74 protein-coding genes (1 of these 74 cut by a window edge) are annotated in these 83,963 nt (G+C 69.4%); 32 read left to right on the top strand and 42 right to left on the bottom strand.

All coding sequences use genetic code 11. From position 1 onward, the window contains the following. From ACH413_RS19635 to ACH413_RS19615, 5 genes are all read right to left on the bottom strand, one after another. Positions 1-1,356: glycoside hydrolase family 2 protein (locus ACH413_RS19635; RefSeq protein WP_396425022.1), on the bottom strand; the 1,356-nt coding region annotated here is incomplete at its 3' end. Between the two features lie 133 nt (positions 1,357-1,489). After that, positions 1,490-2,458, bottom strand: a complete 969-nt coding sequence (locus ACH413_RS19630; protein ID WP_360034055.1) for an ABC transporter permease — start codon at positions 2,456-2,458, stop codon at positions 1,490-1,492. Beyond that, positions 2,455-3,426, bottom strand: coding sequence for an ABC transporter permease (locus ACH413_RS19625; RefSeq protein ID WP_360034058.1), 972 nt, complete (start codon positions 3,424-3,426; stop codon positions 2,455-2,457). The genes ACH413_RS19630 and ACH413_RS19625 overlap by 4 nt, the downstream gene beginning before the upstream one ends. Further along, positions 3,383-4,897: a sugar ABC transporter ATP-binding protein gene (locus tag ACH413_RS19620; RefSeq protein WP_360034061.1), complete on the bottom strand. Its 1,515-nt coding sequence runs from the start codon at positions 4,895-4,897 to the stop codon at positions 3,383-3,385. Before ACH413_RS19620 ends, ACH413_RS19625 begins: the two co-directional genes overlap by 44 nt. Beyond that, positions 4,887-5,927 carry an ABC transporter substrate-binding protein gene (locus ACH413_RS19615; protein WP_360034064.1) on the bottom strand — a complete coding sequence of 347 codons (1,041 nt, stop codon included), beginning with the start codon at positions 5,925-5,927 and terminating at the stop codon, positions 4,887-4,889. Before ACH413_RS19615 ends, ACH413_RS19620 begins: the two co-directional genes overlap by 11 nt. A gap of 128 nt (positions 5,928-6,055) precedes the next feature. Here ACH413_RS19615 and ACH413_RS19610 point away from each other — a divergent pair, with 128 nt between their 5' ends. Further along, positions 6,056-7,045 carry a LacI family DNA-binding transcriptional regulator gene (locus ACH413_RS19610; RefSeq protein ID WP_360034067.1) on the top strand — a complete coding sequence of 330 codons (990 nt, stop codon included), beginning with the start codon at positions 6,056-6,058 and terminating at the stop codon, positions 7,043-7,045. Next, positions 7,042-7,599 carry a hypothetical protein gene (locus ACH413_RS19605; RefSeq protein WP_360034070.1) on the top strand — a complete coding sequence of 186 codons (558 nt, stop codon included), beginning with the start codon at positions 7,042-7,044 and terminating at the stop codon, positions 7,597-7,599. Before ACH413_RS19610 ends, ACH413_RS19605 begins: the two co-directional genes overlap by 4 nt. Here the strand turns inward: ACH413_RS19605 and ACH413_RS19600 are convergent. The 5 genes from ACH413_RS19600 to ACH413_RS19580 form a co-directional block, all read right to left on the bottom strand. Beyond that, positions 7,575-8,114: an O-acetyl-ADP-ribose deacetylase gene (locus tag ACH413_RS19600; RefSeq protein ID WP_360035117.1), complete on the bottom strand. Its 540-nt coding sequence runs from the start codon at positions 8,112-8,114 to the stop codon at positions 7,575-7,577. The two genes, ACH413_RS19605 and ACH413_RS19600, sit on opposite strands and share 25 nt — an antisense overlap. Before the next feature lie 351 nt (positions 8,115-8,465). Beyond that, positions 8,466-9,731 carry a tannase/feruloyl esterase family alpha/beta hydrolase gene (locus ACH413_RS19595; protein ID WP_360034073.1) on the bottom strand — a complete coding sequence of 422 codons (1,266 nt, stop codon included), beginning with the start codon at positions 9,729-9,731 and terminating at the stop codon, positions 8,466-8,468. A gap of 11 nt (positions 9,732-9,742) precedes the next feature. Next, on the bottom strand, positions 9,743-10,111 hold the full coding sequence (locus ACH413_RS19590; protein WP_360034076.1) for an STAS domain-containing protein: 369 nt from the start codon (positions 10,109-10,111) through the stop codon (positions 9,743-9,745). A 95-nt stretch (positions 10,112-10,206) separates the two neighbouring features. After that, positions 10,207-11,124: an AraC family transcriptional regulator gene (locus ACH413_RS19585; RefSeq protein WP_360034079.1), complete on the bottom strand. Its 918-nt coding sequence runs from the start codon at positions 11,122-11,124 to the stop codon at positions 10,207-10,209. Positions 11,125-11,208: 84 nt separating this feature from the next. Then, on the bottom strand, positions 11,209-12,078 hold the full coding sequence (locus tag ACH413_RS19580) for an SGNH/GDSL hydrolase family protein (protein ID WP_360034082.1): 870 nt from the start codon (positions 12,076-12,078) through the stop codon (positions 11,209-11,211). 185 nt (positions 12,079-12,263) lie between these two features. Here ACH413_RS19580 and ACH413_RS19575 point away from each other — a divergent pair, with 185 nt between their 5' ends. Continuing rightward, a complete protein-coding gene (locus tag ACH413_RS19575) occupies positions 12,264-14,594 on the top strand; it encodes a hypothetical protein (RefSeq protein WP_360034085.1) in 2,331 nt (776 codons plus the stop codon). A gap of 42 nt (positions 14,595-14,636) precedes the next feature. On the opposite strand, the gene add is transcribed toward ACH413_RS19575, so the two are convergent. Continuing rightward, positions 14,637-15,641: an adenosine deaminase gene (gene add, locus ACH413_RS19570; protein ID WP_360034088.1), complete on the bottom strand. Its 1,005-nt coding sequence runs from the start codon at positions 15,639-15,641 to the stop codon at positions 14,637-14,639. Positions 15,642-15,791: 150 nt separating this feature from the next. Between add and ACH413_RS19565 the strand changes: the two genes are divergently transcribed. The 3 genes from ACH413_RS19565 to ACH413_RS19555 are packed head-to-tail and all read left to right on the top strand — an operon-like array spanning position 15,792 to position 18,817. Continuing rightward, complete coding sequence (locus ACH413_RS19565; RefSeq protein ID WP_360034091.1) at positions 15,792-16,262, top strand: nucleotidyltransferase domain-containing protein; 471 nt, start codon at positions 15,792-15,794, stop codon at positions 16,260-16,262. A 32-nt stretch (positions 16,263-16,294) separates the two neighbouring features. Further along, complete coding sequence (locus ACH413_RS19560) at positions 16,295-17,017, top strand: class I SAM-dependent methyltransferase (protein WP_360034094.1); 723 nt, start codon at positions 16,295-16,297, stop codon at positions 17,015-17,017. Between the two features lie 60 nt (positions 17,018-17,077). After that, complete coding sequence (locus ACH413_RS19555) at positions 17,078-18,817, top strand: hypothetical protein (protein WP_360034097.1); 1,740 nt, start codon at positions 17,078-17,080, stop codon at positions 18,815-18,817. Here ACH413_RS19555 and ACH413_RS19550 read toward each other — a convergent pair. Then, complete coding sequence (locus tag ACH413_RS19550; RefSeq protein WP_360034100.1) at positions 18,797-19,192, bottom strand: nuclear transport factor 2 family protein; 396 nt, start codon at positions 19,190-19,192, stop codon at positions 18,797-18,799. The two genes, ACH413_RS19555 and ACH413_RS19550, sit on opposite strands and share 21 nt — an antisense overlap. A 57-nt stretch (positions 19,193-19,249) precedes the next feature. Here ACH413_RS19550 and ACH413_RS19545 point away from each other — a divergent pair, with 57 nt between their 5' ends. Both ACH413_RS19545 and ACH413_RS19540 read left to right on the top strand, forming a co-directional pair. Continuing rightward, a complete protein-coding gene (locus tag ACH413_RS19545; RefSeq protein WP_360034103.1) occupies positions 19,250-19,822 on the top strand; it encodes a PadR family transcriptional regulator in 573 nt (190 codons plus the stop codon). Between the two features lie 15 nt (positions 19,823-19,837). Further along, positions 19,838-20,146: a hypothetical protein gene (locus tag ACH413_RS19540; protein ID WP_319981020.1), complete on the top strand. Its 309-nt coding sequence runs from the start codon at positions 19,838-19,840 to the stop codon at positions 20,144-20,146. Here the strand turns inward: ACH413_RS19540 and ACH413_RS19535 are convergent. After that, entirely contained in the window at positions 20,143-20,535 is a 393-nt protein-coding gene (locus tag ACH413_RS19535) for a GNAT family N-acetyltransferase (RefSeq protein WP_360034106.1), read from the bottom strand. The two genes, ACH413_RS19540 and ACH413_RS19535, sit on opposite strands and share 4 nt — an antisense overlap. Before the next feature lie 73 nt (positions 20,536-20,608). On the opposite strand from ACH413_RS19535, the gene ACH413_RS19530 reads away from it, so the two are divergent. The 4 genes from ACH413_RS19530 (at position 20,609) to ACH413_RS19515 (ending at position 25,014) form a co-directional block, all read left to right on the top strand. Next, on the top strand, positions 20,609-21,121 hold the full coding sequence (locus ACH413_RS19530) for a hypothetical protein (protein ID WP_360034109.1): 513 nt from the start codon (positions 20,609-20,611) through the stop codon (positions 21,119-21,121). 63 nt (positions 21,122-21,184) lie between these two features. Further along, positions 21,185-22,480, top strand: a complete 1,296-nt coding sequence (locus ACH413_RS19525; protein WP_360034112.1) for a PepSY domain-containing protein — start codon at positions 21,185-21,187, stop codon at positions 22,478-22,480. Between the two features lie 129 nt (positions 22,481-22,609). Further along, positions 22,610-23,629, top strand: coding sequence for a YbaB/EbfC family nucleoid-associated protein (locus tag ACH413_RS19520; protein ID WP_360034115.1), 1,020 nt, complete (start codon positions 22,610-22,612; stop codon positions 23,627-23,629). A gap of 65 nt (positions 23,630-23,694) precedes the next feature. Continuing rightward, a complete protein-coding gene (locus ACH413_RS19515; RefSeq protein ID WP_360034118.1) occupies positions 23,695-25,014 on the top strand; it encodes a M28 family peptidase in 1,320 nt (439 codons plus the stop codon). On the opposite strand, the gene ACH413_RS19510 is transcribed toward ACH413_RS19515, so the two are convergent. After that, entirely contained in the window at positions 25,001-26,965 is a 1,965-nt protein-coding gene (locus ACH413_RS19510) for an EAL domain-containing protein (RefSeq protein WP_360034121.1), read from the bottom strand. The two genes, ACH413_RS19515 and ACH413_RS19510, sit on opposite strands and share 14 nt — an antisense overlap. Before the next feature lie 241 nt (positions 26,966-27,206). Here ACH413_RS19510 and ACH413_RS19505 point away from each other — a divergent pair, with 241 nt between their 5' ends. Both ACH413_RS19505 and ACH413_RS19500 read left to right on the top strand, forming a co-directional pair. Beyond that, positions 27,207-28,154: a substrate-binding domain-containing protein gene (locus ACH413_RS19505; RefSeq protein WP_360034124.1), complete on the top strand. Its 948-nt coding sequence runs from the start codon at positions 27,207-27,209 to the stop codon at positions 28,152-28,154. Between the two features lie 75 nt (positions 28,155-28,229). Continuing rightward, positions 28,230-29,645 carry an amidohydrolase family protein gene (locus tag ACH413_RS19500; RefSeq protein ID WP_360034127.1) on the top strand — a complete coding sequence of 472 codons (1,416 nt, stop codon included), beginning with the start codon at positions 28,230-28,232 and terminating at the stop codon, positions 29,643-29,645. Here the strand turns inward: ACH413_RS19500 and ACH413_RS19495 are convergent. From ACH413_RS19495 to ACH413_RS19485, 3 genes are read right to left on the bottom strand one after another with little or no spacing between them, the layout of a single operon-like run. Further along, entirely contained in the window at positions 29,638-30,612 is a 975-nt protein-coding gene (locus tag ACH413_RS19495; protein WP_360034130.1) for an alpha/beta hydrolase, read from the bottom strand. The two genes, ACH413_RS19500 and ACH413_RS19495, sit on opposite strands and share 8 nt — an antisense overlap. Positions 30,613-30,652: 40 nt before the next feature. Then, positions 30,653-33,241, bottom strand: a complete 2,589-nt coding sequence (locus ACH413_RS19490) for a LuxR family transcriptional regulator (protein WP_360034133.1) — start codon at positions 33,239-33,241, stop codon at positions 30,653-30,655. A gap of 41 nt (positions 33,242-33,282) precedes the next feature. Next, positions 33,283-34,131 carry a DUF5829 family protein gene (locus ACH413_RS19485; RefSeq protein ID WP_360034136.1) on the bottom strand — a complete coding sequence of 283 codons (849 nt, stop codon included), beginning with the start codon at positions 34,129-34,131 and terminating at the stop codon, positions 33,283-33,285. A 95-nt stretch (positions 34,132-34,226) separates the two neighbouring features. Between ACH413_RS19485 and ACH413_RS19480 the strand changes: the two genes are divergently transcribed. Further along, entirely contained in the window at positions 34,227-35,291 is a 1,065-nt protein-coding gene (locus tag ACH413_RS19480) for a class I SAM-dependent methyltransferase (RefSeq protein WP_360034139.1), read from the top strand. Here the strand turns inward: ACH413_RS19480 and ACH413_RS19475 are convergent. After that, positions 35,288-35,890 carry a TetR/AcrR family transcriptional regulator gene (locus tag ACH413_RS19475; protein ID WP_360034142.1) on the bottom strand — a complete coding sequence of 201 codons (603 nt, stop codon included), beginning with the start codon at positions 35,888-35,890 and terminating at the stop codon, positions 35,288-35,290. The two genes, ACH413_RS19480 and ACH413_RS19475, sit on opposite strands and share 4 nt — an antisense overlap. 50 nt (positions 35,891-35,940) lie before the next feature. On the opposite strand from ACH413_RS19475, the gene ACH413_RS19470 reads away from it, so the two are divergent. Genes ACH413_RS19470 through ACH413_RS19460 form a run of 3 tightly spaced genes read left to right on the top strand, consistent with a single transcriptional unit; the run spans position 35,941 to position 38,227 of the window. Then, positions 35,941-36,618, top strand: a complete 678-nt coding sequence (locus ACH413_RS19470) for a hemerythrin domain-containing protein (RefSeq protein WP_360034145.1) — start codon at positions 35,941-35,943, stop codon at positions 36,616-36,618. A 47-nt stretch (positions 36,619-36,665) separates the two neighbouring features. Next, positions 36,666-37,625 carry a zinc-dependent alcohol dehydrogenase family protein gene (locus ACH413_RS19465; protein WP_360034148.1) on the top strand — a complete coding sequence of 320 codons (960 nt, stop codon included), beginning with the start codon at positions 36,666-36,668 and terminating at the stop codon, positions 37,623-37,625. Beyond that, on the top strand, positions 37,622-38,227 hold the full coding sequence (locus ACH413_RS19460; protein WP_360034151.1) for a TetR/AcrR family transcriptional regulator: 606 nt from the start codon (positions 37,622-37,624) through the stop codon (positions 38,225-38,227). Before ACH413_RS19465 ends, ACH413_RS19460 begins: the two co-directional genes overlap by 4 nt. Here ACH413_RS19460 and ACH413_RS19455 read toward each other — a convergent pair. From ACH413_RS19455 to ACH413_RS19430, 6 genes are all read right to left on the bottom strand, one after another. Next, entirely contained in the window at positions 38,224-38,931 is a 708-nt protein-coding gene (locus tag ACH413_RS19455) for a MerR family transcriptional regulator (protein ID WP_360034153.1), read from the bottom strand. The two genes, ACH413_RS19460 and ACH413_RS19455, sit on opposite strands and share 4 nt — an antisense overlap. Before the next feature lie 7 nt (positions 38,932-38,938). After that, a complete protein-coding gene (locus ACH413_RS19450; protein ID WP_360034156.1) occupies positions 38,939-40,243 on the bottom strand; it encodes a serine hydrolase domain-containing protein in 1,305 nt (434 codons plus the stop codon). A gap of 23 nt (positions 40,244-40,266) precedes the next feature. Further along, on the bottom strand, positions 40,267-41,904 hold the full coding sequence (locus tag ACH413_RS19445) for a HEAT repeat domain-containing protein (protein WP_360034158.1): 1,638 nt from the start codon (positions 41,902-41,904) through the stop codon (positions 40,267-40,269). 24 nt (positions 41,905-41,928) lie between these two features. Beyond that, the gene (locus ACH413_RS19440) at positions 41,929-43,626 is read right to left on the bottom strand and encodes a glycosyl hydrolase family 8 (RefSeq protein ID WP_360034161.1); all 1,698 of its coding nucleotides are present in this window, start codon (positions 43,624-43,626) and stop codon (positions 41,929-41,931) included. Positions 43,627-43,743: 117 nt separating this feature from the next. Then, positions 43,744-45,378, bottom strand: a complete 1,635-nt coding sequence (locus ACH413_RS19435) for a glycosyl hydrolase family 8 (protein WP_360034164.1) — start codon at positions 45,376-45,378, stop codon at positions 43,744-43,746. A 167-nt stretch (positions 45,379-45,545) separates the two neighbouring features. Further along, positions 45,546-46,376 carry a patatin-like phospholipase family protein gene (locus ACH413_RS19430; protein WP_360034167.1) on the bottom strand — a complete coding sequence of 277 codons (831 nt, stop codon included), beginning with the start codon at positions 46,374-46,376 and terminating at the stop codon, positions 45,546-45,548. 159 nt (positions 46,377-46,535) lie between these two features. Here ACH413_RS19430 and metH point away from each other — a divergent pair, with 159 nt between their 5' ends. Continuing rightward, positions 46,536-50,111, top strand: coding sequence for a methionine synthase (gene metH / locus ACH413_RS19425; RefSeq protein ID WP_360034170.1), 3,576 nt, complete (start codon positions 46,536-46,538; stop codon positions 50,109-50,111). A 4-nt stretch (positions 50,112-50,115) separates the two neighbouring features. Here the strand turns inward: metH and ACH413_RS19420 are convergent, their stop codons facing one another. After that, a complete protein-coding gene (locus tag ACH413_RS19420) occupies positions 50,116-51,405 on the bottom strand; it encodes a transposase (RefSeq protein WP_360034173.1) in 1,290 nt (429 codons plus the stop codon). A gap of 179 nt (positions 51,406-51,584) precedes the next feature. Here ACH413_RS19420 and ACH413_RS19415 point away from each other — a divergent pair, with 179 nt between their 5' ends. Together ACH413_RS19415 and ACH413_RS19410 are read left to right on the top strand one after the other, a co-directional pair. Continuing rightward, entirely contained in the window at positions 51,585-52,619 is a 1,035-nt protein-coding gene (locus ACH413_RS19415) for a sugar ABC transporter substrate-binding protein (protein WP_360034176.1), read from the top strand. Further along, complete coding sequence (locus ACH413_RS19410) at positions 52,616-54,538, top strand: bifunctional diguanylate cyclase/phosphodiesterase (RefSeq protein ID WP_360034179.1); 1,923 nt, start codon at positions 52,616-52,618, stop codon at positions 54,536-54,538. Before ACH413_RS19415 ends, ACH413_RS19410 begins: the two co-directional genes overlap by 4 nt. Before the next feature lie 24 nt (positions 54,539-54,562). Here ACH413_RS19410 and ACH413_RS19405 read toward each other — a convergent pair whose 3' ends face one another. Then, positions 54,563-55,501: a phosphotransferase gene (locus ACH413_RS19405; protein WP_360034182.1), complete on the bottom strand. Its 939-nt coding sequence runs from the start codon at positions 55,499-55,501 to the stop codon at positions 54,563-54,565. A 55-nt stretch (positions 55,502-55,556) separates the two neighbouring features. Between ACH413_RS19405 and ACH413_RS19400 the strand changes: the two genes are divergently transcribed. Beyond that, positions 55,557-56,024: an NUDIX domain-containing protein gene (locus tag ACH413_RS19400; RefSeq protein WP_360034185.1), complete on the top strand. Its 468-nt coding sequence runs from the start codon at positions 55,557-55,559 to the stop codon at positions 56,022-56,024. Here ACH413_RS19400 and ACH413_RS19395 read toward each other — a convergent pair. Then, entirely contained in the window at positions 55,993-56,556 is a 564-nt protein-coding gene (locus ACH413_RS19395; RefSeq protein WP_360034188.1) for a TetR/AcrR family transcriptional regulator, read from the bottom strand. The two genes, ACH413_RS19400 and ACH413_RS19395, sit on opposite strands and share 32 nt — an antisense overlap. A 91-nt stretch (positions 56,557-56,647) precedes the next feature. Here ACH413_RS19395 and ACH413_RS19390 point away from each other — a divergent pair, with 91 nt between their 5' ends. The 5 genes from ACH413_RS19390 (at position 56,648) to ACH413_RS19370 (ending at position 62,202) form a co-directional block, all read left to right on the top strand. After that, positions 56,648-57,589, top strand: a complete 942-nt coding sequence (locus ACH413_RS19390) for a 2-dehydropantoate 2-reductase N-terminal domain-containing protein (RefSeq protein ID WP_360034191.1) — start codon at positions 56,648-56,650, stop codon at positions 57,587-57,589. Positions 57,590-57,609: 20 nt separating this feature from the next. Next, the gene (locus tag ACH413_RS19385; protein WP_360034194.1) at positions 57,610-58,497 is read left to right on the top strand and encodes an AraC family transcriptional regulator; all 888 of its coding nucleotides are present in this window, start codon (positions 57,610-57,612) and stop codon (positions 58,495-58,497) included. A 71-nt stretch (positions 58,498-58,568) separates the two neighbouring features. Then, positions 58,569-60,329, top strand: a complete 1,761-nt coding sequence (locus ACH413_RS19380) for an FAD-dependent monooxygenase (RefSeq protein ID WP_360034197.1) — start codon at positions 58,569-58,571, stop codon at positions 60,327-60,329. Next, entirely contained in the window at positions 60,326-61,333 is a 1,008-nt protein-coding gene (locus ACH413_RS19375) for a maleylacetate reductase (protein ID WP_360034200.1), read from the top strand. Before ACH413_RS19380 ends, ACH413_RS19375 begins: the two co-directional genes overlap by 4 nt. Further along, positions 61,330-62,202 (top strand): dioxygenase, encoded by an 873-nt coding sequence (locus ACH413_RS19370; protein ID WP_360034203.1) that lies wholly within the window; start codon positions 61,330-61,332, stop codon positions 62,200-62,202. Before ACH413_RS19375 ends, ACH413_RS19370 begins: the two co-directional genes overlap by 4 nt. On the opposite strand, the gene ACH413_RS19365 is transcribed toward ACH413_RS19370, so the two are convergent. From ACH413_RS19365 to ACH413_RS19355, 3 genes are all read right to left on the bottom strand, one after another. Beyond that, positions 62,196-65,207: an amidohydrolase family protein gene (locus tag ACH413_RS19365; RefSeq protein WP_360034206.1), complete on the bottom strand. Its 3,012-nt coding sequence runs from the start codon at positions 65,205-65,207 to the stop codon at positions 62,196-62,198. The two genes, ACH413_RS19370 and ACH413_RS19365, sit on opposite strands and share 7 nt — an antisense overlap. Before the next feature lie 123 nt (positions 65,208-65,330). Beyond that, a complete protein-coding gene (locus tag ACH413_RS19360) occupies positions 65,331-66,584 on the bottom strand; it encodes a PIN-like domain-containing protein (protein WP_360034209.1) in 1,254 nt (417 codons plus the stop codon). 74 nt (positions 66,585-66,658) lie between these two features. After that, entirely contained in the window at positions 66,659-67,048 is a 390-nt protein-coding gene (locus tag ACH413_RS19355; protein ID WP_360034212.1) for a hypothetical protein, read from the bottom strand. A gap of 189 nt (positions 67,049-67,237) precedes the next feature. Between ACH413_RS19355 and ACH413_RS19350 the strand changes: the two genes are divergently transcribed. Next, positions 67,238-68,392, top strand: coding sequence for a metallophosphoesterase (locus ACH413_RS19350; RefSeq protein WP_360034215.1), 1,155 nt, complete (start codon positions 67,238-67,240; stop codon positions 68,390-68,392). On the opposite strand, the gene ACH413_RS19345 is transcribed toward ACH413_RS19350, so the two are convergent. From ACH413_RS19345 to ACH413_RS19335, 3 genes are all read right to left on the bottom strand, one after another. Beyond that, positions 68,379-68,909: a histidine phosphatase family protein gene (locus ACH413_RS19345; protein WP_360034218.1), complete on the bottom strand. Its 531-nt coding sequence runs from the start codon at positions 68,907-68,909 to the stop codon at positions 68,379-68,381. The two genes, ACH413_RS19350 and ACH413_RS19345, sit on opposite strands and share 14 nt — an antisense overlap. Further along, on the bottom strand, positions 68,906-69,820 hold the full coding sequence (locus tag ACH413_RS19340) for a hypothetical protein (RefSeq protein WP_360034221.1): 915 nt from the start codon (positions 69,818-69,820) through the stop codon (positions 68,906-68,908). The genes ACH413_RS19345 and ACH413_RS19340 overlap by 4 nt, the downstream gene beginning before the upstream one ends. Before the next feature lie 322 nt (positions 69,821-70,142). Then, positions 70,143-70,895 carry an FHA domain-containing protein gene (locus ACH413_RS19335; RefSeq protein WP_360034224.1) on the bottom strand — a complete coding sequence of 251 codons (753 nt, stop codon included), beginning with the start codon at positions 70,893-70,895 and terminating at the stop codon, positions 70,143-70,145. A gap of 52 nt (positions 70,896-70,947) precedes the next feature. Between ACH413_RS19335 and ACH413_RS19330 the strand changes: the two genes are divergently transcribed. Both ACH413_RS19330 and ACH413_RS19325 read left to right on the top strand, forming a co-directional pair. Then, complete coding sequence (locus ACH413_RS19330; RefSeq protein ID WP_360034227.1) at positions 70,948-72,636, top strand: serine/threonine-protein kinase; 1,689 nt, start codon at positions 70,948-70,950, stop codon at positions 72,634-72,636. A 19-nt stretch (positions 72,637-72,655) separates the two neighbouring features. Further along, positions 72,656-73,768 (top strand): hypothetical protein, encoded by a 1,113-nt coding sequence (locus ACH413_RS19325; RefSeq protein ID WP_360034230.1) that lies wholly within the window; start codon positions 72,656-72,658, stop codon positions 73,766-73,768. On the opposite strand, the gene ACH413_RS19320 is transcribed toward ACH413_RS19325, so the two are convergent. From ACH413_RS19320 to ACH413_RS19295, 6 genes are all read right to left on the bottom strand, one after another. Then, positions 73,746-74,927 (bottom strand): sugar efflux transporter, encoded by a 1,182-nt coding sequence (locus tag ACH413_RS19320; protein WP_360034233.1) that lies wholly within the window; start codon positions 74,925-74,927, stop codon positions 73,746-73,748. The genes ACH413_RS19325 and ACH413_RS19320 overlap by 23 nt on opposite strands. A gap of 64 nt (positions 74,928-74,991) precedes the next feature. Continuing rightward, positions 74,992-76,344, bottom strand: a complete 1,353-nt coding sequence (locus tag ACH413_RS19315) for a gamma-glutamyltransferase (RefSeq protein ID WP_360034236.1) — start codon at positions 76,342-76,344, stop codon at positions 74,992-74,994. Positions 76,345-76,415: 71 nt separating this feature from the next. Further along, on the bottom strand, positions 76,416-77,180 hold the full coding sequence (locus ACH413_RS19310) for a hypothetical protein (protein ID WP_360034238.1): 765 nt from the start codon (positions 77,178-77,180) through the stop codon (positions 76,416-76,418). A gap of 92 nt (positions 77,181-77,272) precedes the next feature. Continuing rightward, complete coding sequence (locus ACH413_RS19305) at positions 77,273-77,896, bottom strand: response regulator transcription factor (protein WP_360034241.1); 624 nt, start codon at positions 77,894-77,896, stop codon at positions 77,273-77,275. Beyond that, positions 77,893-78,948, bottom strand: a complete 1,056-nt coding sequence (locus ACH413_RS19300; RefSeq protein ID WP_360034244.1) for a histidine kinase — start codon at positions 78,946-78,948, stop codon at positions 77,893-77,895. Before ACH413_RS19300 ends, ACH413_RS19305 begins: the two co-directional genes overlap by 4 nt. Beyond that, positions 78,945-79,490, bottom strand: a complete 546-nt coding sequence (locus ACH413_RS19295) for a DUF1453 domain-containing protein (RefSeq protein WP_360034247.1) — start codon at positions 79,488-79,490, stop codon at positions 78,945-78,947. The genes ACH413_RS19300 and ACH413_RS19295 overlap by 4 nt, the downstream gene beginning before the upstream one ends. Positions 79,491-79,607: 117 nt before the next feature. On the opposite strand from ACH413_RS19295, the gene ACH413_RS19290 reads away from it, so the two are divergent. Then, positions 79,608-80,201, top strand: coding sequence for a DedA family protein (locus ACH413_RS19290; protein WP_360034250.1), 594 nt, complete (start codon positions 79,608-79,610; stop codon positions 80,199-80,201). Here the strand turns inward: ACH413_RS19290 and ACH413_RS19285 are convergent. The 3 genes from ACH413_RS19285 to ACH413_RS19275 form a co-directional block, all read right to left on the bottom strand. Further along, a complete protein-coding gene (locus ACH413_RS19285) occupies positions 80,108-81,334 on the bottom strand; it encodes an MFS transporter (protein WP_360034253.1) in 1,227 nt (408 codons plus the stop codon). The genes ACH413_RS19290 and ACH413_RS19285 overlap by 94 nt on opposite strands. A 30-nt stretch (positions 81,335-81,364) precedes the next feature. Then, positions 81,365-82,576 carry an MFS transporter gene (locus ACH413_RS19280; RefSeq protein ID WP_360034256.1) on the bottom strand — a complete coding sequence of 404 codons (1,212 nt, stop codon included), beginning with the start codon at positions 82,574-82,576 and terminating at the stop codon, positions 81,365-81,367. 91 nt (positions 82,577-82,667) lie between these two features. Beyond that, positions 82,668-83,750 (bottom strand): zinc-binding alcohol dehydrogenase family protein, encoded by a 1,083-nt coding sequence (locus ACH413_RS19275; protein ID WP_360034259.1) that lies wholly within the window; start codon positions 83,748-83,750, stop codon positions 82,668-82,670. A gap of 91 nt (positions 83,751-83,841) precedes the next feature. Here ACH413_RS19275 and ACH413_RS19270 point away from each other — a divergent pair, with 91 nt between their 5' ends. Beyond that, positions 83,842-83,963, top strand: partial view of a LysR family transcriptional regulator gene (locus ACH413_RS19270; protein ID WP_360034262.1) — the 5' portion only. The gene runs 778 nt beyond the window's last position; only the first 122 of its 900 coding nucleotides appear in the window; it begins with the start codon at positions 83,842-83,844; its stop codon lies beyond the right edge, outside the window.

Here is an 83,963-nt window from a genome sequence, read left to right as displayed (position 1 = left end):
CGCGACCCGGTTGCTGTCGGGCAGCCGGGTGTTGGCCGAAATCTGGTAGTGGTGGTCGTCGATCACGTCACCGTTGCCGGGATCGGGATCCGAGACGCAGCAGTTGGATCCCGAGTTGTGGTTGATCAGGCGGGTGTTGTCGATCGAGCGGATCAGGTTCACGATCCGGCCCGCGTCGTACTCGCCCCAGCCCTCGTTGAACGGCACCCACTGCACGATCGACGTGATGCCCTTGAGCTGGTCGATCATCCGGCGCAGCTCGGACTCGTAGTTGGCGTGCGAGTTCGGCACCTCGTCGATCGAGTCGACCGCCGGCATGTCCTGCCACACCATCAGGCCGAGCCGGTCCGCGTGGTAGAACCAGCGCGCCGGTTCGACCTTGATGTGCTTGCGGACCATGTTGAACCCCAGCGCCTTCTGGCGCTCGAGGTCGAAGCGCAACGCCTCGTCGGTCGGCGCGGTGTAGATGCCGTCCGGCCAGTAGCCCTGGTCCAGCGTGCCGCTCTGGAAGACGAACTTCCCGTTCAGCATCGGCCGCATGACGCCGCCGATCATCGCCTTGCCGAGCGAGCGCATGCCGAAGTAGCCCGTCACGACGTCCCCACTGGCCAGCGTCACGCGCAGGTCGTAGAGGAACGGGTCGTCCGGCGACCACAGCCGGGCGTTCGGCACCGGCACCCGCAGCGAGCCACCGGTCGTGCCGGTCTGCCTGCCGACCACCTGCCCGCCGCTGAGCACCTCGGCCGTGACCGACTGGCCGGCGGTGCCCTGCACGACCAGGTCGAGCGCGCCCGCGCCGACGTTCGGCGTGGTGTCGAGACGCGTGATGTTGGCTGCCCGCACCGGTTCCAGCCACACCGTCTGCCAGATGCCGGACGCGGCGGTGTAGAAGATCCCGCTGGGGTTGCGGCGTTGCTTGCCGATCGGATAGCGGCTGCCGTCGACCGTCGAGGTGACGCCGACGATGATCTCGTTCGCGCCGGTCGTGAGTGCCGAGGTGATGTCGAACGAGAACGCGTCGAAGCCGCCGGTGTGCGTGCCGACCTGCCTGCCGTTGACCCAGACGCGCGTTTCCCAGGTCACGGCACCGAAGTTGAGCTTGACGTTGCGACCGTTCCAAGTGGACGGAACGGTGAAGGTGCGGCGGTAGAACATGTTGTCCTCGTGCCGCTTGATCCCCGACAGAGCGGACTCGATCGGGTACGGCACGAGGACGCCTTCAGCCAGCGGGCGGCCGATCGGCGGACTGTTCAGGTTCGGTGCCCCGGCGAACTCCCAGACACCGTTGAGGTTCTGCCACTCGGTGCGCACCAGCTGCGGTCGCGGGTACTCGGGCAGGGCGTTCGTCGGCGACACCTGGGAGGTCCAGGGTGTCGAGAGCGGAGGGACTTTCGGTACCCACTCCGCCGCGTGCGCTGTTGGCGTTATGAACGTTGCTGTGATCAGGATCGAGACCAATACGCCCAGGACGCGTCTGGTCATGGCTCTCCTATCTTCGCAATATTCGCTGCAGGACGACGACGATGAGCAAGAACACGCCGCTGACCACCGACTGGTAGTTGCTGTCGAGCGTGCCGATCTGGTTGATGACGTTCTGGATGACCTTGATCAGGCCCACGCCGATCACGGTGCCGAGGATCGTGCCCATGCCACCGGTCAGCAGGGTTCCGCCGATGACGACGACCGAGATGGCGTCCAGTTCGAGGCCGACGCCGATGACCGTGACGCCCGACTGCAGATAAGCGGCGGTCAGGGCGCCGGCGAGACCCGCCAGCGTGCCGCTCATCGTGTAGACGAGGATCTTGGTCTTCGCGACGGGAACGCCCAGCAGGACCGCCGACTGCTCGGCCCCGCCGGTCGCGAACACGTTCTGGCCGAAGCTCGTGCGGTTGAGGATCATCCCGCCGAGGACGGCGAGCACGGCCGCGATGAAGATCGGATAACCGAAGCCGAGGACGGTGCCGCGGCCCAGTTCGACGAACGCGCTGCCCGCCGGGATCTTGTAGGTGTTGGCGCCCTCGTCGGTGATCGCGAGCAGGAGTCCGCGGGCGAACAGCAGCGACGCCAGCGTGACGATGAACGGCGCCATGTTCGTGCGGGCGATCAGCAGACCGTTGATCAGGCCGATCAACCCGCACACCACCAACGGCAGTGCGAGCGCCGCCAGGAACCCGTACTGCGAGCCCCAGGCCGCGAGCACGCCGCCGAGCGCGTAGAGCGAGCCGACGGACAGGTCGATGCCGCCCGTGATGATCACGAACGTCATGCCGATCGCGATCACCGCGAGGAACGAGCCCTGCAGCGCGAGGTCGCGCAGGTTGTCGAGGCTGCCGAACCGCGGGAAGACCAGCCAGGACACGGCGACCATCAGCACGAGCGCCACGGCGGCGCCCTGGCGTTGCAGGACCTTGGTCCTCGCGGCCGCCTTGGGAACGGAGGGAGTGGTCGTGGTGATCATCGGCGCTCCCGTGCCACGTACACGGCGGCGATGATGATCGCGGCCTGGACCATCTGCGCGATCGAGTCCGGCAGGTTGTGCTTGATCAGGGTGGCCCGGACGAGCTGCATCAGGATCACGCCGAACACGGTGCCGAGCACGCGGACCTTGCCCCCGGTGAGCGGGGTACCGCCGACGACCACCGCGGTGATCGCGGACAGTTCCATCAGCAGGCCCATGTCGGCCGGGTCGCTGGCGGAGAGCCGGGACGTGGCCAGCACACCGGCGATCGCCGCGAGCACGCCGCAGATCGCGTAGACGCCGATCAGCACCCGGTTGACCGGCAGCCCTGCCAGCGTGGCCGCCTTGCGGTTGCCGCCGACCGCGACGAGCTGACGGCCGAACGTCGTGCGGTTCGTCAGGCCGGCGATGACGAGCGCCAGGACTCCCGCGATCAGCACGCTGATCGGGACTCCGAGCACGTCGCCGGTGCCGAGCTCCAGGAACGCCTGGTCGTGCAACTGGACGAGCTGGCCGTCGGCGATGACCAGCGCCAGTCCGCGCCCGCCGACCAGCAGTGCGAGGGTGGCGACGATCGGCTGGATGCCGACCTTGGCGACGAGGAACCCGTTGAACGCTCCCGCGAGCACGCCGACGACGAGCGCCATCACGATCGCGACGAGCGGGCCGGCGCCCAGGTAGAGCGGGATGATCGCGGCGGCCAGCGCCATGACCGCGCCGACGCTCAGGTCGACGCCTTCGGTGCCGATCACCAGTGCCATGCCGAGCGCGACGATCAGCACGGGCGCGGCCTGGACGAGCTGGGTGGTGAAGTTGCCCAGCGTCAGGAAGTTGGACGTGAACAGGGCGTTGAACAGCAGCAGCACGGCAACGGCGACGTAGACACCGTTGTCCTGCAACCAGCGCGTCCTCGCGGCCGCGGTGCTAGTTGCCGTTCTGGTGGCTGACCGCGTGGTCGTCTGAGCCATCCCTCACCTCCGCCGCGATCGCCTTGAGCACGTGCTCACTCGTGAGTTGGTCGCCTTCCAGCTCGCCGACGACCGATCCGTCGCGCAGCACGACGAGACGGTCCGCTCCGTCGAGCAGTTCGTCCAGCTCGGAACTGATCAGCAGCACCGCCAGGCCTTCCCGCGCGAGCTCGTCGATCAGTTCCTGGACCTCCGCCTTGGCGCCGACGTCGATGCCGCGCGTCGGTTCGTCGAGCAGCAGGATCCTGGGTTCGGTGCACAGCCACCTGGCCAGCAGGACCTTCTGCTGGTTGCCGCCGGACAGTTCCGCGACCTTCTGCTCGGGGCTGGACACCTTGATGCGCAGACGTTTGATGAACGTGTCCACGATCCGGTCCTGTTTGGACCGGCTGATCACACCGAACCGGCTGAGCCTCGGCAGCGCGGCCAGCACGATGTTCTCGCGCACGGACAGGTTCGGGATGATGCCCTCGGTCTTGCGGTCCTCGGCGAGCATGCTGATGCCCGCCCTCATCGCCGACTTCACGTTGTGCGACACCGGTTTGCCCGCGACGAGCACGGTGCCGCCGTCGAGCGGAAGCGCGCCGATGATCGCCTTCGCGGTCTCGGTCCGGCCCGATCCGAGCAGACCGGCGAGGCCGACGACCTCGCCGGGCCTGATCGACACGTTGACGCCGTTGATGCGCGGCCTGCTGGTCAGGTCCTGCGCTTCGAGCACCGGCTGGGTGTCGGCGTGGTGCCCCTCGCCGAACGCCGTGGTGCCGTGCTTCTCGATCTCCGTGACCGATCTGCCGAGCATCAGCGACACCAGCTCGATGCGCGGAAGTTCTTTGAGAGGACCACTGTGAACGTTTCGCCCGTCTCTGAGGACCGTGACCGCGTCACAGATCCGGTACAGCTCGTCCATGCGGTGGCTGACGTAGATGATCGAGATGCCCGCCTCGTGGAGTTTCCGCACGACGCCGAGCAGAGTCTCGACCTCGCGCGGCTCCAGCGACGACGTGGGCTCGTCCATGATCACGACGTCCGCGTTCGCCTCGACCGCCCTGGCGAGCGCGACCATCTGCTGCTCGCCGACCGCGAGCGTCCCGAGTGGACTGCTCACGTCCGCCGTGATGCCGTAGCCCCGCAGGAGTTCTGAGGCGTCGGCGTTGCGGCGGGCGCGGTCGATCAGGCCGAACCGGTTGCGCGGCTCGCGGCCCAGGAACAGGTTGGCGGCCACGCTCATCAGCGGAACGAGGTTCACCTCCTGGTAGATCGTGGAGATGTGCCCGTTCCGGGTGATCTGACCGGCATCCGGGGTGTGGATGCCGGTCAGCACCTTGATCAGCGTGGACTTGCCGGCGCCGTTCTCCCCCACCAGCGCGTGGATCTCGCCGCGCTGGAGCGTGAAGTCGACGTCGCCGAGAGCCTGGACGCCGGCGAACGTCTTCGTCACGCCGGCGACCTCGATGACCGGATCAGTAGGCATTGCCGAGCTTCTGCGCCGCGTTCGTCGTGTCGTACTCGTCGTCGGAGATCACGATGTTCTGCGGGATCTCGTCGCCCTTGCCGAACTTCTCCAGCGTGTCGAACGCGAGCGGGCCGAAGCGCGGGTTGGACTCGACCACGGCGGTGTAGCTGCCGTCCGCGATCAGCTGCACGGCGTTGCGCGTGCCGTCGATGGACACGACCTTGACGTCCTTGCCCGGCACCTTGTTCGCGGCCTTGAGCGCGGTGACGGCGCCGACGCCCATCTCGTCGTTCTCGGCGTAGACGGCGGTGATGTCCGGGTTGCTCTGGATGAGCTGCTCCATCACGGCCTGGCCCTTGGACCTGTCGAACTCGCCGGTCTGCTCGGCGACGACGGTGAGGCCGGGCGTGCCGGCGATGCCGTCCTTGAAGCCCTTGGTGCGGTCGACCGTGACGTTGTTGCCCGAGGCGCCGAGCAGGATCGCGACCTTGCCGGTGCCGCCGGTCGCCTTGATCATCTGCTGGGCGGCGCGTTCGCCCTGCTTGACGAAGTCTGAACCGATGAAGGTCAGGTAGTCGGTGCACGGCTGCGAGGTGACCTTGCGGTCGATCGTCACGACCGGCACCTTCTTGGCCTTGGCAGCGTCGAACGCGGGCTGCAGGCCGTCGGAGTTGAGCGGCGCCACGATCAGCAGTTGCGCGCCGCGGTCGATCATCGACTTGATGTCGCTGATCTGCTTGTTCAGGTCGCTCTGCGCGTTCGTGTACAGCAGCTCGGCACCCCGCTTCGCAGCCTCGTCCTTGATCGACTGCGTCTCGGCGGTGCGGAACGGGTTCGCTTCCTTCTCCGACTGGGAGAAGCCGACCTTGGCACCCTTCAGGTCGACCTGCGGGTACCCGGTCTTGCTCCGCGCACAGCCGGGACCAGCGCTTTGGTTCTGCGCGGCGGACGCCGCCGGACCTCCGCTCGTCGCGGTCGTCGGGGTTTCTCTGGCTGTGCACCCCGTGACCAGCAGGGCGGCGACGGCGATGAGCAACATGCGAGACATCGTTGGCTCCTACACGGCGGGCTATGCGTGGACGCGCTCTCAGGCGCTAGATTTGCATCGTTGTTCCAACGTTGTAAAGACCTGAGACCGTCCCGGTATCTTTTTCCCGGAATCTTCTGGAGGAACAGTTGGCCACGCTCAAGGACGTAGCCCGCCTGGCGGGCGTCTCGGTCAAAACGGTGTCGAACGTGGTCAACGGCTACTCGTTCGTCAAAGCGGACAACCGCCGCCGCGTCGAGGAGGCGCTGGAGGCCACCGGCTACCGGCCCAACCTCGGTGCCCGCAACCTGCGCCGCGGCCGCACCGGCTTCATCGCCCTGGTGCTGCCCGAACTCTCGATCCCCTACTTCGCCGAGCTCGCGGGCCTGGTCATCGCCGCCGCCCAGGAACACGAGTGGAACGTGCTCATCGAGCAGACGTTCGGCACCCTGGCCGGCGAACGCTCCGCGCTCGCGTCACTCGGCCCGCACCTGGTCGACGCGGCGATCCTCAGCCCGGAGGCGTTGCAGGTCGACGACTTCCAGCTGTCCGTCCCCGCCGTCCTGCTGGGTGAGCACGCCGTCGACGTCCCGATCTCCCGCGTGGGCATCGACAACGTAGCGGCAGCCCAGGCCGCCGTCCGCCACCTGATCTCGTTGGGGCACCAACGAATCGCCGCGATCGGCGCCCACCCCCACCGAGGCACCGCTGCCCTGCGTCTGGAGGGCTACCGCGCGGCGCTGGCCGAGGCCTCGCTGCCGTTCGTCGACGAGCTGGTCGTGCCGGCGCTGAACTACCACCGCGCGGACGGCGCCGCCGCGATGAAGTCGCTGCTGGACCTGCGCAACCCGCCGGACGCCGTGTTCTGCTTCAACGACCTGCTGGCCATCGGCGCCATGCGAGCGGCAGCCGAACGTTTCGTGCGCGTGCCCCAGGACCTCGCCGTCGTGGGCTTCGACAACAACGAGGAGAGCGTCTACAGCTCCCCGTCCCTGACCTCCGTCGCCCCGGACAAGGGCGCCATCGCCCGCGCCGCCGTAGACCTGCTGCACCGCCGCGCCGAATCCCGCGACTCGGCGCTGGAGGACGTCGAGACCCCGTTCTCGTTGCAGGTGAGGGAAAGCACCGTGGCCCGATGACGGTGACGTTCGGCCCGGACCACATCGTCTTCGCGGACTACGAGTTCCCGTGGGCCAGCGTGCACCCCCACGGCGTCCTGCCGGCGTCCGCCGTCCGGGACGCTTCCACGCAGGTCGGTCCGCCGGAGATCCGCACCACGTCCGGCGAGACCCTGTTCTTGTCCTGGGATGATTCGGCCGGGTTGGCCGAGTTCTGCCAGCGCCACGGGATTTCCGTCGCGGGGCGCCTCGACGTGTGGGGCAACCTGTTCGAGCCGTTCCTCGACACTTCGTTCAGCGCTGAGCATGCCGCAGCCACCGATGCGCGGCTGCACGCCGTGGGGCTCTCCCAGGCTTCGATCGATTCGATTCGTGCGCGGCTCACGCCGTTGATGCGTGCCTACAACTTCGACAGCATGTTGTGGGATTGGACCCACCTCGGGCTGTACGACCTGCTTCGGGCGTTGAACGGGACTCTGGTTCATCCTTCGCTGCCCGCGACCTTGGGTGATCCGGTCGAGGTGTACCGGTGGGCGATGGAGATCGCGGACTACGGGCGGGCGAAGGCGTCGTAGGTTCGCTGGTCGAACAGGACGAACCTGATCAGCGGTACTGGGGAGTTTTGCGTGGCCTCGTGGGCGATTCTTGCGGCGTCTTCTGGCGGCCAGCGGTAGATGCCGGTGGAGATGGCTGGGAACGCGATCGTTTGCGCTTTGAGTTCGGCCGCTGCCTGGAGTGCGTTGCGGTGGCAGTCGGCCAGTAGGTGGGAACGGTCTTCGGTGGCCGACCAGACCGGGCCGACGGTGTGCACCACCCACTGCGCTTTGAGGCGGCCCGCGGTGGTCGCGACGGCCTGGCCGGTCTTGAGGCCGCCGCCGTAGTGGCCGGCGCGCAGCTTGCGGCAGTCGGCGAGGATGTCCGGGCCGCCCTTGCGGTGGATCGCGCCGTCCACTCCCCCGCCGCCCAGCAGGGAGGAGTTGGCGGCGTTCACGATCACGTCGACTTCCTGCTCGGTGATGTCGCCGAGGACGTACTCGATGGTGGCCACGTCCCCGATTGGATCACGGTGCTCGATGCACTGCCATCGCATTCGGGCACGTGCCGGGTTCATGATCGCGAGCCTGACGAGAGGCCCCGCCCACCCAGGGGGCAGGCCACCGACCTCCACTGAACATAGCGCCGTATCGGCGTTGTCAAGGTGCTGCTCGGCGATCTGTGGACAACTCGGGGGTTGTCGTGCGGCGAGACCGAGTTGTCCACAGATCCGCTCAGGAGGGGCTTGACAGGCGTGCGCGCGGATAAAGTCGTTGCTGGGTGGTGTGGTGGTCAGCCCCCTGGGTGGGCGGGGCCTCTCGCAGCGATCACGGCGATGGATGCGCTGCCATCGCATCAGGGCTTGGCGCCGGCCTCGCGATCGCAAGGCCGGCGCCAAGCCCCGCGATCAAGACAACGGGCAGGTGGCCACGTCGGCCGGCCTCGGCAGAGTCGCCGACCGAGGCGGCTCCACCCCGTCCAACCACCGCTCCAACGCCACGAACGCCGCCCGATGGCAAGGCGCAAGGGGCCGCAACCGATCCGGATACGCATCCACCAGCCCATCCACGTGCGTGCCCTGCTCCACCCGGTAGTACCGGTGCAATCGATCCGGCGTCATCCCCGCATACACGTCCGAATCCTGACTGATCGGCAGCAACACGTCGTAAGTCCCGTGCACCGTCAGCAACGGCCGCTTCACCTTGCCGGTCAACGCGACCCGGGAAACCGCAGGACCAGCAATGCGACGTCGAGAAGCGTAGGAGTAGTCAGCGTCGCAAGCAGCACTCCCAGGAGCGCAGAACGGCACGCCGGCCTCCAACCCACCGTCGAACCCGGGATCGAACTCCTCGCGGTAGATGCGCTGGGTGAGGTCCCAGTAGTAGCGGTAGTGGTAGTCCCACAGGAATTCCGTGCCGGCCGGAAAGCCCGCCGCGACCATCGCCTCGTGCGCGCCGGGTTCGCCTGCCAGGTAGGCCGGGTAGGCGCGGAGGACTGGTGGCAGGAACGTGAGCGGGTTCGGGCCCGCGACTGTCCACAGTGTTCCCTCCCAGTCCACGCCGCCGTCGTAGAGGTGCGGGCGGTTCTCCAGTTGCCAGCGGACCAGGTAGCCGCCGTTGGAGATGCCGGTGGCGATCGTCCTGCGTGGGGCTCGGCCGTAGCGTTGGGAGACAACGGACTTCGCGGCGATGGTGAGCTGGGTGAAGCGGTGGTTCCACTCCTCCATCGCTCGGCCGTCGCGGTAGAACTGGGCGCCGGTGTTGCCCTTGTCCGTGGCGGCGAAGGCGTAGCCGCGGGAGAGGACCCAGTCGGAGATGGCTCGGTCGTTGGCGTACTGCTCGCGTACGCCGGGGGCGCCGGTCACGACCAGGCCGCCGTTCCAGCGGTCGGGCAGTCTGACCACGAACTGGGAGTCGTGCCAGCCGTGGTTGGTGTTCGTGCGGGAGGTGTCCGGGAAGTAGCCGTCGATCTGGGTTCCCGGCACGGCGGCGGGGACGGGCAGGGCGGCGCTGGTGAGGCCCGCCCAGTCTGCCGGGTCGGTGTGGCCGGTGGCGACCAGGCCCGTTGTGGTGAGGTCGGCCAGGTGGGTCAGTTGCTGATGTTCGGCGCCGGGGACCGTCATCGCGGACGTCGGCGGGGTGAGCGCGAGTACGAGTACCAGCGGGAGCAACATAGCTGGTCAAGCTAGTTGTGGTGGCTCCTCGGCGACATGGTTGCCTCCCACACAAGGCCCGCTTTGAAGGTGGTGAAGCCGAACAGGTCCAGCACTCGGCGCACCTGGGGCTGGGTGTGGCGCAGGTCGAACGACTTGCCGCTGTGGTGGGCGGCGCACAGCAGGAGCAGGAGGGTGCGCAGGCCGCTCGCGGACAGGAACGTCACCTCCGCCATGTCCACCGACACGCGGTCTGTGGTGGTGTCGGTGACACCGGGCAACACGGCGGCGAAGAGCAGGTCGCAGGTCGTCATGTCCATCTCGCCACGGCAGGTGGCCGTGAAGCGGGTGCCGGAGCGTTGGGTCCGCACGGCGAACGGGCTGGTCTCACAGGCGGTCATCTGGTCTCACCTCGCAGACGGGCCATCACTTCACCGCACTGCGAGGCCCGAACGATAGCAGCGGAAACGAAGCCACCGACGGGAAAACGAAGTCCTCAACGCGATCGCAAGGTCCAGGACGGCGAGACGCCGTGGACGAGGCGGTAGTGCGCGGCGAAGACACTCGGACGGGCGAAACCCCACCGAGCCGCGATCTCCGTGACGGAACCGTTGCCCGCCTTCAGGTCCTCATGAGCGCACGAGAGGCGTACACCCCGGAGGTAAGCCATCGGTGTCGTGCCCAGGTAACGGCGGAAGGCGAGTTGCAACGCCCGGCTGGACACGCGCGCCGCACGCGCTATGTCGGCCGCGGAGATGTCCGTCGCGGCGTGGTCCTCGATGAACGCGACCGCACGGCGCAGGCTTCTCGGGTGAGCGTCACGCCGGTCGGCAGAGGTCGGCGGGGCTTGGGTGGTGTTCGGGAACGTGGCGAGGGTGGTGGTCACCAGCAGGCGGATCGCGTTCGCCGTGACCAGCGGGTTGTCCTCGAAATGCGGTAGCACCACGTCACGCAGCTGCACGCAGGTGGACCACCACACTGCCGCTGCCTGAGGTGAGGCCGGTCCGAAACCGGCGAACCGCACGCCGTCGACCACCTGGTCGATCACCGACTGCGGCAGCGTCACCGTCGACAACCTCGGGTCGGCGATCGCCCCGACGAACGAACTTTCGGGCGGTGCGCTCAGGAACACCTCGCCGGGCAGCCAGAAGCGGTCCTCGCCGCCCGAACTGTAGTAGACGACCCCGGCACCGTTGTGCCCGAAGACGTAGTTGCGCATCGGGTCGACGCTGACCTCGAGCGAGATGTGCCCGCACAACTCGTCGAACCGGACGTCCCCGTGTATCCGCGACGACAGCCGCATGTGAGGGTTCTCGCTGCCGGCGTTGAGACGCATCTGGCCGTAAGCCGCGTTCAACACCTCGTGCGCCGCGTCCAAGTCCGCCACCTCGACGACCTGTTCCACGTGCTGCACGATCCTCGTCCGTCTGGCCGGTGTCCATCGCCAATACGGTTGCTTCCGCTCGCCCGATGAGCGAGCGGAAGCAACACGCAGGACCTAGGCGCGGACGAGCGAGGCCAGGGCGGTCTGCCCCTGCGGGTTCGGGTGGAACACGGCCTCCGGCCCCTCCTGACCCGGTGCCAGCGCGTCGAACCCGCGCAGGAACGGGGTGCCCGACTCGCACAGCGCGTGGCCGTCGAACGTGCCGGGGCGGGAGAACGGGCTCGCGAACGTGGCGTTGACGCCCTGGCGGGCAGCCCTGGTCACGGCGGAGCGCAGAGTGGCGTCGATGCCGTCGGCGACCTGGTTGCCCTGGGCGCGTTCCTCGGTGGTGAGGATTCCCTCGCCGCAGATCGGGTCGAGCGTGGCGCCTTCCGGGTTGTCCGAAGTGGACACCTGACGGCCGTAGCCCACGACGACGACTCGCGCGTGCGGGCTGCGCTTGTCGATCTCGGTGAGCAGGGCGGTGACGTTGAGCCCCATCTGCGGCAGCCTCGCGAGGATCGCCTCGGTCGGCACGCCCGTGCAGTCGGCCTGGATGCAGATGCCGCCGTACGTCGCGTAGTCGATGTCGTTGGTGCCTACGGTGAGCAGCACCAGGTTCGTGTCGCGCTTCAGGGCGTCCAGCTGGGCCGGGCGGTCCTTGAAGGGACGGGAGAAGTCCGCGGTGGCGGCGCCGCTGCAGCTCACGTTCGCGAACGAGCCGAGCCTGCCCGCCGCACGCAGCCGTGCCGCCACCTGCTCACCGTAGGAGTTGTTGCTGCGCCAGCAGTTCCCGGTCGTTCCGTCTTGGTAGGAGCCTGCTCCCGTGCCCGACGCGTACGAGTCGCCGAGCACCACGAGTGACGTGGAATAGCTCGCGCCGGCCGTGGGAGCGATCCCCAGGGCGGCCAGAACCGCTGTGAGGACAACGATAGTTCTTTTCACTGAACCCCCGATGTTGATGTCATGCCGTCGCCATAGTGCCCGAAACACGAAGTCGTGCGCCGCCAAACGAGATGCGGCGGCCCCTCCACGTGCGCTCATCAGCGAGGACTTCTTTCCGAACTCCCATGACAAACGTCCCGGGTGGATGTCACGATCCGCCGGACTGTTCTTCTCTAGGGGGATCGTTGAGAACATCTGACAGACCCTGGCGTGGTGCCGGGGCACTCGTTGCCGCGCTCGTCGCGGGTCTCGTGGTGGCCGTGCCCGGCACCGCGCACGCCGCCCAGCAACCGAACTGGGCCATGTCCAACCCGGCCAAGTGGGTCACGACCGACTCCAAGCAGCCGCATCAGGAGATCACGACGGGCGACGCGAAGGTCGGCGCCTGGCGGGACGCCAAGCACCACATCGGCAAGTCCTACTTCACCTTCGACATCACGCGGTTCAAGGGCACGCAGCTGTTCACGGCGAACCTGCGCACGCCGGAGAAGGCCGCGAACGACTGCGCCAAGCCGCGTGCCACGCAGCTGTGGGTCGTGCAGCCGCCGAAGAAGATCACGTGGGCGCACCAGCCTTGGGAGAGCTCGAAGATCGAGCCGAACCCGAACCAGGACTGCGTGTCGCCCGCGGTCGTCTGGAACGTCGCCGAGCCCATCAGGAAGGCGCTGGAGAAGGGCCGGACGGAGATCACGTTCGTGCTCCGGATCGCCGAGCAGTTCCAGGGCAAGGTCGAGTACGGCCGCACCTACGACCCGGCCGCGGTGCTGAGCACGACGTTCAACACGCCGCCGGGGACGCCGACCGACCTGAAGATCGACGCCCGCGCGTGCGACGGCACCACGCGCTTCATCCCGAGCCTCACGCCGCGCGTCAGGGCGACCCTGCACGACGCCGACCCCGATCCCAGCGGTGGCGTCACCGGGCGGATGGCGTTCTGGCCGGTGGACGCACCGGAGCAGCGGGTAGAGGTCGCGGCACCCTTCCCCGGCGGCGGCGTGGTCGACACCCAGTTCCCCGAGGGCATGGTCAAGGACGGCGGCACCTACGCGTTCGCCGTGCGCACGGAGGACGGGTTCGCGAACTCCGAGTGGTCCACGCCGTGCCAGTTCACCGCAGATGTGACGGCTCCGAGCGCTCCGAAGATCTCCTCCACGACCTACCAGGAGAACGGTGCGCCTCCCGGTGACGGCGGGCAGGGTCTCCCGGGCCAGTTCACCTTCGACGCCAACGGCGCGCAGGACGTCGTCGCGTTCACCTACGACGGCATCGGCGTCCCCTACGGCCGGGTGGAGGCGGACGCTCCCGGCGGCAAGGCGACGATCACGATCACACCGGACAAGGACGGCCCGCTGTACGTCCAGGTCCAGAGCATCGACCGCGCCGGACTCCGTTCGGACAGCACGACCTACCGCTTCTGGGTCCGCACCACCGCGCCCTGGGTGCAGAGGCCGTTGCTGGAGCTCGGCAAGCCCGGCCAGTTCGTGCTCAACGCCACCCAGGACGGCGCCACGCGGTTCGTCTACCAGATCGACGGCGGCGCGGAGCAGACCGTGCCGGTCGGTGAGGACCGCAAGGGCCGCTTCACCCTCACCTACACCGAGCCCGGTGCCGAGTGGCACGACCTGAAGGTATGGACGGTCACCGCCGCCGGCGCCCGGTCGGGCGTCACGACCAGCTCGTTCACGGTCGACCAGGTGCGACCGGAGGTCGACACCAGCCCGTGGTCCGGCCTCGTCGGCGAGAAGCGCACGATCACCGTGTCGCCGGCCCGGGACGGTGTTGTGTCCTATGTGTACAGGATCGGCGACGACCCGGAGCAGCAGCTGCCCGCGGCACCGGACGGGACGCTGACGTTCGAGTACACGCCGACGGTCAAGGGCACCTTCGACGTGCTGGTGGCGAGCGTCAACGCGGCCGGAGTCCGCTCCGGCTGGGGTGAGAGCGCGATCGACGCCGAAGCGCCGGCGCCGGTGGTGACGAGCACCGACTACAGGTACGAGCCGGGCGGTGCTCCTGGCCAGAGCGGCACGTTCACGTTCTCGTCGCCACGGCTCCCCGTCGTGTCGTACAAGTACAGGTTCGGCGACGAGCCGTGGCAGACCACCACGGGCACGCAGGTCCAGTGGGCGCCCAAGAAGCCGGGCTACCACTACCTGCACGTGCGCGGCGTCACGGACACCGGTGTGGAGAGCGACGACCAGTCGTACGTGTTCCAGGTGAAGCCGGCGCTTCCCACCCTGACGAGCCCGCAGTTCCCGGATGGTGGCCCGGTGACGGCACGGCCGAACGTGCCGATCGAGTACGTCGTGACGCCGGCGTTGCCCGGGTCGCACGAAGTCCTGTGGTACATCGCCTTCAACACGCCGCAGGTGGTTCCGGTGGGTGCCGACGGCAAGGCGCGGTTCACCGTCACCATGCCGTCCAGCGGGACGTTCTACCTGACCGTGTCGAGCAGAACGCCCGAGGGCGTCGTGTCCGGCAACCTCGAGCGGTCGTACTCCGTTCCACAGCAGTGAGTTCGCGGTGGCCCGCGGGTGAACGCCCGCGGGCCACCGGCCTCAGACCGAGGCGCGCACGCCCGCGATCTCCTCCAGCAACGACGTCTTGCGGTCGTTGGGCAGGAACGAGGCCAGCACGGCGTTCTCCGCCAGCGTCGCCACCTGCGCGGGCGTCAGACCGAGCGCGGTGGCCACCGCCAGGTACTCGCCTTCGAGCGTGGCGCCGAAGAACGGCGGGTCGTCGGTGTTCAGCGTGACCACCACGCCCGCGTCGAGCATCTGCCGCACGGGATGCGCCTCGATCGACGCGACCTGTCGCGTGCGGACGTTGGACGTCGGGCACACCTCCAGCGGGATTCCCTTCAGCACCAGGTGTTCCACCAGCGCCGGGTCCTCGACGCAGCTCGTGCCGTGGCCGATCCGCTCGGCCCGCAGGTCCCGCAGCGCGGACCAGACGGTCTCCGGGCCGGTGGTCTCCCCCGCGTGCGGCACGCTGTGCAGGCCCGCATCCCTTGCCTTGTCGAAGAAGCGCGCGAACTGGGCGCGCCCGACGCCCGCCTCGGGCCCGGCCAGCCCGAAGGACACCAGGCCGTCCGGGCGTTCGGACAGCGCGAACGCCAGCGTCTCCCGTCCGGCCACCAGACCCTTCTCCCCCGGGATGTCGAAGCACCAGGCCAGGTCGACGCCCAGCGCCGCCGCCTCCGCGCGACCGGACTCGAGGCCCGCGAGGAGTTCGTCGCCGGCCATGCCGTCCGTGACGTGGTTGTACGGCGTGACGGTGACCTCGGCGTACCGGACGTTCTGCCGGGCCAGTTCCCGTGCCAGGCCGACGACGAGGGTGTGGATGTCGGCGCGGCCCTTCAGCATCGACTGGACCGCCCAGTACACCTTCAGGAAGTGGTCGAAGTCCCGGAACGTGTAGAAGCGCTCCAGTTCGGCGCGGTCGGTCGGCACGCCGGCCTCCGGGTGGCGCCGGGCGAGTTCCAGGACGGTGTCGAGGCCGGCCGATCCGACGAGGTGGACGTGCAACTCGACCTTGGGCAGGGCGTGGATGAACGTACGCATGGCAAAGCTCCCTGTGCGGTACGACGGTGAGAGGTGTGGCGGAGGAGCGAGGCGACTCAGGGAGCGAGGTCGCCACGTTCGGTGTCAGCGCCGTAGAGCGGCAGCTTGAAGTCCGGCACGAACTTCAACGTAGCAGCTACTGTGGAGATCGTGACAGGTGAGGACGTGCTCGGCGTTCTGGCAGCGCTCGACGGCTTCGACGTCTGCGTCGGCGGCGGCTGGGGCATCGACGCGCTGGTGGGCAGGCAGACACGTCCGCACGGCGATCTCGACCTCATGCACCGCGAGGAGCAGGAACCGCAAGTCCTCCAAGCCCTGGTGGCGCGCGGGTTCACGGAAACGCTGTCGTGGCGGCCCGTGCGATTCGTGCTCACAGACCAGAACGGCCGCGAGATCGACCTGCACCCGTTGCGCTACAAGGAGGACGGCAGCGCCGAGCAGTCCTCGCTGACGCCCGGCGAACCGTTCCTCTACCCGGCGGAGTGCTTCGTCACCGGCACGATCCGCGGAACGACCGTGCCGTGCCTGTCGGCTGAGCAGCAGCTGTTCTTCCACCAGGGCTACGAGCCGCGCGAACGGGACCTGCACGATCTGGCTCTGCTGCGCTCCTTGGAGCGATAAAACCAGTTGGCGGCGTGGCTAGCGTGGGACGGGTGAAGGGATTCAATCCGAGCTTCAGTCCCGAAACCGCCCAGAACTACGACAACTCACCGCGCGGCGACGAGGACGACACCGTCCGCTTCCTCGCCGCGTTCGGCAAGTCCGCCCTGGAGTTCGCGATCGGCACCGGCCGCGTCGCACTGCCGCTGGTGCAGGCCGGAGTGGCGGTCGACGGCATCGAGCTGTCGCCGCACATGGTCGCACGCATGCGGGAGAAACCCGGCGGCGAGGACATCCCCGTGACCATGGGGGACATGTCCCAGACGGGCACCGGCCGCACGTACGACCTGGTGTACCTCGTCTACAACACGATCACCAACCTGCTCACCCAGGACGACCAGGTCCGCTGCTTCGAGAACGCGGCACGCCACCTCACCGCGGACGGCGTGTTCGTGATCGAGTGCGGCGTGCCCAGCTGGGCGGCGCGCGCACGCAACCAGTTCGTCGACGTGGAGGCCGTGGAGGTCGACCACGTCAGGCTCGACGTCAACCGCTACGACCCCGTGACCCAGATGCTCGACGAGAACCACGTGCACATCGGCGCGGACGGCATCCGGTTCGGCCCGATCCGGCAACGGCTGTCGTACCCGTCCGAGTTCGATCTCATGGCGCGCATCGCGGGGCTGCGGCTGTGCGAGCGGCACGGCGGCTGGAACGGCGAGCCGTTCGTCGCGGCCAGCACGCGGCACGTGAGCGTGTACGAACGGGCCGCGTAACGTTCTTGGCCGGCGACCGAGTTCCTCTGTGTCCACTCAGGCGGCACAGAGGAGGCGACGATGATCGCAGTCGTTCCGGTGCGGTACACGGCCGCGGACAGCGTCTGGTCGCGCGAACAGTTCGAGAACTGGATGCGGCCGGGCATCGACCACGGCCTGGGTGACTTCTGGTGGCGGTCGGCCCGCGGGCTCTTCGACGTGAGCAGCCAGGTGTACGACCCCGTCGAGATCCCCAACCCGGTTCCGGTGTCCGACAACGCCAAGCGGGCGAGCCTGCACGAGGCCGTGGTGAAGGCCGCCACGCAGGTCGACTGGGCCCACACGGACGTCCTGCTGATCTGGCTCGCGCAGCCGACCGGCTGGTGGGGCGGCGGCGAGGTGGACGTGCCCGTTCCCGGTGGCACGAAACGGATCCGGGTGACCGTGGTCGACTCGATCACGCCGTTCGACGCGGCGTGCCAGGAGCTCGGCCACGGCTACGGGCTCCAGCACGAGCTCGACGTCCAAGGCAGGGAGTACGCCTCGCCGTACTCCGCGATGAGCGCCCGCGGCTACGGCCCGACGGCGCCGGGCCCGCAGAGCTGGGTCCGCGGTGCGACCGCGAAGCTGCCCGACGGTGGCCCGAACATGCAGTCGCCCTACGTGGGCGTGCCGGCCAACCGCATCGTCGGACCGCTGGTGCCGGGTGCGCACCTGTACTCCGACCAGCGGTTCCGCGACAGCTCGTCGGTGGTGAGCGTCCGCGGTCTGCCGGTGACGACACGGCTGTACGCACCCGACTACCGGTCGCAGGGCTCGGGCAAACCCGTGCTGATCGCCGTGCCGTCCCAGCGACGCGACGGGCGGACGTTCCTCGTGGAGCTGCGCCTCGCGACGCCTGGTTCCTACGACCAGGCGATCGGGGTCGAGGGACTGACCGTGCACTCGCTCAACCCCGACGGCCGGGTGCGGTACGACGGGGTGGCCGCGTTGTCGCTCACCGACTGGGCCTGCCCCGCAGGCGACTTCTCGTTGCGGCGCACCACCGTGGGCGCGGACTTCGTCGACGTGGAGGTGCGCGCGGGGTCGGTGATCTCGTTCCCGATCCGGGGAGTGCTGCTGGCAGGCGGATTCCGCACGCAGCACCAGCTCAACACCATGACGCACGACGACATGCGCAACACGTTGATCGTCGTGATGGCCTCGCTGAGCAAGCAGAACGACTACCAGCGCTACGACAACGACACCCTCGCCGGCATGGGTGCCGCGATGGTCTTCCTGCGCCGCAACGGATTGCGCGACGACGCGGCGCTCAAGACGATGTCGTCCGACGACCAGCGCAACGTGATGATCGTCGAGCTCGGCGCGCAGACCGGTGCGGGACAGGCGTTGCAGGGGTTCACGAACCTGCAGCTGACCCAGATCGCGCTGGGCAGCGATCTCGCCACCCGCGGCAGACGGCCGGGTTCGACGCCCTTCTACGGCCGCGGGGTGCTGCTGGCGGGCAGGTTCCGCAGCCAGCACCAGCTCAACACCATGTCCCGCGACGACATGCGGAACACGTTGATCGTCGTGATGTCCTCGCTGAGCAACCAGAAGAACTACCAGGCCTACAGCGACGCGGACCTGGCCGGCGTCGGCGCGGTCATGGTGTTCCTGCGGGAGACCGGGATCCGCGACGACGCGGCGCTCAAGAAGATGTCGGCCGACGACCAGCGCAACGTGGCGATCGTCGAGCTGGCGGCGCAGACCGGGCGCAACCTCCAGGGGCTGAGCAACCTCGACCTCGCGTTGACCGCGTTAGGAGTTGAACGCTTCTAGCGCCTCGGCCTTGATCTGGTCGAACTGGGCGGCCATCGCCGCGGACAGGGCCTGGGCGCCGGACAGCGGGCGCACCATGACGGTGAACTCGTCGATCAGGCCGTCCTCGTTCAGGTGCAGGAAGTCGCAGCCCTGGATCTCCTTGCCGCCCACCTCGGTCCGGAACACCAGCGCGTGGTTGGGACCGTCGATGATCTCGCGCTCGTAGCGGAAGTTCTCGAACACCCGCATCACGCCGCGCAGGATCGCGGCGGTCAGCGGCTTGCCGGGGTACGGCGCGAACGCCACAGGGCTGGTGAACACGACGTTGTCGGCCAGGCACGCCGCCATCGCCTCGGTGTCGCGTGCCTCGACCGCCTTGCGGAATGCGTTCACGGCGAATCCTCACATACTCAACTTGTTGACTAGGTCGATGCACCGTAACCTGGGAGGATGTCGCTGCGCAACGCCGTGATGGCCGCTCTGCTCGACGGGGAGTCGTCCGGCTACGACCTGGCCAAGGCGTTCGACGCGTCCGTGGCGAACTTCTGGATCTGCACGCCGCAGCAGCTCTACCGGGAGCTCGACCGGATGGAGACCGACGGGCTGATCGAGGCGAGAACGGTCGAGCAGGAACGCCGGCCGAACAAGCGCCTGTTCTCGTTGACGTCGAAAGGACGCGACGAGCTGACGAGGTTCACCGCCGCGCAGCACAAGCCGACCGCGATCAGGGACGAGCTGCTGGTCGCGGTGCTGGCGGCGGACTCCGGTGACGTCGAGGCGGTGAAAGCCTCGATCCGCGAACGCCGGCAGTGGGCCGAGGCGAAGATCCAGCGCTACGAACGGCTGCGGGCCAAGTTGCTCGACGGTCGCACCGAGGACGAGTTCCTCGAGACCGCCGAACGGGTCGGGCCGTACCTGACCTTGTTGCGCGGCTTGTCCTTCGAGCGGGACAACGTGCGGTGGTGTGCCAGGAGCCTCACCGTGCTGGAGCGGCGTGGTGCACGGCTCGACGCGTCCACGTGAGGTTGAATCGGGTTCATGAACGGCATTTCGGTCTTGCAGGAGGCACTCAGCGCGCCCGCGGCAGAGGCGCGCCACCGGTTCGCGGGGCGGCTCAACGGCTACCTCGACGGATCCGACGTCGTGCACGCCGTGCGGTTGCAGGGCTGGCTCGGCCTCGAGGTGCCCGGCCCCGGCTGCCACGTCGGCACGGGCAGCTGGGACTTCACCCGGTTCAAGGCGACGACCTCACCGGTGACGTGCGGGCGGTGCCGCAGCGCCGGCCTGCTCACCAGCTCGTTCACCGGCGGCCCGCACCAGCAGACCCTGGATCTCGAAGGGATCTAGAGCACGGAACGGTTGCGCAGGCCCATCCCGGTCAGCGCGGCCATGCCGAGGCGTTCGTAGTACGGCCGCAGCGCGTCGTCGCACGTGAGGTCCACCGAGTACAGGTGCGCGCCCTCGGCCACGATCCGGCGCATCAGCTCGGTGCCGATGCCCTGACCCTGGAACGAGGGCCGCACCTCCAGCCACGGGATGAACGCCGTCAGCACGCCGTCGCTGATCATGTTCACGAAGCCGGCGACCTCGTCCTGTGAGCGCGCGATCACCACGCGGTAGCTCCCGTGCAGCACGGCGAGGTGCTGGGCGGGCGACGGCGGGGTGGGCCAGCCCACGAAGAAGCCGGCGAGATCGGCCTCGGTCAGGCCGCTGAGATCGGTGCTGTACGAAATCACCCGCGCATTGAACCAAGTTCTCACATATTGCGTAGGGGTGGTTTCGACCAATTCGGCCGCTAAGCTGCTGGTCGTGACCCTGCCGACTGCTCCGCTGCGCCGTGCGCGCTGTGCTGCCGTCGGCGTCGTCAACGGCACGCTCGCGGTGCTCGCGCACTCCAGCGCGGACGGTCAGTTACCCGACGCGGGACTGCTCTTCTCGCTGGTCGCGCTGCTCACGTGGGCGACGACCGGGTTCGCCCGGCACGAGCTGACCTGGCAGCGACTGCTCCTGCTGATCGGCGGCGGGCAGCTCGCGATGCATGTCCTGGTGTCGCTCGCCGCGTTCCGGCACGCGCACGAGGCCGAGCCGTCGCGCATGATCGCCTCGCACGTCGTGGCCACGGCACTGACGGTCGTCGTACTGGCCGCGGCCGAACGCTCGATCCTCACCCTCGCGCGCGCCGTCAGGGCAACTCTCCCCCGCAGGCTCGCCGTCCTGCCCGCCACCGCTCCCCTGGTCGTCGCCACGCCCTCGCTCGCGCCGACCGCGATCGTCTTCCTGGACGTGCTGTCGTGGCGCGGTCCTCCGGCTGAACAGGTCTGAATCCCCTTCACAGGGCCGCTCCCCGAGCGGTCCTGCCCCTGTTCACGCCCATCCAGGAGCGCCATGACCACCACAGCCGCTCCGTCACGCACATCGTTCGCGTGGCGGGGACTCTTCCTGCGCCTGCACTTCTACGCCGGCGTGCTCGTCGGCCCGTTCGTCCTGATCGCCGCGCTGACCGGCGTGCTCTACGCCCTGACACCACAACTGGAGTCGTGGGTCTACTCCGACCAGCTCAGCGTTCCCGCCTCCTCGCAACAACTCCCGCTGTCCAAGCAGGTCGACGCCGCGCTCGCGACCTCACCCCAGGGCGAGCTCGTCGCGGTCCGGCCGGCTCCGGAACCCGGTGCCACGACGAGGGTCCTGTTCTCCGAGAAGGGTCTGGGCGAGTCCGAACGCCGTGCGGTCTTCGTCGATCCCGGCACCGGACGCGTGACGGGCGATCTCGTCGTCTACGGGTCGAGCGGCGTGCTACCTCTGCGCACGACGCTCGATCAGTTGCACCGCAACCTGATGCTCGGCGAACCCGGCCGCCTCTACAGCGAACTCGCCGCCTCCTGGCTGTGGGTCGTCGCGCTGGGCGGGCTGGTCCTGTGGATCTCCCGGGCACGCAACAGCAAGCGCATCAAGACGCACGGACTGATCGGCGTCTGGGTGCTGGCCGGCGCGTTGTTCCTGTCCGCCACGGGTCTCACGTGGTCGGCCTACGCCGGCGAGAACGTCGCCATGCTGCGCACGGCCATCGGCTGGTCCACGCCGACGTTGCAGATGCCCGGCGCCGGCGAGAGCCACGGCGACCACGGTTCGAGCACCTCGTCCGCCGGTGGTCACAGCGAGATCGACACCGTGCTCGGTGCCGCGAAGACCTCGGGCATCGACGCGAAGTCGATCGAGATCAGCCTGCCCGCGGAGTCCGGCGGCGCCTGGAAGGTGGCCGAGATCGAGAAGGGCCTGCCCAGCCAGGGTGACTCCGTCGCGGTGCACGGCGGCGAGGTGGTCAGTTCGCTCAAGTTCGCCGACTTCCCACTGGGCGCGAAGCTCACGAGGTGGGGCATCGACGCGCACATGGGCGTGCTGTTCGGGTGGCCCAACCAGCTCCTGCTGCTGCTCGTCGGCGGCGGGCTGGTCGCGCTGGTCGCGCTCGGCTACCGCATGTGGTGGAAGCGCAGGCCCACCAGCGGGTTCGGCCGTCCGACGCCGCGCGGCCAGTGGCGCAAGGCACCGCCCGGCGCGTTGGTCGGGCTCGGCCTCGCGACGCTGCTCGTCGGCTGGTTCGTGCCGTTGCTCGGGGTCAGTCTGGTGGTCTTCCTGGCAGTCGACGTGCTGCTCGGCAGGAGGGCCAAAGCGACGACCTCCTGACCGTCCATTGTGGACAAGGCTTGCCTGATCTGGACATTTACGGCATATTAATGGCCAGGTGAGCCGGGAAGTCTGGTCGGCCCGCACGTCACACGAGGTGGCGGCGGAGAGCTGACGAGGGGTGCCCGAATGACTCTCATTCCCCACGCCATCCCCCTGATCAACGATCCTCAGGTCGTGCACGCGCTGGCCTCGCGCTGGCGCCGCACGAGGACGTTGCTCCTGCTCTCCGCCGGTGTCCTGCCGGTCGCCATCGGCATCGTCTGCATCGTGCTCGCTGGAATGACCTCGGCCGGGCAGCGGATCATGCCGTGGTGGTCGGCGATTCCGGCCGTCGCGGCGGCGGCGTGCGCGTGGGCGTTGCTGACCTGGTTGCGGCGCAACGGGTTGAGCGACCCGCACTCGTGGCTGCCCGCCACCACCCTGATGACCTCGGCGCAGCTCGTGCTCGGCGTCCTGCCGGGCTCGGGCATCGCGTTGCGGCTCAGTCCGGGTGCGGCGCTCGCGGTGAAGGCGTTGTGCGCGGCCGGAGTGCTCGGCGCGGGGTCCGCGAGCGCACTCGCCCGGCTGGCCCATCGTTCGCTGCTCTCCTCCCCTGTTCTCGAACTCGGCTCGACCGCGTTCCCGCTCGTGCTGGTCGGCGACGGGGCACGCGTGCTGATCGGCACCGACCGCGTCGACTGGACCACTCGGCGCGGTTCCCGCGTCGACGCCGGGGTCTCGTTCGCCCGCATCCTCCGCGTGACGGCGCAGGCGAACGCCATCGCGCTGCACACCGCGTCCGGCTCGTGGACGATTCCCGTGGCCGACCCGGCGACCGCGCAGGCGTTGTTGCGCCGCCGGATCTCGTGGTGGGAGGAGCGCCGCGACGCCACCGCCGAACGCGAGCAGCGCCGCTACCTCGACCTGGTCGGGCTGCTCGCGGCGGTCAGCGGCGAGGCCACCCGCGGCGGCATCAGCGTCACCGTCGACTCGAACGGCCTCACGACGGGCATCATGCTGAGCCCCGAGGTCCGCGAGCTCGAACCGGAAGTGCTCGCCGCGCAACTGATGGCGTGCGTCCAGAAGGCGCGGGCGGACGCGCGCAAACAGGTGCAGGACCTGGTCATCGAGCACTCCGACGACCACATGGTGAAAGCCAGCCACTAGTCGCTTGTCCCGCCCCCGCCGCCCTGCATACGTTCGGCCTGGGAACTTCGGAGATGGGGGACGACTTGCGCAGACGTGACTTCTTCGCGGCGGCGGCCGGGGTGGCCGCCGTGGTGGCCAATCCCGCGAGCGCGCTCGCGGCCACGGAGCAACGGCCGGGCGCCTCGCACCTGCCGGACCTGAACCTCGGCGATTTCCCCGTCGTGGCAAGGGTTCGGGCCCGCAACGCGCTCGAACACCTCAAGGTGCTCAGCGACAAGATCGGGCCGCGCATCGGCGGCACCGCGTCCGAGCACCGGGCGCGCGACTACCTCGTCCGCGAGCTCAAGGCGTTGCGGTACCAGGTGACGACGCAGCCGTTCACCGTGCCGGACAAGTACCTCGCCGACGTCAACGGCGAGTGGCAGGCGGGCGCCTCCCGGTTCGGCAGTCTCGGCGTCACGGTCAAGGCGCCGTTCGTCGAGGTCGTCGACGGCCAGTTGCCGGATCTGACCGGCAAGATCGCGTTCTACGTCAACGCTCCCGCCGGCTCCGCGCCCACGCACGCGGCGATCGAGCGCGGCGCGGTGGCGGTCGTCCTCGGCCGGATCTCCGCGACGGCCAGCAAGTCCAGCGCCTTCTCCCCCACGCTCGACCGCGACGTCGCCGTGCCGGTGATCGGTCTCGCCCAGGTGCACACCGAGAAGCTGCGCGCCCAGGGCACCGGCGAGCTGACGATCAGCACGGTCCACCACCCGAACCTCACGTCCTACAACGTGATCGCGGACCGGCCGTCGACGTTCCCGTGGCGCGACAACGGGGTCGTGATGGTCACCGCGCACTACGACACCGTGCCGGGCTCGCCGGGCGCCAACGACGACGGCAGCGGCACGGTCCTGTGCCTGGAGCTGGCACGCGTTCTGCGTTACCTGCCAACGAACAAAGCGCTGCGATTCGCGCTGTGGGGTTCGGAGGAGCAGGGACTGCTCGGGTCACGGCACTACGTCTCGCAGCTCCCGCCCGAGGAGATCGCCAGGATCAAGGGCGTGTTCCAGAACGACATGGTCGCCACCAGCCACGACCCGGCGACGGCCTACTGGCTGCTGTCCGTGGACGGCGCCGACAACGCGACGACGGCCAACGTCCGTGCCGCGGCCGGGCGGCTCGGCTACGACCCGCGGGTGCACGGACCGGTGGCGCGCGGGTCGAGCGACCACGTGCCGTTCCACGAGAAGGGCCTGGCGTCGGCGAACTTCAGCTGGCGCGGCGAGGGCGGACCGGCGCAGCTGGAGCCGATCTACCACACGCCGGAGGACACGATCCGCGCCAACATCAGCCTGGAACGGTTGCAGGTGTCGCTGGAGCTGATCGGGGCGGCGGCCTACAAGCTCGCTAGTCAGCGGTGACGACGAGCTCCGCCAGCGTTCGTTCGCGCAGCCACGTGACGAACTCGTCCGCCGGCAACGGTTTGCTCAGGCAGTAGCCCTGCACGATGTCGCAGCCCAGGGCGGCGAGGACGGCCCACGTCTCCTCGTCCTCGACGCCCTCGGCCACGACCTCCAGCTCCAGGTTGTGCGCGAGACCGAGCAACGAGCGGGTGATCGCGCCGCTGGACGCGTCCGTGCGCATGTTCGTGGTGAACGAGCGGTCGATCTTCATCTCGTGCACCGGCATCGTGCGCAGGTAGGCGATGGACGAGTAGCCGGTGCCGAAGTCGTCGATGGACAGCCGCACGCCCAGTTCCCGCAGGCGGGTCAGCACGTCGGTCGCGCGGTGCGGGTCGGCGATGATCGCGCTTTCGGTGATCTCCAGTGTGAGCACGGCGGCGTCGAGGCCGTGGTGCTTGAGCGCGGCGGCGACCTGTTCGGGGAACGTCATGTCGTGCAGGCACTGCGCGCCCACGTTGACCGAGATCGGGACGTCCCAGCCGGCGAGGTGCCAGGCCTGGCACTGGGCGAGCGCGTGGTCGAGCACGTACTGCGTGAGCGGTTCGATCAGGCCGGTCTCCTCGGCGGCCGGGATGAACCTGTCCGGGCCCAGCAGGCCGTGCGCCGGGTGCTGCCAGCGGCACAGGACCTCGGCGCCGCAGACCTCGCCGCTGCGCAGGTCGGCTTTCGGCTGGTAGTGCAGGACGAGCTCGCACTGGTCGAGGGCGCGGCGCAGGTCGCTGATCACGGTGAGCTGGGCGGCGTGGTGCTCGTCGAGGCCCGGCTCGTAGACGGACGTGCCGAGGCGGCCGCGCTTGGCCGCGTACATCGCGATGTCGGCGTGCTTGAGCAGTTCGTGCGCGTCGGCGGAGTCGGTCGGGTACAGCGCGATGCCGATGCTGCACCCGACGTCGACCGAAAGTCCTTCCAGGTCAACGGCTTCGTCCAGCGCGCGGTGCACGCGTTCGGCGACGATCAGCGCGTTGTCGGACGTGCTCACCGACGGCAGCAGGACCGCGAACTCGTCGCCGCCCAGCCTGGCCACGGTGTCGACGTCGCGGACGGCGCCGGTCAGCCGGTTGGCGACCAGTTGCAGCAGCTTGTCGCCGAACGCGTGGCCGAGGGTGTCGTTGATCGGTTTGAAGCGGTTGAGGTCGATCAGGAACAGGCCGAGCGGGTCGCCCGTCTGGTTGCTGCGGCGGATCGCCTGCGCGGTGCGCTGGGTCAGCAGCGTGCGGTTGGCCAGGCCGGTCAACGCGTCGTGCATCGCCTCGTGCTCGCTCCTGGCGGCCTGGCGGAGGATCTTGCGGCGGTGGCCGAGCAGCACGAGGCTGCACAGCCCCACCAGTCCCAAGTCGATGAGGAACGCGACGAGGGCGGCGATGCGGAGGTTGCCGTTCTGCATTTCCGCCGCACGCAGGTAGTCGGTCGTCTCCAGGCGTTTGAGCTGCACGACCGTGGAGAGCTGTTTGCGCAACGACGCCAGCGTCAGCTCGGCCTGGTCCGCCTTCTGCAACGCGGCCGTGGTGTCACCGCGATCGCCCTCCGCGACCGTCTCGCGCAGCAGTCCGCTGTAGTCGCCGTAGAGGTCGCCGACGATCCTGGCCGCGCGGACGTCGGCCGGAGCGCCGTGGTCGCGCAGCCAGCGCAGGCTCTCGTCGGCGGCACCGGCGGCGGTCGCGACGGGCTGGCTCATCACCGGTGTGCCGGATCTGAGGTAGTCGGTGAGGGCGTGGTCGGCGACGTCGACGTTCTGCACGACCAGGCCCCAGCGGTCGCTGGTCTCGTTCAGCTCGTGCAGGTGCGTGGCGGCGCGCTGCATGCTGAGGTTCGTCCACAGCGCGAGGCCCGCCAGCGTGGCGAGGCCGATCGTCAGGCTGACGACGGTCGTCTGCACGGTCGTGCGAGTCTCGACCCAGTTGGACAGCATCTACAAAGCCTCACGTCGCGTCCTTGCGAAGGTGCTATTGGTACGCAGCCAAAGGATCGCACGCAAGCCGACACCTCGTGCCGCCGTGCACTAGCCTTCTCGCCTTCTACCGGCCGACTGACAGGACGTCTCCGTGGTTCGCCTCACCCACATCGCTCTACCTGCTGTTTTACTGCTGACGGCAGGGGTGAGCGGATGCGGTGGGGAACAGACGTCCGATGACCCGCCCACGATCGGATTCGTGTCCCAGAACACCAGCCGCGACTTCTCCAGGGAGATGAGCGAGGGTTTCCGGGCGGGCGCGACCATCGCCGGCGGGGTCAGGACCGAGACGACCGGACCGGACACGCACGACGGTCTCAAGCAGGCCGAACTGCTCCGCGGCCTCGCGACGCGGGCCAAGGGCGGGATCGGGGTGTCCGCGGTGGCGCCCGAACTGGTGGCCGAGCCGATGGCGCAGGTGATCGCCGAGGGCATCCCCCTGATCGCGGTCGCGGGAGGCCAGGTCGCGCCGGGCAGCGGGGCGAAGCTGATGATCGAGAACGACAACTACGAGCTCGGTCGCCGGCTCGCCGACGCGACGGCCGAGCGGTTGCCGCCGGACAGCACGGGCAAGATCGTCATCGGCAGCAACTCCCCCGCGATGCCCGCACTGGACCTGCGGGCGCTGGGCCTGCGCGAACGGCTCGCGGAACGGTTGCCGAAGGTCCAGGTCATCGGCCCGCTCGACACCGGCCGCGACCAGCCGGCGAACCTCGCCACCTGGCAACGGCTGGCCGACGCCAACTCCGACGCCGTCGCGTTGCTGGGCGCGGGTGACGTGGACGCGATCAACCTCGCCGCCGTGCACGCCGCGAAGGACGCGAAGTGGCTGGCCGCGGCGTTCAGCCTGGACCCGAAGGCGTTGCAGGGCGTCAAGGACGGGCACCTGTTCGCCACGGTGTCCGCCGAGCACTTCCTCAAAGGCGCGGTCGGCGGGTGGCTGCTGGCGAAGCACGCCACCCAGGGCAGGGCGCTGCCGGAGGGCTGGCTCGTCGCGCCCGGACTGCTCGTGCAGGCGTCCAACGTGGACGAGATCATCCGCCGCCAGTCGAGCGAGTCGAACCGGCTGGACGCCGCACGGCCGCAGCTCGACGAGCTGACCACCGCGCCGGACAAGCACCTGCGTCCACTCGACCAGACGCGCTGAGCCGGGCGGCGCAACTCCCGTGACAGGCCTCTGACGGTCGGCGAGCATGTCGGCTCTCCCTGCATTGGAGGCCGCATGATCAACCGAAGGACACTCCTGGGCGCGGCTCTGGCCGTGCCGGCCACTGGTGGCGTGGCCAGTGCTGAATCCACTGACACACGACGCGGGCGGTACCTGATCCGCGGCGGCGCCGTCGTCACCGTCGACGAGGCGCTCGGGGTGCTGCCTCGCGCGGACGTCCTGATCGACAACGGCCGGATCCTAGGTGTCGGGCCGGGCCTGGACGCAAGGGGCGCGAAGATCGTCGACGCGACCGACATGATCGTCCTGCCCGGCTTCGTCAACACCCACCACCACATGTGGAGCGCGCTGGGCCGCAACTTCGTGGCCGACGGTTTCCCGTACTTCGCGGCGAAACGGGCGACTTCCACGCTGTACGAGGCGAAGGACGTCCACCGCAGCGTCCTGCTCGGGCTCGCGGAGCTGGCGAACGCGGGCGTGACCACCGTGCACAACTGGTCCAACAACACCCGCTCCCCCGCGCACGCCGACGCCGAACTGCGCGCACACCGCGACGGACTGCTGCGCGCCCGGTTCTCCTACGGCCACGTCGACCAGATGCCGCGCGACCTGCCGATGGACCTGACGGACGTGGATCGCGTGCGGCAGCAGTACTTCGCGGGCGGCACGGCGTTCGACGGGCTGGTGCACCTGGGCGTCTGCGTGCGCGGGCTGTCGCAGAGCACCGAACCGGCGTTCTTCGCGGACATGGACGCCGTGCTGGCACGAGGTCTGCCGGTCGCGATCCACGCCGGTCAGGCGCCACCGCGGACCGTGGACGCGGCGGACTACGAACGCCGGGGCTGGCTCGGTCCGCGCACCCTGTTGTGCCACTACGTCACGGCGCTGGACAGCGACATGGAGATCATGGCGCGCACCGGGACACCGTTGTCGTGGGCGCCGCATTCGGAGTTCCGGCTGGGCACCGGGGGCGATCCGCGCGACGCGCTGCTGCGGTTCCGCAGGGCCGGGGTGCCGGTGTCGTTGTCCTCGGACGCCACGTCGATCGCGCCGTCGGACATGTTCGAGGCGATGAGGCTCGTCTGGAACACCGGAATCCCCTGGTCCGGCACGCCTTCCGCCGGCCTGCCCGAGGTCGGGTTCTCCGACGTGCTCGAGATGGCGACCCTGAACGGCGCCCGCGCGCTGGGACTCGGGGACGTCACCGGGTCGATCACCGTCGGCAAGCGCGCGGACGTGATCCTGGTGCGTGCCAACGACATCAACCTCGCGCCGGGCGGGTTGTTCGAGACGACGCTGGTGCAGGCGGCGACAGCTGCCAACGTTGACACGGTGTTCTCGGACGGCCGGATCATCAAGCGCGGCGGCCGGTTGGTGGCCTACGACGTCGACCGGATCGTGCGGGACGCGAAGGCTTCCTCGCTGCGCATCCGCACGTCCGCCGGTGGGATCCTCACGCCGCCTAGCTGATGTCGAGGACCGCCTTGGTGAACGCCTCCGGGGCCTCCTGCGGCACGTTGTGCCCGATGCCGTCGAGGATCCGGTGCTCGTAGCGGCCGCTGAACTGCTTGCGGTACGCCATGCCGTCCTTGTTGGGGCCGTCGAAGTCGCTGGCGATGGTGATCGTCGGCACGCTGATCACCGGCCTGGCCTGCAGCTTGCGTTCGAGCCCGTCGTAGCGGTGCTCACCCTGTGCGAGCTGCAGCCGCCAGCGGTAGTTGTGGATGACGATCGCGACGTGGTCGGGGTTCTTCCACGCCGTGGCGCTCTGGGCGTAGGTGGCCTCGTCGAAGTTCCACTGCGGGGAGGCGATCTTCCAGATCAGCTTGTTGAACTCGTAGGAGTTCTGCTCGTAGCCCTTCACGCCGCGGTCGGTCGCGAAGTAGTACTGGTACCACCAGCCCAGTTCCGCCTGCGGGGACAGCGGTTCCTGGTTCTGCTGGAGGTTGACGACCAGGTAGCCGCTGACCGAGACGAGCGCCCTGACCCGTTCCGGCCACAGCGCCGCGACGATGCACGCCGTCCGCGCGCCCCAGTCGAACCCGGCCACCGTCGCCTTGCGGATCTTCAGGGCGTCCATGAACGCGATGACGTCCGCGCCCAGCGCCGACTGCTGGCCGTTGCGGGTCGTGTGCGCGTGCAGGAACCGGGTGGGGCCGTAGCCGCGCAGGTACGGGATGAGGACGCGGTGACCCTTCGCCGCGAGGGCAGGGGCGACGTCGACGTAGCTGTGGATGTCGTACGGCCAGCCGTGCAGCAGGATCGTGACCGGGCCGTCCGCCGGGCCCATCTCCGCGTAGCCGATGTCGAGCAGACCTGCCCTGACCTGCTTGATCGGGCCCCAGGACGGCTGCGAGGCGTGCGCGGTCGCGGTGAGGAGGGGTGCCGCGATGCCGGCCACGGCCAGTGCCTGGGAGAACTGTCGCCTGCTGATCATGACGTCGACGCTAGGGGCGTCGGGTGGGTGCTCGCGAGCGTCAGGTGACGGTGTCGGAGTACGTCATGAGCGCTTCCTTCAGCTCGGCGCGTGCGGTGACCCCGAGTTTCGGGAAGATCCGGTGCAGATGCGTGCTGACCGTGCGGTGCGACAGGTGCAGTCGCTCGCCGATCTCCTTGTTCGTCAGCCCGTCCGCCGCCATGCGCGCGATGGTCAGTTCGTGCTCGGTCAGCTCGCCGTTGCCACCCCGCGACTCGCCGGACGCCCGCAGTTCCTCGCGGGCGCGTTCCGCCCAGTCCCTGGTGCCGAACGCCTCGAACGCCTCCGCGGCCGCCTTGAGGTGCGGCCGGGCCTGAGCCGCCCGCCGTTGCCGGCGCAACCACGCGCCGAACGCCAGCTGCACGCGCGCCCGGTCCCACGGCGAGCTGCCGGTGTCGAGCGCCGCCTCGAACAACGCCTCGGCCTCGTCGTCCGCGGCCAGAAGCGCCCGCGCGTACCTCAGCCCGGCCGCCAACGCGGGCGAACTGGTCGCGGTGTCCAGCTCCTGCACGATCTTGGCGGCCTCGTCGGCGTTGCCGCTGCGGGTAGCGGCCTCGGCCAGTTCGGGCAGCACGTACCGGCGCAACGCCAGTTGGTAGGCGGGATCGGACGGGTCGTGGACGCGGCGGACGGCGGCGAACGCGTCGGCGTAGCGGCCCTCCCCGAGCGCGGCCAGGCTCCTGGCCAGCTGCACGGTGGCGAGGACGGGCCGGGCGCCCGCCGCAAGCCCGATCCGTTCGGCCTGAGCCGCCAGCTCGGCCGACCGCTCGTACTCGCCGCGCAGGGCCGCGATCTCGGCCTGGACGGCGGCGGCCAGTCCGCGCATGTACGGCTGGCCGGTCTCCTCGGCCAGGCGGGCGGCTTCCTCGGCGGCGGGTTCGGCGGCGGCGATGTCGCCCAGGCGGGTCCGGCTCCAGGCCTCGACGGCGAGGGCTCTGGCCAGAAGTCCGAACTGGCCTTGAGCGCGGAAGTCCCGTTGGGCGGCAAGGGAGAACCGGACGGAGTCGGCGAACGCGCCGACCTGGAGGGCGGCGCTGCCGAGCAGGCGGAGGGTGGCGGGATCGTCGGCCATCGCGCCCCGCCTCTCGGCCGCGGCCTCTGCCTCCGATCCAGCCTTTCGCCTCGCGGCCGTTGCCGCCGTCTCCAGCCCACCTCGGGCCGCACGCAGCCCGGCGACCACCGAGTCTCCTTGCTGCACCGGGCACACGTAGGCCGTCGTCGCCAGCATCCGCGGGTCGCGCGGGTCGATCGGCAGCCGCCGCGCCACCGCCGCGATCCGCTCCCGCACGGCCGCCCCCGGCTCCACCCAGAAGCACCGCATCGCGACGCTCCAGAAGATCCGCATGCCCAGTTCGACGTCACCGCCGGCCACCACGGACTCGGCCAGCCCGACCAGTTCGCCGGGGCCCGCCACACCTTCGCTCACGCCGTCGTCGAACGCGGTGGGCAGCCACGTCACGAGCGCGCGCTCCCGTGCCGTGAGGTCCAGGCCGCGCACGTCCAGCAGGATGCGCTCGACGTCGTCGCGCCGTCCCGCCTCCGCCGCCAGCTCGGCCGCCCGCAACAACCGCCGGGCGCGCTCACCGACATCCCCAAGAGCCGCAGCGCGTTCCAGCGCGTGAACGGCCGCCACCGCGCCGCCACGCCGGAGCGCGCGGTCGGCCGTCTTCTCCAGCAGGCAGGCCACGTTCTCGTCGGCACCGGTCGCGGCGCCGGCCAGGTGCCACGCCCGCCGGTCGGGCTCGTCGGTGGCCCAGGCGAGCCGGCGATGAGCCTCCTGGCGTTCGGAAAGGCCTGCGGCACCGGCGATCGCCGACCTGATCAACGGGTGCCGGAACGCGCCGTCCCGGTCGACCAGCCTGGCCTCGACGGCCGGGGCGAGATCCGCGGAGGACGCACCGCCGAGCGCCAGGTCGAGCAACGACGCCCGCACGTCGGCGGGCAGGGTCGAGGCACGGGCGGCGAAGGTCTCCTCCAGGGAGTTGCCGCCGAACGGGAGTTCGGTGAGCGCCAACGGGTTCCCGGCCGCCTGGGCGAGCACCCACGAGCGGCGTTCGGGATCCAGGCCGGGCGCGGCCGCGTCGAGCACCGCGCAGGCCTCCGGAGAATCCAGCGGTGCCAAGGAAAGCGTCGGCACGCCTTCGAAAACGGGCGTCCGGGCGGCGAGAACCAGTGCGGCACCGGTGAGGCGGCGCGCCACGAACCCGAGGACGTCCTGGCTCGCCTGGTCCAGCCAGTGCGCGTCGTCGACCAGGACGACGGGCCGCGCCGTGCCCAGCAACTCCAGCGCGGCGAGCCCGACGAGGTGCACGGGTGGCGCCGGGCCGTCGGCGAGTCCCAGAACGACTTCCAGCGCGGCGCGCCGCACACCGGACGAAGTGGACAGTGCGAGGAACGGGTGCAGGACCTGGTGCAGTCCGGCGTACGGCATGTCCTGCTCGGCCTCGACGCCCGCGACCCGGTGACCGTCGAGGCAGGACAGCAGGGCCGACTTGCCCACGCCGGGCTCACCGACGACCAGCAGCGACCCGCCGGAGTCCGCCAGCGCTACCAGCCGTTCCCGTTCCCGATCCCGCCCGACCAGTGACACCCGCCCGACACCCCGTTCGTTGGTCCTTCTGGACCAGGGTGTCAGAAAGTCCAGACCGCGCGCTTGCCCGGACCCACGACCAGCGTGGACGTGCCCAGCTTCTCGACGTGCCGTGCGGTCGGCCGGTTGAGGTCGAACTCGACGCGCTGGAGCCCGGTCCGCCCCACCGGCGCCTCGTCGAAGCGGATCGTGGTGCCGCCGCGCGAGGCCACGACCGAGCCCGGATCGGTGCGCAGCGAGAAGCCGCCCGCCCGCAGCAGCGGCAGGGTGTCCGCCAGGTCCGAGGCCGTGACGGCGATGCGGATGAGTGTGATGTCGCGCATCACCCTGTCCTTGTACGCGTCCGGCAGGTACCGCTCACGCGTGACGTCGCCGGGGAACTTCGCGGGCCCCACGTTGCTGCGCGGGTCGCTGAGGTACTCGTCGCGGTACTCCATGGCCCAGGCGCCGAACTTCTCGTACGTCTCGTTCAGGAACAGGCCGTCGAACCACGGCACGGGCTTGCCGTCGCCGAAGTCGCGGGTCTGCAGGAAGTCGTTCGGCTTCTCGCCCGCGGCGACCAGCTTCGCCTTGAGCTTCTCGACGTCACCGTCGTGCTCGGTCGAGAGCCCGAGGCCGGCGGCGCCCAGTTCGCCGTCCTGGCCCGGCACGTCACCGATGCCGAAGACCTCCAGGTAGGTCTCGCGGCCGCGCAGGTAACGGCCTGTCCAGACCTTGCCGTCCGCGCCGGTCGTGGTCCTGACCTCGAAATCCGCGAACTGCCTGAGGTAACGAGAGTGCTCGACCGCGTCCGCTGTGGCGCGATCAAGCGTTCCCCATGCGTGGTTGTAGTACAACAACTGCCGCTCTCCCGCTTGTGCCGATCCCGCACCAGACACAACCAGACCCACGGCCAAAACCATGCTCAACACTCGTCGGATCCCCATGCGTTCGATCCTAAAACGGACATGCTCAAGCCGGACTCAAGCCAGACGAAGGGACCTCAGTGTTCGACACCGAACGGTGGACGGTTCTCGCCCCGCTGCTGCAGGCCGCCACCGCCGGCCGCGATCTGCTGGACGACACGATCCGCAGGCTCACCCCCGAGGCCGTCGCCGGGGAGGTCCTGCGGGAGATCGGCGAGCACGACGTCCGGCTCGACCTCGGCTTCGACGGCCGCACGACCCGTCACCTGTGCCCGGACGCGGAGGTCGTGATCACGCTCGATCTCGCCGACGCCGTGCGCGGCCTCTACGGCACCGACGAACGCCCGTGGCCGAGTCTCGCCGTGACGACCCCGGATCCCGATCTCGACGAGCGCGGGATCAGCGGGTGGTTCCAGGACCGCAAGGGCCTCGCGGAGTCCGTTCAGGAGCTGCTGTCCGCGCTCAGGCCCACCCACCGGGACCTGGGCGAGCTCGCCGTGGAGCACGGCTCGGACAAGTGGGGCGACCTGCACTGGTACACGCAGCACTACGACCGCCACTTCGCCCGCCTGCGCACCGAACCCGTGCGGGTGCTGGAGATCGGCATCGGCGGCTACGACGACCCTGACCGCGGCGGTGGCTCGTTGCGGATGTGGCAGCGGTACTTCCGGCGCGGCCTCGTGCACGGCCTGGACATCGCGCGCAAGAACGTCAGCGGCCCGCGGATCATGACCGTGCTGGGCGACCAGTCCGACGCGGAGTTCCTCGACTCGCTTGGCCGTGAGCTCGGCCCGTTCGACGTGGTCATCGACGACGGCAGCCACCTCAACGAGCACGTGCGAACCTCGTTCCACGCGCTGTTCCCGCACGTTCGCGCGGGCGGGCTCTACGTCGTGGAGGACCTGCAGACCGCGTACTGGCCGAGCTGGGGCGGCCATCCCGAGGCGGCCGCTGGCACGTCGATGGGGATGCTCAAGTCCTTCGTGGACGGTCTGAACCAGGCGGAGGTGCGCGACCCGCGCGGCGAGGGTTCCTACCTGGAGCGCAACATCAGCGGGATCTCGTTCCACCACAACATCGCGTTCGTCGAGAAAGGACTGAACGCCGAGGAGGGCGGGCCCGCCTTCCTGCGCACGATGTTCTAGGACAGCAGAGCGGCGCCGGCCTGGTCCGCCAGCCAGCCGGCGCCCTCGGTCCAGTCCCAGCCGAGTTCGCGCACGGTCCGCCAGCCGCCCCGGCCGAAGTAGAACCACAGGATCTGCTCGGTCCGCTCCCGATCGGTGCGCACGCCCAGTGCCACGAGGTGATCGGCGACGCGCCCCAGCCTCTCGCGGTAGCGCTCGACGGCGCGCGAGGCCGCCGTGGCCACCACGGGATCGGCGGTGATGTTGTCGAACAGCAGGTTGAGCACCTGTTCGTGCCGCCTGGTCGACTCCGCGGTGCCCTCGGCGAGCAGGCGCAGCACCAGCCGGGGGTCGTCGGCGGCGAAGACGCCCTTCAACGACTCGTCGATGTGCTCGTCGCCCGTGCTGTCCTCGACCAGCGCCTCGATCAACGCGGGTTTGCCGCCCACGCTCGTGTAGACGGTGTTCAGCGCGACGCCCGCCTGCTTGGCGATGCCCGCCACCGTCGTCTGCGCGAAACCCTGCTCCGCGAACAGCTTTCCCGCCGCGCGCAGGATCGCGGCACGGGTCTCGCGGGCCGCGGCCGCCCGGACGGCCGAGGTGTAGGTCTGCTTCGCCACAGATTGAGTGTACAGACCTACATTCATAGTAACTCCGTTACTATGAATTCATGCCGATCGATCCGAACGCACCGGCGGACAAGCCGGAGACCCAGCAGATGAAGGTCATCCACCGCGCGATGCGCCGCGAGTTCTCCCTGCTCCCAGGCCTGGTCGCGGCCGTGGCCCCCGGCGACGTCCCCCGCGCCGAACTGCTCGCCGGCCACCTCAGGCTGATGCTCGACATGCTGCACGGGCACCACGAGGCCGAGGACGAACTGCTCTGGCCGGTGCTGACCCTGCGCGCCCCGGTCGAGCACGACCTGATCGCGATCATGGAGAAGCAGCACGACGCGATCGCCCAGGCCATCACCCTGATCGAACAGGTGCTGCCGGACTGGGCGGGCACGGCTAGCGCCGTTGCACGCGACCGGCTCGCGGCGGCGTTGCGCGACCTCGAACCGACGTTGACCGAGCACCTCGACCTCGAGGAGAACGCGGTCCTGCCGCTCATCCACGAGCACCTCACCGTGCCGGAGTGGCTCGCGCCCCAGAAGCACGCGATGAAGCACGGCCCCAAGTCGCTGACCGCGAAGCTGACGATCGCGGGACTGGTGCTCGAAGACGCGACCGAGCCCGAACGCGCCTGGTTCCTCCACGAACTGCCCCCACCGGCCCGGTTGCTGTGGCGCTTCGTCGGCCGGAAGCGCTATGCGACACACATTCGGGCGCTGCGCTTGACGTCTTAATCGAACGGACTAGTCTGTACGATTAAGACGTCGAGGAGTTGGTTCGGATGCGTGCGGCAGTACTCGAAGAGTTCGGCAGGCCGTTGGTGCTCGAGGAGATCGACCGGCCGGAACCGGGACCCGGCCAGGTGCTGGTCAGGGTGGCGGCGAGCGGCCTCAACCCGCTGGACGTCAAGATCGCGGCGGGTCAGGCCGGGCACGCGGAGGTCCAGCCACCCGCGGTGCTCGGGCTCGACCTCGCCGGTGTCGTGGAAACGGCCGGCGAGGGCTTCGAAGCCGGCGACGAGGTCTTCGGACTGACCGGCGGCGTCGGCGGGCTGCAGGGGTCGCTGGCGGAGTTCGCCGCCGTCGACGCGAGGCTGCTCGCCCGCAAGCCAGCCGCCCTCACGATGCCCGAGGCGGCCGTGCTTCCGCTGGTCGCGATCACCGCCTGGGAGGGCCTGGTCGACCGCGCTCGGGTGCGGCCGGGGCTGAAGGTGCTGGTGCACGGCGGCGCGGGCGGGATCGGGCAGGTCGCGATCCAGATCGCACGGGCGCGCGGGGCCGACGTCTACGCGACGTGCTCGCCGGGGCACGCCGACGTCGTCGAGAAGCTCGGCGCAGTACCGATCGACCGAGCCAGGTCCGTCGAGGACCACGTCGCCGAGCACACCGGCGGTGAAGGGTTCGACATCGTCTTCGACACCGTCGGCGGCGAGGTGCTCGACGCGTCGTTCCGCGCGGCTCGCGTCCACACGGGACATGTGGTGAGCGCGCTGGGCTGGGGCACGCACAGCATCGCGCCGCTGTCGTTCCGCGGCGCGACCTACTCCGGCGTGTTCACGCTGCTGCCGATGCTCACCGGCCAGGGGCGTGCCCACCACGGGGAGATCCTGCGCGAGGTCGCCGCCCTGGTCGACGCGGGCGAGTTGCGGCCTTCGGAGCCCCGCACGTTCGGCCTGGACGCCGTCGAGAAGGCGTTCGGGGAGATCGGCCGGGGCAAGGTCGCCGTGGAGATCGGCGGATGACCGGTCTCACTAGTCTGTCCGGTGTGGCCACCCGTACTCGCCGGACGAACACCGAGCAGAAGATCCTGGACGCGGCGGCGGAACTGTTCCACCGCGACGGTGTGCGCGGCGTCGGCATGGACCGGGTGATCGCCGAGTCGGGTGTCGCCAAGTCCACGATGTACGCACACTTCCCCACCAAGGACGACCTGCTGGCGACGTACCTGAGCCGCACGGACGACTCCTGGATGGACAAGCTGCGGACCGCGGCGCGCGACGCCGGTGACGAGCCTCGAGACCAGCTCGTCGGGTTGTTCGACGCGCTGGAGGCTTCGTTCGACCGGCACGGCTTCTTCGGCTGCCCGTTCATCAGCGCGGCGGTGGAGACGACCGCGGGCTCCAAGGCCCAGGCGGCCACCGTCGCGCACACCGAACGCCGCCAGCGGTGGCTCACCGAACTGAGCACGGCCGCCGGCGCCTCGGAACCCGCCGAACTCGCCGCGCACATCGGCCTGCTCATCGACGGCGCGCTCGCGACGGGCAGGTTGTTGCAGAACAGGTCCGTGATCGAGGGCGCCCGCACCGCAGCGCGGCATGCGGTCGACGGTCATCTGGGCCGCTAGGGCGTCCTGCTCAGCGCGGCCATCCGGTCCCAGGCGGGCGACGAGGCACCGGCCGCCGCCATGGCCAGCGCGATGACCTCCGGATCCGCCATGGGCATGACCGGGCGCCGCGCCAGCCAGTCCGCCGCCCGCCGGGCCAGCGCGGGCAGCCGCGGATCGTCGGCCGGAAGCCCGAAAGCCTCGTCGTAAGCGAGGTAGATCTCCCGGAACCCGGGGTCGGCGAGCGACTCGGTCTTGTCCGCGAGCCAGACCGCCGCCTCGCACGGCGCGACGGCCTGCATGAGCACCCAGACCTCGCGTTCCATCCGGACGCCGCGCTCGCTGACTCCCAGTTCCCGCAACAGGTCCAGCATCGCGGCGGCCTCCGGCGTCACGAACAGCGCGTTGCCGGCCCGCAGCCGCACGACCCGTTCGCGGGCCTGCCGGATCTCTTCTTCCCTGCGGCGCAGCGCCTCGTCGATCTCGGTGATCGACGAGGCGAACTCCTGCTCCCCCGCCACGAGCAGTTCCTTCACGCGGGCGAGCGGCACACCGGCCTCGGCGAGCGTGCGGATCTTGACCAGGTCGACCGCGTCCTGGGCGGTGTAGCACCGGTAGCCGGAGTGGTCGCGCTCGGGTTCGGGCAGCAGCCCCACCTTGTGGTAGTGCCGCACCGCCTTGATCGTCACGCCCGCGTACCGGGCGAGCTGGCCGATCGTGATCATCGCGGCATCATCGCACCCGGCCGAACATACGACCGGCGAGATCGACCCCGACGATCTCGCCGGAGGCGTTGCGGCTGAAGAACCCCCGCTGCCCGGCGAACGCTCCGTCCGTGATCACGTACTCGTCGCGCGGCAGCAGTCCCATCGGGAACGGCGCGTGGTCGGCGGGCAGGTCCATCTCGGCGGAAGCCCGGATCTCCGGCCGGATCAGCACCTCCAGCACCAGCCCGGACCCGGTGTCCTCGATGGTCATGACCATCGCGTCGTTGTCGTACCCGCCCGAGACCTCAGCGGCCTGGGAAGCGTTGTACGGCAACGGTTCCGGGTCGCGGTCCACGACACCGACGTAGTGCTCCAACGCGCGGCGCACCACGGCCTGGTTGAACGGAATGCCGTCCGGCCCCTGGTTCGCGATCGACACCACCGCGAAGCCGCGTTCGGGCACGATCAGCAGCTCGGCGAACTGCCCGTTGGACGAACCACCGTGCCCGATCACCTGAACGCCGTCGATCTCGCGCAGGAACCAGCCGACCCCGATGGCGTCACCGAGGTTGCTGCCGCGCAACAACGCCGTGGGCTTCCGCATCTCCGCGAAGTCGATGCCGTCACCGTCGCTCAGGTGAAAACGGGCCCACGCGAGGAGATCCGCGACCGAGGCCGCGATGCCACCACCGGGGTTGTTGGCCCGCCAATGCCGCCACGGCCGCGCGATCTCGCCCTTCTCGTGCCCGACGGCGAACCGGCGGGTCATCACCGCGTCCCGGTCGAAGTGCGTGTTGCCGAGCCCCAACGGCTCCAGCAGCAACGTCATCAGCGCCTGCTCGTAGGTCTGCCCGGTGACGTTCTCGATGATCCGCCCGGCCAGGTTGAAGCCGGACTGGCTGTAGGACGGCCGTTCGCCGACAGCCCCGACCAGCTTCAGCGTCGCGAGCTCGCCGACGTGGCGGGCCAGAGCGTCGTCGCCCTCGCCGGTGTCCACCAACGTGCCCCAGTCCAGCCCGGAAGTGTGGTTGAGCAGCTGCCGGACGGTGAACTCGCGGCCGTCCAGCAACCGCAGCTCCGGCACGTACTCGCGCACCAAGGCGTCCAGCGACACCCGGCCCTGGGCCACCAGTCGCATGATGGCCGTGGCCGTGTAGGTCTTGGTGATCGAGCCGAGCAGGAACAGCGTGTCCTCGTTGACCGGCAACGGGTTCTCGACGCTGGTCACACCGTGGCAGAAGAAGTGCTCCCGCCCATCGTGGAAGACGCCGACGGCGGCGCCGGGGATGTCGAAGCGGGCGACGGTCAGGGCGAGGAAGTCGTTGTCCATGCCCCTACCCTCGAACCTTGACCCTAGGGCAAGGTCAAGCCCGGATTCCCGAGAACCCGGAGCACGTTCCTCGCGGCCGACCTGACCCGCGGATCGGGGTCGGCGAGCAGCGGACGGACGTGCTCAGCGCCGGCAGCGTCACGCAGGCGGCCGAAGGCCTCCACGGCACGAACCCGCACCATCGCCTTGGCGTGCTTGGTCCCGTCCACCAGGCGGCTACGGCTCCACTCCGGTTTGTGGCCGAGCAGCCACATGTGGGCGCGCTCGACCCACTCATCGCCCGAGGCGTGCCACCACGACCAGTGACCGCCTTCGATGAGCGCCAGACCCCGTCCCGCCGCATGGCGAGCCGCCCTGTCGGAGTGGTTCACGAACAGGTTCCACAGCGTCGGCAACGCGCGAGGGTCACCGATGCGGGCCAGTGCGTCCGCCGCCTCAGCCGCGTGCCAGGTGTCGCAGAGCCGGATCAGCGTCGTCACCGCGCGGCCGTCCGCGTGCCGGGCGAGCACTGTCGCCGCCCGGTCCCGCACCTGCACATCTGGATCGTCACAAGCCGCGATCGCCACTTCGGCCACGTCCGCGCCACCGGTCCGGCTGAGCGCCTGCAGGGCTTCCGCCCGCACGTCCGCACTCTCGTGCCCGAGCAACCACACCAGCGTCGGCCCCGCCTCCGGAGAACCGATCGCACCCAGCGCCTGGATCTGCGGGACCGGGTACTCGGCGACGCGCACGGTCTCGCACATCGGGCCGACCGCCTCGACTGCCCGCAGCGAGGCCAGCGCGACGGGTGCGTCGTGCCACCAGTCAGGATCGGAGAGAAGCTCGATCAGCCGGGGAATCAGGCGAGCCCCGTTGCGGTGCAGCCAGGCGCGGTCGTGGCGCCACGGCATGTCCGTCAGTTCGAACTCCCACTCCCGCAAGGCCGTGGTCGCCTCCGGGGTGCCGATCGCGGTCAGCCGGCCGCGCGCGGCGACACGAACGCCCAACCACTCCAACCCAGGCCGGAGCAAGACCGTGTGCAGCACCTCGACCTCGTGCCGATCCCCCTCGCCTCCCAGCAACGCGATGGCGGCTCCGGCCGCAGCCGGCACCCCCTCGGCCACCGTGCGCAGCAGGCGTTCCCGGTCGAGCGAGCCCGCTCGATGAGCGAGCCGGACGGCAACGCCGGCCTCCCAGTCGTCCTCGGAGTCCCACCACTGCTCAGCCAGCTCCGTCATCGCCGAGGTGCTCAGGCCGTCCGGCTCTCCGATCGCCCATTTGAGCCGGTAGTCGCGCGTTTCCTGGTACTCGGCCAGCAGTTCCGGCACCGTGCGCGGGTCCGGCGGCTCCTCTGGCGGCAGCGCAACGCGGGGCCGATCCGCGTCCATCGCCTCGCGCACCCGCGTCGCGCGTTGCCGTACTCCGGCAGGTGCCGACCAGCCACGCGCCCGCAACGCCTTCACGACCTGGACGACCCGTGAGGGAACGCCTTGCAGCACCAGGTCCTCCACGGACGCTGGAACCTCGTGCAACCACACCGCTTGCACGGCCACCCAGTCGCCGCCCTGCTCCGCGACGGCGCCGGCGACCCGTTCCAACTGGTCCAGGAGCAGCTCACCGTTGTACGTGAGCTGCCCCTGGTGTGCCCGCCTCGCGATGCGGCGTGCTCTAGCTGTCCCCATCACTCCATTGAAACCCTCGAAGATCTACGGGATCCAATGATTTCCGGACACCGTGATCATCACCTGGAGCTGGATGCTCGCGCCGAAGTACGTGTCCGTGGCGATCGGCGTGTTCACCATCTTGGTCCACAACGCGTCCAGCCAGGCCTGGCTGCCCGGATCCGTCGACGCCGCCACCGCGAACGGCGCCACGAACGCCGCGTCGCTGCCGCTGTCGATCTGCGTGCCGTTGAGCTGGTAGCCGACCGCGATCTTGCTCGGGTCGCCGCCGGTCTTGGACTTGATCCACGAGTTCATCTTGCGCGCGGCTGCCAGTGACTTGCCGTCGCCGGTGAGGGCGGCGTCCGCGCCGATGCGCCACGGGTCGCGGCAGGCGTTGTACCAGTACTTGCCGTCGGTCGCGGCCTCCTCCAGCAGCTCGCCGACCGCCGGCTTGGCCGTGGAGTTGGTGTCCTGCACGAAGTCCGGCAACAGGCCCGTGCTCGCTGCGTACTTCGACTGCAGCGTGGCGATCAGGTCCTGGTGCTTGGCGCGGATCGTGTCCCAGGCCGAGTCGCCGGTCGCGTTGCGGAACGCCCGGAAGTGGTCGGCCATCCAGTCCGACGACCTGGAGCCGTAGTACTTCCTGCTGTCGTCCGGGCCGGACCAGTCGCCCATCAGCAGCAGGTTCGTGCTGGGGTTGATGAGGCTCTTCTTGATCGCGTTGACATTCTTCACGGCGATCTGCCTGTAGTTGTAGGTGCCGCTGCTGCCCCACTGCTTGTCGGCGAGCAGCAGGCCGTAGGCGGTGTCCATGTCGCCGTCGGTGGCGCTGTCGCTGCCGTTGACGCTCTTGCAGGCGGTGTCCTGTTCGGCGGCCAGCAGGTCGGGGTTGTTGACCGACGGGTGGGCGAGCTTGTACTTCAGCAGGCCGTCGAAGATCTTCTTCGCGTCCGGGTCGGCGCCCGCCATCTGCGCGGTGATCACCATGCCGTAGCCCTGCGCCTCGGCCACGTACGGGAACTTCGCGTCCGGTGAGATGATCTGGTACCAGCCGTTGCCGCAGTTCTGCTTGACGAACGCGGCCTTCCAGCGCTGGTAGTAGTCCACGATCTTGGCGTCCAAAGTGGACGTGCTGCCCGACGGCCGCAGAGTGCCCGCCGCGTACGGGGTCTGCCGGCTGCCGAACGGATAGCCGAGGCCGCTCGGGGGCGGAGACGTCGTGGTCGTGGTGGTCGGCGGAGTGGTCGTCGTCGGCGGGGTGCCGCCGCCCACGCCGTAGACCTCGAACTCCCACAGCGAGTAGCCGTAAGCGGTGGCGCGCGCCGTGCCGTAGACACGGACATATCGCCCGGAACCGGACAACGTCAAGTCGTCGGTGCCGCCGTCACCCGCGCTGGTCGAGTACACGTCGGTCCAGGCGGAGCCGTCGGACGACGTCTGCACGCGGTACGACTTGGCGTACGCGGCCTCCCAGCTCAGCTTCACCCGGCTGATCGCGTGCGCCGAACCGAGGTCCACCCGCAGCCACTCCGGGTCGTGCCCTTCCACCGAGGCCCAGCGGGTCGACGTGCTGCCGTCCACCGCCTTCGCGGCCTCGAATCCCGACCCCTCAACGGAAGAGGCCGTCACCGCCTTGCCGCGGGAGACCAGAGGGTCCGCCGCCGATGCGATGGTCGTTCCCGCGACGAGGAGGCCGAGCACGAGCCCGGCCGCCCCCAACGCCATTGTTCTGCCGCCCACGACCGCCTCCAGCAATTAGTTAACAAAGCTGTCAATGCGAGTGGTTGGCGACGCTATGCAGGTCAGGACCCCTCAACAAGAGGTACAGACCGTTGTTGCGCGATCGAACAGTGCTGGTCAGGGCACCCAGTGGTTGCCGGTGACCGTGATCATCACCTGCAGCTGGATGCTCGCCGAGAAGTAGCTGCTGGAGTCGATCGGCGTCTGGACCATCTTGGTCCACAACGCGTCCAGCCACGCCTGACTGCCCGGATCGGTCGCGGCCACGACCGCGAACGGCGCGAAGAACGCGGCGGCGCTGCCACCGGAGATCTGCGCGCCGTTGAGCTGATAACCCATGCCGATGTTGTTCGGGTTGTTGCCCGCCTTGGACTTCACCCACGTGTTGAGCTTGCGGGCCGCCGCCAGGGACTGGGAGTCGCCACTGGTCACCGCGTCCGCGCCGATCCGCCACGGCACGCGGCAGGCGTTCCACCAGTACGTGCCGTCGTTGGCGTCCTCCAGCACCTGACCAGCGGGCGGGCGCGGCGAGGAGTTCGTGTTCTCCACGAAGTCCGGCAGCAGGCCCGTGTTCGGCGCGAAGTTCTGCTGCAGCGTCGAGATCAGGTTCTGGTGAGCGGAACGGATCGTGTCCCACGCCGCGTCACCGGTCGCCTTCCGGAACGCCCGGAAGTGGTCGACCATCCAGTCCGACGACCGCGAGAGGTAGTAGTACTGGTCGCCAGAGCTGGTCCAGTCGCCGAGCTTGAGCAGGTTCGTCGACGGGTTGACCTCGCTGGCCTTGATCGCGTTGACGTGCCGGATCGCCAGCTGCTTGTAGTTGTACGTGCCCGCGCTGCCCCACTGCCGATCGGCGAGCAGCAGCCCGTAGGCCACGTCCATGTCGCCGTCCGTGGCGCCGTCACCGCCGTTGACGCTGCGGCAGTTCACGTCCTGCTCGGCCGCGAGCAGATCGCGGTTGATCGAGGACGGGTGGTCGATCTTCCACTTCACCAGGCCGTCGAAGATCTTCTTCGCGTCCGCGTCGGCGCCCGCCATCGTGGCGACGACGACCATGCCGTAGCCCTGCGCCTCGGCGACGTACGGGTGGTCGGCGTCCGGCGAGATCACCTGGTACCAGCCGTTGCCGCAGTTCTGCCGCACGAACGCGGACTTCCAGCGCTGGTAGTAGTCCACCACCGCGGCGTCCAAAGTGGACGTCGAACCGGAGGGGCGCAGAATGCCCGCCGCGTAAGGGGTCTGCCGGCTGCCGAACGCGTAGCCGAGACCGTTCGAGGGCGGAGTCGTCGTGGTGGTGGTCGTCGGCGGGGTGCCGCCGGCCACGCCGTAGACCTCGACCTCCCACAGCGAGTAACCCCACGCCGTACCGCGCGCCGTGCCGAGAACCCGCACGTACCGGCCGGACCCGGACACCGTCAAGTCGTCGACGCCGCCGTCACCGGTGCTGGTCGAGAACACGTCCGTCCACGCCGAACCCTCCGGGGAGGTCTGCACGCGATAACCCCTCGCGTACGCGTCCTCCCAGTTCAGACGCACGCGGCTGACCGCGTGCGCCGACCCGAGGTCGACCCGCAGCCACTCGGAGTCACTGCCCTCCGCCGACGCCCACCTGGTCGTCGTGCTGCCGTCCACGGCCTTCGCCGCCTCCAGCCCGGCGCCCTCGACGGAGGACGCCGTGACCGCCTTGCCCTGCGATACCAGTGGATCCGCCGCCGTCGCACTGGTCGTCCCCGCCACCAGGAGACCAATCACGAGCCCGACCGCACTGACCGCAGCTAACGCCGCTCGTCTGTCCACAACCACCTGCCAATTGGTTAACAAACCTGCCTAAAGGGGCAATGGCGGCGACCCTAGGCGGGCAGGTCAACTTTGGACAAGAGGTGTGGACCGGTCATCTGAACCGAAACCGGTTGCGGAACCTACTTCCAGACGTCCCGGACGGCGTCCACGATCGAGGCGGCCTGCGCGTACCCCGCCTCAGCAGCGGGTTTGCGCTTGGCCGGGTCCAGCAGGTTCGACCCGATGGCGGCCAGGGCGGCACTGTCGGGGCTCACGACGATCGACGGCACCCCGAGCTTCGCGGCCTGCGCGGCGGGCGTCGCGGCCGCGCTGGCCGCGCGCGTGATCGGCGCGATGACGACGACCCGTTCGTATCCCGCCGCGAGATCGACGTTCGCCACGGACCGCATGCCGCCGTCCATGTACCGGCTGCCGTTGATGCTGACCGGCGGCCACACCAGCGGCACCGCGCAGCTCGACGCCACCGCGCTCACCAGCGGCACCCCGCTGTCCCGGTCGAACGCCACGAACTTCCCGTCCGCGGTGTCCACGGCGGTGACCTTGAGCGCGCGCTCCGGCCAGTCCTTAGTGGACAGTCGACTGTCGAACACCGCGAGCCGCGACTCCTCCGACGGCGTGCTGGCCTTCAGCGCGGCACGCCCGAGACGGGCCCGTTTCCGCGCCGGAGTTCCCGGCATCACGTAGGAAAGCGCGTACCTGACGACCATCCACGAGGTGAGACGGGCGGGAATCTCCCCGTCCGGCGGCAGCAGCTGACCCGCGTACAGGTCGGCGAGCGCACCACCGCCCGCCAGCTCCGCGGCCACCACCGACCCGGCCGACGTCCCCACGAAGAGGTCGGCGTCCGTCAGGTCGACGCCCTGTTCGGCAAGCCCGTGCACAATCCCGGTCTCCCAGGCGATTCCGGTGACACCACCGCCACCCAGCACCAACGCGCGTTTTCCGGTCACGGCGCCCATCCTATGGAGTGAGACGAGTTCCTGGGGAATGGTCTAGGTTGGTAGCCTTTAAAGTGAAACCGAGAAGCGCTGCAACGGGCCGGGACGCCTGCCACGCTCGGCTTCGTTCCACCACGGACAAGGGCGCTTCCGGACCTTTCGGGAGCGCGCGTGAGTGGACTCAAATCCCTGCTGGACCAGCGAATCGCAGTGCTGGACGGCGCCTGGGGCACGATGTTCCAGCAGGCCAGGCTCTCGCCACAGGACTACTACGGCGACGAGTACGAAGGCCACGTCCCCGACGTCGCCGGCGACCCGGACCTGCTCAACCTCACCCGCCCGGACCTGGTGCTCGACGTGCACCGGCAGTACCTCGCGGCGGGCGCGGACATCACCACCACCAACACGTTCACCGCCACCTCGATCGGCCAGGCCGACTACGGGCTGGAGAGCCGCGTCCGCGAGATGAACATCGCCGGCGCACGGCTCGCCCGCCAGGCCGCGGACGAGTTCGGCGGCCGGTTCGTCGCGGGCTCCGTCGGCCCGCTCAACGTCACGCTCTCCCTGTCGCCCAAGGTCGAGGACCCGGCGTTCCGCGCCGTCACGTTCGAGCAGGTCAAGGCCTCCTACGCGGAGCAGATCTCGGCCCTGCACGAGGGCGGCGTCGACCTGCTGCTGATCGAGACCATCTTCGACACGCTGAACTGCAAGGCCGCCATCGCCGCCGCCCGCGAGGTCGCGCCCGACCTGCCGCTGTGGATCTCGGTCACGATCGTCGACCTCTCCGGCCGCACGCTGTCGGGCCAGACCGTCGAGGCGTTCTGGGACTCGATCGCGCACGCCGAGCCGCTGATCGTCGGCGTGAACTGCTCGCTGGGCGCGGAGGAGATGCGCCCGCACGTCGCCGACCTGGCACGGCTCGCGAACACCTACGTCGCCTGCCACCCGAACGCCGGCCTGCCCAACGCGTTCGGCGGCTACGACGAGACGCCGGACGAGACCGCCGCCCTGCTGAAGGACTTCGCGGGCAAGGGCATCGTCAACGTCGTCGGCGGCTGCTGCGGCACCTCCCCCGAGCACATCAAGGCCATCGCCGACGCGGTCAGGGGCGAGACCAAGCGCGAGGTCGTCCAGCACCGCCACACCACCCGCTACAGCGGCCTGGAGACGTTCGAGATCGGCCCCGACACCGGGTTCGTGATGATCGGTGAGCGCACCAACGTCACCGGCTCGGCGAAGTTCCGCAGGCTGATCGAGTCCGACGACCACAACGCCGCGCTCACCGTGGCGCTGGACCAGGTGCGCGGCGGCGCGAACCTGCTGGACGTCAACATGGACGCCGACCTGCTCGACGGCGAGCAGGCGATGACGACGTTCCTCAACCTGATCGCGACCGAGCCGGAGATCGCCCGCATCCCGGTCATGATCGACAGCTCGCGGTGGACCGTGCTCGAAGCCGGCCTGCGGTGCGTGCAGGGCAAGGGCGTGGTCAACTCGATCAGCCTCAAGGAGGGTGAGGAGCCCTTCCTGCGGCAGGCCCGCACGATCCGCGACTACGGCGCCGGTGTCGTCGTGATGGCGTTCGACGAGCAGGGCCAGGCCGACACGACCGACCGCAAGGTCGAGATCTGCGGCCGCGCCTACGACCTGCTCACGCAGAAGGTCGGCTTCCCGGCCGAGGACATCATCTTCGACCCGAACGTGCTCGCCGTCGCGACCGGCATCGAGGAGCACAACGGCTACGCCAGGGCGTTCATCGACGCCCTGCCGCGGATCAAGGAACGATGTCCCGGGGTCCGCATCAGCGGCGGCATCTCGAACCTGTCGTTCTCCTTCCGCGGCAACGACGTCGTCCGCGAGGCCATGCACTCGGCGTTCCTGTTCCACGCCGTCCAGGCCGGCCTGGACATGGGCATCGTCAACGCGGGTCAGCTCGTCGTCTACCAAGACATCAAGGCCGACCTGCTGGAACTGGTCGAGGACGTCATCTTCAACCGCCGCGAGGACGCGACGGACCGGCTCGTCACACACGCCGAGACCGTCAAGGGCCCCGGCCAGAAGCGCGTCGTCGACCTGTCCTGGCGCGAGGCCCCCGTCGGCAAGCGGCTGGAGCACGCGATCCTGCACGGCGTCGTCGACTTCATCGAAGAGGACACCGAAGAGGCCCGCGCGTCCCTCCCCCGTCCGCTGGACGTCATCGAGGGCCCGCTGATGGACGGCATGAAGATCGTCGGCGATCTGTTCGGCGCGGGCAAGATGTTCCTGCCGCAGGTCGTGAAGAGCGCCCGCGTGATGAAGCGCGCGGTCGCGTACCTGGAGCCGTTCATGGACGCCGAGCCCAAGGCCACGGCCGGGGGCAACGGCAAGGTCGTGCTCGCCACCGTCAAGGGCGACGTCCACGACATCGGCAAGAACATCGTCGGCGTCGTGCTGGGCTGCAACAACTACGAGGTGATCGACCTCGGCGTGATGGTGCCCGCCGCGAAGATCCTCGACACGGCGATCAAGGAGCAGGCCGACGTCATCGGCCTGTCCGGGCTGATCACGCCGTCGCTCGACGAGATGGTCTCGGTCGCCGAGGAGATGCAGCGGCGCGGCATGAAGCTGCCGCTGCTGATCGGCGGGGCGACGACCTCGAAGCAGCACAACGCCGTGAAGATCGCACCGATGTACGACGAGCCGGTCGTCCACGTCCTCGACGCCTCACGGGTCGTCGGCGTCGTCTCCGACCTGCTGGACGACCGTCGCGCCCACGACCTGAACATCTCGAACCGCGCGGAGCAGGCCCGGTTGCGCGAGCAGCACGAAAACCGCAAGTCGGTGCCCTTGCTCAAGGTCGACGAAGCGCGGGCGAATCGGGAGGAGGTCGATTTCTCCGATCTGCCGACTCCCCAGTTCACCGGTACTCGACTGATGACGCCGACTTTGGGCGAACTGCGCGAGTTCATCGACTGGACGTTCCTGTTCCTCGCCTGGGAGCTGAAAGGCAAGTTCCCGGCGATCCTCGAACAGCCGGTGGCGCGCGAACTGTACGACGACGCGATCGCGTTGCTGGACGAAATCGTCGCCGGGGAATTGTTCGAGGCAAAGGGCGTGTACGGGTACTGGCCCGCGCATTCCGACGGTGACGACATCCTGCTCGACAGCGGCGTGCGGATCCCGATGCTGCGCCAGCAGACCAAGAAGCCGCTGTCGCGCCCGAACCGCTGCCTGACCGACTACGTGGCGCCCGAGGGCGACCACATCGGCGGGTTCGCCGTGACGATCCTGGGCGCCGGCAAGCTGGCCGCGAAGTACGAGGCCCAGAACGACGACTACCGCGCCATCATGGTGAAGGCGCTGGCAGACCGGCTCGCCGAGGCGTTCGCCGAGTGGATCCACCTGCGCGCCCGCCGCGACTGGTTCGAGCCGGACGCCCAGCCGGAACTCGCTGACCTGCACGCGGAGAAGTTCCGCGGCATCCGGCCCGCGCTGGGCTACCCGGCCTGCCCCGACCACACCGTGAAACGCGAACTGTTCGACCTGCTGCGCGCGGAGGAGCAAATCGGGATCTCGCTCACTGAATCGTTCGCGATGAACCCGGCGGCGAGCGTGAGCGGCCTGATCTTCCAGCACCCCGGCGCGAAGTACTTCACCGTGGGGCGGCTGGGCCGCGACCAGGTGCAGGACTACGCGACGCGGTACGGCAAGCCGCTCGCGGAAGTCGAGCAGTGGCTGCGCCCGAACCTCGGTTACGAACCCGCCTGACCGTTCACAACGTGAAAGCGCTTCCCGTTTTGGCACCAATGGATTTGGCATCCTCCTCGCCCTGAAGGACGAGGATCCCCTCCACGCCGCGCGTGGGCCGCGTGGCGTCCGGGTGGGTTACCGCTTCCCTGCGCGCCGCTGGCACAAGTGCCGGTCTTACGTGCGCTCCACGGTCGTTGAAGTCCGCCTGCCCGGCGGCCTTGATGTTCTTCGCGGCGTTGACGTCCCGGTCGTGCCCTGCTCCGCAGGGACACGTCCACGACCGGACGTCGAGTGCCATCTTGCCGTTGACCCGCCCGCAGTCGGAGCACATCCGAGTGGAGGGGAGGAACCGATCCACCCGGACGAAGGTGCGCCCGTAACGGGCAGCCTTGTACTCCACCATGCGGGTGAAGCCACCCCACCCGGCATCGTGCACGGATTTGGCGAGCCTCGTCCGGCCAAGACCGACGACGCACAGGTCCTCGACGTACACCGCTTGGTTGTCGCGGATGATCCTCGTGGACAGTTTGTGCTGCCAGTCCCGGCGGGTGTCGGCCACTCGCGCATGAGCGCGGGCCACCTCGACAACGGCCTTCTTGCGACGGTTGCTGCCTCTTGCCTTGCGAGACAGGGCTTGTTGCAGTCGCTTGAGCTTGCGGGCCGCTCGGCGCAGAAATCTCGGTGCGGCGATCTTCGTGCCGTCGGAGAGCACCGCGAAATGAGTCAGCCCCAGGTCGATGCCGACCTCGGAATCGATCGCCGCCAGGGTCTCGTCGCCCGCCGTCTGCACGACGAACGAGGCGAAGTAGCGGCCTGCCGCGTCCTTGATGATCGTCACCGACGACGGGTCCGAGGGCAGAGGCCGCGACCAGCGGACCTCCAGGTCGCCGATCTTCGGCAGCCGCAGGCGTCCGTTGTCCAGGACCTTGAACCGCGAGTTCTTCGTGAACCGGATGGTCTGCCGGTTGTCCTTGCGGGACCGGAACCGGGGCGGAGCGACCTCACGGCCCTTGCGCCTGCCGGTGACCGAGGCGAAGAAGTTGCGGTACGCGGTGTTCAGGTCAGCCAATGCCTGCTGCAGCACCACGGCCGACACGTCGCCCAGCCACACCCGTTGCGGGGTCTGCTTGGCCTCTGTGATCAGACGGCGGGACAACTCGCCGTCCGAGATGTGCTTCTCGCCTGCCTCGTGAGCCTGCTGCCGCAGCCTGAGCCCGTCGTTGAACACCACACGCGCACACCCGAACGCTCTGGCCAACTCGATCTGCTGGCCAGGCGCCGGATAGGCGCGGAAGTTGTAACGGAGCTGCACGATCACGAGAATATCCACGGAGTTTCGTGGCGAAGGTCCGGCGCGACATGTTCTGTGTCGGTGGCTCTCAATAGAACCGTCTGGACCGAGACACTGCTCGGCTTTGGCAGCCCTCATTCGGGTAGCATCGGCCGCTCTGGAGATCAATCACCGTAGGTCGAGCGAGCCCGAGGTCATCCATGCGAGCTGCGGCGCTGGTGCTGGGTCTGGTGCTGTTAGCGGGCTGCGGTGCCGCCGCGGAGTCGGAGGCGTTGCCGCACGTCGGCTTCGTGGTCAAGCGCACGGGCGGCTCCTTCGCCCAGGAGATGACCAGCGGCTTTCACGAGGGTGTCGGCCGCGTCGGCGGGGTCAGCGCGACGGTGACGGGTCCTCCCGGACAGGACGGGCACAAGGAAGTCGAGTTGTTCCGGGATTTGACGATGGCGGCGAAAGGCGGAATCGCCGTGGCGACGTCCGAGCCCGCTCTGATGGCGCCGTCCATCGGTGAGGCGCTCACTCAGCACGTGTCCGTGGTCGGTGTGGACATGCGGCTCACCGCGAGTTCCGGCGTGAAACTCCACATCGGTAACGACGACTACGAACTCGGCGAAAAGCTGGCTGACGAGTTGATGCGCCGATTGCCTCCGGACGCGACCGGAACAGTGGTGCTGGGAAACACGGCTCCGGGACTCGCCGGGTTCGACGACCGGGCAGAGGGAATCCGGGGCCGATTCGCCGAAAAGCTACCGGGGGTAGTGGTGCTGGGCCCGTTCGACACGCAACGTGACGACGCCGCGAATCGCGACGCGTGGAAACGTCTCGTGGCGGCGAACCCGGACGCACTCGCGTTCGTTGGTACGGGCGACTGCGACGGAGTGAGCCTCGCGGCGCTGAAGACGGAGAAGTCGGCGAGGTGGCTGGTGGGCGGTTTCGGGGTCGACCCGAGAACGTTGCAGGCGGTGAAGGACGGCGCGATGGTCGCGACGATCTCGCCGGAGCACTACCTCAAGGGCGCCGTCGCCGGCTGGCTGCTCGCCCGGCACGCGAAGGGCGGTGCGGCGCTGCCGGAGGGCTGGATCGAGACGCCAGGGCTGACGGTGACCACCGGGAACCTGGACCAGATCCTGCACCGGCAGGAGTCGGAGAAGGCGCGCAAGGACTACTTCCAGCCTCAGATCGACAGCTTCGTCGAGGATCCGGCGAGCTGGGTGCGACCGTTGGAGCAGGCACGGTGAGCTTTTGGGAAGGCCGCGCCACCGCGAAGGTGGCGACGGTGGGGCTGACGTTCGGGCTGCTGGTCCTGGCGGGACTGGCGCTGTGGAGCAGTGTCAGCGCGCAGGACACCACCGCGCACGTGCGGCAGCTCAACGAGACCAGCGAGCGGTGGGCCCGCGTGCTGGAACACATCAACGTCGCCGACAACGCGTTGCGGGACCTGCAGGTCGCGCGCACCCAGCAGACCGTCGAGCCGCTGGAGAACTCCGCCGGCTCCGCGCGCGTCGAGCTGGAGTGGTTGCGCACCAGCGGGATGCCGTCCGACGCCGCGGTGGCGTCCAGGCTGCTGCCGTTCTACGACCAGACCACGGAGATCCTGCGCAGGGTCGTCGCCGGCGACGACCCGCTGCAGGCCGACCAGGCCTCTCTCGCGCACTCGTCGTTGCGGCGCCAGATCTCCGCGGAGATCGGCGCCAAGCGGCTCGACACCACCGAGTACCTGCGCGAGGCCGACGAGAAGAACGCGCGGCTGCGGGTCGCCCAGATCGTGGCGTTCGTGCTGGACGCGGTCCTGGTGGCGCTGTTCGGCGGGGTGCTGCTGGGCTACCGCCGCAAAATACTGCGCCAGGCGGCCAAGAACGAGCACGAGGCCCATCACGACGCCCTGACCGGACTGGCCAACCGCACGCTGCTCGCGCGCCGGATGGACGTGGCCGTGGACAAGGCGCGCAAGAAGGACGAGCCGCTCGCGTTGCTGATCGTGGACCTCGACAGGTTCAAGGAGGTCAACGACTCGCTCGGGCACCACACCGGCGACCTGCTGCTGCGCCAGGTGGCGAACCGCCTGTCGTGGGCGGTGCGCGACACGGACCTGGTGGCACGGCTGGGCGGCGACGAGTTCGCCGTGCTGCTGCCCGGCGTCGGCTCGGCGGAGAACGCGGGCATGGTGGCGGAGAAGATCCTGCAGGCGCTGGCGATGCCGGTGACGCTGGAGGGCCTGGAGCTGGAGATAGCGGGCAGCGTCGGCGTGGCGCTGTGCCCGTCGGACTCGGGCGACGGCCACGAACTGCTGCGGCACGCGGACATCGCGATGTACGCGGCCAAGCGTGAGAAGTCCGGCGTCGCCGTGTACGACGCACGCCTGCACGAACGCGGCGCCGCACACCTGACCGCCGTGACGGAGCTTCGGCACGCGATCGACCGCGGCGAGCTGTTCCTGCACTACCAGCCCAAGGCGCTGGCCGACACGGGCGCGGTGTGCGGCGTCGAGGCCCTGGCGCGCTGGCAGCACCCGACGCGCGGGCTCGTGCGTCCCGACGAGTTCATCCCGATCGCCGAGGAGAACGGGCTCATCGAGCCGCTGACCCGCTACGTGATCGACGCGGCGTTGCGCCAGTGCCGCACGTGGCAGGACGCGGGCTGGGAGGTGCCGGTCTCGGTGAACGTGGGCGCGGCCTGCCTGCACCACACCGAGTTCCCCGGCGACGTGGCCGACCTGATCAAGCGGCACGGCCTGCCGGCGCGGTTGCTGACGCTGGAGATCACCGAGTCCGCGATCATCTCGGACCCGGACCGCGCGGTGGAGGTGTTGCGCGGCCTGACCGACCTGGGCGTGCGGTTGTCGATAGACGACTTCGGCACCGGCTACTCGTCGATCTCGTACCTGCGCAGCATGCGGGTGCACGAGATGAAGCTCGACCGGTCGTTCGTCACGCACATGTGCACCGACGCCGGCGACAGCGCGATCGTGCACGCGCTGGTGGCCCTGGCCCAGAACTTCGGGCTGCAGGCCGTCGCGGAGGGCGTGGAGGACCAGGACACCTGGACGGCGCTGGCCAAGGCCGGCTGTGACGTGGTGCAGGGGTATTTCCTCAGCGAGCCGTTGCCCGCCGAGGAAATCGTGGCCTGGCTGGGAGATCGGGCGGCCGCTCACGCGTAGCGCGGTGATCACTAACCTTCGTGGTCACCGCGCGTACGACTCGGTGTCCCGCCACTGGTTGATGAACGGCTGCATGAAGTCGACCATGGCGGGCAACTGGTCCGCGACCGACAGGTAGGCGATGACCCGGATCGCGCCGACGGCGTTGACGAACCTGAGCACCTCCTTGTCGAGCGGGCGCAGGCCGTTCTTGGCGGCACCGCGGTCGTAGGCGGCTTCGAGTTCCAGGCCGAGGCCGCCCAGGTCCCATTCGACCGGGCCGTACGTGATCAGTTCGAAGTCGGAGAACAACGGGCCGCCGGTGCTCGCGAAGATGTTCGCGGGCGGCGAGTCGCCGTGGACGGGCTGCAGGTCGATGCCGGGGAACTTCTCCTGGAACGCGGCCTGGGAGCTGACGATCGGCTCCAGCACCTCCCACTCGGCGCGGGCCCGCTGCAGGTCCTCCGCGGTGACGATGTCCAGGCCCTCCAGCCTTTCCAGGCCTTCCCGGACGAACCGCGGTTCCGCCGACGACAGGAAGTCGAGCTCGCCGGGGTAGTCCCTGAGCGCCTTGTGCAGGTCGGCGGTGAGCTCGGAGTTCCTGACGTAGTCCGGTTCCTGCGACTTGTCCTCGTCGGTGAACGGCCAGAACGTGATGGAGAAACCGTCGCGCTGCACAGGTTTGCGCTCGACGAGCGGGCTCGGCGGGATGACCGGGGTGCCCTGGTCGTGCAGCCACTGCGCGACGTCGAGCTCCTGTTGCTGGCGCTCGGCCAGGCTTTCGAGCGTCGTGGTGTGCGGCAGGACCGTCGGGATGCGGGCCACGACCGGTGACGGTGCGAGGTGCACGACGACGGAGAACAGTTCGTAGAGGACCTTGCCCTCAGTGATCTCCAGGCCGAGTTCGCGACCGGCGGCGACGGCGGCTTCGGTGGCAGCGGCGGTGCGGCCGGCGATGTCTTCGGGGGTCGCGAAGGCTGTCATCGCACGATCGTGCCACGACCTCTGCGGTGAACGCAGATCATTTACGGTGGGGTGCATGGCCGACCGGCACCTGATCGACGCCCACGTTCTGCTCCTCCGCGACGGCGAGGTGCTGCTCAGCCGGCGCCGCGACGCCGATCCGCGGTTCGACGGTCTCTGGCACCTGCCGTCCGGCAAGCTCGACGCGGGTGAGTCCGTGCTCGCCGCCGCCGTGCGCGAAGCGTCCGAGGAGATCGGGGTGGGGATCGATCCCGCCGATCTGAAGCTCGTGCACACCTCGCACGCCAACGGTTTCGGCGTGGAGCCGCGGCTCGGCCTGTACTTCGAGGTCCGGCGCTGGAGCGGCGAACCGGAGAACCGCGAGCCGGAGAAGTGCTCCGAGTTGAGGTGGTTCGCACTCGACGCGCTGCCCGCCGACATCATCGCCTACCCCGCCGCCGGGATCGCCGGTTATCTCGCGGGTGAGGCGTTCAGCGTGCTCGGGTGGGACCTCACCGGCGCAGCCCGTCCACCACGAGGGTGATGACGCCGTCCGCCTCGGCCCTCCAGTCGGGCCGGTCGTGGGCCGCGCCGATGCCGTGCAGCGCCATCATGACCGTGCCGACCCCCACGTCGTCACGGATGGCACCGGCCTGCACGGCGGCGGCCACCAGGTCGGTGACCGCCTGTTCCAGCGCCCGGCTGCCCTCGGCGAGCGTGTCGGAGGCCGCGCCCATCAGCGTGGCCAGCGTCCGGGCGAGGCCCCGGTAGGTGTCCAGGTAGTCGACCATCGAGCGGAGGAAGGCGGCCAGGGCCTCCCCTGCGGGCATCGTGGCCTGCAGGTGGCGAGCGCGTGAGCACAGCGCGGCGACCTGGTCGTGGTAGACCGCCTCGGCCAGCGCCTCCCTCGTGGGGAAGTGGCGGTACAGCGTGCCGGTGCCGACGCCCGCCAGGCGGGCGAAGTCGTCGAAGCGCAGGTCGAAGAACTCCCCCGCGTCGAAGACCTCCCGTGCCTTGGCCAGCAGGGCCTCCCGGTTGCGCAGCGCGTCGGCGCGTAGCGGCTTGGCGGCGTTCATGCGCTCCCTCGTGGTTGACAAACGGAGACCATCTCCATATTTTCGGAAGTGGAGACAGCCTCCGTTTCATCGTAGTCCACCGAGGTGCCGTGTGAAGATCCTCTTGTTCGGGCGTGGCGTGATCGCCACCGTGTACGGCTGGGCTCTCGAACAGGCCGGGCACGACGTCGAGTTCTACGTCCGGCCCGGCCGCGCGGCGGAGTACGGGCCGACGATCAACCTCGACCTGAGCGATATGCGGCAGCGAGTCCTGGGACAGCCAGTCCGCGAGAAGTGGGCGGTGCGCTACCGCGAGGAACTGGCACCGGACCACGACTTCGACCTGATCGTGCTGAGCGTGGGGCACCACCGGCTGACGGAGGCGGCGGACTTCCTGGCCCCCCGCGTCGGCAACGCGACGGTGCTGATCTCCGGCAACGTCTGGACCGAGCCGGCGGACGCGGTCGGCGCCCTCCCCCTCGACCGGGTCGCCTGGGGCTTTCCGATGGCGGGCGGCGGTTTCGGCGAGGACGGCGTGCTGCGCGGGATGCTGATGCCGCTGATCATCTTCGGCACGATCGGCACGCTGACGGACCGGGAACGGGCCGTGCGCCAGGTGTTCCGCGAGGCCGGGTTCCGGATCAAGGAGGAGCCCCGCCTGCGCGACTGGCTGCTGATCCACTTCATCTCGGACGCGGGCATCCACTCGCAGGGCCTGAGGCTGGGCTCGCTGGCCGACCTGGCAGGGCGCCGTCATGACCTGCGCGAGGCGATCCTGGCCGGCCGCGAGCTCCTGCCGCTGCTGGAGGCACGCGGTGTGGACCTGCGTCGCCGCGCGATGTTCCTCCGTGCACCGGCCTGGCTGACGGCGTCCGTGTTCGCCTTGATGACCGCTCATTTCCCACCGGCCCGCTTGAGCTTCAAGGCGCATTCCGACCGCCATGCGGTGGAGCCTCGGGTGATCTGCCAGGACACCCTCGCGGAGGCACGCAGGCTGGGCGTGCCCGCACCCCGGCTGGCCGCGGCGGAACCGTACTTCGCGGCCCAGGTCTGAACTCGGGTTACCGTGAACGGATGGCACTCGTGCACCCGCCCGGCCTGACCAGGTTCCGGACGCACGACCTGCCCGGCTCGCGCAGGCTGACCGGGTGGGAGGAGCACAACGCCCGCTCCCTGGTGGGGTTGCGGGTCACGGCCGACCGCCCGTTCGACGGCACCGAGGTGAACCTGACGCTCCCCCGCCTGCAGGTGGCGCGGGTGAGCGGGTCGCCGCACGCCGTCGAGCGGGACGTCCGGCAGATCGCCGAGCACCCGGCCGACGGCGTGGTCGTCTACTTCTCGCTCGCCGGGGAGAGCCAGTTCGAGCACCGGGGCGGCCGTGAACTGGTCGTCCCCGGCCAGGCGCTCGTGCTGGACGGGGACCGGCCGTTCCGGCGCGAGTTCTCGGACGGCCTCACCGAACTCGTGCTGAAGGCGCCGCGGCGTGGACCGGTGCGGCCTCAGGTGTTCAGCTTCCGGGACAACGCGCACGCGTCCGCGTTGGTCAGCGCTCTGTCGGGTGCGTTGCGCGGCCCCGCCGACTGGGACGGGCTGGAGCAGACCGCCGCCGACCTGCTCGACACGTTGCTCGGCGCCCGCAGCCCGGCCGCGGACCTGGCGGCCGCCCACGCCTTCATCGCCGCCCATCTGCACGAACAGGAGCTGTGCGCGCTGCGGATCGCCGCCGCGATCGGGTACTCCGAACGTCATCTGTCGCGGTTGTTCGCGAAGTCCGGGCAGAGCGTGCCGCAGGCGATCCTGAACGCGCGGCTCGACGCGGCCAGGAGCGTGCTGGCCGAGCCGATCTCACTGGCCGAGGTCGCCGCACGGCACGGTTTCGTGTCGCAGGCGCACTTCTCCCGCACCTACCGGGCGCGGTTCGGGGTGACGCCCCGGCAGGACCGCGCGGCGCTGCGGACCTGAGTTTTTGCCTGTTTCCGCCACGTGCGAACCACCCGGCCCTCGCGACGGCGTGAGGCTGCGACCGTTCCGGCATGGTGACTTTCGTCGAGACCGATGTGGTGATCGTCGGCTCGGGCCCGGCCGGGGCCTCCGCAGCGTTGTTCCTGTCCACACTGGGCGTTCCGAACATCATGATCACCAAGTACCGGTGGACCGCGAACACTCCCCGCGCGCACATCACCAACCAGCGCACGATGGAGATCTTCCGCGACGTCGGCATCGAGGACCAGGTGCTCGCCGACGCCACGCCGCACCACCTGATCGGCGACACGGTGTTCTGCACCGCGATCACCGGCGAGGAGATCGGCCGCATCCTCACCTGGGGCACCCACCCCGCCCGGCACGCCGACCACGTGCTCGCGTCGCCGTCGCTCAACTGCGACATCCCGCAGACCTACCTGGAGCCGATCCTCGTCCGCAACGCCACGGCGCGCGGCACGCAGACCCAGTTCAGCACCGAGTACCTGGGGCACGTGCAGGACGCCGACGGCGTGACCGTGCGGGTGCTGAACCGGCTGACCGGAACCGAGTACTCGATCCGGGCCAAGTACCTGATCGGCGCGGACGGCGCGCGGTCCGCCGTGGCCGCCGACCTGGACCTGCCCTACGAGGGCGAGATGGACGTCGCCGGGTCCATGAACATCACCTTCAAGGCCGACCTCTCCGAACTGTGCCGGCACCGGCCTTCGGTGCTGTACTGGGTGATCCAGCCCGGCGCGAACGTCGGCGGGATCGGCGCGGGGCTCGTGCGGATGGTCCGGCCGTGGAACGAGTGGCTGATCGTCTGGGGCTTCGACCTCGCGCAGGGCGTGCCCGAGGTGACCGACGACGACGCGTTGCAGATCGTGCGCAACCTCGTCGGCGATTCCACACTCGAGGCGGAGATCACCGGGATCTCGTTGTGGGGCAACAACGAGCAGTACGCCACGCGGTTGCAGCGCGGCCGGGTGTTCTGTGCAGGGGACGCCGTGCACAAGCACCCGCCGAGCAACGGGCTCGGTTCCAACACCTCGATCCAGGACTCCTACAACCTGGCGTGGAAGCTCGCTTTGGTCCTCAACGGACAGGCCGGGCCCGAGTTGCTGGAGACCTATTCCGCCGAACGTGCCCCGGTGGCGCGGCAGATCGTGACGCGGGCCAACAAGTCCGCTCGCGAGTTCGGTGCGCTCTTCGACGCGCTCGGGCTCGACGCCTCGCAGTCCGCCGAGGAGATGGACGCGCGCATCGAGGAGCGCAAGTCCGGCAGCCTCGCGGGTGCCGCCAAGCGCGCCGCCGTGCGGGAGGCCATGGAGCTGAAGAACTACGAGTTCAACGCTCATGGCGTCGAGATGGGTCAGTCGTACGAGTCCAGCGCCGTGGTCGCCGATGGCACCGAGCGGCCCTCCCCCTCACGAGACCCCGAGCTGTACTACGAGCCGTCGACCCGGCCCGGAGCACGGCTGCCGCACGCCTGGGTCGGTGACAGCAGGAGCAAGCTCTCCACCCACGACCTGGTGCCGTACGGGCAGTTCACGCTGCTGACGGGGATCACCGGCGAGGCGTGGGCGGACGCTGCGCAGAAGGCGGCCGACCGGCTCGGCGTGCCGTTGCAGACGGTGGTCATCGGTCCAGGTCGTGCGGTCACGGACCTCTACTTCGACTGGTCACGACTGTCCGGTGTGGACGAAGATGGAGCCGTGCTGGTGCGGCCGGACAAGCACGTCGCGTGGCGCGGCACGTCGTTGCCCGCAGATCCGGAAGCGGAGCTGATGTCCGTCCTGACCACGATCCTGAGCCGGGAGGAGAGCGCGTGACCTGGCAGTTCGAGCACGTCACGCTCGGCCAGCGGGTGCGGTTCGGCACCGGCACGGCGGCGGACGACCTGGCCGCGGAGGTCGCCCGCCTCGGTGCGCGGCGGGTGCTGCTGATCTCCTCCAAGCCCGTTCCCGAGGTGACGGCGAAGATCGACGTGGCCGCGCACTGCACGGACGTGGCGCCGCACGTCCCGGTGGAGAACGCCGAACGTGCCAGCGAACTGGCCTTGGAATCCGGCGCGGACCTGCTGGTGAGCGTCGGCGGTGGTTCCACAACCGGGCTGGCCAAGGCGGTCGCGCTGACCACCGGCCTGCCGATCGTCGCCGTGCCCACCACGTACGCCGGTTCGGAGGCCACCAACGTGTGGGGCCTGACCGAGGCGTCCCGCAAGACCACCGGCGTCGACGACCGCGTGCTGCCGGTGACCGTCATCTACGACTCGGCGCTCACGGCATCGCTACCGCTGGACCTCTCGATCGCCTCGGGCTGCAACGCGCTGGCGCACTGCGTGGACTCGATGTGGGCCCCGCGCGCCGATCCGATCAACCAGGCGCTGGCTCTGGAAGGCGCCCGTGCGCTGAGCCACGGTCTTCGCCTGGTCAGCACCGTCGAGGGCCGGGAGTCGCTGTTCTACGGCGCCTATCTGGCCGCCGTGGCGTTCGCGTCGGCGGGTTCCGGCCTGCACCACAAGATCTGCCACGTGCTCGGCGGCGCCTACAACCTCCCGCACGCGCAGACGCACACCGCGATCCTGCCGCACGTGCTGGCTTTCAACGCTCCCGCGGTCCCCGAGGCAGCCGCCAGGATCACCGAGGCGCTCGGCGGCGGGCTCCTCGACCTGTACGACGAAATCGGTGCCTCACACGAGCTTCGTGGCGTGCCCGATGTTCACGAGGCCGCGCGTCTCGTGCTGCCGTCCGTGCCCCCGTCGAACCCTCGCCCCGTCACCGAGGACGACCTGATCGCCCTGCTCACCGCTGCCCAGAAGGGGCTCGACGCATGACCGCCCAGCACCGCATCGAGGAACAGCTCACCGACGAGGTCGTCGCGTCGTTCGCCCGCACCCCGGACCCGCGGCTCAAGGAGCTCATGGAGGCGCTCACCCGGCACCTGCACGCGTTCATCCGCGAGACCCGCCTGACCGAGGCCGAGTGGACGCGGGCCATCGAGTTCCTGACGGCCGTCGGGCACATCACCGACGACAAGAGGCAGGAGTTCATCCTGCTGTCCGACGTGCTGGGCGCCTCGATGCAGACCATCGCGGTGAACAACGAGGCCTACGAGAACGCCACGGAGGCAACGGTCTTCGGCCCGTTCTTCGTCGAGGAGTCGCCGCTGGTCGGTGTCGGCGGCGACATCGCCGGTGGCGCCGCCGGAACCCCTTGCTGGGTCGAGGGAACCGTGCGCGACACGGCAGGGAACCCGGTCCCGAACGCGCGGATCGAGGTGTGGGAGGCCGACGAGGACGGCTTCTACGACGTGCAGTACACCGACTCCCGGGTGGCGGGCCGCGGCCACCTGTTCTCCGGCGAGGACGGCGGTTTCGCGTTCTGGTGCACGACGCCGACCCCGTACCCGATCCCGCACGACGGCCCGGTGGGCGCCCTGCTGGACGCCGTGGACCGCTCCCCCGTGCGCGCCGCCCACCTGCACTTCATGGTGTCGGCGCAGGACTTCCGCACGCTCGTCACGCACATCTTCGTGGAGGGCGATCCGCAGCTGGAGATCGGCGACTCGGTGTTCGGGGTGAAGGAGTCGCTGGTCAAGCGGTTCGAGGAGCAGCCGGCCGGTGCCGCGACGCCGGACGGGAGGGCGCTGGGCGACAAGCCGTGGGCGCGCTCCCGTTTCGACATCGTGTTGGCGCCTCAGTGATCGCAGCAGACGCGCTCGGCCCACTCCGGTTCGTGCCACCAGTGCTTGTTCTCGGCTGACGGCGCCGCCGGCAGCTCGGCGGTGTGGGCGGTGAGCGTCTGCTGGTTCCGGTACGGCGCGAGCAGCTCCGGGATGTCGTGGATCTGCCCGCCGACCGCGACCAGCTTGACGTTCGCCGCCGCCTTGATGTCGGCGAGCGGGTTTCCCTCGACGAACGCGATGTCGGCCGGTGCGCCCGGCTTGATCGCGCCGAGCGGCAGGCCCAGCCACTTCGCCGGGTTGCGGGTCGCGGTGATGAGCGCTTCCCTTGGCGTGAAGCCGAATTCGACCAGCGCGCGGAGGTTCGTGTGGGTCGCGGTGGCCGGGCTGTCGAGCGGCGCGTCGGTGCCGGTGATGACGAAGCCGCCGCCCCGGTGGACCTTCAGGGCGAACTCGACCCAACCGCGCAGGACGTCCAGCGACGACGTGCCGGCCGGGGTGCCCTGGTTGTTGGCGTCGGCGACGAACCGCTCGTACTCCCACGGCGGGTACAGCACGCGGGTGCGTTCGTCGGTGACGATCGACTTGTCCTTGGCGTACAACGCGCGTGACTGGAAGAGCGTGGGTGTGATCGACATGCCGGACGCCGTGAAGAGCGCGATCACGTCCTGGTAGGCCCGGCCCTGGCGGGTGACGGTGTGGGAGTAGCCGAGGCGGTTGGTGGCGCCGACGTGCTCCATGCCGTCCATGCCGAGGTTGGCGGCCGGGTAGAGGTAGTGGCTGGAGAGCGGGACCCGGGACCGTTGCACGGCGGCGCGTTGCAGCTCGACGGGCAGCCGGACGTAGGTCTTGATCAGGTCGTAGTCGAGCTCGTGGGCGCGGCGCAGTTCGAGGTCGAGCTGGGCCTTGCTCAGCGTCGGGCGCATGAAGTTGTAGTAGACGCGGCCGCCGTCGACGGCCTCGCCGGTGGCGTAGAACCGGGGCCCGGTAAGGGTTCCGGCCGCCAGCGCCTCGCGGGTCTCGACCATCTGGTAGACCGGGTCGCCGGGCGAACGGACCGTCGTGATGCCGTACGCGAGCCACGTCAGGCCCTGCCTCGCACCCCACTGACGACCGCGCAGGTGCCAGTGGTTGTGCGCGTCGATCAGGCCGGGGATGGCGGTCAGTCCTGACGCGTCGACGTCGGCCTTGCCGCGCTGGGGCCGGATCTCCTTCACCTTGCCGTCTTCCAGGACGATGTCGACGTTCCGCTTGAGCTCGTGCGCCTCGCCGTCCCAGTAGGCACCGACGCGGATCACCTTGCGCTCCGGCGACTTCGGCCGGCGCCACGTGAGGTCGTGCCGGATCGTCGTGACCCTGCCGTCCAGTGTGGACTTCCGGATGCGGCCGTTGTTCAGGTACACCAGCGAGTCGGTGCCGCTCCAGGCCAGCGAGTCGGTGACCTCGCGGGTGACCTGGCGCGGTTCGCCGAGGAACTTGCCCTTGCCGTCGACCGGGACGACCCAGGCGACGCTCTCCACGACGAACGCGATGTTCTTCCCGTCCGGCGACCACACCGGGCCGTCGTCGCCGCGCGTCGCGATCGACCGGAACGGCAACGGCTCGGTGTAGGTCAGCGCGCCGCCGACGAGGTCGACGAACAGCAACTGGCTGGTGCCTTCGCGGAACCGGCGCGAGAACGGCTTCACCGCGGCCAGTGCGACCGTGGTGCCGTCCTTCGACCAGGTCGGCCTGCCCGGCTGGAACAGCGTCGGCGTGACCTGGCGCAGCCCGGCGGGTTCGGCGATCCAGACCTGACCGTCGTGGTCCAGGTAGGCGACCTTCGTGCCGTCCGGCGAGAACCTCGGGATCGTCTGCGCGTGCGGAGCGGGCGCGAACGCCTTGTCGTCACCGGTCTTCAGGTCGCGGACCCGCAGCTGCGGGATGCCACCGCGGTCGCTGGTGTAGAGCAGTTTCGTGCCGTCCGGCGAGAAGTCCGGGTCGGAGTCGAAGTACCTGTTGTCGGTCAGCTTCGTCGCTTTGCCGCCGCTCAGCACGTAGAGGGCGTTGAGCGCGCGGAACGCGATCTTCGTGCCGTCCGGCGACACGACAGGACTCGCGATGCCCTTCACCGTGCCGCCGGTGAGGTTCTTCGTGCGGTGCGGACGCCTGGTCGTGCGCACCGGAACCGTTGCCTCGAAAGGAATGTCCTTCACGGCACCGCCGGTGCGCGACCGGAGCTTGCCGTCCGAGGTGTACAGGACGCTGTCACCGTTCCAGACCGGCGCGAACCCGAACACGTCCTCCTTCGACGTGATCGCCGTCGTGCCGAGGACGAGATCGGCCTGGCCGGGCTTCATCTGCGTGTAGCTCGGCTGGTCGCCGGGTCCGAACGCGGCCCCGAACAGCTGCGTGCCCGCCGGTGCCGTCACGAGCCGCTCGCGCCTGCCGTCCAAGGTCACGGTGTCGATCGCCGCGTTGCCGACGGTGAAGATGATCCGCCGGCCGTCCGCCGACCACTGCGGTGCCGCGGCCTCGTCCGGCACGCCGGTCAGCTGCGTGATGGCGTTCGTGGCCAGGTCGAGCACGTGCACGCCATAGCTTCCGGCCCGGTCGCTGACGAACGCGATCTGCTTGCCGTCCGGTGAGAACGCCGGTTCGCGGTGGTCGTACTTGCCCTGCGTGAGCTGTTTCAGGCCACGTCCGTCGAGCCCGATCACGTAGAGGTGGTAGTTACCGTCTCGATAGGACTGGAACGCGATCTGGTTGCCAGGCCCGAACGACGGCAGCGTGGCGTCCTGCAGCTCGTCGGTGAGCTTGCGCGCTTCCCCACCGGCAGCAGGTAAAACCCAGATGGCCGTGACGAGGTCGATGGCGAGCCACTTGCCGTCCCGCGACCGCGACACCGAGATGTTGGTGCCCTGCGTCAGTTTCACGCGTTCGCCCGGTTCCGCCTGCGCGGTCCCGATGCTGAGCGTGGACGCGGCGGTGGCGACGGCGGCGGCTTGGCCGGTGCGGGTCAGCAGTTCACGACGGGACAGTTCCACGGCGGCACACTCCCCAGTGTTGATCCCCTAGGAGATCCACCCTGGCACCGCGAAAGCCTTGCGCCATCGGCCATTCGGCCCAGCATCCACCTGGTGGGACGCTGGGCCGAAAGCTTGCGGTGGTCAGCGACGCGCCAGCAGTTCCAGCAACGGCGGCACCTCGTCGGGAACGCTGAAGTACGAGGTCTTGACGCCGTCCGGATAGCGCGCGACGAGGATCGGCGGAACGCCGAGCGGGATCAACCCCTTGGCCTGGAGGTTCGCGGTGAGCCGGCGGTACGGCCGGGTGAAGCCGCGCAGCATCCGGTCATCGGCGTAGTCGCCGAGCGCGTAGACCTCCTCGCGGCTGACCCTGCCCCGCTTGTCCGGCGTGGCGAGCCGCAGTGCCTCGGCCTGCACGGGAGCCTGCTCGTCGAGCTGGATCAGGAGTGCGCGCAACGCCTCCAGCGTCCACTCCGCCGTCGGCTCTTCGTCGAGCAGTTCGTCGTCGGCCACGCGCCCGGCGTCAACGGTCGACTCCTCGTTGACCACCACTTCCAGCACGGAGGCGCGGGCGAGCAGATCAGTGGGCCTCATCAGGAACAGGCGCCGCCCCGTCAGTCCTCCGTACTCGAGCGAGAGCTCCGGACGTGGCCCGATGAAGTCCGCGCCCTGACGCCACCACCAGTCCTCCTTCTCGTCCCGCGTGACGATCAGCAGGTCGCGGTTCTGGTCGCTCGCGTACCGGGTGGCCTGGTACCAGACGAGGTAGTCGCCGGTGCCGCCGTCGGCGGAGTCGTCGTGCTGTTTGCCGGCGTCCAGGTAGCCCGGCGGTACCTCGGCGTCGATGCGCCGGTTGGCCTCGGCGACGCACTCCGCGTGTTCTTCCTCGTTCAACGGCGAAGTGACCCTGCCGTCGAGGAGTTCCTCCAGCTGCTCGAGGATCGGGTCTCCCGCGCGGTCGGCGTCGGCGTCGGCGAGGACCCGCTGGAGTTCGTGCTGCAGTCCGCCGACGAGGTCGTTCACCTGAGCGGTCAGCGTGGACAGCTCGCCGAAGTCGACTCCAACGGCCTTCGCCCAGTTGCTCAGGGCGTCGCTCATGGCCCGCCCGGACTTGGCGAGAGCGTCGGTGGCCGTCTTGGTGGCACCGCGCGGGCTTCCCTGCGAGCGTTGGCGATGTCGCCAGAACTCGCGCAGCGCCTGGTGCGGGACGACCAGGCGGTCGCCCAGGCTCTTGAAGGTCTTGATCAGGTCGTTCGACGTCTGCGGCGTGAACCTGTACAGGTCGAGCAGCACGTTCGCGTCGACAGCGACCACTGCCTCGCGCAGCGCCGTGTCCAGCTCGTCCGGCGCCGCGATCTTGTAGCCGGCGAACTCACCGTCGTACAGACCGTTCATGCCGGAATGATCGTGCCTGCGGCATCGGAGCGTTAACGGTCCGTGGGCCGTTCATTCGAACGGCCCACCAGTCGTCAGAGTGCGAGCGCGCCCTCGATGCGGGACACCATCGCGTCCTCGGCGTCGACGACCACACCGTCGGCCTCGGCGACCTCGCGGCAGATCGCCAGCACACCGCGCGGGAAGTCCGCGGCGTCCTCGGGCGACTTGGCCGTGAGGGTCTTCATCGAGGAGCGCAGCGCCTCCAGGACGACCGGCTCGATCTCCTCGTCGGTGCCGGCGGGCACGGACGGGCGGGCGGCGCCCAGGACGCCGCGCAGGTCGGGCGACAGGTTCGCGAGCGCGCGCAGGCCGGCGAAGCGCTCCTCCAGCACGGGGCCGGGGTCGGCGTGGGAAACCAGCAGCATCGCGCCGTACACGGCGGTGCGCAGCGTGCGGCTCTCCTCGTCGGTGTAGAAGATCATGTGGCCCACTCTAGGTCGTCGGGTCAGGCGGGTGTTCCGGTCCTGATATGAGGATGCGCGGTCGGCCTGCCGGTTGCTCCCGAGCTGGGAAAACGCCTGTGACGGACGTCTATCGGGCGGGAAGCGAACAAACTGACCGGTCTGTGCGTTGAGATGGTTTGAGAAAGCTCACCCCTGGAGGATTCGCGCATGACGACCACCGCTACCCGGCCCCGCATCACGGTTCGGCGGGTGGTGTTCACGCTCGTCCTCTTCACCGTGACGACGCTGCTGTTCTGGGTGCCGTTCGAGGGGCTGTTCGCGGCCAGCGCCGAGTGGCCCGACCCGGTCCGCCCGATCGCCGCCATCGTGTTCGTCGCGGGTGCCATCGCGATGATCGTGCTGTTCACCCAGCGCGGCAGTGACCGCGCCGCCCGGATCTCCCAGTTCCTGCTCGGCTTCGTGTGGATCGCGTTCGTGTGGACGCTGATCTCCGACGTCGTCCGGCTCGGCCTGGCGATGGCCGGCGTCGAGAACCCGTTCCGCTCCCGTTTCATCGCCGTGCTGCTCGCGGTCCTCATCGTCACCGTGACGGTGTACGGCGTGTACGAGGCGATGCGCGTGCCTCGCATCAAGCGGCAAGACGTGACGATTCCCCGGCTCGACCCCGCGTTCGACGGGCTGACCGTCGCGGTCATCACCGACACCCACTACGGCGCCATCAACCGCGCGAAGTGGTCGCGCGGCATGGTCGACGCGGTCAACGAGCTCGGCGCCGATGTCGCCGTGCACGTCGGTGACATCGCGGACGGCACCGCCGACCAGCGCCTGGAGCAGGCCACCCCGCTCGGCGACGTGAACACCCCGCACCGCTTCTACATCACCGGCAACCACGAGTACTACTCGAACGCGCAGGGCTGGATCGACCTCATGACCCGCCTGGGCTGGAAGGCACTGCGCAACGAGCACGTGGCGCTCGAACGCGGCGACGCCAAGCTGGTGTTCGCGGGCATCGACGACGTCACCGCCGACCACTCCGGCGAACCCGGCCACGCCGCCGACCTCACGCGCGCGCTGCGCGACGCCGACTCCACCGCGCCGGTCGTGCTGCTCGCGCACCAGCCGTCGGAGATCAAGAAGGCCGTCGAGGCTGGCGTGGACCTGCAGTTGTCCGGGCACACGCACGGCGGGCAGATCTGGCCGTTCCACTACCTGGTGCGGCTGCAGCAGCCGGTGGTCGCCGGCCTGAGCAGGCACAGCGACCGCACGCAGCTCTACACCAGCCGTGGCGCCGGGTTCTGGGGCCCGCCGATGCGCGTGTTCGCGCCCAGTGAGATCACGCTTCTCACGCTCAAAGCGAGCTGAGGTGCCCTGAGTCGTTGAACCTGATCAGACGGGGTGGCTTGCCGGTCGTGTAGCGGATGACCGTCAGCGCCGCGTTGTCGTGGTTCAGCGTCAGCCACCGCTCGGGCGGGGCGTCCAGCGCGTCCCGCACGAGCCAGCTGATCAGGAACGAGTGCGTCACGACCAGCACCGGACCGTCGCCGGGCCGGGCGAAGCGGGTCTCGGCCTCGTGCGCCAAAGCGGGTCCGCGGGTGCGTTCCGACTCGGGGAACTGGTCGAAGAACTCGTCGTGGTCAGGGACGAAGTGCGGCACGTAGTCGTCCGCCGCCGCCTCGACCCGGCAGGGCACCTTCAGCACCTCGGACAGGATCGTCGCGGTCTCGGTGGCCCGGGGTAGCGGACCGTGGTGCACGGCGGCGAAACCCGTGCCCCGCAACCGTTCCGCGAGTGCCTCGGCCTGCTTGCGGCCCCGTGCCGTCAGCCGGGACTCGTCCTTCGTCGCCTCGCCGTGCCGAACCAGATGCAGATCTCGTGTCACGCCGTGCAGTCTGCCTTGATGGCACTGGCGGCGTGATGGGCGTAGGTCGGTCCGGAGCCGGTCCAGTCCTGACCTCGGGTGAGCAGCTGCACGGTCAGGTTTCCGCTGGCCTTGAACTTCCCGGCGCTGACCCACTGGCCGCGCTTGTCGACCTGCTTGATCGCGAACGACGCCAGCGGGGTGCCGCCGACGCTCGCCCGGTCGAAGACGTAGTACACGGTCGGGTTACCCCCGACCTCCTCCAGGCTGCCGTTCGGGACGTGCACGGAGACGTCGCACGTGCCGGTGACCGCGAACGTCCACTGCCCGTACGCGGAGCTGTCGTCCTTGCGGGAGTCGCCGGACATCGGGATCGACACGAACGTCGAGCCGCACTTGCCGTCACCGTGGTCGACCCAGCCCTTGCGGCCGTCGCGGTACGAGCCGACGTTGCTGTAGCCGCCGCAACCGGGGCCCGTCGTGAACGACTTGGCACCGCCGGGAGCCCTGCCCGCGTCCCCTGCGGGCGGCGGGGCGACGTTCTGCGTGGTCGTCGGCATCAGGCCCAGCGCCGACGAGGCCAGCGACGGGTCCATGCCGTTCGACGTCGACTCCGCGGGCAGCTCCTCCGGCGGGGTGATCAGGCCGGGGATGTAGCTGTGCGAGGGCTGCGCGACGTCCGTGACGCCGTTGCCGGAGCCGCCGTTGAACGTGACGATCGCGATCCCGCCGAGAACGAGCAGCGCGGCGATGGCGGCGATCGCGGCGGCGCGCGGCTTGAGCGGACCGCTCGGCGGCTTCTGTTCCTGCTCCTGGGATTCACCGGCCGCCGCCCACCGGGCGGCTCCCCTGGCGCGCGCGGCCTCCATCAGCGCAGGGTCGGGCGCCAGATGACGCTCGGTCGGTGGTTCGTCGGGGAACTGGGTCGGCACGGAGCGCAGTGTGCCAGGGACACAGGGCTACCCGAACGTGTGGTTCATTCACGAACGGGTTGTTTGAACTCAATGGACCGCACGCTGTGTCGACCGTTAGCCCGTTTCGTCTACGCACCGTCACGAACACTAGTCCGACCGGACCCTCATTCCTGACTCGTGAGTCAGGCTAAGCACCGTGCCGCACCTGCGCACAACCCCCGCGGCGCCCCCGAAAAACCGGATCTTGTCCCGGTTTTCGTGTCACAGAACGGAAACACCTGAAGAACGCCTTGATCTCGTGGTGTTTTGGGGCAACGGAACCGGTCAAGCGCGGCCAGATTCAGGACAGGGCGTCGATCAACGCAAGATCTGGCGGCACCAGGGTCGTCGACAGGACGAGTTCCCGCATCAGGTTGTCGTTCAACGCGTTCCCGACCGGCTCGCCGACCTCCTCGCGCACCAGCCCCGGCACTCCCTCGCGGGACAACCGGGCCCTGACCGCGGCCACCATGTGTTCGACCTTCTTGTGGCTCCACTGCTCCGTTGGCCGCAATTCGGACATCACGACGGCGACGTGCTGGCGTGCCAACGGCTGAGGGTTCGCCTCGTGCATCAGGTAGCGCTGACCGAGCACGACCAGAAGCAGCCGTTCGTCGTCGGTCAGCCGCCATCGGCGTGGAGGCTCGGTCACGGCGCCGTGCGGCACCGAAGGCTGGCCACCGTCCGGTCCTGCCACGTACAGCTCCAGCAGGTGCTCGCGGTCGCGGGTGCCGCGGATGAACAACGGCGTGTAGCCGCCGTCCAGCGGCACCGGGTCCTCCTCGGGGAACAGCCACCGCGACCGGGGCAGCCTGATCGGCAGCCGGCCGAGGTTGCTGACCCACCACGACCCACCGCGGCAGGTCAGCGCGCCGTGCCGGCGGGACACCCGCAGGTCGCTCTCCCCGACGCAGATGTCGACCTCTGGCCGGTTGCGGCCGAAGACCACGGTGTGGCCGTCGACGGGAGCGCTGTTCACGCGTCCGGCGAGCGCCAGCGCCACGATCCCGCCGGGCACCGTCTGCGGCACTTGCCGCGCGAGGCTTTCGTACATTCTTCGCAGTGTGCACCCGCCGTTCGGGGACCTGTCCCTAAGATCCTCGTTCGTGGGTGAGCGGACGGTCGCGGACCGTTACCGGCTGGAGGAGCACCTCGGCTCGGGCGGTATGGGTGAGGTCTGGCGCGCGACCGACCTGGAACTGCACGAGACGGTCGCGCTGAAACGGACTGGCGACGCCGCTCGCGAGGCACGCATCGGCACCGAGCTCAGCCACCCGAACGTGATCACGGTGCACGGCACGGTGACCGACGGCGCCGAGCAGTGGCTGGTGATGGAGTACCTGCCGTCCCGCACGCTGGCGGAGATCATCGAGATGGACGGCCCGATCTCGCACGAGCGGGCCGCGAAGATCGGCGCGCAGCTCGCGGACGCGCTGACCGCCATGCACGCCAAGGGAATGGTCCACCGCGACGTCAAGCCCGGCAACGTCCTGGTCACCGAGAACGACGTGGCGAAGCTCAGCGACTTCGGCATCTCCCGGTGGGCGGAGGCGACCCGCGTCGGTGGCGGTGACGTGGCCGGCACGCCCGCCTACCTCGCCCCCGAGGTCGCGGACGGACACGAGGCGCGGCCCGCGTCCGACGTCTTCGCGCTGGGCGCCACGCTGTTCGCCGCCGTCGAGGGCACCTCGCCGTGGGGTTCGCCGGACGCGGGCGCGCAGGAACAACTCCGGCGGGCCAAGGCCTACGACATCACGCCCGCGCGGACCTCCGGCCCGTTCGGCGACCTGCTCGCCCAGCTGATGCGCCGCGACCCGCAGGACCGCCCGGCCACCGAGAACGTCCGGCCACTGCTGGAGGGTGCAAAGCTCCCGAAACCGTGGCGCCGCAAGGCGATCATCATCGGCGCCGCCGCCCTCGTGGTCGTGCTCGCGGCCGGCGCGGTGATCTACGCGAAGCTCCCGGCGGCCGGCACGGTCGGTGATCCGGCCACGATGGACGTCTGCGGACTCGCCGCCGGCAAGGACGACTACCAGCGCTTCAACGCCCGCAACGCCGACACGGCCGCGGAGAAGTCGTACTGGTTCAACGGCTGTGCCACCTGGGTCTCGTTCGACGAGAAGGGCGACGACGGCGTGGTCGTCGAGTACTTCGTCAAGCAGTTCGTCCAGTACGGCGACGCGAAACCGAACGGCGTGCTCGGCCAGATCCAGCACAGCGATCCCACCAAGGGCGCCTGTACGAAGGCGATCGAACTGGTCGACGGCAACCTCCTGCAGATCGATGTCAAGACGGGCGGAACGTCGGACCGCCCGCTGTGCGACATCGGGAACGTGGCGGCCGAGCACGCGCGGACCGTGCTCGGCGAACGTCAGATCCCACGCCGCGCGCAGCCGTGGCCGCAGGACTCGCTCGGCGCGGCCAACGCCTGCGGCCTGCTGGACAAGGACGTCATCCGGACCCAGCTGGAGGCCGAGGCGACCCCCTACCCGTGGAACGAGCTCGGCCACTGGGGCTGCGGCTGGGACTACCAGCAGCGCTCCGCGTTCATCGAGTTCAGCCGCCAGGGGGCGTTCGAACCCGACGACGGCACACCGGTCGACCTCGGCCGCGGGAAGGCCGTCTACGAGCCCGAGGACGGCGCCTGCGAGTTGTCGTACCAGCGCAAGGCGCTTCCGGACGACCGGTTCGAGGTCGTGGTGGTGACGCTGGCCGACAAGGACGCCAAGGATCCCGCCACGCTGTGCGCGGGAGCGATCTTGCTGGCGCAAGCGGCAGTAGCCAAGCTTCCCTAGCCCGTTTAGGGTGCCCGCCATGCCCTCAGGTAGACAGGCCGTCGTGCTGCTTGCCGCCCTCGTGGCGGGTTGCGGCACGGCGATCCCCGGTTCCCCCGTCGCAGGACCGCAGTTACCTCTGACATCGACGTCCCAGACCGTCACCGTCGTGACGCCGGCGCCACCTTCGAGCAGCAGCAGCGCCGTTCCCCCGCCTGCTCCTCCGCCGCCGCCTCCTCCCGTCGCGAAGTTCGGCAACCCGGCCGGCACCGCCGCCGTTCCGGCAGAGGCCGCCGCCGAGGACACCTCCAAGCCCAACCGCGTGATCGGCACCGGCACGCCCGCGTCCTGCACGTCGCAGGCCGTGGTCGACGCGGTCGCCGCCGGCGGAGTCGTCACCTTCAACTGCGGCGCGCAGCCGCTCACCATCCCGATGGCCACGACCGCGAAGGTCCGCGCGAAGACCGTGCTCGACGGCGGCGGCCGGATCACGTTGAGCGGCCAGGGACAGCGCCGGCTGCTCGACCAGAACGGGCCGCGGCTGGTGGTCCAGAACATCACCCTCGCCGACGGCAACTCGACCGGGGACAAGACCGAGGGCGGTGGCGGCGGCGCGATCATGGTGCTCGGCGGTCAGCTCAAGGTCGTGAACTCCCGCTTCGCGAACAACAAGTGCGATGCCAACGGCCCCGACCTCGGCGGCGCCGCTATCCGCGTGACCGACTGGGCCCAGAAGGTGCCGATCTACGTCGTGAACAGCACCTTCGAGGGCGGTGTGTGCTCCAACGGCGGAGCGCTGAGCAGCATCGGCGCGTCGTTCGTGGTGCTCAACAGCCTCATGAAGAACAACAAGGCCATCGGCCGCGGCGCCAACCCCGCGCGCGGTGGCACGCCGGGTGGCGGCAGCGGTGGCGCGATCTACAACGACGGCAACACGTTCACGCTGCGCGTCGCCGGCACCCTGATCGAGGACAACCAGGCCAACGAGGGCGGTGGCGCGGTGTTCTTCGTCAGCAACGACAAGTCGGGCTCGATGTCGGTCGAGGGCTCCACGCTGCGCCGCAACCCGAGCCTCGGCTTCGAGACCATCAAGGGGATCTTCTACCTCGGCGTCGGCGAGAAGCCGAAGGTCACCGCCTCGACGGTGCAGTGAGCCTGCCCGCGACCAGCAGCAGCGCGAGGCCGAGCACGGACATCGCGAGGCTGAAGCTGTAGACCCAGCGGAAACCCAGCTGCTGGGACACACCGAGCAACGCGCCCGCGACCATGCCGCCGACGATCTGGGTGTTGCTGAACATCGTCGTGGCGTGGCCGGGGCGGCCGGGGTCGAGGCTCTGGAAGTACGTGATGCCGACGCCCATGATCAACGAGATGACGGTGGCGTGCAGCAGCTGCGCGGCCATCACCTGCCAGATCGAGTCGGTGAACACCATCACGCCGTGATAGCTCAACGCGATCACCGCACCGATGAGCACGAGCTTGTGCTGCGACATCCGGTTCGCCAGCGAGCCGAACCACAGCATCATCGGGATCTCGAGCGCCGCGCACAGCCCCATCGCGAGCCCGGCGTCCCCGGCCGTGCCCTGCAGCTCGGTCGTGATGAACAACGGCAGGCCGCTCACCGCGAGTGCCACGGCTCCCTGCAGGAACAGGAATGCGGCGGACACGACCATCATGTTGCCGCGCGCGGGCCCTGCGGCTTCTTCTTCCTCGGCCTGCTCCTCGGTCTGAGCGGGGGGCACCGGAAGCGTGAGGGCGAGCACCGCGACACCGAGTTGCAGCACTGCGGTGGAGGCGAACAGGCCGATCCACCCGGTCTTCGCGACGAGCAGCGCGGCCACCGGCGGTCCGGCGACCCACGCGACCGAGAGCAACGTGCGCAGCACGCTGACGACCATCGACGGTCCTTGTGAGACCTGACGGCCGTACGCGAAGAGCTGCGGCAGCAACGACGACGTGATCGCGATGAACACCACGGACGTGCCGAGCAGGAACCAGTAGTCGCGCAGCACGGCGAACAGCCCGTAGCCGACCGCGCCGGCGACACCGCCCACGGCGAGCATGTACCGGCGCTGCACCCGGCCGTCGGAGAGCTTGCCCATGATCGTGCTGGCGACCACCGACGCGAGCGGGCTCACGATCAGGAAGAAGCCGAGCTGGAACGGCGAGACCTTGATCTCGCTCGTGAGGAACAACGAGCCGAACGGCAGCGCGAACGCCATCGACAGGCCCGACACGACGCTGATGACGGAGAGTTGGAGGAACGTACGGGACAGGAGCGGCGAGGATCTTCTCTCGCTGAGTGCCGTCACCCGCTAATCGTGCTCGTTGACCGGTCAATCAGGAAACTAGATATCCCATGATGCGGGCAATGTCTCACACAACGACGATCGCGCCGTCCCGACGGTGATCTGCACCACCCCTGAGCAGGCCTGATCCGGTCATTTCGACCACCTGGCAGCCGCCGAAGAACATGTTCGGAGCGCGGAACCGGGTGACCGGGAGTTCGCTTTCCGGTCGAATTCCCGGCTCGACGTGGAGGTGGTCTCCGCTCAGGTGCATCCGGGGCGCGTCGACGGCGTCCTGGGCGGGCATGCCGCGGTCCAGGACGTTCACGAGCACCTGCAGGATCGCGCCGCTGATCCGGCTCGACCCGGCGCTGCCGAGCACGAGTTCGGTCCGGCCGTGGTTGCTCACCACGGTCGGCGCCATCATCGACGGCAGCCGGTCGCCGGGCGCGTGGCTGAAGAACCCGTCCGGCGACAGGTCCTCCTCCCCCATCATGTTGTTCAGGTGCACGCCGGCGATCGAGATGCCGGAGCCCGCGCCGTTCGTCGTCGTGACCGAGCAGGCCGTGCCGTCCGCGTCGAGCACGGAGATGTGCGTGGTGGAGCCGAGGCGGTTCAGGTGCGTCTTCGGCGTGGCCAGCGCACGGATGAGGTCCTGCTGCGACGGGTTGTCCGGCAACGCTTCCAACATCTGCGTCAGCAACGCACCGCCCGCCGCGGGTGGTGGGTTCGTGTGGATGTCACGGCCACGATGCTTCACATGCAACGGCTCGCGCTGCACGGCGTCGTACGCCTCCAGGTCGGCGCGGCTCAGATCGCCACCCTGGGAGGTGATCCAGTCGGCGACCGCGCCCGCGATGTCGCCGGTGTAGAACGGCGCCGCGCCGTCGCTGCCCAGCCGGTCGAGGGCTTCGGCGAGTTCGGGCTGGACGAGGAGTTCGCCCTCCTCGAACGCGGTGAGGCCGGCGCCGTGGGCGAGCGGCAGCAGCAACGTCGTGACGTACGCCTGGTACCGGTTGACCCGATGGCCTTCACGCGCGTGCATCGCCGCCGTGGCCACGAGTTCGTGCAACGGCGCCCGGCCGTAGGTGGCGGCCTTCGCGGCACCGGCGGGCATCCCGTAGGCGGCCACCGAGGACGGTCCCACGTGGAATTCCTGCTGCGCGTCACCGAAGTGGACGGTGATGGGGTCGAGCGGGGCGCGGTCGCCGGTCTGCTCGCGACCCGGCGCCATGGCGGAGAAGTCCAGCAGCACAGGGGTTTCCCCGGCCGGGGCGATCATCATGTACCCGGCGGACCCGAGCCCCGTCAGCAACGGCTCGGTGACGCACGACGTCAGCATCGCCGCGATGGCCGCGTCCACGGCGTTCCCACCGGCACGCAGCAGCGCCGCGCCCGCCTGTGCGGTGAGCGGGTGGCCCGCCGCGATCGCGCCTCGCACCGTCGACCTCCAGAAGTGAAGGCAATCAACGGTAGACCTGTGCGCGAACGGCGGGCCACCCGGACTACGTCCTACTTCTTCGTGGCCGAGTAGTTCCGGAAGTTGATGTAGGTGTCGAGGATGTCCGACGACGCGCTCTCGACCGAGCGGTAGATGCCCCACTTCGGCCGCACGTAGTCGCCCTCGTCCGGGATCTTCACGCCGGAACGCTTGCCCTGCACCGCGATCGGCGCGCTCGCCCCCGTGCCGTTGCGCAGCACGAAACCGACCGTGCCGCTGGAGCCGGGCGTGATCGTCCACTCGACCGTGACCCACTTGTCCCGCAGCGGGGCCAGGTTCGTGGCGGCGATGTCCGGCGCGCCGTCAGTGCTGAACGCGCGTGCCCGGATCGTCTCGGTGCTGCCACTGCGGCTCAGGGACAGCGTCGTCCACGGGCCGCCGTTGGTGCTGGGCGTCTTGGTTTGGAAGATGTGCGTGAACTTGCTCGTGCCGTGCAGCGATGACGGCATGTACATCTCGTACGAGATGACCCACGTCTCGCCGTTCTTCATCTTGAGCGCGTTGCCGCCGGACACCATGCCCTTGGACTCGGTGCGCTGGCGGTCGCCGCCACCGGTGGTGTCGCGGTCGTTCTTCCAGATGTTGAACCGGTAGGCGTCGCCCTGGACGACGATGTACTTGCCCTTGCGGTCGGGGAACTTGTTGCCCCGGTCGACCTCGATGCCCTCGAACGCCTTGAGGCCGTCGGTCGCGGGGTTCGGGCTCCACGCGGGTGCGGCGTGGGCGGGGATGACGGTGACCAGCATCAGCGCGGCGGCCGTCAGTGCGATTTTCATCGAGCTTCCTTCCTGGCGGCAGCACCGAAGGTAGGAGGTCTCGACCTGCGTTGTCAACGAACGTGACTAGAATTGCCTCTGAATGACAAGATTCATCGGAGCTTGAGGGCCAGCCGGACGGCGTCGGCGCGGGAGTGCAGGTCCGCCTTGGCGAACAGGTTGTTGATGTGGGTCTTCACCGTGGCCTCGCTGATGAACAGCCGCCGGGCGATCTCGCCGTTGCGCAGGCCTTCGCCGATGAGGTCGAGCACCTCGCGCTCGCGCACCGTGAGGTCGATGCCGGGCTGTTCGACGGGCCGGCGGCTCGCGAGGTCCAGCAGCCGCAGCTGCACGGAGGGGTCGAGGATCGCGTTGCCGGCGTGAGCACCGCGCACGGCCTGGATGATGGTGGCGCGGTCGGCGTCCTTGGTCAGGTAGCCGCGAGCACCCGCGCGCAACGCCTCCAGGATCGACTCGTCGTCGTCGAACGTGGTCAGCACGACGACCGGCAGTTCGGGATGCGACCGCCGCAGCACGCTGGTGGCCTCGGCGCCGCCCATGACCGGCATGTTCAGGTCCATCAGCACGACCTCGGGGGTCAGATCCCCCACGGCCGCGACGGCGTCCTGGCCGTTGGCGGCGGTGCCGACGACCGTGATGTCCGGGTCCAGGTCGAGCATGACGGCGAGCCCGTCGCGCACCGCGGCCTGGTCGTCCACGATCAACAGCCTGATCATCGGGGCAGCTCCATCCTGACCGTCCATCCCGGACCGTCCGGCCCGGCGGACAACGTTCCTCCCAGCAAAGCAGCCCGTTCCCGCATGCCGGCGAGCCCCATCCCGCTCCCCTGCCCGTGCTGCGTCCCGTCGTCGGTCACCGTGAGCACGACCGCCGAGGCCGAGAACTCCAGCGACACCGCGACTTCCGCGCCGGGCGCGTGCTTGTGCGCGTTGGCGAGGGCTTCCTGCGCGGCACGAATGATGGTCTGCGTGATCTTGACGCTCACCTGTCCGGCGTCACCGGAGGCGTGGAACGACGCGCGATGTGTCTCCGCGAGCCGTGCGATCGCTTCAGGCAACGGGAGTGTCTCCTCCCGCAACGCATGCACGGCGCGACGAGTCTCCTTCAACCCGGACACCGCCAACGCCCGTGCGCGCAGCACGGCCTCGTTCGCCTCGGTGGTCTTGCCGGCACCGTGCAAGGCGTCGGCCATGTCCAGCTGCACGGCGATACCGGACAACGAGTGCCCCACGACGTCGTGGATCTCGCGCGCGATGCGGCCGCGTTCCTCCAGCACCGCCGTGTACTCGGCGGCGGCGAGCGCGGCGAGACGTTCGCGGCGCATCAGTCCCAGCAGCACCGGGAGCCCGGCGGTGAGGCACAACCACCACGGCGGCACGTCCGAGTGCCCCGCGGCCTCCGCGACCCACGTCGACGCCATCGCGACCAGCGAACCCGCCGCGGCGATCGTGACCGAGGCCCGCCTCGACGCCAGCTCTCGCCCGGCCGATCCGGTCGCGACGAAGACGAACGCCACCCCGGCGGTCGAGGGCGCGAGCGCGAACATCGGTGCACTGGCCAGCACGAACAGAGCGGCGAGCGCGACCTGCGCACGTGCGGGCAGCCGGTCGATCACGAACACGGACGCGACCGCCGCGGCGATCACCACGGCGGTCAGCGTCCAGGTCAGTTCAGGCAGGCGCGGCGGCCGGTCGATCAGCTGGACCACCGTGACCGTCGCGATCGCCAGCGTCACCAGCGGCCTGAACATCTCGTCGGCGAGTCTCATCGGGTCGAATCATGCCGGGTTCCGTGGACCTTCTCCTGCCAGGAGTCCAGGAACGCCGACGTGCGGTGCGGCGTCCCGTTGCGGCCCTTCGACCACACGACCTGCCCGCGCACCCGCACGGCCTTCGACATCACGACCAGTCCCTCGGCGAGCAGACCAGCGCCGACGACGACCATCAGTCCGTTGGCCGCCTGCGCTCCGCTGGGAGCGAGCAGGAATCCGAGGGCGAACCTCGCGGCGATGCTCGCCACCCAGAGCACGATCGTCATGGCCGTGTAGCGCAGCATCACGATGCCGTTCCGCTCGTACGTGCGGATGGTCAGTCCTCGCAGCAGACCGAACACGACGCTGAGCGCGGCGCTGACGAGCAGGAACGCCAGCGCGTCCACCGAGTCGACCGACGTCTGCGTCAGTCCGATCACCCCCAGGATCACCGGGAGCAGCAACAGGCGTTTGCCGACAGCGGGTTCTCCGAGCAGCCTGCGGGCCATCACGAAGACGATGGCGGCGGCGATGAGGACGATCTCCATGGTTGTGTTCATGCCGTCAACGTTAGGAATTCGCGCAGGTCAGCGCGTGGACCCAGCGCCGTAGCCAGGGTGGAGATCCGTCTCCACCCGAGGGTTGAGAGCCGGGGCAAAACGGGTAATTCGACAACCATGGAATGGATCACCCGGTTGATGGAGGCGTTGGGCTCGCCCGGCGCGGGCCTCGCGGTCGCACTGGAGAACGTCTTCCCGCCGGTGCCGAGCGAGGTGATCCTGCCGCTCGCCGGGTTCACGGCCGGTCAGGGCAGGATCTCGCTGGTCGCCGCGATCCTGTGGACGACGGTGGGCTCGGTAGTCGGCGCTCTCGTGCTCTACGGCCTGGGCGCGTGGCTCGGGCTCGAACGGCTGCGGAAGGTCGCGGACAAGATCCCGTTCGTCACCGCGTCCGACGTGGACAAGGCCGACGCGTGGTTCGACGAGCACGGCAACAAGGCCGTGTTCATCGGCCGGATGGTGCCGGTCGTGCGGAGCCTGATCTCCATCCCCGCCGGGGTCTCCGGGATGCCGATCGTGAAGTTCACGCTCTACACCGCGGCGGGCAGCCTCGTCTGGAACACCGCGCTGATCCTCGCCGGGTACGCGCTCGGCGACAACTACGAGCTCGTCGACCGCTACCTGGGCTGGGTCTCGACGGTGGTGCTGGCCGCGCTGGCCATCGCCATCGTCTGGTTCGTGGTCTCCCGCCGGAAGGCACGCCGTTCGTAGAGCACCGACGCGACGGCGATCGCCAGACCGGCCACCGACAGCGCCACGCCGACCCACGCCGTCGAGGTGTAGCCCCAGCCCGCCGCGATGGCCAGGCCGCCGAGCCACGCGCCCGCGCCGTTCGCGACGTTGAGCGAGGAGTGGTTGGACGACGCCGCGAGCGACGGCGCGTCCGGCGAGGCGTCCATCAGCCTGACCTGCAGGGCGGCCGCGAGGATCTGGATGGTGAAGCCGAGCAGGAACAGGAAGGCGAACAGGAACGCCGGGATGGTCGCGGTGAGCCCGAAGAGGGCCAGGATCACGGTGACCGCGATCAGTCCGCCGAACACCGACCCGGTCACGGACCTGTCCACGAACCGGCCACCGAACGTCGCGCCGAGGGTCATGCCGAGCCCGAACACCGCGAGGATCCACGGCACCGCGCTCGAGGACAGCCCGGCGACCTCGGTCGTCAGCGGGGCCACGTAGGAGTAGACGGCGAACATGCCGCCGAAGCCGATCATGCCGGTGAAGATCGCGAACCACACCGTCGGGCGGCCGAACGCGCGGACCTCGCCCTTCATCGACGCGCCCTCGACCTTGGGCACCAGCGGCACCCAGGCCGCGATCGCCGCCGCCGTGACGAGCGCGATCACCGAGACCGCCAGGTAGGCCGTGCGCCAGCCGATCTGCTGCCCCGCCGCTGTTGCGAGCGGCACGCCCACGAGGTTCGCCACGGTCAGTCCGACCATCACGCGCGCGACGGCCGTGCCGCGCCGTTCGGGAGCAACGAGCGTGGCGGCGACAACGGCCGCGATGCCGAAGAACGCGCCGTGCGGCAGTCCGGCGACAAACCGCGAGATGAGCAGCAACGACTCGCTCTGCGCGGCGGCCGACAGCCCGTTGCCCAGGGCGACCGCGAGCATCAGGCCGATCAGCATGCCCTTGCGCGGGAGCTTGGCGCCGAGCACCGCGATCAGCGGCGCGCCGACGACGACACCGGCGGCGTAGAGGCTGATCGCGTGGCCGGCCTGGTAGTCGGGGATGCCGAACGTCTCCGCGATCTGCGGCAGCAGTCCCATGGTCGCGAACTCGGTCGTACCGATGCCGAACCCGCCGAGCGCGAGAGCGGTCATGGCGCGGGTGGTGTTCAAGGCTTCCCCATGGTCGGTGAGCAGCAGAGACTAGTTAGCTACCGCATCGATTTTACGGGTCTTCTGAAGCGCTTCAAAAGACTCCGGACCGGTGCCGCTCCTCACACGCCGATCGAGGAATACCGACACCAGCGCGATGACGAGTCCACCGAGCGCGAGCAGTGCTCCGATCCAGTTCGGCGCGGTGTAGCCGAGGCCGCGCTCGATCGCGAGACCGCCGAGCCACGCGCCACCTGCGTTGCCGAGGTTGAACGCCGCGATGTTCGCCGCGCTGGCGAGGGCCGGCGCGCCTTCCGCGGTCTGCATGACCCGCATCTGCAACGGCGGCACCGTGGCGAACCCGGCAGCACCGAACAGCACGATCGTGATCGCGGCGAGCACCGGCGAGTGCGCGGTGAACACGAACGCGGTGAGGATCGCGGCCAGCGCGATCAGGATGATGATCGTGCTCTTCATGACCGACCGGTCCGCCGCCTTGCCGCCCAGCAGGTTGCCCGCGAACAGGCCGACGCCGAACAGCACCAGCAGCCACGTCACGGCGCCGGACGAGAAGCCCGCGACCTCGGTCATCATCGGCGCGATGTAGGTGAACGACGCGAAGACACCAGCGAATCCGAACGTGGTCATCAGCAGTGCGAGCCACACCTGCGGGTTGCGGAACACGGCGAGTTCACTGCGCAGGTCGCCGCCCTGGGCCTGCTGCTTCGGCACGAGGAACACGATGCCGAGCAGCCCGATCACGCCGAGCACGGTCACGGCCCAGAACGTCGAACGCCAGCCCAGTTCCTGACCGAGTGCCGTACCCATCGGCACGCCCAGAACGTTCGCCACGGTCAGACCGGTGAACATCAACGCGATGGCGCTTGCCCTGCGTTGCGGTGCGACGAGGTCAGCGGCGACGACCGAGCCGACGCCGAAGAACGCGCCGTGCGCCAGTGCGGCGATCACGCGCCCGCTCATCAGCACGCCGTACGTGTCGGCCATCGCCGAGACCAGGTTGCCCGCGATGAACAGCACCATCAGCCCGAGCAGCATCTTCTTGCGCGGCAGACGTCCGCCGAGAACGGTCAGCAACGGCGCGCCGATCACGACACCGAGCGCGTAACCGGAGATCAGCAGCCCCGCGCTCGGGATGGAAACGCCGAGGTCGGTGGCCACCTCGGGCAGCAGTCCCATGATCACGAACTCGGTCGTGCCGATGGCGAAGGCGCTGATCGCGAGGGCGAGCAGGGCGACAGGCATGTCACACAGTCCTTGAAGTCGTAGGTTGTCCGCGCGAGCAATAGTTGCACACGCGGGCAATTGCATGCGACTCCTGTATCGGTGAAGCGCGTCACGCCGCCCTGGGCGTGAGCACGGTGCGGTCGAAGGGGCCGCCATGTGCGGCCGCGTAGGTGACCGCGTCGTTGACCTGGCCGAGGCCGAACCCGGTGTTGCGTTCGGGGACGAGGTCCAGGGCACCCGCCGCGACGAGCCGGATCATGCCGACGTTCGCCGTGCGCGGGTACATCCACTGACCGCGCACGGTCACCGAGTTCCGCATGATCCAGGGATAGGGCAGGGCGAGATCCGCGCCGCCGAGCATGCCGACGCCGCCCATCAGCACGACCCGCCCGTACTCGCGCACGGTCATGGCCGCCGCACGCGCCGCCGAACTCGGTGCCTGGGGCGGCAGGAGATCGAGCACCAGGTCGACGGGGCCGTCGGTGGCCGCGGCCATGGCGGAGCGGTCGGCGTCCTCGTCCCCGCTGAGCTCGACCGGGCTCAACCGCGGGCCGAACCGGTCGGCGAGCAGGTCGAGGACGGCTCGGTTGCGTCCCGGCGCCACCACGTGCCCGGCACCCATCGCGAGCGCGACCGCGACGGCGCTGCTGCCGAGGTTGCCGGTGGCTCCGCTGATCAGCACCGTCTCGCCGGCCGCGAGCCCGCCGGCCAGCAGTCCACCGTAGGGAATGGTGTGCACGCCCAATGCGGACCAGCGCGCGGGATCGGCTCCCACGGGCAGCACGTACACGTTCTCGGTGGGAACTCGCATGAGTTCGGCGAACGATCCGTCGTGCAGGTACCGGGCCAGCCTGGCGCCGCCTTCGCCGCGAGAACTCCAGCCCTGCAGCGTGATGTCGGGGATCAGGGCGTCGTCGCGGGCACGGACCGTCGAGTCGCACCAGACGAGGTCTCCCACCTTCAGCCTGGTCGCATCCGGGCCCACCTGCGTCACTCGGCCGATGCCCCCGACACCCGGAACCACCGGTGGTTCCAGTGGATAGCGCCGTTCACCGCTGAACACCTCTGCCGCGTACGGCGGCACACAGGTCGCCAGAACCTCGACCAGCACCTCACCGCCGCCGGCCACCGGATCGGGCACGTCCTGCACCACGAGCGGGGAACCGAACGCCGTCAACGTCGCTGCACGCATGGGAAAGCCTCTCTGTCGTCCCTCGTCACGCTAGGGACGCCAACGACATGCGGGAAGCGAAGATCCAGCATCTATGCTATGCGTAGTCAGCATGGACGTGTCGAGCGCGAGCCTCCGGGTGCTGTGTCAGATCGCCGAGTCGGGCAGCTTCACCGCGGCCGCCGCACAACTGGGCTACACGCAGTCCGCGGTCTCGCGCCAGGCGATCGCCCT

Source organism: Lentzea sp. NPDC020367, from assembly GCF_044387305.1.
Lineage (GTDB): Bacteria > Actinomycetota > Actinomycetes > Mycobacteriales > Pseudonocardiaceae > Lentzea.
The sequence above is the reverse complement of the archived record's forward strand: the minus strand, read 5'-3'. Positions and strand labels throughout refer to the sequence as shown.

Excerpts from the sequence above, each read along its gene's own strand:
- ACH413_RS19605 (WP_360034070.1), top strand. The coding sequence starts at position 7,042 with ATGACGGTGACGTTCGGCCCGGACCACATCGTCTTCGCGGACTACGAG.
- ACH413_RS19465 (WP_360034148.1), top strand. The coding sequence starts at position 36,666 with ATGCGTGCGGCAGTACTCGAAGAGTTCGGCAGGCCGTTGGTGCTCGAG.
- ACH413_RS19275 (WP_360034259.1), bottom strand. The coding sequence starts at position 83,750 with ATGCGTGCAGCGACGTTGACGGCGTTCGGTTCCCCGCTCGTGGTGCAG.
- ACH413_RS19370 (WP_360034203.1), top strand. The coding sequence starts at position 61,330 with ATGACCGCCCAGCACCGCATCGAGGAACAGCTCACCGACGAGGTCGTC.
- ACH413_RS19630 (WP_360034055.1), bottom strand. The coding sequence starts at position 2,458 with ATGATCACCACGACCACTCCCTCCGTTCCCAAGGCGGCCGCGAGGACC.
- ACH413_RS19510 (WP_360034121.1), bottom strand. The coding sequence starts at position 26,965 with ATGCTGTCCAACTGGGTCGAGACTCGCACGACCGTGCAGACGACCGTC.
- ACH413_RS19445 (WP_360034158.1), bottom strand. The coding sequence starts at position 41,904 with ATGGGGACAGCTAGAGCACGCCGCATCGCGAGGCGGGCACACCAGGGG.
- ACH413_RS19525 (WP_360034112.1), top strand. The coding sequence starts at position 21,185 with ATGACCACCACAGCCGCTCCGTCACGCACATCGTTCGCGTGGCGGGGA.
- ACH413_RS19415 (WP_360034176.1), top strand. The coding sequence starts at position 51,585 with ATGCGAGCTGCGGCGCTGGTGCTGGGTCTGGTGCTGTTAGCGGGCTGC.
- ACH413_RS19295 (WP_360034247.1), bottom strand. The coding sequence starts at position 79,490 with ATGAACACAACCATGGAGATCGTCCTCATCGCCGCCGCCATCGTCTTC.
- ACH413_RS19305 (WP_360034241.1), bottom strand. The coding sequence starts at position 77,896 with ATGATCAGGCTGTTGATCGTGGACGACCAGGCCGCGGTGCGCGACGGG.
- ACH413_RS19500 (WP_360034127.1), top strand. The coding sequence starts at position 28,230 with ATGATCAACCGAAGGACACTCCTGGGCGCGGCTCTGGCCGTGCCGGCC.
- ACH413_RS19280 (WP_360034256.1), bottom strand. The coding sequence starts at position 82,576 with ATGCCTGTCGCCCTGCTCGCCCTCGCGATCAGCGCCTTCGCCATCGGC.
- ACH413_RS19555 (WP_360034097.1), top strand. The coding sequence starts at position 17,078 with ATGATCGCAGTCGTTCCGGTGCGGTACACGGCCGCGGACAGCGTCTGG.
- ACH413_RS19355 (WP_360034212.1), bottom strand. The coding sequence starts at position 67,048 with ATGATCTTCTACACCGACGAGGAGAGCCGCACGCTGCGCACCGCCGTG.
- ACH413_RS19360 (WP_360034209.1), bottom strand. The coding sequence starts at position 66,584 with ATGAACGGTCTGTACGACGGTGAGTTCGCCGGCTACAAGATCGCGGCG.
- ACH413_RS19300 (WP_360034244.1), bottom strand. The coding sequence starts at position 78,948 with ATGAGACTCGCCGACGAGATGTTCAGGCCGCTGGTGACGCTGGCGATC.
- ACH413_RS19450 (WP_360034156.1), bottom strand. The coding sequence starts at position 40,243 with ATGGACAACGACTTCCTCGCCCTGACCGTCGCCCGCTTCGACATCCCC.
- ACH413_RS19545 (WP_360034103.1), top strand. The coding sequence starts at position 19,250 with ATGTCGCTGCGCAACGCCGTGATGGCCGCTCTGCTCGACGGGGAGTCG.
- ACH413_RS19380 (WP_360034197.1), top strand. The coding sequence starts at position 58,569 with ATGGTGACTTTCGTCGAGACCGATGTGGTGATCGTCGGCTCGGGCCCG.
- ACH413_RS19395 (WP_360034188.1), bottom strand. The coding sequence starts at position 56,556 with ATGAACGCCGCCAAGCCGCTACGCGCCGACGCGCTGCGCAACCGGGAG.
- ACH413_RS19310 (WP_360034238.1), bottom strand. The coding sequence starts at position 77,180 with ATGAAAATCGCACTGACGGCCGCCGCGCTGATGCTGGTCACCGTCATC.
- ACH413_RS19350 (WP_360034215.1), top strand. The coding sequence starts at position 67,238 with ATGACGACCACCGCTACCCGGCCCCGCATCACGGTTCGGCGGGTGGTG.
- ACH413_RS19590 (WP_360034076.1), bottom strand. The coding sequence starts at position 10,111 with ATGACCGCCTGTGAGACCAGCCCGTTCGCCGTGCGGACCCAACGCTCC.
- ACH413_RS19460 (WP_360034151.1), top strand. The coding sequence starts at position 37,622 with ATGACCGGTCTCACTAGTCTGTCCGGTGTGGCCACCCGTACTCGCCGG.
- ACH413_RS19520 (WP_360034115.1), top strand. The coding sequence starts at position 22,610 with ATGACTCTCATTCCCCACGCCATCCCCCTGATCAACGATCCTCAGGTC.
- ACH413_RS19385 (WP_360034194.1), top strand. The coding sequence starts at position 57,610 with ATGGCACTCGTGCACCCGCCCGGCCTGACCAGGTTCCGGACGCACGAC.
- ACH413_RS19335 (WP_360034224.1), bottom strand. The coding sequence starts at position 70,895 with ATGTACGAAAGCCTCGCGCGGCAAGTGCCGCAGACGGTGCCCGGCGGG.
- ACH413_RS19400 (WP_360034185.1), top strand. The coding sequence starts at position 55,557 with ATGGCCGACCGGCACCTGATCGACGCCCACGTTCTGCTCCTCCGCGAC.
- ACH413_RS19405 (WP_360034182.1), bottom strand. The coding sequence starts at position 55,501 with ATGACAGCCTTCGCGACCCCCGAAGACATCGCCGGCCGCACCGCCGCT.
- ACH413_RS19595 (WP_360034073.1), bottom strand. The coding sequence starts at position 9,731 with ATGTTGCTCCCGCTGGTACTCGTACTCGCGCTCACCCCGCCGACGTCC.
- ACH413_RS19625 (WP_360034058.1), bottom strand. The coding sequence starts at position 3,426 with ATGGCTCAGACGACCACGCGGTCAGCCACCAGAACGGCAACTAGCACC.
- ACH413_RS19470 (WP_360034145.1), top strand. The coding sequence starts at position 35,941 with ATGCCGATCGATCCGAACGCACCGGCGGACAAGCCGGAGACCCAGCAG.
- ACH413_RS19290 (WP_360034250.1), top strand. The coding sequence starts at position 79,608 with ATGGAATGGATCACCCGGTTGATGGAGGCGTTGGGCTCGCCCGGCGCG.
- add (WP_360034088.1), bottom strand. The coding sequence starts at position 15,641 with ATGCGTACGTTCATCCACGCCCTGCCCAAGGTCGAGTTGCACGTCCAC.
- ACH413_RS19620 (WP_360034061.1), bottom strand. The coding sequence starts at position 4,897 with ATGCCTACTGATCCGGTCATCGAGGTCGCCGGCGTGACGAAGACGTTC.
- ACH413_RS19455 (WP_360034153.1), bottom strand. The coding sequence starts at position 38,931 with ATGATCACGATCGGCCAGCTCGCCCGGTACGCGGGCGTGACGATCAAG.
- ACH413_RS19615 (WP_360034064.1), bottom strand. The coding sequence starts at position 5,927 with ATGTCTCGCATGTTGCTCATCGCCGTCGCCGCCCTGCTGGTCACGGGG.
- ACH413_RS19600 (WP_360035117.1), bottom strand. The coding sequence starts at position 8,114 with ATGCGATGGCAGTGCATCGAGCACCGTGATCCAATCGGGGACGTGGCC.
- ACH413_RS19540 (WP_319981020.1), top strand. The coding sequence starts at position 19,838 with ATGAACGGCATTTCGGTCTTGCAGGAGGCACTCAGCGCGCCCGCGGCA.
- ACH413_RS19495 (WP_360034130.1), bottom strand. The coding sequence starts at position 30,612 with ATGATCAGCAGGCGACAGTTCTCCCAGGCACTGGCCGTGGCCGGCATC.
- ACH413_RS19325 (WP_360034230.1), top strand. The coding sequence starts at position 72,656 with ATGCCCTCAGGTAGACAGGCCGTCGTGCTGCTTGCCGCCCTCGTGGCG.